Genomic DNA, 113,402 nt, shown 5'->3' on the forward strand with positions numbered 1-113,402 from the left:
CGGGACCGCGCAGGCGGCGAGCGGAGCAGTGCAAGACCTCGCGTCGCCGGGACACAGGCAGTGCGGGGGTGGTGACGTGGACGCGACGGGGCGTGCGGTGGTGGCGGGGCTGGGCGTGATCGTCGGGGTGGTCGGGCTCCTCGTCGCGATGCTCGCGGCCCTCGAGCAGGGTCCGGGCGCGCCCGCGCCGGCGGCGCCCGCGGTCGCGCGGGTCCTCGACCGGTGAGACACGCCCCGAACGGACGGCGCCCGATCGGGGCACGGGCGGCGCTCTGACCAGCGGTTCCATCCGTTGTGACCTGCGTCACACCATGGTCGCCTGGACACGATGTCCGACTTGTCGGTTAGCGTCTGGCCACACCACGGAGCGAGTTCGGCCCCGTGAACTCGGCGCCACCGTCGCCGTCGCACCGGCAGCGGTGGGACCTCCCACCGACGCCTCGGCACGGCGACGAGAAGAGGGCCCGAAGTGTCCACCACCACAGCCTCCGGCGTGACCGCGCCCACCACGTTCGACCGGCTCGTGCTCGAGCCCCGACGCACCGACCAGCCGCACGCGCGGCCGGCCCGCTCACCCGAGACGCACGCCGCGCAGAGCCCGTCGCTCGTCCTCATGGTCCTGATCGCGAGCGCAGGCATCGTGGTCTACGCGGTGTTCCTGCTCAACCCGGCCAACCGCGGCGACTGGCTCCCGTACGCGATGGTCATGGCGGCGGAGACCGTGCTCGTCGTGCACGCGCTGCTGGCCATGTGGACCGTGCTGTCCGCGAGCCACGACCCGCGGGGCTTCCACTTCCACCACGCGCAGGACCGTCTGTACGACGTCGCGGACATCGTGCGGGCCCGCGCCGAGGACCGCCCGCACGAGTGGACGATGTACCTGCGGGACCGCGCCATGACGGTCGACGTGTTCATCACGACGTACGGTGAGGACGTCGGGACCATCCGCCGCACCGTGACGGCCGCGCTCGGCATGCAGGGCGCCCACCGCACGTGGGTGCTCGACGACGGCCGCTCCGACGAGGTGCGCGACCTCGCGGCCGAGCTCGGGGCGCGGTACATCCGGCGCCTGTCGAGCAACGGGGCCAAGGCCGGGAACATCAACCACGCGCTGTCCATCGCGCGCGGCGACCTGTTCGTCGTGCTGGACGCGGACTTCGTGCCGCTGCCGACGTTCCTGCACGAGACGGTCCCGTTCTTCGCGGACGACGCGGTCGCGTTCGTCCAGACGCCGCAGACCTACGGCAACCTGCACACGACGATCTCCAAGGGCGCCGGCTACATGCAGGCGGTGTTCTACCGCTTCATCCAGCCGGGGCGGAACCGGTTCAACGCCGCGTTCTGCGTGGGCACCAACGTGATCTTCCGCCGCGCCGCGATCGACTCGGTGGGCGGCATCTACTCGGACTCCAAGTCCGAGGACGTGTGGACCTCGCTCATGCTGCACGAGAAGGGCTGGCGCACGGTCTACATCCCCGAGACGCTCGCGATCGGCGACACCCCCGAGACCATCGAGGCGTACTCCAAGCAGCAGCTGCGCTGGGCGACCGGCGGGTTCGAGATCATGCTCACGCACAACCCGCTGTCGCGCCGCCACCCGCTCACGCTCGACCAGCGCCTGCAGTACACGGTGACCGCCACGCACTACCTCACGGGCATCGCGCCGCTGCTGCTCCTGCTGGTGCCGCCGCTGCAGATCTACTTCGACCTGACGCCCATGAACCTCGAGATCACGCCCCTGACATGGGCGCTGTACTACGCGGGGTTCTACGTCCTGCAGATCGTGCTGGCCTTCTACACGCTGGGGTCGTTCCGCTGGCAGGTGCTGCTGCTCGCGTCGGTCTCGTTCCCGATCTACACGCGCGCGCTGGTCAACGCGGTGCTGCGGCGTGACCAGGCGTGGCACGTCACGGGCGCCAAGGGCGCCTACCGCTCGCCCTTCGCGTTCATCAACGCCCAGCTCATGTTCTTCCAGCTGCTCGCGCTCACCACGGCCGTCGGCATCTGGAAGGACGTGTCCAACAGCTACCCGAGCCTCGCGGTGGCCTGGAACGCGACGAACACCGTCATCCTCGGCGGGTTCGTCGTCACCGCGTGGCGTGAGGCCCGCGCCGGCCGGCGTGCCGCCCGCGCGGCGCGCGCCGACCAGCAGGGTCCGCCACGCGGACGACGCGCGGCGGCCACGCCCGCCCTGACGACCGGAGGTGCCGCATGACCTGGCGCGTACGGCTCAAGATCCTCACCGGCACGCTCGTCGTGCTCGTCGTCGCCGCACTGGCGACCTACCACGTGAACCAGACCCGCGGCACGGCCGTGAGCGACTCCGCGCAGATCCTCGGGCAGTCCTACACGGTGGGCACGCCCTACCCGGGTCTGGTCGTGGACCAGCAGGTCGAGGTGGGCGACGAGGTGCGCGAGGGCGACCCGCTGTTCGTCATCGACTCGACCGCGCTCGAGCGCGACCTGAGCCTGGGCACCGTGAGCACCGCGGGTGCGTCCACGAACATCGACGACGAGGGCGACCTGGTGGTCCTCGCGACCGCCGACGGGACCGTCGTGGGCCTGACCGCGACCGAGGGCACGTTCGTGTCCGCCGCGGACCACCTGGCGACCGTGCAGCGCGCGGGGTCGTTGTACGTGCAGGCCGAGTACACGCTCTCGGCCAAGGAGTACGCGCGCGTGCCCGACGACGCCGCCGTCAGCATCGTGCTGCCGAACACGGCGACGCTGTCCGGCCACGTCGACCACGTGCAGGTCACGACGGTCGCGGGGCAGGCCCAGGCGGTGGTCACGGTCGTGAGCGACGAGCTCGTGCAGGGTGAGCAGAACGGGCTGGTGAACGCCGGCACCCCGGTCGAGGCGCGGCTGGCGCTGCGCAACGACGGGGTGGTCACGACCGTCTCCGACGCCGTGACGGGCTACGTGCGGGGGCTGTTCGGGTGACCGCGCGCGTCCGGCTGGTCGGGCTGCTCGTGGTGCTCGTGGCCGCGCTCGGAGGGGTGCTCGCGTTCGCGGCGCAGCGCGGCACGGACGACCCCGCACCGCCTGCCGGAGAGGGGCCGCCGCCCGGGCCGCCCGACGCGGCCGTGCCGGTCGTCGACACCGGCGCCCTCGTGGCGGGTGTGCCCGCGCGTGCGGTCGCGAAGCTCCCGGAGGCGAGGGTCGCAGCGGGCGTCCTACCGGAGTCGAACCGGTGGTACTCCGGTCTCGTCTTCGGCGACCAGCCGGCGTTCGCCACGCCGTTGTCCTTCGCGGTCGGCGACGGCGGCTTCACGATCGGGCTGCCACAGCCGGTCGCCTCGGCCGCGACGGTCGCGGGGCCGCACGTGCCCGCGCTCGGCATCGACGTGGGGGCGAGCTCGTACCGCGTCTCGGCCGCCGACCCCGTCGCGGTCTCGCTCGAGCTGCTCGACGACGCGGGTGACGTGCTCGGCACCGTCGCGCTCGCCGCGGGGTCGCCCGTCGTGACGTTCGTCGCAGAGGGGGACGTCACGGTCCGCACGACGACCACCGCGGGGACCCTGCGGGCGACGCCCGACGGACCCGCGAGCGCGACGGGCGACGTGGCGGGCACGCGGTGGGCCGTGGTGGCGGGGGACTACCGCGACGGCGGGAGCGACCTGCGGGCCGGGGACGTGATCGGCTGGTACGCGCTGCCCGCGGACGCGACCGGCGCGGCGCAGGACGCGCTCGCGCTGGCCGCGCAGCACCCCGTGCGGGGCGCCGACGTCACGTACGGCGTCGACGACGACGTGGCCCGCACCACCGTGCGCTACCGCACGGCCGGCGGCCCCGGCGCGTACGTGCTCAGCCCGCACCACCGCGCGGGCACGCAGCCCGAGCGCGAGGGCTGCGGGCTCGGGGAGTACCCGTCGGTCGGGGGCACGCTCGAGCTGTGCGCGGGCAGCACCCTCACGGCGTTCGCGCCCACCGTGCGCGCGGCGGCGGTGCCGGACCTCGACGGCGTGCCCGAGGACCGGCTCGCGACGCTGCGCACGACGCTCGTCGCCGACGTCGCCGCGACACCGGCGTTCCCCTCCGACTCGTACTTCGGGGCCAAGGCGCTGTTCCGGGCCGCGACGCTCGTCGTGCTGGGCGAGCGGCTGGGCGCCGCCGACGAGGTCGCGGACCTGCGCGAGCGCACGGCCGCCGCGCTGCGGGAGTGGGCCCAGCCCGACGGGTGCGAGCGACGCGACGCCCGCTGCGTCGTGTACGACCCCGAGGCCCGCTCGGCGATCGGGCTCACACCGTCGTTCGGCTCGGACGAGCTCAACGACCACCACTTCCACTACGGCTACCTGCTGTCGGCCGCGGGCCTGCTCGGAGCCGACGACGCGGCGCTCGTCACGGACCTCGCCCCGGTGATGGACCTGCTCGCCGCGGACATCGCGTCGGCCACGGCCGGCCCCGAGCTGCCGCAGCTGCGCGCGTTCGACCCGTACGCGGGCCACTCGTGGGCGTCGGGCACGTCCCCGTTCGCGGACGGGAACAACCAGGAGTCGACGTCCGAGGCGGTGACCGCGTGGAACGGGCTGGGGCTCTGGGCGCGGGCGAGCGGTCAGGACGCGCTCGCGCAGGAGGCGAGCTGGCTGCAGTCCACCGAGTCCGCCGCGGCGCGCGCGTACTGGACCGCGCCCGACCTGTCGGCCTTCCCCGCGTTCGAGCACCAGGTCGTCTCGTTGGTGTGGGGCGGCAAGCGGGACTACGCGACCTGGTTCAGCCCCGAGCCGAACGCGATCCTCGGCATCCAGCTCATCCCGATGGGGCCCGCGCAGGCCGCGACCGCCACCGGGGTGGATCCGGAGCGGATCCGCGCGGCGGTCGACGAGGCCGCGCCCGACGGGTACGACGTCGCGTTCGGGGGCTACCTGCTCGCGTACCGTGCGCTCGCGGGGCCGCAGGACGCGGCGCACGCGTGGGACGCGCTCGTGGCCGTGTCCGACGAGGCGATCGACGACGGGACCTCGCGCACGGCGCTGCTCGCGTTCGTGGCCGACGCGACGGGCTGACGGGCGGGCCGGGCGGCCGCGGTCAGTCGGTGGACGGGACCGGACCGGTCGAGTCCCGCACCACGAGCTCGGTCGGCATGACCACGTGCTCGGGCTCGACCGGCGCGGCGCCCGGGCGCGTCGCGGCCAGCGCGTGCCGGAGCGCGAGCGCCGCGGCGTGGCCCTTGGCACCCAGGTCCTGCCGCACGGTCGTGAGGGCCGGCGTGATCGTGCGCGCGAGCGCGCTGTCGTCGTAGCCCACCACGGACAGGTCCTGCGGCACTTGCAGACCGCGTTCGTGCGCGGTGCGGACCACGGCCCACGCGACGAGGTCCGAGAAGCACAGCACCGCGGTCGGGCGGTCCGGGAGGTCCAGGAGGGTGCGCGCCGCCTGCAGCGCGTCGTCCTCGAGGTTGTCCCGCATGTTGATGCCGACGACGTCGGCACCCGCGGGCGTCAGCGCGCTGAGCCACCCCGTCACGCGCTCGCGTGAGACGTACCCGCGGCCGGTCGTGGTCGGGTCGTCGACGAGGCCGGGCCGGTCGCCGTCGGCGATCGTCAGCATCGCGATCCGGCGGTGCCCCAGGGCCAGGAGGTGCTGCGCGGCGGCACGGGACCCGGGCTGGTCGTCGAGCAGGATGCTGGAGGCGCCGGGCGTGGTGGGCGCCTGGTCGACGAACACGAGCGGCAGCCGGCGGCGCTCGAGCCAGTCGAGCGCGACGGTGTCGCCCGCGCACGCGTAGACCAGGGCCGCGTCCATGGGCACGTCGCGGGCCGCGACCCGGTCGCCGGTGCCGCTGCTGGGCAGCAGCGAGATCGCCAGACCGGTGGGCGCGAGCGCCTCGGCGAGGGACGCGAAGAACTCCGCGGCGATCGGGTCCCGGAACGCGGACCCGAGCGAGTCGGTGAACAGGACGCCGACCGAGCCGGCCGATCCGCGGGCCAGCACGCGCGCCGCTGGGTCGGGCCCGACGTAGCCGAGCTCGTCGGCCGCCGCCAGGATCGTCGTCCGCAGCTCGGCGGACAGCTGGTCGGGGCGCGAGAACGCGTTCGAGACGGTCATGCGGCTCACGCCGACCTTGTCGGCGACCGTCTGCAACGTCACCCGGCCCACGGCCGCCTCCTCTCGCCGACCCCCGCGGGGGTCCCCGGCGCCAGGGTAGGCGACCGCGGGCGCGGTCACGGCGTTCACCGCAGGATCGCGGTGCGCTCGCTGGGCGCGAGCGCGTCCGCGAGACGGTGGAGCGTGCGGGCGCCGGACAGGCGCACCGCGACGACGGGTCGTGCGGGGCGACGCAGGCGGCGTCGGGGCGCGTCCGGCACCACCGGTGCGTCGGGGAGCGCGCTGCGTGACTGCTGCAGCGTGGCCTGGCGCGAGTGCAGGAGGCTGAGCGGGGGCGGGCTGAGGTACATGGTTCCCTCCACGTCTGTACCGGTCCAGTTCTGTACCGCTACAGTAGACTCGCTCGCTTTACCGGTCAAGAGGTGCCGGTGGATCAGTTCAGGGCGGTGATGATCAGGCCCTGCGTGATCGCGAACCCCGCCACCAGGTTGAGCCACAGGAACCGGCGCCACCCCCGGTTGGCGCGCTCGCAGTCGGCGTCCGTGACGTCGCGGAACGGCGCGACCGAGAGCAGGTAGGCGGCGGGCACGGCCGCCGCGAGCGCGGCGGGCCAGCCTGCGGTCGCCATGAGCACGGCCGCGAGCGCGTATCCCGCCATCGAGAGGCGCACCGTGCGGCGCGCGCCCAGGACGGTCGCGACCGAGCCGATGCCCGCGCTGCGGTCCGCCCGCACGTCCTGGACCGCGCCGAACGCGTGCGACGCGCACGCCCACGCGAAGAACGCCACGAGCGTCGCGACCACGGGCCACGTCCACGCGCCGCCGGCGAGCACCACACCCAGCACGGCGGGGCTGACGAAGTGCGTCGCGGACGTCGCCGAGTCCACCCCGGGACGCTCCTTGAACCGCAGCCGCGGAGCCGAGTAGGCGACCACCGCGAACACGCTCACCGCGAGGACCACGAGTGCGAGCGGCTGCCCCAGTGCCACCGCGAGCACCGCGAGCGTCACGACGAACGGCACGTTGCTCACCACCGCGGCGACGATCGTCGTGCGGTGCCAGCGCGTGTCCAGCACCACGCCCTCGATCCCGCCCTTGCGGGGGTTGGCCAGGTCCGACTCGTGGTCCCAGACGTCGTTCAACCCGTACATCAGCAGGTTGTACGGGATCAGGAACCAGACCGTCCCGATCACGAGCGCGGCGTCCACGGACCCGCCCGCGAGCAGGTAGGCCACCGCGAACGGGTAGGCGGTGTCGATCCAGGACAACGGTCGCGACGAGCCCACGACCTGCCGCAGCCCGGCGCGCCACCCGCGGCGCGGCGCGGGCGGTGCCTCGACGGCGGTCATGCGGCCTCCCGGTCCCGTGGGGTGAGCAGCGCGAGCAGCGAGGGCAGCAGGAGCGCGGCGACCAGCGGCCACGCGAGGTCCTCGACGGGGGCCAGCCACACGCGGGGGCCGGCCAGCGCGGACTCGTCGTACGTGAACAGGTCCGCCGCGACCATGGCCGTGTCGAACACGACCGTCAGGACGGTCAGCACCACGGCGGTCAGCGCGACGACCGCAGCGAGCGTCGTCCTGCCACGACCGCGGCGGGGCTCGGTGAGCACCGCGACCGTGCACACCGCGGCGCTCAGGGCGAGCACCACGGCAGCGAGACCCGCGTACGAGTCCAGCGGGTTCATCGCGGCACCCGGGCGCCGGCGGGTGCGGGCCGAGCGGCGCGGGCCAGCACGCGCCGCGCCGCACCCGCGGTCACGAGCGTCAGGTGGGACAGGAACGTCACGAACACGATCTCCTCGACCGGGAGGTGGGGTGCGAGCCACACGCCGAGCAGCGCGTCGCTCGCACCACGACCGTAGAAGCCCTGCGCGATCGCCACCAGGTCCCACACCACGAGCACGACCGCGCCGGCGAGCACGACCAGCGCGACCCGTACGCGCGCCACGCGCGGGCCGCGCCCCAGTGCCAGCCCGAACCGCAGGTCGAGCGTGAGGACGCCTGCCCACGAGACCAGGAGGCACAGCAGGTACAGCCCCCTCACGGCGCCACCGGCTCGGGGCGGTCCGCGGGCTCCTCGAGCGCACCGGCCGACGTGTCGCCGCGCAGGCGCTTGACGACGAGCTCGGCGCTGATGAGGCACATCGGCAGACCGATCCCGGGGATGGTCGAGCCGCCCGCGTACACCAGCCCGGCGACGTGCCGGGAGGTGTTGCGCCCGCGGAAGAACGCGCTCTGGCGCAGCGTGTGCGCGGGACCGAGCGCGCCGCCGCGCCACGCCGACAGGTCACGCGCGAAGTCCGCGGGCCCGACCGTGCGCCGCACGACGGTCCGCTCGGCCAGGTCCGGCACACCCGCCCACTGCGCGATCGTCGCGACCGCCGCGTCGGCCACGCGCTCCACGGCGGGGTCGCCGCTGCCGGCCAGGCCACCTGCCCCGATGGACGGGTCGGCCGGCACCGGGACCAGCACGAACATCGTCTCGTGCTCGGGCGGCGCGACCGACGGGTCGGTGCGGGACGGCGTGCAGACGTACATGGAGGCGGGGTCCGGCACGTGCCGGTCGTCGCCGAAGATCGCGTCGAAGTTGGTCCGCCAGTCCCGCGTGAACAGCATCGTGTGGTGGGCGAGCTGGGGCACGCGGCCCCGCACGCCGAGGTGCACCAGCACCGCGCCCGGGCCGGGGTCCCGGCGCTCCCACCACGGCGCGGGGTAGGTGGCCAGGCGCTCGGGCAGCAGCCGGGTCTCGAGGTCGTGCAGGTCGCCCGCGCCCACGACGACGTCCGCCGAGAGCCGCCCGCCGTCGTCGAGCTCCACCCCGACGACCTGCTCGGCCGGTCCGCGGCGAGGCCCGCCCGTGCGCGGCGCGGTCAGGACGCGGGTCACGCGGGTGCCCGTCCGCACCTGGACGCCCGCGCGTGTCGCGCACCGCAGCACCGCGTCGATCACGGAGCCGAACCCGCCGCGCGGGTACAGCACCCCGACCTCGAGGTCCGCGTGGCTCATGAGGTGGTAGAGGCTGGGCGCGCGTTCGGGCGACGTGCCCAGGAAGACTGCGGGATAGCCGAGGATCTGGCGGATGCGGGGGTCGGTGAACCGACGCGCCACGAGCCGCTCGAGCGACGTGCCGAGCAGCGGGGCGAGCCGGGGCACGTGCCGCAGGACCTCACGGTCGAGCAGGTGCGTCGGGCGCTCGAACGTCGAGTACAGGAAGTGCCGCACCGCGAGGTCGTACGCCTCGCGAGCGGACGTGAGGTGCGCGTCGAGCCGCGTCGACGATCCCGGCTCGAGCGCCTCGAACGCCTCGTGCGCGGCCCCGGTGCGCACGTCCACGCGCGGCGCCGGGCCCGCGACCGCGGGCTCGAACAGCACGCGGTAGGCCGGGTCCAGCCGTTCGAGGTCGAGCTCGGCCTCCGCCGTCGTGCCGCACATGCGGAAGAAGTGGTCGAACACCTCCGGCATCAGGTACCAGGACGGGCCCAGGTCGAACGTGAAGCCGTCCTGCTGCCACGTCGCCGCCCGCCCGCCGACGTGGTGCTGCTGCTCCACGACCTCGACCGCGTACCCCTCACGTGCCAGGAGCGCGGCGCTCGCGAGCCCCGCGATGCCCGCGCCGATGACGACCGCGCGCCGCCGGTGGTCCGTCGACTCCCGCGCGGTCACGTGCGCACCAACGGCAGCAGGTTGCGCACGACGATCCCGGCCTTCGCGGTGCCCGGCACCCGGACCCGCTCGCGCGCGATGCCGGCCGCGGGTGTGGCGCGCAGCCGCGCGGAGAGCGCCGCGAACAGGTCGTGCGCGGTGCGCACCGCGCGCCGGCTCGAGGCCGGCAGCGCGGCGATCGCCGCACGCGCGGCCGCGAGGTCGGCGTCCACGTCGTCGAGGAGCAGGTCGCGCTGCGCGTCGGTCAGCGCACCCGCGTCGATCCCGGGGAAGTACTGCCGGCCCAGGTCGTCGCGGTCGGCCGCGAGGTCGCGCAGGAAGTTGACCTTCTGGAACGCCGCGCCGAGGCGCCGCGCGCCCGGCGTGAGCTCGGCGTACACGTCGTCACGGCGTGCGGTGTCGGCGTCGGGTGCGCCGACGAACACGCGCAGGCACATCAGCCCGACCACCTCGGCCGACCCGTAGACGTAGGTCTCGAACGACGCGTCGTCGTGCCGGTCGGCGGACAGGTCCGTGCGCATCGAGGCGAAGAACGGGACGACGAGGTCCGGCCCGATGCCGTGCTCGCGCGCCGTCCGGGCGAACGCGTGCACCACCAGGTTGGTCGAGAAGCCCGACTCGAGCGCCTGCAGCGTGTCCGCCTCGAGCGCGTCCAGGAACGCGGCCCGCTGCGCCGTGTCGAGCCCGAGGTCGGGTGCGTCCACCACCTCGTCCGCGACCCGGACCAGGCCGTAGATCGTGCGGACGTGGCCGCGCACGGGCTCGTGCAGCAGGCGGCACGCGCGGCCGAACGACGTGGAGTACTCGTCGACGATCGTCGCGGTCGCCGTGGCGGCCGCGTGCGCGTACCGCTCGGCACCGCCGTCGGCGACGCGGCGTCCCCGGCCGCTCATGCCGCCCACCCGCGGTGGTCGATGAGCGAGGCGACGCCCGCGAGCGCGTCGTCGGGCAGGCCCGCACGGTGCGCCTCGGCGTGCGCCGCGTCCAGGTGCCGGTGGACCAGGTCCTCGACGAAGCGGCGCGAGCCGCTGCTCTCGAGCAGCCGGCGCGCCTGGCGCGCGGCAGCGACGGTGAGGTCGGGGTCGCCCACGTGACGGGCCAGGCGCGGCCAGACGGCGGTGGTGCGCGCATGCGCTACCAGGACCGTCAGCTTGCCCTCACGCAGGTCGCTCAGCGTGCTCTTGCCCGTCGCGCGCTCGTCGCCGAACACCCCGAGCAGGTCGTCGTGCAGCTGGAACGCGATCCCCAGCAGACGGCCGAGCCGGTCGAGCGAGGCCACGGTCGCGTCGTCCACGCCCGCCAGGATGCCGCCCGCGCACAGCGGGAGGCAGAACGAGTACGCCGCGGTCTTGAGCTCGCCCACGGCGAGCACGTCGGCCAGCGAGGGGTCGTCCACGCCGAGCGCGAACCGCACGTCACGCAGCTCGCCCGCGGCCGACTCCGTCACGGCGTCGTCCAGCAGCGTGAGCAGGCGGGCCACGGTCGCCGGGGGAGCGGGTGTCGTGGCGACCAGACGGGTGGCCGCCACCAGGGCCAGGTCGCCCGCGAGGATGCCCGCGGCGCGCCCGTACCCCTGTGCGGCGCTCGCGCCCGCGCCGGCCGCGAGCCCACGGCTGGTGAACGTCCCGGCGACGTTGGGGCGACCGCGGCGCACCTGGTCGTTGTCGATCACGTCGTCGTGCATCACGAACGCGGCGTGCAGCAGCTCGATGGCGTCACCCACGTGCTCGACGGCCGCGGTGTGGGTGCCTCCGAACGCCGCGTAGGCCGCGCGCGCGAGCGCGGGTCGCATGCGGCGTCCGCCGCGCGTCGCGTCGCCCATGGCCGCCCACAGCGCGGTGGTCTCGGCGTCGTCCAGCCGTGCGTCCCGCAGGAACGCCTCGAGGGGGCCTGGCGGGTCGGCCGTGCGGGTCTGCTCGGCGGGCGGCGCGCCGGACGCGAGCGCGGTCACGTCACATCACCTGCCCGAGGACGGGGGCGTCGTGCGCGACGCCCGGACCGACGAGCCGCGCGAGCTCCTCGACCTGCAGGACCATCCACGGGCTGAAGGCCCAGGGGGTCGCGGCCACGGCACGCCCGAGGTCGGTGACGTCGACCCATGCGCGGTCCATCACCTCCGCCGGGTCCGGCATCGGTGCCGAGCGCGTCGTGGCGAACCAGACCGGGCACAGCTCGTTCTCGACGACGCCCGACGCGTCGACCGCGCGGTACCGGAAGCGGGGGAGCATGAGCTGCAGGTCCTCGATCTCGATGCCGAGCTCCTCGCGCCCACGGCGGGCCACCGCCTCCTCGGCGTCCTCGCGCGGCCGGGGGTGGCCGCAGAACGAGTTGGTCCAGACACCCGGCCAGGTGCGCTTGGACAGCGCGCGTCGCGTCATGAGCACGTGGCCGTCGTCGTCCAGCACGTAGCAGGAGAACGCGAGGTGCAGGGGGGTGTCGGGGCCGTGCACCGACGTGCGGGGTGCGTGGCCGCGCGGGGTGCCGTCGTCGTCGAGAAGGACCACCAGGTCCTCGATGTGCGTCACCGTCACGTCGACCTCCGTCGATCGAGCTGCTCCCGCAAGCGATTGCTAGATCGGGAAGTTACTTCCTGGGTTAGTATGCACGTCATGCAGGTAGCCGCCAAGCCGGAGCACTACTGGTACGACGACGCGCGCGGCGTCGCCGAGATCCTCGAGGCGGTGCGAGCGTTCCGCCGGGCCGACCAGGGGATGAGGCGCCGCACCGCGGCCGGGATGGCGATGAACGAGACGGACATGCGCGCGCTGCAGATCGTCATCGGACGCGAGCTGCACGGGCGGCCGACGAGCCCGCACCACCTCGCACGCGAGCTCGACATCACGAGCGCGGCGACCACGAAGCTGCTCGACCGGCTCACCGCGTCCGGGCACCTCGAGCGTGAGGCGCACCCCACGGACCGACGCGGCGTCCTGCTGCACTCGACCGACCACGCGCACGACGAGGTCCGCGAGCGGCTCGAGCGCATGCACCGCCGCATGGCGGAGGTCGCCGCCGCCGTCCCGGTCGAGTCCCAGCCTCACGTCGCCGCCTTCCTCCGGTCGCTCGCCGACGTGCTCGACGACGAGGACGCGACCGCCCCCCTCACGCCCGCCGGGGGTGCACCCACCGCGTGACCGTGGTCACGTCGGACAGGTTCGCGGCCCGAAATCCCCCTGGTGGGGACGCCCGTCCGACTATCGTGCGGTGAACGGCCGCGCGCGTCGACCTCTGCGCGCGTCGGCACCGGGAGGGGGCGGGGTGAGCCAGGACCAGGCACGTGCCGGGGGGCGGGGCGCACCGTCGTCGTCCGTCGACCTCGCGGGTGACGCCCGACGCAGCCGCCGGCGCCGCGTCCTGCGCGAGGTGCTCCTCGTCGTCGCGCTGTACGCGGGCTACTCCGCGACGCGCCTGGCGGCGACCGGGGCGTGGGAGCCCGCCGCGCGGCACGCCGCGTGGATCGTCGACGTCGAGCGCTGGATGGGGCTCGACGTCGAACGCTCGTGGAACCTGTGGCTCGCGCACCACGGCTGGCTCGAGGTCGCGGTCTCCTACTGGTACCAGTCGATGCACTACCTCGTGACGCCGACGGTGCTGGTGGTGCTGTTCATCCGACGCCCGCTCGTGTACGCCCCGGCCCGCACCGCGCTGATGTCGGCGACATTCCTCGCGCTGTTCGGCTACTTCTTCGTGCCCACCGCACCGCCGCGCCTGCTGCCCGGCTACGTCGACACCGTCTCGGAGGCGTCCGTGCACGGCTGGTGGCCGTCGGTCGCCGAGCAGGCCGCGAACGGCGCGTCGTCCGTGACCAACCAGGTCGCCGCCATGCCGTCGATGCACGTCGGGTGGGCCCTGTGGGTGAGCCTCGTGCTCGCGACCGTGGCCCGCGGGCGGCTGCTCAAGGTCCTGTCGTTCGGGTACGTCGGGCTCACGACCGTCGTCGTCGTCGTCACGGCCAACCACTGGGTGCTCGACGCGGTCGCGGGCGCGGCCCTGGTGCTGGTCACCTGGTTCGTCTCGTTCCGTCGGTACGGCTGGTGGGCGAGCAGGAAGGCCGAGCGTGCCGAGCTGGGCGCGCTGACGCCCGTGCCGGACGTCCCGGTGGAGGCCGCGCCGCCGGTCGCACTGACGCATGCGGTCGACGCGGCCGCCGTGCGCCGCGCCGGTGGCGACGACACCGCACCTGCCTGACCCCGACGACGCACGTGCGCCTCTCGTGGGCGGCGCGCCCCGTGCGCGCGTGCGATGGCATAGCGTGCACGTGGCAGGTGCGGCGCCGAGCTGCACGCACCTGGACTTCGACGTGAGCATCGACGTGTGTGGAGGTTGACGATGACGGAACCCGCCCCCCTGAGCCCGCCGCTCGTGCTGGAGGCCCCGGCGCCGCTCGCGCCGGTCGCCGCCACGCAGGCGCCCGCGATGGCGCCGCGCATCGACGACGCGGCGCTGCCTGGCCTCGACGCGAAGGTCGACCAGTACGTCGCCGGCCTGGCCTCCGCGCAGACCGGCTCGCCGGAGTTCGCCGCCAAGGCGGACGACGTCCGGCTCATGGGCGACTCCGAGATCCGGGCGGCCGCGGACACCTCCAACCGGCTGCTGCAGATGCCCGTCAAGGAGCTGCGCGGCGGTGGCGTGTCCGGCACGTCGAAGGTGAGCGCCTCGCTCCTGGACCTGCGTCGCACGGTCGAGGACCTGGACCCGTCCGAGGCGAGCACGGGCAAGAAGATCCTCGGCTTCCTGCCGTTCGGCCGCACCATCACCGACTACTTCCGCAAGTACGAGAGCGCGCAGAAGCAGATCGACGCGATCGTCCGCGCGCTGTACAACGGCCAGGACGAGCTGCGCAAGGACAACGCCGCGCTCAACCTCGAGAAGCAGCACCTCTGGGCCACGATGACGCGGCTGCACCAGTACATCTACGTCGCGGAGAAGCTCGACGCGCGCCTGTCCGCGATGATCGCCGAGCTCGACGCGACGGACCCCACGCGCGCCAAGGCGATGCGCGAGGACGTGCTGTTCTACGTCCGCCAGAAGCACCAGGACCTGCTCACGCAGCTCGCGGTCTCGATCCAGGGCTACCTGGCGACGGACATCATCATCAAGAACAACCTCGAGCTGATCAAGGGCGTCGACCGCGCGACGACCACCACGGTCTCTGCGCTGCGCACCGCGGTGCTCGTGGCGCAGGCGCTCAACAACCAGAAGCTCGTGCTGGACCAGATCAGCGCGCTCAACACGACGACGTCCGCGATGGTCGCCTCGACGTCCAAGATGCTGCGCGAGCAGTCGGTCGAGATCCAGTCCCAGGCGGCGAGCTCGACGCTGGACATCCAGGCGCTGCAGCAGTCGTTCAACGACATCTACGCGACCATGGACGCGATCGACGAGTTCAAGGTCAAGGCGCTCGACTCGATGTCCCAGACCATCGGCGTGCTCGAGACCGAGACCACGCGGGCGCGCGAGTACATCGACCGCGTCTCGCGGTCCGACGCGCACGGCGCGGCTGCCAGCCCGCTCGACATCGGCTGAGCCGGCCGCGCCGAGCACGGCCACGAGAAGGGGAGCACGCGCCGAGATGGGCTGGTGGGACGACCTGACCGACCGACTGCGTGGTCGGGAGCCGGACGAGCCCGCGGCGCCTGCGCCGCCAGCGCCGACGTCCGCGGAGATCGTCGAGGCGGTGCACGCGGTCGAGCGCGACGTGGCGGGCCGCGTGCCCGCGGCCGTCACGGCCCGCGTGCACCGCATCGCGCGCGTGGTGGAGGAGATGGCGCCGCGGCTGGACCGCCTGGGCGTGGGGAGCAGGCAGGCCCACACCGTGGTCGCGACCGCGACGAGCTACCTGCCCGAGGCGGTGGGGACGTACCTGCGCCTCCCGCGCGACTTCGCCGACCGGCGCGTGGTCGCCCAGGGCAAGACGTCGCTCATGCTGCTGTGCGACCAGCTCGACCTGCTGGGCGCGACGCTCGGCCGGATCTCGGACGCGGTCTCGCACGAGGACGCGGATGCGCTCGTGGCGCACGGACAGTTCCTGGCGGAGAAGTTCGGCACGTCGGCGCTGCAGCTGCCGCCCGACGGCCCGGCGGTGGCGTCATGAGCGCCGCGCGTGCGCTGCGCGCGGCGCTCGACACGCTCGTCGACGTCGGCGTCGCGGCCGGCCTGCCCGCCGCCACGGTGCGCGACGAGGGCGCGCGGCTCGCGGCCGCGGTCGCGGAGAACGTGCCGGGTGCGCCCGCGCCGTGGCTCGAGGCGGTCGACGCGGCGGGCCCGGGCCTGCAGCCGTTCTTCGCGGCCGCGCAGCGCGGGCGCCGTTGGCGGACCGCACCCACGGACCTGCTGGTCTCGCTCACGGGCGCCGGTTCGCCGCTCGCCGAGCCGTACGCGCGGGCGCTCGGCACGGTCGTCTCGGCGGCGTGCGACCTGGGGGACGCGAGCCTGGACGTCATCGCCAACGCGTCGACGACCGCGGCGGTGCACCTGCAGGCAGCCCGGGGGCTCAGCGCGGACCGGCCCGGTCCGACCGTCGCGGACCTGACGCACGCGCACCCCGGCCGACAGGTGGCCGACCTGTCCGGCGTCCGCCTGCCGGACCCGTTGCTGCCCGCGACGTCCCTGCCCGCGACGTCCCTGCCCACGGCTTCCGTGCCGCCGGGCGCGCCGCAGTGGCAGCCGGGGCCGCAGACCGCGGCGTCGCCCGAGGCCGCACCCGCGTCCGCGAGCGGCGAGCCGCAGGAGCCCGAGCGCACGCTCGAGGACCTCCTCGCCGAGCTCGACGCGCTCATCGGGCTGCGCCGCGTCAAGCGCGAGATCCGCGAGCAGGCGCAGCTCCTGCGCGTCGAGAAGCTGCGCACCGAGGCGGGGCTGACCAGCCCGACGATCACGCGCCACCTCGTGTTCCTGGGCAACCCCGGGACGGGCAAGACGACGGTCGCGCGCCTGGTCGCGGGCATCTACCGCGCGCTGGGTCTGCTCGCGCAGGGGCACCTGGTGGAGGTGGACCGCTCCGAGCTCGTGGGCGGCTACCTGGGGCAGACCGCGGCCAAGACCTCCGAGGTGGTCGGCACCGCGGTGGGTGGTGTGCTGTTCGTCGACGAGGCGTACGCGTTGACCGGTGACCAGTACGGCACGGAGGCCGTCAACACGCTGGTCAAGGACATGGAGGACCACCGCGACGACCTCGTGGTGATCGTCGCCGGGTACCCCGTGCCGATGTCCGAGTTCCTGGCGACCAACCCGGGCCTCGAGAGCCGGTTCGCGACGACGATCACGTTCGACGACTACGACGACGACGAGCTCACGGCGATCTTCGAGCTGTCCGCGGCGAAGGCCGACTTCGTGCCCACGCCCGAGACCGTGGCGCGGTTCCGCGAGATCGCGAGCACGCAGGTGCGCGACGAGGGGTTCGGCAACGGCCGGTGGGCACGCAACCTGCTCGACAAGGCGATCATGCGGCACGCGTGGCGCCTCCGGGACGTGCCCGCCCCGACGCTCGACGAGCTGCGCGCGCTGCTGCCGGAGGACCTGGTGGAGGCGGCCGAGGCCGACGACGAGACCGTGGTCGCCGAGTCCTCGACGGTCGCGGCCGACCTGACCGACGGCTCGACCGGCCCGGAGGGGCCGGCCGAGGCCGAGGCCGGCGCCGCGGCCGATCCGGCCGACGACGTGAAGGGACCGGCATGACGTCACCCACGCGCGCGGCGCCCGCCCCACGCCCCGCCGGCCCCGCTGCCACGTCGAGCCGGACGCCGAGCCGCACGCCGAGGCGCCTGCGACTGGCGGCCGCGGTCGCGGCGCTCTCGTGCCTCGCGGTGGGCGTCGCGGCGCTGGTGGGGAGCCTGGCCCAGGCCGCAGCCCTGCAGGACGCGGTGGCCGACACCGACCAGCAGATACGTGCGCTCGAGGTGCGCAACGACCTCGTCGCCGCCGACGCGCTCGCGACGAACGCGTTCCTGGTCGGGGGCCTCGAGCCGACCGAGCAGCGCGCACGCTACGACGCGGGACTGGCCAGCGCCGCGGCGGGCGTGACGGCCGTGTCGGGTGCCGACGCGTCCGACGCTGCTGCGCTCGGCGACGTCAACGGTGCGCTCGGCACGTACGCCGGGCTCGTCGAGCAGGCGCGGGCGAACAACCGCCAGGGCTTCCCGGTCGGCGCCGCCTACCTCGAGGCCGCATCCTCGGGGCTCCGGACCGACGCACTGCCCGGCCTGGACGCGGTGGTGCAGGTCAACGCGGACCGCGTGGGCGACGCGTTCGGCACCGCATCGGTCGCGCAGGTCGTGCTGGTGGTCGTCGTCGGTGGCGCCGTGGTGCTCCTGGGCGTGCAGGTCTGGCTCGCGCGCCGCACGCGGCGCCGGCTGAACCGCGGGCTCGTCCTGGCCACGCTGCTCGTCGTGGTGGCGTGGGTGACCGTCGCGTCCAGCCTGCAGGACGGCGCGACCGCGGCCCGTCAGGTGCGCGACGGCAGCTATGCGCGGACCGTCGCAGTCGCGCAGGCGTTCAGCCTCGCGAACGACGCCAAGGCGATGGAGTCCTTCACGCTGATCAAGCGCGGGTCGGGGCAGGCGTACGAGGAGTCGTACCAGGAGTCGGTGGCGCAGGCGCGCGCGCACCTGCGCCGCGGGGCGGACGCCGCGGTGGTCGCGGCGTTCGAGACGTGGGCCGGCCGGCACGCGGAGATCCGTGCGCTCGACGACGAGGGCGACTGGGACGGTGCGGTCGCGCTCACGACGAGCACCGCCGCCGACGCACCCAACGCCGCGTTCGACGCGTTCTCGTCGGCGACGCTCGCCGCCGTCCAGACGGGTGCGGCGACGGTGGGTGACGAGCTCGACGACGCACGGGTCCGGGCGGAGCGCACCGCGTGGGCCGCCCTGCTGGCCTGCGTGCTGGCGGGCGTGGCCGCGCTGTGGGGCTTCAGCGCGCGACTCAAGGAGTATCGATGACGGACACGACGACGCGCGTCGGGCGCCGGCTGCTGCGCTCCGCGCTGCCCGCGGTGCTGGCGGTGGCGCTCGCGCTCGGCGCGTGCACGCCCAGCCGCACGGCCGAGGTGCCCACGCCGGCGGCGAGCGCGTCGAGCGCACCCGCGGCACCGCCCGCCGCCGCGCCGACGTGCTCGGACCTCACGGCCTCGTACGCACCCGACCCCGACACGCTCGACGGGGACAGCGCCTCGATCCGGGAGATCCGCGAGCGTGGCCGGCTGGTGGTCGGCGTCTCCGCCGACACGTTGCTCATGGGTGCACGCAACCCGCTGTCGGGCCGCATCGAGGGCTTCGACATCGACATGCTGCGCGCGGTCGCGGAGTCGATCTTCGGCGACCCGGACCGCATCAGCTACCGGGTCATCACGTCGGGCCAGCGGCTCGACGTGCTGCAGGACGGCTCGGTCGACCTCGTCGCGCGGACGTTCTCGATCACGTGCGAGCGCTGGGACGAGATCGCGTTCTCGGCCGAGTACCTCACCGCCGGTCAGAAGGTCCTGGTCACCCGCGACTCGACCGCGACGGGCATCGCCGACCTCGACGGCCGCCGCGTGTGCGCACCGGACGGCACGACGACGCTCGCGCGGCTGGCCGAGTACCCGGGTGTCGAGGCGGTCCCGGCCGCGACGCACACGCGCTGCCTGGTGCTGTTCCAGCAGGGCAAGGTGGACGCGATCACGGGTGACGACACGATCCTGGCGGGGTTCGCGGCCCAGGACCCGTACGCCAAGGTCGTGGGTGACGCGATCAGCGCGGAGCCGTACGGGATCGGTGTCGCGGCCGACGACGTGGAGCTCGTGAAGTACGTCAACGCGGTCCTGGACGAGGTCAAGGCCGACGGGCGCTGGGAGGCGAGCTACCGCACGTGGCTGCGCGCGCTCGGAGAGGCACCCGAGCCCCCCGCGTCGGTCTACGGGCGGACGGCCCCGTGACCGCTGCGTCGGCGGGTCGGCCCGTGGACCCGCCGCAGGCCCCCGGGCACCTGGGCGAGGCGATCGCCGCACCCGAGCTCCTGACGTACCTCGCGGCGCTCGAGCGCTGGGCGGCCGACCGCCGCGGCGAGCTGGACCGGCTGGACGCCGCGGCCCGCGCGTCACGCACACCCGACGCGTTCACGGCGGACGTGGTGCTCGCGATGACCATGTGGCAGTCGATCCGGGACCGGCTCGACCGGCTCGCGGCGGTGTGGGACTCCGGCCGCGCGGACGCGGTGGCGCGCGAGCAGATGTCCCAGCTCATCTGGGGCCGGCTCGACGCGGGACGCGGCTCGGCCCAGGTCTCGCTGGTCGAGGCCGTGACGCTGTGCGACGCGATGCTCGACCAGCTGCGCGACCGGCTCGCGTTCGACCCGGGCTCGGCCGACGAGGCCGCCCGGCTGCGCGCCGTGCGCGCCGCCGTGGTGCGGTGCGAGGACCTCGCGACGCAGGAGCCCGCGCGCACCGCGATCGCCCGGCTGCGCGAGCGCGAGCTGCACCTGTCCACGCAGGCGCAGCGCGGAGCCGACGTCGCCGGGCCGCTGGGTGAGCTCGAGGTCGAGGTGGCGCGAGCCGAGCGCGACCTGATCGTCGAGGTGTCGCAGCGTCGCACGCTCGCGCGGCAGCGCACGGACGCCCGCGCGCTGCTCGACGCGCTCGAGACGCGTGAGCCCACGCTGCGCGACCTGGCCGACCGGTGCCGGCGTGAGGTGGTGCAGCCGCCCAACCTCGCGGTGCCCGACGTCTCGCGGCTGGGCGACGTGCCCGACGCGCGCGAGCGGCTCGAGGCCTTCGTCGAGCGGCTCCGCACCGTGCAGCGGGCGTTCGACGCGGTGGCCGAGGCGTACAGCGCGCCGCTGCGTGAGCGCGCGGAGCTGCGCTACCGGCTCGACGGCCTGCGGGCGCGCGCGGACGCCAACGGCCGCAGCTCCTCGCCCACGGTCCGGTCCGGGTACGACGAGGCGCGTGCGGCCGTCGACGCCGCGCCGTGCGACGTCGTCCTCGCGCGGTTCCTGGTCGAGCAGTACGAGTTCCTCACCCGCGACCTGCCCGCGCACGGGCCGAAGGGAGCCGAGCGATGACGGCCTGCACCGAGCCCGGTTGCACGGGGACCTACGAGGACGGGTACTGCAACGTCTGCGGCGCGCCTCAGGCGCCCACCGCACCCGCGCCGGTCTCGCCCGCCGCCGGACCGTCCGCGACGTCGCTGCTGGGCACGGGGATAGCGGGCGGCGGGGGCACCGCGCGCCCGACGAGCGCAGCGCCCGGCCCCGACCGGGACGAGCGCTCGACGCGCACGGGTCGCACCAGCTCCAGCCGCCTGGCCACGGCCGCGCTCGGCTCGGCCCGCACGAGCGCGGGGGGCTCGCGCACGACGCGCCGCGTGGGGACGAGCTCGACGCGACTGCGCGGTCAGCGGCTGGGCGCCGGGCTGACCGCGGTCCCGCCCGTGCCCGTGCGCGACCCGCTCCAGGTGGTCATGGCGGACCCGCAGGTCCCCGAGCGCAAGCGGTTCTGCCCGCAGTGCGGGACGCCCGTGGGGCGCGAGCGTGACGGCGTGCCGGGCCGCACGCAGGGCTTCTGCCCGCAGTGCGGCACGGGCTTCGACTTCGACCCGCGCCTCGTCGCGGGCGACGTGGTCGGCGGTCAGTACGAGGTGGTCGGCTGCCTCGCGCACGGCGGGCTCGGTTGGATCTACCTGGCGCGGGACCAGAACGTCTCGGGCCGGTGGGTGGTGCTCAAGGGCCTGCTCAACGCGGGGGACGCGGACGCCTACGCGGCGGCCATCGCCGAGCGGCAGTTCCTGGCCGAGGTCGAGCACCCGTTGATCGTCGAGATCTACAACTTCGTGATGCACGACGGTGCGGGCTACATCGTCATGGAGTACGTCGGGGGCACGTCGCTCAAGCAGATGCTGACCGCGCGGCGGGACGCGAACGGGGGAGTGAACGACCCGCTGCCCGTCGACCAGGCCATCGCGCTCGTGCTCGAGGTGCTGCCCGCGTTCGCCTACCTGCACGACGTGGGCCTGCTGTACTGCGACCTCAAGCCGGACAACGTGATCCAGCAGGGCGACGCGGTCAAGCTCATCGACCTCGGCGGGGTCCGTCGGATCGACGACCTGCAGTCCGCGATCTTCGGGACGGTCGGGTACCAGGCACCCGAGGTGGCCGAGGTCGGGCCGTCGGTGGCGTCGGACGTCTACACGGTGGGGCGCACGCTCGCCTCGCTCGTGCTCGACTTCCGCGGGAACACCACGACGTACGTGGCGGCGCTGCCACCCGTCGCGGAGACCCCGGTGTTCCAGACGTACGACTCGTTCTACCGGCTGCTCGCCAAGGCGTGCGCGCCGGACCCGTCGGACCGGTTCGCGACCGTCGACGAGCTGCGCAACCAGCTCCTGGGCGTGCTGCGGGAGGTGGTCGCGGCCGACCGCGGACCCGGGAACCCGGCGCTGCACTCCGCGGCCTCGGTGCTGTTCGAGCCGCCGACCACCGATGGCGCGACCGCGCCGCTGCGGTGGGACGAGCTGCCCGCGCTGCGGGTCGACCCGGGCGACCCGGCGAGCGGGTGGCTCGCGGGCGTCAGCGTGAGCGACCCGGTGCGGCGCATCGAGGCGCTGGGCGCCGCGCCGGACGACTCGGTGGAGGTCCGGCTCGCGCGCGCGCGTGCGGGCATCGAGGCGGGCCGCTCCGAGGTGGTCCGGACCGCGCTCGCCCAGGTGCTCGACGAGGACCCGTGGGAGTGGCGGGCTGCCTGGACCGACGGGCTCGCGCAGCTCGCGGCGGGCGACGCGCTCGCGGCGCGCGCGAGCTTCAACGCGGTGTACGGCCAGGTGCCGGGCGAGCTCGCGCCCAAGCTCGCGCTGGCCGTGTCCTGCGAGCTCTCGGGCGAGCCCGAGATCGCGGAGTCGCTGTACGTCATCTGCGCGCGCTCGGACGCCAACTACACCGCCGCGGCCGCGTTCGGCCTCGCGCGGATCCGGGAGGCGCGCGGTGACCTCGACGGCGCGCTCGGTGCGCTCGACCTCGTCACGCCCACGCGCAGCTCGTTCGTCGCGTCACGCCTGCGGCGCGCGCGCCTGCTCGCGGCGTCGGACCGCGGCGTCGCGGGCCTGGCGGACGCGCTGCAGGGTCTCGACCGTCTGACGATCGAGCCGCAGGAGCGGGTGGACCTGAGGATCTCGGTGTTCGAGGGAGCGCTCGAGGCCGTGCGGCGCGGCGGTGTGCGCCCCGGCCAGCGCATCGCGGACGTCCCGGCCGACGAGCCTGCGCTCCGCGACGCGCTCGAGGCGGCGTACCGCGAGTCCGCGGTGCTCGCGCCCACGCGTCAGGAGCGCGTGGCGCTCGTCGACCGCGCGAACGCCGTGCGTCGGTGGACGCTGTGGTGAGCGGCGCCCCGGTGTGCGCGTCGTGCGGCGCCGCGGCGTCCGCGGACGCACTGTTCTGCGAGGTCTGCGGTGCCCGGTTGGCGTCCGAGCCCGCCGGGCCGGCGGACGCCCCGCCCGCGACACCCGTCACGCCGACCGGCGCCGTCCCGGCACCGGCGCCCGCCGACGTCCCGGGCGGCCCCGGGGCGTGCCGCGCGTGCGGCGGCACGATCGCGGCCGACGGGTACTGCGAGCTGTGCGGGCAGCCCGCCGCCTCGGCACGTGACCACTGGTCCGAGCGACCCGCCCCGCACGTGGGGGGCGTGTGCGACCGCGGGGTCCGCCACCACCGCAACGAGGACGCCATGGCGCTCGCGGCGCACGGTGAGTTCGCGGCGCTCGTCGTGTGCGACGGCGTCTCGACCGCGCGCGACTCGGACGTCGCGAGCCTCGCCGCGACCCGTGCCGCGCTCGACGTGCTGCTCACGGGCGCGCCGCAGGGTGCGGCACCCGTCTCGGGCCCGACCCCCGCACGCGCCGGCGCGTGGTCGGCGCTCGTGCGCGCGGCCGCGGTCGCGGGTGACGACGCGATCCGCACGACGATGTCCGGGGCACCCGCCGACGGAGCCGGGCCCGGGGCTCCCGACGACGTGCCCTCGTGCACGTTCGTCGCGGCGGTGCTCGACGGTGACACGCTCGTCGTCGGCTGGCTCGGGGACTCGCGCGCGTACTGGTTGCCCGACGCGGGCCCTGCCGAGCAGCTCACCGCCGACGACTCGTGGGCGGGCGAGCTCATGCTCCAGGGCGTCCCGCGCGCCACGGCCGAGACGTCGCCCCAGGCGCATGCGATCACCCGCTGGCTGGGCCCCGACGCGCACGACGTCGTCGCACGCACCACCGCGACGGTCGTCGACGAGCCCGGCTGGGTCCTGGTGTGCTCGGACGGGCTGTGGAACTACTGCTCACCCGCCGAGGACCTGTCCCGCCTGCTGCGGGCGGCCGCGGACCGGGTCGGCACGGCACCCGACGCGCTCGCCGGTGCGCTCGTGACCTGGGCGAACGAGCAGGGCGGACGCGACAACGTCACGGTCGCGCTGGCCCGCGTCGACGCCGCGGTCGCGGCCCGGCCCGGCGACGGGTCGTCGGATAGCCTCGTCGCGGGCACCGCCGTCACGAACCCACCGACGAAGGATTGAGCGTGGCAGTCTTCACCGCCGAGGTCTTCCAGAACGAGTTCCTGCCCGCGGGCGGGACCGACGTGCACGCGATCGTCACCGTGACCGGCAGCGACGTCGGCTCGGCGCGCACCGCGTCGGGCGGTGTCGCCGAGATCATCATGATCGACACGTCCGGCTCGATGAACGGCCGCAACCTCGACGCCGCCAAGCACGCCGCCCAGGTCGCGGTCGACCAGATCGTCGACGGCACGTGGTTCGCGATCATCGGGGGCAGCCACGTCGCGCAGCGCCTGTTCCCGTACCCCAACGCGCCGCGCGACATGGTGCAGATGGAGCCGGCCGCACGTGCCGAGGCGAAGCGGGCGATCACCACGCTCCTGCCGTCGGGCGGCACCGCGATGAGCACGTGGCTCGCGCTGGCGGACCGGCTGTTCGCGACCGTGCCGCACGCGTCGCAGCGGCACGCGATCCTGCTGACGGACGGCAAGAACGAGTCCGAGCCGCGGGCCGCGCTGTCGGCCGTGGTGCGGCAGGTGACCGGCCACTTCCAGTGCGACGCGCGCGGCGTGGGCGCGAGCTGGCAGGTCGACGAGCTGCGCGAGATCTCGACCGCGCTGCTCGGCACGGTGGACCTCATCGCGAGCCCGGAGGACATCGCGGCGGACTTCCAGGCGCTGGTGCAGCAGTCGATGTCCAAGGGCGTCGCGGACGCCGAGCTGCGCGTCTGGGCGCCCCAGGGCGCTCAGGTGCTCTTCGTCCGGCAGGTCTCGCCCACGGTCGAGGAGCTCACCGCGCGGCGGACCGAGGTCAACCCGCTCACCGGCGCGTACCCCACGGGATCCTGGGGCGACGAGTCGCGCGACTACCACGTGGCGGTGCGCGTCGCCTCGAAGCCCGTGGGCACCGAACAGCTCGCGGCGCGCGTGCAGCTCGCGGTCGGCGGTCAGGTGCTGACCTCCGGCCTGGTCAAGGCCCGCTGGTCCGACGACGACGCGCTGACCGCGCGCCTGAGCCCCGAGGTCGCGCACTACACGGGCCAGGCCGAGCTCGCGTCCGTGATCCAGGAGGGCCTCGCGGCCAAGGCGGCCGGCGACGAGGCGACGGCCACGGTCAAGCTCGGCCGTGCCGTGCAGCTCGCGCAGCAGACGGGCAACGAGGAGGCGACGAGCCGGCTGCGGCGGGTCGTCGAGATCGACGACCCCGACCAGGGGACCGTGCGCCTGCGCAGGAACACGGACAGGCTCGACGAGATGGCGCTCGACACCGCGTCGACCAAGACCACGCGGGTGCGCCGGTGAGCGTGCTCTGCCCCGACGGCCACCGGTCGCAGGCGACGGACTACTGCGACGTCTGCGGGGCGCCGATCCCCCACGCACCGGTCGCACCCACGGCGCCGCCGACGAGCGCGTCGACGGCCACGTCCACCGGCGCGTCCACCGGCGCCGCCACGGCGTGCCCGCACTGCGGGTCGCCCGCCGCGGCGGGAGCGCTGTTCTGCGAGAACTGCGGATACGACTTCACGACGGGGGCGACCCCGAGCCCGATCCCGCCGGGGGCCCCGGTGGCCGTGCCGGTGGAGCCGACCACGGGCGCGGTCCCGGCCGTCGTCGCGGCGGGAGCACGCGCCACACCCGACCCCGACGGCGTCGCACCCGGTGCCGCGGCACCCCCGCAGGCGGCAGCCGAGGACCCGGCGCCGGGCGTCCCGCAGGAGGCCTCCGCGCTGCCCACGCCGACGATCCCGGGTGGCGAGGTGTGGGTCGCCGAGGTGTGGGTGGACCCCGACTGGTACGCGCTGCAGACCCCCGAGGACCCGCTGCCGTCGGTCGGGCTGCCGCAGCTCGTCACGCTGCGCACGCGGTCGGCGCTCGTCGGGCGCCCGTCGGTGTCCCGCAACATCCACCCGCAGGTCGACTGCGGCAGCGACTCGGGCGTGTCCCGGCGGCACTGCCAGCTGAGCACCGACGGCCAGCGCTGGTGGGTCGAGGACCTGCAGTCGTCGAACGGCACGCACGTCGCGCGCGTGGGGGACCCGTTGCCCACCACGCCGATCCCGCCCGGCCAGCGCGTCGAGCTGCAGGACGGCGACCGCGTGTACGTGGGTGCCTGGACGCGCATCGTCGTGCGCGAGGCACTGCCGGGCGAGGTCTGACGCGCCCGGTCCGCGGGCCGGCCGACGGGCCACGCGATCGGGCGAATCGCCCCTGCTCGGGGTGGTTCCTGCACGTCGGGGGCGCGCTCCGGCGCTAGGCTCCCGGGCGACCGGACGCCGCGGCCCTGGGCCGCGACCAGGCGTCATCGGGGCCCCATCGGGCCCGACACCAGCAAAGGGGAGCCGTGGCCGTCCTCACCGCGGACAAGAAGGTCCTGCACGCCGATCTGGAAGGTGACTCGCTCCGGGCCGCGTCCGGCTCGATGGTCGCCTACACCGGCAAGGTCGAGTTCAAGTCGGCCGGCATGGGTGGTGGCGGCGGGCTCCGTGCCGCGATCCGCCAGCGCGTCGCCGGCGAGTCCATCTCGCTCATGACCTGCAGCGGCGCCGGCCGCGTCTACCTCGCGCAGAACGCGATGGACGTCACGGTCGTGCAGCTGCAGAACGACCGGCTCACGGTCGAGTCCGAGCACATCCTGGCCGTCACCGACGGGCTCCAGCTCGACGTGCAGTTCGCGGGCCTGCGCGGCATGACGTCGGGCCAGGGGCTCGCGACCACCACCGTCACCGGCACCGGCCAGTGCGCGATCCTCTCGGAGGGCCCGCTCATCGCGCTCGCCGTGAACCCGGGCGAGCCGCTCGTCGTCGACCCCGACGTGTACGTCGCCGGTACGGGGCAGACGCAGATGAGCCTGGTCTCCGGGGTGTCCTGGCGCTCGCTGGTCGGTGAGGACGGCGGCGAGCCGTTCTCGCTGCGGTTCGAGGGCCAGGGCATCGTCTACATCCAGCCGGCCGAGCGCTGAGGGGCACCGGAATGCCGTTCGAGAAGGTCAACAGCAAGGTCGTCCGGGTCCCCGTGACGGCACAGAGCCCGGTGCTCGCGCGTCGCGGTGCGATGCTCGGCTACACGGGCCAGGTCGCGTTCCGTCCGATCCACGGCCAGGGCCAGGGCGTCGGCGGGATGATCGGCACCGCGATGGCGGGCGAGTCCAACCCGATGATGGCGACCGAGGGCACGGGCTCCGTGCTCTACGGGTTCCGCGGTCTGCACGTCACGGTCATCGAGCTGACGGGCGACTCGCTCACCGTCGAGGCCGACCGCCTGCTCGCGCACGACGCGAACCTGCAGACGTCCGTCGAGTTCATCGGCCAGGGCGGCATCCGGTCCGCCGTGCGCGGCGCGATGACCGGGCAGGGCCTGTTCACCACCCGCATCTCGGGTCAGGGCTCGGTCGCGCTGCTGTCGCACGGGGGCACGTTCCCCCTCCAGCTCACCGGCGAGACGGTCGGCGTGGACCCCCAGGCGTACGTCGGGCACACCGGCGCGCTCAACGTCGACCTGAAGGCCAGCGTCGGGCTGCGCGACATCGTCGGGCGCGGCTCGGGTGAGGCGTTCCAGCTCCACGTGTCCGGTCACGGCACGGTGTACGTCCAGGCCTCGGAGGAGAAGTTCTGATGATCAGTGGCATCGACAGCACGATCCTGGACGCCCGCAGCCTGCCGGCGAACGACAACGTCAACCCGTACGCCTTCTCGATCGACCTGAACGGCGAGTGGTTCACGTCCAAGGGCGCGATGATCGCCTACTACGGCACCATCGACTTCTCGGGCATCAGCGCGTACGCCTCGCGTGCCGCGTGGGTCGCCGCGCGGTTCTCCTCGCCCCTGTACGCGCAGGACTGGGTGGTCGCGTCGGGGCACGGCAAGCTCGTCATCGGCGACCGTGGGAACGACATCAACTCCTACGACCTGGACGCCGGCAACCTCACGATCAAGCAGACCAACCTGCTGGCCTTCGAGACCGGTCTCGAGCTCAAGCAGTCGATCGTGCCCGGCTTCGTCACGCTCATCGGCACCGGCAAGTTCCTCGCGTCGTCCAACGGCCCGGTGATCTTCGTCGAGCCGCCGTTCCGGGCGGACCCCGAGGCGCTGCTCGGCTGGGCCGACTGCCCGTCGCCCAGCCAGCACTACGACTACAACTGGATGGCCCAGTCGCTCATGGCGGGCGTCCAGGGGATGTTCGGCCGCAACTCGGGCGAGGAACGCCAGTACGACTTCACCGGAGCCGGCACGGTCCTGCTCCAGTCGTCGGAGGTGCAGCGGCACGACCCCGCGCTGCTGCGCATCGTCGAGGCACAGACGCAGATGCTCGACAACCGGTCCGCGGGTCAGCTCGGCCAGCGCCTGGTGGCACGGGCCCAGCAGCAGTGACGTCCGGCCGGCGACGTGCGGCGGCCCGCCGCGCGTCGCCGGCCCGGTCTCAGTCCCGCAGCAGACGGCGCGCGACGGCCGCCTCGACCTCGGGACGCAGCGTCTCGGCGAACGTGCGCGTCAGGTGGCCGTGGTCGAAGTACACGATCGCGCCACCGACCACGTCGTGGCACGTCCCGTCCCAGCAGATGAGGTGCGCGAGGTCCAGCACCGTGACGAGCCCTGAGGTGTCGCGCTCCGCGGCGTCGGCGAGCGGGTCCGGCTCCAGCGCGACCTCGGCGGGCTGCGTGCACGAGCGCCAGCCGCCACGTTCGCGTGCGACGCAGTCGGGCGCGGGTTCGCCGGCGGCGGGCGTGTCCCGCAGCACCAGCACGGGGACGCCCGCGGACGTGAACCGCTCGAGCAGGCGGCCGTAGGCGCTGCGCTGGCGGTCGAGCTGCTGGTCGGCGGGCACGTCGAGGAGCGGCCGGAAGGTGCGGGCCGCGAGCACGACGAGGTCGGGATCCTGGGCGAGCGCGTCGTCGACCGCCCAACGGGTCCACGCCGCGCACCCGTCACCCGCGGCCGGGACCGTCAGGTCGATCGGCACGTCGACGGGGTAGCACTCGGAGGTCAGGTACGTGCTCAGGGACCAGCCCTCGCGCTCCACCTGCCCGACGAGCGCGGGCCACTGCCCGGCGTGCGAGTTGCCGAGCAGCACCACGCGCCGTCCCGGCGTCGGCGAGCCGTAGGTGCAGGACCGGCGGCCCGAGAACGGCGTGTTGTTCCAGCACCCGTCGGCATACAGCTCGCTCCGGTCGGCCGCCGCCGCGCCGGCGCCCACGAGGAGGCGCGAGCCCGCGGGATCGCCGCACGCCGGGTCGCGGACCGCCGCCGCACCGAAGCACGGGATGTCGCCCGCGCGGGCCTGCTCGAGGACGGCCTGCTCGTCCGCCGCGCGCGCCTCTCCCGCGTTCCCGACCGCGACCGCGAGCAGCGCGCACACCACCGCTGTCGCACCACCCAGGGCGAAGCTGCGGGGCGAGGACCGAGCAAGCCCCGGCGAGCGGCGTACGGGGTCCTCGATCCAGCGCTTGGTCGCGGCCGCGAGCACGACCGTGACCACGACGAGGGCGGCGAGCGCGACGTCCCCGAGCACGGCGCCCACGGCGAAGGGGCCGAGCACGAGCAGCGGCCAGTGCCACAGGTAGACGCCGTAGGAGACGTCCCCGAGCGCCACCACCGTCCGCCGCCCCAGCAGCCGCCCGGGTCCGCCGACGACGTCGTCGGTCGCGGTCGCGACCACGAGCGCGGCGCCGACGGTGGGGAGCAGCGCGGCCGATCCCGGGAACGGCGTCGCGGAGTCGAACGTGGCGGCCGCCCACGCGATCGCGCCCAGTCCCGCCCACCCCGCCACGGCACGCACCCGGTCCAGGCCCACGCTCCGTACCCCGAGCACAGCGACGAGCGCGCCGAGCCCGAGCTCCCACACGCGCGTCGGCGTGACGAAGTAGGCGCGGGCCGGATCGGCCTGCGTGAGGTGCATGCTCCACGCGAGGGACGCGACCGGCACGAGCCCGATCGCCGCGGCCACCACGCGGCGCGAGTGCCCCGTGCGTCGCGCGACGAGGAGTGCCACGGCCAGCAGCAGCGGCCACGCGAGGTAGAACTGCTCCTCGACGCCGAGCGACCAGAAGTGCTGGACCGGGCTCGGCGTCGCATCGGCGGCGAGGTAGTCCGTGGCCCGCTCGGCGAGCTCCTAGTTCTCCACCAGGAGCGTCGAGGCGAGGACCTCGCGTGCGGCCTGCTGCAGCAGGTTGCTGGGCAGCAGCAGCACCGAGCCGATCGCGGTCACCGCCAGCACCGTCGCGGCTGCCGGCAGGAGGCGTCTGACCCCGGCGCGCCCAGAACGCGGCGAGCCTGCGCACGCTCGTCGGCGGCGTCCGCAGGAGGTGGGACGTGATGAGGAAGCCCGAGACGACGAAGAAGACGTCGACGCCGACGTACCCGCCCGGCAGCGCCGCGGGCCAGACGTGGAAGACGACGACCGCGGCGACCGCGAGCGCCCGCAGCACCTGGATGTCCCGCCGGGTGCCGTCCGCGGCGGGGCGGGGTCCGGCGGCGGCTCCGGCGTGCGGGCGATCCCGGGTGCTCAGGGGATCGTGCGCGGTGGTCGTCATGGGCTCGTCGCGGCTGGGGGGAGCCGCGGGGCGCGGCCGGACCAGGGTAGACGGCGGCCGATCCGCGTGATCGCGGCCCTGCGGGGAGCCAGTTGGACTCATCGGCAATCACTCGGTTAGTGTTTGGCACGCACACGGAACGCCGGTGAGAACCGGGGGACGTGCAGCGCGGACGTGGCTCAGTGGTAGAGCATCACCTTGCCAAGGTGAGGGTCGCGGGTTCGAATCCCGTCGTCCGCTCGGAGACATCCTTCTCGGCCCCGGCCGCTGAGGACAGCGGTCTCAGGGTGGAGTGGCCGAGAGGCGAGGCAGCGGCCTGCAAAGCCGTATACGTGGGTTCGAATCCCATCTCCACCTCGCAGCATCACCCCACCGCGGGCGATTGGCGCAGCGGTAGCGCGCTTCCCTGACACGGAAGAGGTCACTGGTTCGATCCCAGTATCGCCCACCAGCATCACTGCAGGTCAGAAGGCCGTCACCGGATCCACGGGGCGGCCTTCGGTGCTCTGTACCCCAACTGTGTACCCCAACCAGGCTCCACGTTGGGGTACCTGGATCTCGGGCGGACGGCCCCGGACGGCCCCGGCTGCGGGCGATCGTTCGTCTCTTCCCTGTGGTGTCGCGAGCATCGTCCGTCACCGTTCGAGGATGTCCCCGAGTGCGTCCATTGCGGCTCGAGCGGTGCGCGTCGTGAGATGCGCGTACACCTCCGCGGTCACCTGCGTCCCGGCGTGCCCGAGCGTCTCGGAGACGGCCTTGAGGTGGATGCCCTTGTCGAGCATGGCGGTGGCCGGGTGACGTCCCGCTGAGTGGTGGAGTTCCTCGACACCGTGCGGGTCAGCTTGTTGATCATGCCGTGAGCAGCTGAGGGGCGTCCACCTCCGTCGTCGTGGTCAGCGCGGTGATGGAGGCGAGTTGGGTCATGGAGCGTTCGGACAGGTTGCGCCGGTCGGTGGCGGCCCATTCGTCGTGGGCCTCGACGAGGACGGCGCCGGCCAGGCGCAGCAGGGCGGCGGGGTTGGGGAAGACCCCGACGACGTCGGTGCGGCGCTTGACCTCCTTGTTCAGCCGTTCCAGCGGGTTGGTCGGCCAGATCTTCTTCCAGTGCGCGGCCGGGAATGCGGTGAACGCGAGCAGGTCCTCGCGGGCGCCTGCGAGCATCGCGGCGACCTTCGGGTGGGACCGGGCGAGCATGGTCTCGATCGCGTCGAACTGCTCGGCCACGTGCTGCGCGTCGGGCTGGGCGAAGATCGTGCGGATCGCCGCGGCGACCATCTCGGCGTTGGTGCGGTTGACCGCGTCCAGGGCGTTGCGGGTGAAGTGGACCCGGCAGCGTTGCCAGGCCGCGCCGAGCAGGACCGAGCTGATCGCGCTCTTGAGGCCCTCGTGCGCGTCGGAGACGACCAGCAGGACTCCGCCCAGCCCGCGGGCCTTCAGGGAGCGCAGGAAGCTGGTCCAGAACGCGCCGTTCTCGCTGTCACCGACGTCGAACCCCAGGACCTCACGGTGCCCGTCTGCACGCACCCCGGTGGCGATGACCACGGCCTGGGACACCACCCGGCGCCCGACCCTGGCCTTGCAGTAGGTGGCGTCCAGGAACAAGTAGGGGAACGCGGCGTCGGCCAGCGACCGGTCGCGGAACGCGGCGACCTCCTCGTCGAGGCCGGCGCAGATCCGGGAGACCTCGGACTTGGAGATCCCGCTGTCGGCGCCCAGCGCCTTGACCAGGTCGTCGACCTGGCGGGTCGAGACCCCGTGCAGGTAGGCCTCCATCACCACGGCGAACAGCGCCTGGTCGACCCGACGGCGACGCTCGAGCAGCGACGGGAAGAACGACCCGGTGCGCAGCTTGGGGATCCGCAGGTCCAGGTCACCGGCCGTCGTGGTCAACGTCCGGTCCCGCGTCCCGTTGCGCTGGGCAGTGCGCTCAGCGCTGCGCTGCCAGGGGCCCGCGCCGATCACCGAGGTCGCCTCGGCGTCGATCAGTTCCTGGTAGAGGCGCTCGGTCGCCGTGCGGATCCGGTCGCTGACCTCGGTGTCCTTCAACGCCGCGAGCAGCTCGAGCAAGGCAGACTGGTCCATAGCCATCGTGCGATGTGTCCTTCCGTGAGTTCCCTAGTCCGGTCTCACTGACCATCGCACGATGGCCTTCACCGTCATGGACACCACGACGCTGCAGGCCAGGAACTACACCACACCAGGGGACGTCACCCTGAGCGGCGAGTCCCTGGCACATAGGCTCCTAAAGCTCGAGCTTGTGGATGCGGTTCGCCTCGCCGGCTGGAATGCACAGCTCGAAGTCTCGGGAGACGGGTGGCGTGCGGATGTGCTCGCGAGTAAACCGACTTCGTCCCGACGGATTGCCCGGGAGGCGCAACTCTCTGAACCGCCCCGGCTTCCATGGAGGCTCTCAATCCACGGAGGATGAGAGTCATGGCTGCACCGAGGAAGTACCCGGACGAGTTGCGTGAGCGCGCGATCCGGCTCGTGCTGGGCGCGAGGAGGGACCCGGTGTCCCGTCCGGCGGCGTGCCGTCGGATCGGGGACCAGCTCGGGATCAACCCCGAGACCCTGCGCGGGTGGGTGAACCGGGCCGAGACCGACGCTGGCGACCGGCCGGGCACGACGGCCAGCGACGCGCGGCGGATGGCCGAGCTCGAGCGTGAAGTGCGCGAGCTGCGCCGGGCGAACGCGATCTTGAAGGCGGCGTCGGCTTTCTTCGCGTCAGTACCAGACTGGATGGTGGCTCGGCGGGGCTGGCTCGTTTCTTCGCTGCCTTCGTGGCTTGTCCGCGATGTGCCGTCTCGCCGGGTCGGCGCCGCTGGACGGGGCGTGGCCTGATAGGAGCTTGCTTGCTCACCGTGCCCGACTGAGGCGTGCCCGTCCCCCGGGCCGGCGGCACCATCCCCATCGGTTGGCGAGGCTGCGGAGGTCTGGATGACGGTCGTTGGTATCGACGCACACAAGAACTGGCACACGCTCGTCGCGGTCGACGACGTCGGCAAGCGCCTCGCGGTGTTGACCGTCGAGGCCCGCGCCGTGGGGCACCGTCAGATCCTGACCTGGCTCGAGCAGTTCGACGGCGTCGCGGTCGCTGTCGAGGACTGCCGTCACCTGACGCGCCGGCTCGAGGCAGACCTGCTCAACGCCGGTCACCAGGTCGTGCGGGTTCACACCCGGTTGATGGCCGGGATGCGGCGCAGCGGCCGCGAGCCGGGCAAGTCCGACCCGATCGACGCCGAGGCGGTCGCCCGCGTCGCGCTACGTGAAGACGGCCTGCCGACCGCCGAGCTGCCCGGTGCGAGCAGGGAGATCAAGCTGTTGACCGACCATCGGCGCACTCTGGTCGCTCGGCGCACCGCGATGCAGTCCAAGGTCCGATGGTTCTTGCACGAGATCGACCCTGACCTGCACATTCCTGCCCGGGCCCTGCGCCGCTACCAGCTCTTGGACGACCTGCAAGAGCGGATCGCCTGTCGCGATGGCGTGGTCGCCGAGATCGCCCGCGACTTGCTCGACGACATCCGCTCGCTGACCCGGCGGATCAACGACATCGAGCGGCGACTGGCCACACTCGTGCGCGCGGGGCACCCCTCGTTGCTCGAAGTACCGGGCCTGGGCGTCCTGGGCGCGGCGATGATCGTCGGCGAGACGGCCGGAGCACGCCGGTTCCGGTCCAGGCACGCCTTCGCCCGGTTCAACGGCACCGCACCGATCCCGGTCTGGTCCGGCAACACCGTGCGGGTGCGCCTCTCACGCGGCGGGAACCGCACGATCAACACCGCCCTGCACATGGCCGCGGTCACCCAGCTGCGTCTTGGCGGCCAGGGAGCCGCCTACTACGCCAAGCTCATCACGACCGGCAAGACCCGCACCGAGGCGCTACGGCTGCTACGCCGACGCATCTCCGACCGCGTGTTCGCCGCGATGAGCACCGACGAGCTCGTCACCAAGACCACGCCGCCGGCAACCGCGGCAGCGACCGCAACACCGCGAGCGGGCGCGGTGGACCTCGGGCGAGCGGCGTGACGGCATCGAAGTTGACATAGGAGCATCGCGGAGCTCGACCGCCCGTCGACCAGGTAGTGGCGTTCATCGACGCCCACCGCGCCGAGTTCGGGGTCGAGCCGATCTGCACCCTGCTGCAGGTCGCCCCGAGCACGTACTACGCCGCCAGGTCGCGCCCGCCCTCAGCCCGTGCCGTGGCCGACGCAGCCCTGGGCCAGGTCATCGTCGCCGAGCATGCGGCGAACTACGGCGTCTACGGGGCCCGCAAGATGTGGAGGCACCTGCACCGGGCCGGGCACCCCGGTCGCGCGCTGCACGGTCGAACGCCTGATGCGCGAGCGTGGCCTGCGCGGGGTGGTCCGCGGGCGGGCCAAGCGCACCACGATCCCGACCAAGGACGGGATCCGAGCCGGAGACCTGGTCAACCGGGCCTTCAGCGCGACCGCACCGAACCAGCTGTGGGTCCACTGCGCGACCGACGCCCGGTAGTCGAGCGTGCGACCGCGCGTCGCGACGTTACGGCGCAGTTCACGAGAGACCGTCCCGGGGTCGCGACCGACTGCCCGGGCGATCTCGCGAACACCCTTGGACTGGGCCCTGAGCAGCGCGATCTCCTCGCGCTCAGCGAAGGACAGGTAGCGGCCCGAAGGGCGCGCCTTGAGGTCGAACGGGGGCATGCCGCCACCGTCGCGGAACCACCGCTGCCCGACCGGCTGCGACACGCCGATCACCGCCGCCGCCTCGACCGGCAGCAATCCCTTGGCGATCTCGGCCCAGAACGCGGCCTCCACCGGGCGCTGGAACTTCGGGTGCCCGGCGACCTCAACTTCGCCCGCACCGCCCGATCTGCTGCCTGCTGCCGACGAACCATCGAACACCTCCACGATCTCGAGGTGTTGCGACGACCGATTGAATCCGCCCTGGCTGCCTCGGTCCGAATGGACCACGCATCCGGCCACGTCACCGCGGCGTTGCACGGCGCTGACCAGGGCGTTTACCGCGATCCGGGACGTCATTCGGTCGCTGATCGAGTACCCGACGATGCGGTTGGAGTGCACGTCCTTGATCGCGCACAGGTACAGCTTGCCCTCGCCCGTGGGGTGTTCGGTGATGTCCCAGAGCCACAACCGGTTCGGGCCATCCGCGCGGAAGATCCGCAGCACGCGGTCGTCGTGCGCTGGCGGGCCGGCCTTCTTGCCGTTCTTGGCGCGCTTCTTGCCGAACACCGACCACCACCGGTTGTCCCGGCAGATCCGCCACACGGTGCGGTCGCAGGCGACCTGCCCGGCGCGGGCCGCCTCGTCGGCCAGCAGCGGTGCACGGGTGCAGCGAGCCAGCGGTAGTAGGGCTGTCTGGCGAGCTTCAGGACCCGGCACGTCACCGCGACGGGGACCCCGTCGGCGGCGAGCTCACTCACGAGCGGGTAGGTCATTTTCCCGGCAGATGCGTCTGAGCGAAGTACGCAGCGGCTCGGCGAAGGACCTCGTTCTCCTGCTCCAGGAGCCGCACACGCTTCTTGGCCTCGCGCAGCTCGGCCGATTCCGAGGCCGTCACGCCGGGCCGGTTGCCGTCCTCGACGTCGGCGGCATGCATCCAGTTGCGCAGGCACGAGTCGCTGATGCCGAAGTCCTTGGCGATCTGAGACACAGGGGCATCACCGCGACGGGCGATGGCCACGACGTCGTCGCGGAACTCCTTGGGGTGGGGTCTGGGCACGGTGCACATCCTTCCAGCGGTGCCCCAGGCACCACAGGTCAGGTGTCACCTATCCGTGCAGCAGACCCGGGTCCGTTCTGCCCTCCGTGTCGCTACCGTGAGGGCCGTGGAACGAGGCGATGGGAACCCGAACGAACAACTGCGTTTCTGGGTCTGGCTGATTGGCGCCTGGGCGGGTGAGCCGCTGGTCGCGGTCGCCGACCCGGACTTCGTCGATGTCTCTTTTGCCTCCTTGTTCCCTTCGGCTACATCGACGGGCATCGAGCCCGATCCCGAGACACCCGGTCGCCAGCCCGCGCCGGTGTTGCTCCTGCCGAGATGGGGTCGGCTCGACGAGCGTCGAAGCGTTGCTGATGCCCCCGAGACCCGCGAAGCGCACGAAGCTCAGTTGCTGGAGGCACTGACCCAGGCAGTGCCAGCAGAGCGCGTCGGCTGGCTCGGGCCTGCGGCATTCCTGCGCAGCGACTCATCCGCTCGGGTCCGCAGCTGGATCGCGCGTGACTGGACTGTTGACCTCGTCGTCGAGACGAATAGTCACTTTTCGGGCGTGCATCCAGCCTTCCAACTTGCATTCATTGCCTTCCGCAAGCGCGACGAACGAGAACCTAAGCTCGCGCGCTACGTCGGTTTTCGGGCTGAAGAGGCGGGGCCCGAGCTGCGGGCCGAGGTTCACGGCCTCCTTCGGCGGGCCGGGGGGCAAACGGAGCATGGCTATGTACTGCGTGTCCAGCCCGATGCGAGCGCCGGCTGGGGATTCGATCAGAACCACCCGAGGCACGCTCGCAGCGCGCGCGATCTCGAGAGTTTTGGCCAAGCCACAGCTCTCGGTGAAGTCGCGGAGCTCGTGCTCCCGCGCTACCGGCGCGGCAAGGGCAATTGCCCCAACGAAGAATGTCGCGTGATCGAAGCGCGAGGCATCGGCCGCGACGGCAGCATCGATCTAGATAGATGCTCAACAGTCAAGGCAGATCCGCTCGCTGACTATAGTCTTCGCGTTGGCGACGTTCTCGTTGTTGAGTTGCGCCGGCCCGCCGATCGCCTCCGGGTCGCAGTTGTTCGCCCCGAGCATCTGCCGGCCTCGGCTGGCCCGAACCTGATTGTCGTTCGTCCGAACGCTGACATCGACGAGCACACGCGACAGTTCTTGGTCGAGTACCTGAGGTCTCGCCGCGCGGCCGACCTCCTCGACGGACTCGGCGGCGCCGGTCTGCACGTGAACGTCGCGCGACTCGGGCAACTCCCCGTCCCCATCTGGGATGCAGATCTGCGCGAAGCGTTCGCCGTGGCAGACGGTGCGAGGATTCAGTTCTCCCGATGGGTCGACGGATCGACCGCTCTCTTGCGCGAGATGTTCGAGTTGCCATCTGCGTCCGAGGCCCGCGAGCACCTGATGGCTAACGGTCGAATCCTGCGGCAGAGACTCGCGGCCGCCGAGCAGATCGAGACGCTCGCATTTATCGTACGAACGCAGTATCCCCATCCCGTAGCATACCGTTGGCGCGCGGTCGAGGCCGAGGTGAGCGTTGGTGACCCTGACCGTAGCATCGGCGCGATTCGTGAGTGCTTCGAGGTCGTGGAGTGCGTTATTGCGTCTTTCGTCCTCGCGAGCGCGCACAGTCGGGGTATCGAATTGGGTGCCGTCGCTCAACTCAAGCGGAGTTTCAATTCCGGTGTGAGCGGGCCATCGCTGGGCGACTGGATGCAGCTTGTTGATGAGTCGTCGAGCCGGGCATTTCGGTCATTGGACGACCCGCTTCTCCACGCCATCCTTAGGTACGCCCGCGATGCCGCGACCGAGCGGCGCGCCCTCAAGCAATTGCGTGACGATTGGGCACATCTTCGACGCGAGCCATATCGGCAGCGAGTGGAGATGTCGGAAAGCGCCCTAGAGAGTCTCAGTCGGGTTCTCAAGAGTGCCGATTTTCTGACCGACTACAAGCTCGTGCACATAGTCGACACGAGATGGGACTCGTTCAGTGGCGTGGGACGAGTTGTCCATAGGGTCTTGGCGGGCGACCATTCTGTTGTGCCTCAATCATCCATCACGTCCAGTCAACTTGGCATAGAAGTGGACTCGCTGTATGCATTGGGGCCGTTCGGGGACCTCCTGCTTCTACGCCCATTCCTGAGTGGTGGGCGCTGCGGGTCCTGCCAGGCTTGGCATACGTTCCATCCTGATCGCCTCACGACGGACCACGGCGTCCTTCGTAGTCTGGAAGAGGGGCATACGGCAGTAGACCCGGGTCTCAAGCGCTCGCTGGCGTACGTTGGTCTCGCGTAACGGCGCGGCCCCCCCGTAGGTGAACGACGGCGAAGCGGACGCTCGCACCGCGCGAGTGCGGCGCAACTGACAAGCATCACCGATCCAGTCGATTCGCGAGATGGGCCATCCGTCGTGCCAGATCGTGCACCTGTCCGAGCAACGTCTCGGGCTCGAGGTCGAGGTCGAGTGCGTGCTGGTGGATCTCGACACCGGCACTGACGACGCGGTGCACCGCTTCTGGCTCGTTTCCCTGGGCGTAGACGAGGTGGCCGCGTGGCAGGCCGCGCACCGAGCAGTACGCGAGCATCTGGTACAGGTCGGCGTTCGGGTAGCCGCTCGGCTTCTCGACCTTGTACTTCGCGTCGATCACGGCCGTCGGGGCCGCGGAACCAGGCCCGTACCAGACGATGTCCGGCTTCATCAGCACGGACGACTCGCCTCGCGCTGATGACGGTGCAGCGTGAGCGTCGTCGAACCGGGATCGTTCGCATGCTTCTTGACCCGGAAGATGCGCTCGTTCTCGGGATGCAGGATGCCCTCGGCGACGAGGTCGCTGACGGTCCCGCCAGTCTCGAAGCTCGGGTTGAGACTGAGCCACGGGTCGGGCCACTGGGCGCCGCCGTCGAGCAGACCGGTCACGTGGGCGGCGATGCGACGGTCGCGGACCTCGACCGTCCCCGACGTGAATGCGCGGTAGTCGCCGATGAGGCGGTCGCGGATGGCGAACACGTCCACGGCCATGTGACCCACTTGCTTCGCTGCCTCGGTAGCCCGAAGTCTGCCACCGGTGGCCGCGCTCGGGCAGCAAACGCGCACGTCCGAGGCCGTTGGCCCGAGGACGACACGCTTCGCCTCTCGCGCCGAGTCTGTTCTGTCCTGATGCGAGCAGTGACTGCGCTCCCGCGTCGGGGTACACGCAGTTCGCACGTAGGTACGGTGGGCCCGTGCTCACGTACTTTGGCTCGCGTCAGGAAGCCGAAGCTCGCGTCGTCGCCCAGGAGGGCCTGAGCCCGGCTGCCGCTGTGGTCGCGTCCACGGTCAGTGTGGTCTTCGGGCGCGACGTCGCAGCCACGCTCAGCCCCGCCCGGCAGCCGCTCGCGACGGTTGAGCCCCGCCAGGCGATGTACGCCGTCATCGGCGGGTTGCGTTGCACGTTGTATGCCGACCCGAAGATCGTCAACGTGCGGACGCCGGGCGTGGACGCGGACGCGCACTTGCGAGCGCACGCAAAGCAGGGTGATGCCGTCATTCCGAACCCCCAAGGGAACGCCACCTATGCAGGCGTGCGCTACGCCGATCCGGCGTCGTCCATCGTGGCGCCGGATCTCGACGCGGAGTCGATCCTCCGCCAACTCGTCGGAACCCAGTTGTACACGGTGTCCGGATCGGTGAACCGCGTGATACGGGTCCGTCCCCCATCGGTGATTGTCGCAACGACTCGCTCGCCCGAGGGTCAGCCGGTACCGATCGCCGACGTCGCGGCGGGCCTCGAGCTCCTGCACGCACGCGGCATCGTGGAGGTCACGCCCGACGTGCTCGGCTATCGGAGTGCGTTCGTCGGCGCCGTTCTCTCGACCATCCCCGGAACTCGCGTCGTCGGGGGCAGCCCGGTGAAGGTCGCGCTCGCCCACGATGATGAGGTGCCCGCGCCCGAGAGTCGCGTGCCTGAGCTCGTGCCTGGCCCCTTCCAGGGAGACCTCGATCGACCGGTGACCGCGAAGCAGAGGCGCGAACAGCGCAGGCTGCGACAGGTCCTGCTCGCAGGGCGCGCGGATGCGAGCTGCTCGCTCTGCGGCGAGACGTATCCCGCGAGGTTCCTGTGGGCATCGCACATCAAGAGGCGGTCGGCAGCGACGCCCGACGAACTTCGCGACCTGGGCCGGATCGCCATGCTCGCATGCGTCTTCGGATGCGACGCGCTGTTCGAGGACGGCTACGTCACCGTACGAGATGGAGTCATCGCCGGTACGAGCGTCGCCGGCGGCCCGTCCGCCATCGGGCATCGCATCGCGGCGATCGCGGGCCGCGCGGTCGTCGACTACGAAACCAGCGCGTCGTACTTCGAATGGCACGACGAGCACATCTTCCGCGGACAGGACGCATAGGGCCGATCGCCGCCCGACGCTTGCCTTCGTCTAGCTGGTGAAGGATGCTTTACCTGTTATGCGAACACAGCGCCGGCCCTGCTGCCGATCCTGCGCTCGCGGGTCCAGGGTGACCTGCTGGCTCTGACGTACTTGAACCCGGGCGAGGAGTACTCGTTGACCGAGCTCGCGGGGCGTGTGGGTGCGTCGGTGAAGGCGGTGCACCAGGAGGTGGACCGTCTCGTGGAGTCGGGCCTGCTGGCCGACCGGCGGTGGGGGCAGATGCGTCTGGTGCGCGCGGTGACCGACTCGGTGCTCTCGCGTCCGTTGACCGACCTGTTGGCGGTGACGTACGGGCCGGCACCGGTGACTGACCGAGCCGGCCCGCGCAATTCAGGGGGCTGCCCCAGTACCCCAATTGCGTACCCCATCCAGCATCGATCCAGGCGTGTTCGTGGCTGTCCGCGCAGAACTACCCGAAGCGCTGACCTGCACAGATGGACGTGGGCGGACGCCGGCGAACCCGACTCCGATCACTGACACGGAAGAGGTCACTGGTTCGATCCCAGTATCGCCCACCAGCACGAGCAGGTCAGAGCCCTTCCCGGGTCACCGGGGAGGGCTTCGTGCTTCTCTGGGTCGGGTCGGTCCCGGTCAGCTCGGCGTGATGAGGACCAGGACGTCGTCGGGGCCCACGCGCGCGGGCGACACGGCCTGGTACGCCGCCGCGGCGGCCGCGCGGCGCGGGTCGTCGGCGGTCAGCACCTGGCCGATGCCGTGCCGCTCGCGACGGCCCGTGGTGACGACGACGGGCCACGGCTCGCGGAACGCCCGCCACCAGCGCTTGGTCGTGGCGCGTCCGACCAGGACGACGAGCGCGTCGCCGTGCTCGACCATCTCGACCGGGAGGCGCACGTCGGCGCCGCTACGGGGGCCGGTGTAGCGCAGCTCACGCACGCGGCCGAGGATGCGGTGGGCCGGCGAGCGGACGACGGCCAGGACGAGGGCGTTCCTGCGGGAGGTCACCCTGGCAGGCTGTCGCGCGTGGCCGCGATCCGCATGGGCCGGAGGCCCCGACGGACGTGCGAGAGCCCGCCACCCGGGGCGGGCGGCGGGCTCTCGTGCGGTCGGGTCGGGCTCAGGCGGGCGTGGTGGCCTCGATCGCGGGCCGGGTGCCGTGCTGGACCTCGATCTTGCGCGGCTTGGCCTCGTCCGCCACGGGGATGGACAGCGTCAGCACGCCGTCGGTGTAGGTGGCCTCGATGTGGTCGAGCGCGAGGCCCGCGCCCACGGCGAGCTGGCGCGCGTACGTGCCCGACGGGCGCTCCTTGGCGAGCCACTGCACGTCCTGCTCGGTGCGCGGGCTGCGCTGCGCGCGGACGGTGAGCACACGGTCCTCGACCGAGACGTCGATCGATCCGGGGTCGGCACCGGGCAGGTCCACGTGCAGCACGTAGTGGTCACCGGACCGGTACAGGTCCATGGGCATCGACGTCGCGGCGCGGTCGTTCGCCAGCACCTGGCCGAACAGCCGGTCGAGCTCCTGGAACGGGTCGAATCGCGTAGCCACGAACCCTCACCTCCTCCTGGGCGAGCCCGGACCGTCCGGGCTCGGGCGCTGCCCGGCGGATGTGGATCCGCCGGGGCGGCTACGCCTCCAGAATTAGCACTCGTCGGCCGCGAGTGCCAACCGGTGTACGCCGAGAGCGAACGCGTCAGTCGGCGACGGGCCTGGCGTGCCGGGGCGCGCGCTGGACGAACGCCAGGTGCCCGCCCAGGTACCCGCTCGCGGCGACCGTGCCGCCGCCCGCGAGCCCCACGAGCACGCCGAGCCCGCGGCTCCCGCGCCGGCGCAGCAGCCATGACGCCGAGTACAGGCCGAGCGCGACGGAGTTGAGCGCGGCGTGCGCCGTGCCGACGCGCTCGACGCGCGCGGGCGAGCCGGACCAGTCCGCGAGCCCGGTGAGCGCGGCGGGCAGCGCGGACAGCACACCCAGCCCCACCAACCGGTCGGCGGCCGCCCGACCCTGCTCACCGGCGGTCAGGTCGAGCACCATCGCACTGGTCCACATCCCGAGGGGCGCGTCCGTCACGAGCGGGTGCGCGGCGTGGCCGAGCGGCTCGCCGCGTAGGAGTGCGCGCAGTGCCGGCACGCGGTCGAGCTGGGCGGCCGCGCGGCGCAGCGCGTGCGTGGGCCGGTCGAGCCTGCGAGAGGTCTCCAGACGGGTGGCCAGGCGGCGCGGCAGCGCGGCCGCGGGGTGCGTCGGGGTCATGGGGGTCCTCCGATCGGGTGCGCGGCGGATGCGGGCGCGGTGGCCGGACGAGCACCGCGGGCCGGGGGAGCCGCTCCCTGGCACGCTAGGCGGGCGCGTCACCGGGCGCGACCGGGGACGCGGGAGCGGCGGACGACGACCGTGCGCGCCGGACCACCTTGTGGCTCCCGTCGCACCACGGGGCGATGGTGGACGCGTCGCATCGGCACAGCGCCACGACCGCGCGCCGCACGGCGCGGCGCTCACCGGTGGGGGAGACCACCTCGTCCGCGCCGCGCACCAGAAGCGGGCCGCCCGGGCAGGGCGTGGCCCGCAGCGTGTCGGGCTCGTCCGCGCGCGGCTGCCAGGCGGGCGTCATGCCGCGGCCACCAGCGAGGAGCGGCCCGAGTTCCAGGCGCCGAGCAGCGCGTCGGCCACGAGGTCGTCCGCCGCGAGGCACGCCGCGGCGCCGAACAGCACGTCAGGCAGCAGGTCGGGCTCGTCCGCGACGAGGCCGCCCGCCAGGTCCCGGGCCGCGATCTGCTCGTGCACGGCGTCCGCCTCGACGTGCTCGTCGAAGTACTCCGTCGTGCGTTCGTCGTACCCGAGGCGGCGGAACCCGTCGCCGTACTGGCGGTTGGGCAGGGAGGACGTCATCTCGAACGCGGCGAGGTGCCCGACGGCCGCGCCCCGCAGCCGGCGGTTGAGCCCGAACGTCCGCATGACGTTGACGTGCGTGAGCGTCGCCGCGGGGACCCGCGGCAGGTAGTGCCCGTACCGGTCGTCGAGCCCCAGCGCGCGCATGGTCTGCGCGAACAGCGCCGAGTGCATGCGTTCGGGGCGCCCGCCGCCGTACTCGTCGGCCTGGATCTCCACGAGGGCCGCCTTGGCGCGACCGGTCAGCCGCGGGATCGCCCACGTGTGCGGGTCCGCCTCGGCGAGCGTGTAGATCGAGCGGTGCATGACGAGCTCACGCGCCTGGGCGGCGTCGGCCGAGCGTGCGACGAACCGCGCGAGCCCCGGCCCCGGTGTCGGTGCCGTCAGGGCGAACAGCGTCTCCGCCACGTCCCCGCCCGCGGGGTGCTCCGGCACGACGACGGTCGCCCGCAGATCGCGCTCGAGCGCGCGCTCCAGGACCCCGCGCGCGGAGACCAGCGCGGGATCCCACTCGAGGTCGGCCGGCACGCGGTCGAAGCCCCGGTGGTGCAGCTCGTGCAGGAGAAACAGGCTCAGCTGGACGTCGTCGTCCAGGAGGACGTCACGCGCGACCGCCTCGCGGGCCGCGTCGGAGAGCTCGGCCCCGTCCGGCGCAGGAGGCCCGGCGAGCCGGCCGATCACGACCGTGCTGAGCGGTCCTCGTGGTGGTGGCAGCTGCACAGATGTCCCTCGGTCGCGCGAACGCTCCGACCGTGCGGCCGCAGCGGGTGGCCGCTCGGTCGCGGCCCGTACGTCGTCGGCTCGCCCGCACAGGGCGTCCCTTCGATCTGACGGTGGCTCTCGCTCCCCGGCGCGGGCCGCGACCTCTCAGATGCCCGGAGCATATGAAGGGTCCGCCGGGCCCGCATCCGGAGCTCATCCGGTCTCAGACCTCGCCGCCCTCCGCGGGCTCGTCGGGGTGCTCGCGCGGGTCGGACGTGGGCTGAGGCGTGCCGGCCGGGGCGCCCTCGGCGGGCTCGACGGGGTGCTCACGCTGGGTGTCGTCCGTGGTGGACATCGGTTGCTCCGTTCGTCGGGTGGGTCCTTCGATGGTGGGCGCCGCGACGGCCCGCCGCATCCCGGAGTGGTCAGATCCGGGTACGGCGCGCGACCAGGTACAGCACCGTGCCGACGAGGAGCAGAGCCCCGGCGAGCAGCCAGTGCCGTGCCTCCTGCTGCGTGAGCAGCCCCAGGCAGGACCCGATCGCGAGCACGGGTACGGCGGTCCAGGCCCGGAAGTGCGCGTGCTCGACCGGGTCCCGCCGCAGCACCAGGACCGCCACGTTGGTGCTGAGGAAAACCAGCAGCAGGAGCAGCACCACGGTCGAGGCGAGGTCCTCGAGAGAACCGGTCGTGGTCAGGGCCATCGCGACGGCCGTCGTCGTGACGATCGCCACCACGGGCGTGCGGCGGCCGGGCAGGACGCGCCCGAGCGCGGCGGGCAGGAGGCCCTCCTCGGCCATGCCGAACGAGAGGCGGCTGGCCATGATCATCGTCAGCAGGGCGCCGTTCGCCACCGCGACGAGCGCGACGAGCGAGAACACCTCGAGCGGCACGCCGCCCGCGACCTTGACCACCTCGAGCAGGGGTCCGCTCGACGCGGTCAGGTCGGCCGGGTCCACCACCGCGGGTGCCACGAGGCCGACGAGCACGTACACGACCCCCGCCGTCAGGAGCGCGCCGAACAGCGCCCGGGGATAGACGCGCCGGACGTCCCGGACCTCCTCGGCCAGGTTCGCCGAGGTCTCGAAGCCGACGAACGAGTAGAAGGCGATGAGCGCGCCCCCGAGCGTCGCGGCGCCCAGCGAGACGCCGTCGGGCAGCTGCCCGATGCGGCCGGGATCGCCGTCCCCGCGCCCGAGCGCGAGCGCCCCCAGCACGACCACGAGCAGCAGCCCGGAGAGCTCGACGGCGGTCATCACGACGTTCGCGCGCAGCGACTCCCGGATGCCGCGCGCGTTCAGCGCGGCCACCAGCGCGAGGAACACGAGCGCCGCGGGCACCGCGGGGACGTCGAGGAACGTGCCGAGGTAGTCACCCGCGAACGCCAGCGAGAGCCCGGCGGCCGACGTGACGCCCGCGGCGAGCATGCTGAAGCCCACCAGGAAGGACAGCCACGGGCGCCCGAACGCGCGCTGGGCGAACACCGCCGAGCCGCCCGCCCGCGGGTACTTGGTCACGAGCTCTGCGTACGACGCCGCCGTGAGGAGCGCCATCGCGAGCGCGACCACCAGGGGCAGCCAGAGCACGCCGCCGGCCTCGTCCGCCAGCACGCCGACCAGCGCATAGACCCCGGCGCCGAGCACGTCGCCGAGGATGAACAGGAAGAGCAGGGGACCGGTCACCGCGCGCCGCAGACGCGTCGGCTCGTCGCCGGCAGAGCCGTCCGAGGGATGCGGGCCGGTCGCGGTGGGGGAGTCGGTCATCGCCCGAGTATCGGCTTCACCCGCGGGGGCCGCGCGGCGTGGGTCGCACGCTCCCGCCGCGCGCACCGCCGCCTGCGGCCGCATGCTGGCACCGGACCCACGAGCATCGCCGAGAGGACCGCCATGCGTGCACTGACCTGGCAAGGACGCGAGGACGTCAGCGTCGAGACCGTGCCCGACCCGACCATCCAGGAGCCGACCGACGCGGTCGTGCGGATCACGTCGACCGCCATCTGCGGCTCCGACCTGCACCTGTACGGCGTGCTCGGGATGTTCCTGGACGCGGGCGACATCCTGGGCCACGAGGCGATGGGTGTCGTCGAGGCGGTCGGTGAGCGCGCGGGGGAGCGCCTGCGGGTGGGGGACCGCGTCGTGGTGCCGTTCGGGATCGCGTGCGGCACCTGCCTGATGTGCCGGCGAGGCCTGCAGTCGCAGTGCGAGACCACGCAGGTCCGGGAGCAGGGCAAGGGTGCGGCGCTGTTCGGCTACACGCGGCTGTACGGGAGCGTGCCGGGTGGCCAGGCCCAGTACCTGCGCGTGCCGCAGGCGCACTACGGACCCGTGGTCGTGCCCGACGACGGCGCGCCCGACGAGCGCTACCTGTACCTGTCGGACGTGCTGCCGACCGCATGGCAGGCGGTCCAGTACGCCGACGTGCCGCCCGGTGGCACGGTCGCGGTGCTCGGTCTCGGGCCCATCGGCCAGATGGCGGCGCGCATCGCACGGCACCGCGGCGCCGCGCGCGTGATCGGCGTCGACTCGGTCCCGGAACGGCGCGCCATGGCGCAGCGCCACGGCATCGACGTGGTCGACGCCGGCTCCGAGGACGTCGCGGGGGCACTCCGGGACCTGACCGACGGCCGCGGGCCGGACAGCGTGATCGACGCGGTCGGCATGGAGGCGCACGGCTCGCCGTTCGCCGAGACGACGCAGCGCGTCGTCGGGATGCTGCCGGACGCGCTCGCGGCGCCCATGACCGAGAAAGCGGGTGCCGACCGGCTGGCCGCGCTGCTCACCGCGATCGACGCGGTCCGCCGCGGCGGCACGCTGTCCATCTCGGGCGTGTACGGCGGTGCCAAGGACCCGCTGCCGCTCATGCAGATGTTCGACAAGCAGGTGACGCTGCGGATGGGCCAGGCGAACGTCCGACGGTGGATCGACGACCTGCTGCCCCTGGTGCAGGACGACGCGGACCCGCTCGGCGTGCTCGACCTGCGCACGCACCGCGTGGCGCTCGAGGACGCACCCGCGGCGTACCGGACGTTCCAGCGCAAGGAGGACGGCTGCATCAAGGTCGTGCTCGACCCGGCCGCGCCGCGTGCGGCGGCCGAGGTCCCGGCGTGAGCGCGCAGCCGTCGCGGTACCTGTCCACGTACCTCGACGACCACCTCTCGGGTGCGACGGTCGCGCTCAACCGCGTGCGTCGGTCCTCGCGGACGTTCGCCGGGACGCCCGCGGGTGACGTGCTCGCGCCGATCGCCGAGCAGCTCGAGGACGAGCGGGAGTTCCTGGTCGCCACGGCCGAGCGCCTCGGGGTGCACGTGAGCCGGTACAAGCTCGCGGGGGCGTGGGTGGCCGAGCGCGTCGGCCGGCTCAAGCCCAACGGGCACGTGCGCGGACCGTCCCCGCTGAGCGCGCTGCTCGAGGTCGAGCTGCTGCGGGGCGGCGTCACCGCGAAGGCCAGCCTGTGGGACGCGCTCGACGAGCTCGCCGACGCGGGTGTCGAGGGGATCGACCGGACCCGCGTGGCCGTGTTCCGCCGCCAGGCCGACGAGCAGGTCGCCTCGCTCACCGCGTTGGCCGCGCGTCTGCGCCGGCCGGTCCTGGGCGGGCGCGACTGACGCCCGTCGAGAGTCAGTGCACCTGGAGCTCGAGCAGGGACGCGGGGAGCGCGTCGACCAGCTCACGCGCCAGGAAGCCGACCGGGCCGACCCCCGCCGCGAGACGGTCGCCCGCGGCGCCGTGCAGCGCGACGCCCCAGCAGGTGGCGCGGGGCAGGTCGGTGCCGCCCGCGAGCAGGCCCGCGACGGCCCCCGCGAGCACGTCGCCGCTGCCGGACGTGCCGAGCCCGGAGTGGCCGCTCGCGGACGACCAGAGCTCGCCCGCGGGGGTCGCCACGACGCCCGACAGCGCGACGACGGCGCCGTAGCGCTCGGCGATCGCGCGCGCCGCGTCGTGCGGTGGACGGTCGGCGTCGTCCAGGAGCCGCTGCGCCTCCTGCGTGTTGGGCGTCAGCACCAGACGACCCGCGAGCCGGTCGTGCACGTCATCGAGGTCGGGCAGCACACCGAGCGCGAACGCGTCGAGCAGCACCGGGGTGCCGTCCTCGAGCAGCGCGCACACGTCCTCGAGCACGGCCCGGGTGCCCGCCGCGTCGTCGAGGCCGGGTCCGACGACGACCGCCGCGGCACGGGCCACCTCGTCGCCCACCACGTCACGCGGCGCGCGCAGCACCGCGCCGGCGGGACCCTCGGGCAGGCCCAGGACGCCCGCCTCGGGCGTCGCGACCGCGAGCGTGGGTGCGACCGACTCCGCGACCGCGAGCGTCAGCCGACCCGCTCCGACGCGCAGCGCCGCGAGACCGGCGAGCAGGGCCGCACCCGGCGTCCGGCGCGCTCCGCCGATCACCAGGACGCCACCCCGGTCGTCCTTGTCACCCGTGCGGTCGGGCAGCGCCCAGGTCCGCAGGAGCGCGGGTGTGATCGCCACCCCCGGGCGGGCCGCGTCAGCGTCCACGGGCGTCCGTCCCCTCGTGCTCGGTGACCGGCGCGTCGAGCGCGGCGAGGTGCCGCACGTCGTCGAACGCGGCGGTGCGCCACGCGCCGTCGGCGTGCTCCAGGACGCTCACCGACGCGTTCCGCACGCCGCGTGCACCCACCAGGTCGAACAGCTCGTCCTCGGTCAGCTCCTCGAGCACGTAGCGCAGCAGCGCGACGGGCGCGTCGTGCGTCACGACGAGCACGCGTTCGCCGTCGTGCCGGGCACCGAGGTCGACGAGGAGCGAGCGCAGCCGCAGCGCCACGTCGGCCCAGGACTCGCCGCCCGGCGGGCGGTGGTACAGCTTGCCGAGGTGCGCGCGCCGCGCGGCCTCGTCGGGCAGCAGCCGGGCGACCCCGCGCGCGGTCAGACGGTCGGTGATGCCGAGCTCGCGGTCCCGCAGCCGCTCGTCGAGCCGGAGCCGCAGGTCCAGCCCCGCCGCGGCGAGCGCGGTGGTGGCCGTCTGGCGCGCCCGCAGGTACGGCGAGCACCAGACCGCGTGCGGCCGGTCGTGCTCCGGGAGCGCGCGCCACCACGTGCCGAGCGCGCGTGCCTGCTCCTGCCCTCGGTCGGACAGCGGGGTGTCGGCGTCGCGCGTCTCCAGCTCGAGGCGTTCGGCCCCGGACTCGGCGGCGGCCGCGGCCGCGAGGTTGCCCACGCTCTCGCCGTGCCGGACGAGCACGAGCGCGGCGGGCGCCGGGACCGTCACGGTGCGACCACCGGCGTGACCGGACCGCCGAGCACGCGGCGGCGCGGGTGCAGGGGCCGGCTCCCCGTCCCGGCACCCTCGGCCAGCCCGTCCACGACGTCGGCGAGCGACTGCCGCGCGGTGCGGGTGGCGCGCCAGCCGAGCTCGCGCACCCGTGTCGTGTCGAGCAGGGGCGCGCCCAGCGCCATGTCGAGCCACCCGGGTCCGACGACCGCGAGGCGTGCTTCCCAGGCGGCCAGGAGCGCGGTGCGCAGCGGCGTGACGGGCAGCTCGAGCACCCGGCGTGCCCTCAGCACCTCGGCGACGTCGCGCGCGTGCAGCACGTCGTCGGCCGCGACGTTGAACGCGCCCTCCGCGCGCTGCAGCGCGATGCGGACGTACGCGTCCGCGAGGTCGTCGGCGTGGACGGCCTGCAGCCGCAGCCCCGCGGGCCAGGGCAGCACGGGCAGCGGCCCGCCGAGCGCGCGCTTGGGCACCAGCGGACCGAGGAACAGCCGGCCGACCTCGGCACCCGCGTCGCGCTGGAACACCAGTGCCGAGCGCACGCGCGCGACCGCGAGCCCGCGTGCGACCGCGGCGTCGAGCAGCTCCTCGACCGCGGCCTTGTCGGTGCTGTAGCTCGACGACGCGAGCCCGGTGGCGGGCCAGTGCTCGGCACGGGGCACGTCGTCGTGCGCCGCCGCATACGCGCCGACCGAGGACGCGACGACGACGTGCGGCACGCCCGCGCGATCGACCGCCCGGAGCACCGCCTCGGTCCCGGCGACGTTGGTGGAGCGCAGCGCATCGCGGTCGTGACTCGGCTGGATGGCCCACGCCAGGTGGACCACGGCGTCCATGCCGTCGAACGCGCGCGCCAGCCGGTCCTCGGCGTCGGGTGCGCCCACGTCGCACGCGACCCATCGGCGCACCGTGTCGTAGGGCGCGGGGACGCGGGCGCGCGGCACGCGCCGAGCGACGCCGACGACCTCCCCGACGGTGCCCTGCGTGGCCAGGCGACGCAGCACGGCCGTGCCCACGTTGCCCGTGCAGCCGGTCACGGCGATCTTCATGAGCAGTCCTCCCGGTGGTCCTCGCCCATGGTCGGCGCGGGTGGGGCGCGGCGCATCCCGGGGACCGGCCCACGCGCCGGCGTGGCTCAGCCGAGCAGTGCGCGCAACGTGCGTGCGTTGCGCACCGCGTGACCCTCGCCGTCGTTGTTGAAGTACGCCACCACGTCGTGCCCGCCCTCGTCCCACTCGCGGATGCGGTCGGCCCACCAGCGCAGGTCGTCGTCGCTGTACGAGCCCGCATACAGGTGGTGGTGGTCGGGCCCGTGCAGCCGCACGTACACCAGGCGGGCCGTGGCCCGCAGGACGCACGGGATCCCCGCGCCGCTGACCACGACGTACGCCGCACCGTGCCGCGCGAGCAGGTCGAAGACCTCGTCGGTCTGCCACGACGGGTGGCGCAGCTCGACCGCGACCTGCACCCACGCGGGCATGCCGGCCAGGAACCAGTCGAGGCGTGCGTCGTCGCGCTCGTGGTCCGGGCGCAGCTGCACCAGGAGCGGGCCCCGGCGGTCGCCCAGCTCGTGCAGGCCGCGCGTCACGCGCTCGGTCCACGTCTCGGGCTCGAGCAGGCGGCGCGCGTGCGTCAGGCCGCGCGGCGCCTTGACGGTCATGATGAACCCGGGCGGGAGCCGGGCGCGCCAGGACGCGAACGCCGCGTCGCGCGGCCACCGGTAGAAGCTCGCGTTGAGCTCGACGGTGTCGAGCTCGGCCACGTACCGCTCGAGCCTGCGGGCGGCCGGCAGGCCCGGGGGGTAGAGCACGTCCGTCCAGTGGTCGTACGACCACCCGGACGTCCCGATCCTGATGCTCACGCGGCGGCTCCCGGACGACGACGGGTCGCGGCGACGCTACCCGCGCTCGTCGTCCTCGGCAGTCCGGGCGATCACCATCGGCGTGAGCCCGTCCGGCACCGGTGCGCGGCCCGGGCCGCCCGCCTGCAGCCACTCCTCGAGCAGCCCGGTGGCGGGGTCGCCGGCCAGACGCTCGAACCACACCGGTCGCGCGCCCGCGTGGCGCGCCGCGCGGGTCGGGCGCGCGACCACCACGTCGCCGCGCTCGCACTCGTCGAGGCACTCGACGAAGGTCAGGCGCGCGGCACCGCGTGCGGCCACCTCCCGGAGCCGGCCGGCCTGACCTCCCGGGCAGTCGTCGGTGTCGCCGAGCGTCTCGCCCGCGCACAGCGAGCACGCGGTGAGCCCCGGCACCGAGGTCCCCGCCGGTCGGGGCGTCTGGTGGTCTGGCACCCGCGCACCTTACGTGCCGCGCGACGATCCTCCCGCGTCGCCCCGTCAAGATTCGATGAAGGAGGCGGGCGGTCGGCGCCCCACCCAGCAAGATGGCCCCGTGACACCCACCACCGGCGCCCCCCGCAGACGTGCCGTCGTCGTCGACGACGAGGCCGCCCTGGCCGACCTGGTCGCCGGGTACCTCGAGCGGGACGGCTTCGAGGTCACGGTCTGCCATGAGGGCGGCGAGGCGGTGGAGGTCGTGCGCCGCGTCGACCCTGACCTGGTGGTGCTGGACCTGAACCTGCCCGGCCTCGACGGCGTCGAGGTGTGCCGACGCGTGCGCACGTTCTCCGACTGCTACGTGGTCATGCTGACGGCGCGCGCCGAGGAGGTGGACACGCTGATCGGCCTGTCGGTGGGGGCGGACGACTACCTGACGAAGCCGTTCAGCCCGCGCGAGCTCGTCGCGCGCGTCGCCGCGCTCCTGCGACGACCCCGGCGCGGGCCGGCCGCTGCTGACGCACCCGAGCCGGCGCTGCACGTGGGTGACCTGCGCATCGACGTCGCCGCACGCGAGGTCCGTCGCGCGGGCGGCCTGATCGCGCTCACGCGCACCGAGTTCGACGTGCTCGCGGCACTCGCAGCGCGCCCGGGCCGCGTGGTCACGCGCCGAGCGCTCATCGACACGGTCTGGGGTCCGGGCTGGGTGGGGGACGAGCACCTCGTCGACGTGCACGTGCTGCACGTGCGCCAGAAGCTCGGCGACACGGCCGAGGCGCAGCGCTACGTGCGTACCGTGCGCGGCGTCGGCTACCGGATCGGCCCGGGCGCATGACGGCACCCGCGTCCGGCCCGCCGCCCCGGTCGGCGCCGGCCGGGGTCGCCCGTGGGCTGGGTGCCCGCCTGCTCACCGCCCTCGTGGTGGTGCTCGTGGCGGGCGGCGCGACCGCGTGGCTGGTCGCCGCGGCCGTCGGGCCGGGCCTGTTCCACACGCACATGGTCAGCGCCGGGCTGGGTGACCACGACGCCGCGGTCCTGCACGCCGAACGCGCGTTCCGCGAGGCGAGCACGGTGGCCCTCGCGGTGGCCCTCGGCGCCGCCGCGGTCGCATCCGTGGCCGTGAGCCTGGTCCTGACACGGCGCATCGGCCGGTCTCTCGCCGCGGTGTCCGCCGCGACCGCACGGCTGGCTGCGGGGCGGTACGACGAACGCGTGCCCGCGTCCGCGCTCGGCGCCGAGTTCGACGAGCTCGCGGCCTCGGTCAACGCGCTCGCCGCACGACTGCAGGACGCCGAGCGCCTGCGCGCGCGCCTGCTGGCCGATGTCGCGCACGAGCTCCGGACGCCCGTCGCGACGCTCACGGGCTATCTCGAGGCGGTCGAGGACGGTGTGCGCCCGCTCGACGCGTCGACGATCGCGGTGCTGCGCGACCAGGCTGTGCGCCTGACGCGCCTCGCACAGGACCTCGCGGACGTCACGCACGCCGAGGGCGGGGACCTGGTGCTCGACCGGGCCCCGGTCGCACCCGTCGACCTGCTCCGCGCCGCGGGCGCGGCGCACGAGCCCGTCCCGGGGGGCCCGGCGCTCGTCGTCGACGCGGCACCCGGCCTGCCACGCGTCCGCGTGGACCGCACGCGCATGGCCCAGGTGCTCGACAACCTCGTCGCCAACGCGGTGCGGCACACGCCGCCCGAGGGGACGGTGACGCTCACCGCGACCCGCACGGGCACGGGTGTGCAGCTGAGCGTCACCGACACCGGCGAGGGCATCGCCGCCGAGGACCTGCCCCACGTCTTCGAACGCTTCTACCGCGCGGGCACGGCACGGGACCGCACGCACGGCGGCGCGGGCATCGGGCTGGCGATCAGCCGGGCGCTCACCGAGGCGCACGGGGGCACGCTCACCGCGACGAGCGCCGGGCCCGGAGCGGGCGCCACGTTCACCGTGACGCTCCCGGTCGACTGAGCCACGGGGCGGGTGCGCCCGGCTCAGTGGGTCATGCCCTCCATCGTCGTGCCGTCGTCCATGACGTGGCTCGGGTCCCACCCCGTGACCCCGGGGTCGACCATGCCCGCGATCATCGCGACGTGCGCGACCACCAGGAACACGCCGACCAGCGTGGCGTGCACGCGCAGCCGGTGCTCGGGGGTCCAGCCCGCGCCCACCACGCGCGTCTCGAGCAGGCTCAGCCCCGCGAGCGGCACGACGCCCAGCAGGTAGAAGCCGACCGCCACGACGTCGACCCACCCGCGCCACGCGCCCGAGGTGGTCAGCGGCACGACCGCGTGCCGGGTCAGGTACACCACGATGCCCACGAACCAGAACCCTCCGACCAGGCCCGCGTACCGGTTGAGCGCCGCGACGGCCGGGTGGACCGTCCGGCGGAACAGGATCGCGAGCTCGGTGACGGCGACGGTCTCCGCGAGGATCACGGGCACCGCCATGAACAGCAGCAGGTTCCACGGCTGGTTCGCCGCGAGCAGGCCCATGTAGTGCGTCGAGCCCATGTCCGGACCTGCGGGCCAGGCGGGCAGCAGCAGCGCGACGACGACCACGGCGAACGCGGCCACGCCGACGAGGGCGACGCGCAGCGCAGGGGGGACCGAGGACCGCTCGTGATCGGACGTGCGCAGGGGCGTGGGGGCGAGGTCGACCACGGAGGGCTCCTTCGGGCGGGTGCGGGGCGTGTCTGGCGACCCCACCCTCCTCCGGCGCCCCGGACGAGGTCCGACTGACGGACGATGAAGAACCGATGAAGCCCGCGCCCGACGAGCCACCCGGCGAGCCGCACCGGGACCTGGGTCCCGGTGGGCGCCCCTCCACCTGAGACCGCGCCGGGCGTGCCGCACGCCGCCGGATACCGTGGGCCGGTGCCCGCACCGACCGGACACGCCCGCTTCGCCGGCGTGCTGCTCCACGACGTCGTCGAGTGCGTCGACGTGCGTGCGACGCCCGAGCGCCTGCGCACGCCGGGGTGGTGGGCGCTCGTGGGGGAGTTCGAGGGCGACGTGCGGGCGTGGCGCTTCGCGTCGGCGGACGAGTGCGCGGACGCCGAGCCCGAGGGTGCGGCGGACACCCCCGCCTGGCACGGCCCGCGCGCCGACGACTGGACGTCGTCGCTGGACCGGGCGGCGTACACCGCGGCCGTGCAGCGCGTGCGTGAGCACGTGCGGGAGGGCGACGTCTACCAGGCCAACCTCTGCCGCGTGCTGTCTGCGCCGCTCGCCGGCTCGCGCGGGGGCGAGCCGGACGCAGCCGCGCTCGCGCGGCGCCTGGCGTCCGGCAACCCGGCACCGTACGCGGGCCACGTGCACGTCCCGGCCGGGGCGCCCGTGCCCGCCGCGGGCGGGCCGGACCCGTCGGTGTGGGTGGTCAGCGCGTCGCCCGAGCTGTTCCTGGACCTCGCCGACGGCGTCCTGACGTCGGCGCCCATCAAGGGCACGGCGGCCACGCCCGCCGGACTGACGCCGAAGGACACGGCGGAGAACGTCATGATCACGGACCTGGTCCGCAACGACCTGCAGCGCGTGAGCGACCCGGGTTCGGTCGAGGTGACCCAGCTGCTGGGGCTCGAGCACCACCCGGGGCTGGTGCATCTCGTGTCCACCGTCACCGGTGCGCTCGCACCCGCGGTCCGTGCAGCGCCGGACCTGTGGGGGCGGCTGCTGGCCGCGACGTACCCGCCGGGGTCGGTCTCGGGCGCGCCCAAGTCCGCGGCGCTGCGGGTCGTCGCCGAGCTCGAACCCGTGCCACGGGGGCCGTACTGCGGGCTGGTCGGCTGGCTGCACAACGGGCAGGACGGCGCCGTGCGCGCGCGCCTCGCGGTCGGCATCCGCACGTTCTGGTGGACGCCGCAGGAGGGCGGTGTGCTGCGCTTCGGGACGGGCGCCGGCATCACGTGGGGCAGCGACCCCGAGGCGGAGTGGGCCGAGACCGAGCTCAAGGCCGCGCGGCTGATCGGCCTCGCGTCGCGCTGACCTCCGCCCGCGCCGGACGCGCGTGCCAGACTGCCGCCATGAGCGTCGTGATCTGGGCGGACGGCCGGCTGCACGCCCCGCAGGACCGCATCGTGACCGGCGTGGACCACGGTCTGACGGTGGGCGACGGCGTGTTCGAGACGTGCGCGGTCTACGACGGCCAGGCGTTCGCGCTCACGCGCCACCTGCGCCGGCTCGCGAGGTCCGCCGCGGGCCTGGGCCTCCCGGCACCCGACGAGGGAGCGGTACGGGACGGGGTCGCGCAGGTGCTCGCCGCGGCGCCGGACGCGGGCCGCGTGCGCGTGACCTACACCGGTGGCCCGGGCCCGCTGGGCTCGCACCGCGACGCCCCGGACACGCAGCGGCCGGTGCTCGTGGTGCTGGCCGGTCCGGCGAGCCGGGCCGCCACCAGCCGCGTGGTGCGCGTCCCGTGGGTGCGCAACGAGCGTTCGGCGGTCGCCGGCCTCAAGACGACGTCGTACGCGGAGAACGTGGTCGCGCTGGCCGAGGCGCACCGGCGTGGGGCCGACGAGGCCGTCCTCGCCAACACCGTGGGTGAGCTGTGCGAGGGCACCGCATCCAACGTGCTGGTCGAGCGCGCGGGCGAGCTCCTGACGCCGCCGCTGTCCAGCGGGTGCCTCGCGGGCATCACGCGCGAGCTGCTGCTCGAGTGGGGTGCGGCGGCCGGGCTGCCGGTGCGCGAGGCCGCACCGGGCGAGCTGGCGTACGCGGTGCTCGAGGACGTGCTGCGGGGGACGGCGTACCTCGCGCTGACGGGCTCGATCCGCAACGTCTCACCCGTGGTCGCCGTGGACGGCGCCCCGGTCGTGGCGGGCGAGCTGGTGCAGGCGGCGGCCGACCTGTTCCAGCGTCGGGTGGGCGACGACCTCGACCCGTAGTCGCCGCAGACGGCGACGGCCCGGCTCCGTCACGAGGACGGGCCGGGCCGTGGCCGACGGGGTCAGGCGGTGAGCAGCGCCGCGATGAACGCCGAGATCTCCGACTCCATGCGGTCGCTCTCGGAGCCGAGGGGGACCAGCGACTCCGTGGTCGCCAGGAAGCGCAGGATGGGTTCGCTGGGCGCCGCGAGAAGCGCGCTGCCCTCGACGCCGCTGAGCGACACCAGTGCGTAGTCCGGGTCTTCGTCACGCCACACCTGGACGTCGCCACTTCCGGCCGGCGCGTCGGCTGCGGCGTGCATCCCCATGGAGAGCAGCTCGCGGCCGATGAGCCAGGTCGACATCGTGTGCGGGCCGGTGAAGACCGCGCGCACGGTGTACGGATCCGTGGTCCGGAAGGAGAGCTCTGCGCTGACGGGGATGACGCTCGCATCGCTCCCGATGAGCTGCATGGCGACGACCTCGACGACGTCATACGACGAATGCGTCATCGGGTCCTCCTCTTCGCAATGGGCTGTTGTCCCATCATGGCAGCGTGTTTGCCCGATTGACCCGTTCCCGGGCACAGGTTCACCCGGAGGGACGCGCCTGAACCGTTCTCCGGCGGGGTGCTACCGCCCAGGCGAGGTGCACAGGCATCCACCGCAGGGTCGCACGCTCCCCGTGTGGGTGACAAGACGACCCGGTTGCTCGGGGCGACAGAATCGGGCTCGCGCGAGGCGTGCGGACACGTCGGGAGTCCCGTTTCGGATTCTGGCCCGGGTCCGGGTAGCATCGTCGTCGCGCCGCCCCAGGGTGGTGCTCCGTCAGGCTGTTCCCGGTTCTTCGGGATGGCCGCGGGCGATTGGCTCAGTGGTAGAGCGCCTCGTTCACACCGAGGAGGTCACTGGTTCGAACCCAGTATCGCCCACGCACGTCACGAGGGCCGGTCCGTCAGGGCCGGCCCTCGTCGTCTCCCCGGGCCTGCCTGGCGCGGCCGGACGCCCTTTCCCGCACGTCGACGAGCCGGTGCGCGGGGTCCGCGCGGGTAGCATCGACGAGGCTCGCCGGACGGCGGGCCGGACCCGCCAGGAAGGTGCCCACGCCGTGCCCGAGCAGATCGCCCTCACCGTCGACGGAACCGCGACCACCGTCGAGGCCGGGACGACGGGCACGGACCTGTTCGGTGACCGCAAGGACGTCGTCGTCGTGCGTGTCGACGGCGAGCTGATGGACCTGCACCTGCCGCTGCCCGCGGACGCGAAGGTGGTCGAGCCGGTCAGCGTGCACGAGCCCGACGGGCTCGCGGTGCTGCGCCACAGCGCGGCGCACGTGCTGGCCCAGGCCGTGCAGGAGGTCAACCCGACCGCGAAGCTCGGCATCGGCCCGCCCATCACCGACGGGTTCTACTACGACTTCGACGTCGAGACCCCGTTCACGCCCGAGGACCTGCGCGCGCTCGAGAAGGTGATGACCCGCATCGTCCGCGAGGGTCAGACGTTCCGCCGCCGCGACGTCACCGAGGCGCAGGCGCGCGAGGAGCTCGCGGACGAGCCCTACAAGCTCGAGCTGATCGGCCTCAAGGGCGATCCGGCCGCCGCGGACGGCGCGAGCGTCGAGGTGGGCCTGGGCGGCCTGTCCATCTACCAGAACGTGCGCGGAGCGGGCCGCGAGTCCGAGGCCGTCGTCTGGCAGGACCTGTGCCGTGGTCCGCACGTGCCGACCACGAAGGTCCTGGGCAACGGCTTCCAGCTGATGCGCTCGGCTGCCGCCTACTGGCGTGGGAGCGAGAAGAACCCGCAGCTGCAGCGCGTGTACGGCACCGCGTGGCCCACCAAGGACGAGCTCAAGGCGCACCTGGACCGGCTCGCCGAGGCCGAGCGCCGCGACCACCGCCGGCTCGGCAGCGAGCTGGACCTGTTCTCCTTCCCCGACGAGATCGGGTCGGGCCTGGCGGTGTTCCACCCCAAGGGCGGCATCATCCGGATGGAGATGGAGGAGTACTCGCGCCGGCGCCACGTCGAGGCCGGGTACGACTTCGTGAACTCGCCGCACATCACCAAGGAGCGGCTGTACCAGATCTCGGGCCACCTGGACTGGTACGCGGACGGCATGTACCCGCCCATGCACCTGGACGAGGAGCGTGACGAGCAGGGCAACGTCAAGCGGCAGGGGCAGAACTACTACCTCAAGCCGATGAACTGCCCGATGCACAACCTCATCTACCGCGCGCGTGGCCGGTCCTACCGCGAGCTGCCGCTGCGCCTGTTCGAGTTCGGCACGGTCTACCGCTACGAGAAGTCGGGCGTGATCCACGGCATGACCCGCGCGCGCGGGTTCACGCAGGACGACGCGCACATCTACTGCACGCGCGAGCAGATGAAGACCGAGCTCGCGAGCCTGCTGGGGTTCGTGCTCGACCTGCTCAAGGACTACGGCCTCGACGACTTCTACCTCGAGCTGTCGACGAAGAACCCGGACAAGTCCGTGGGCGACGACGCCGTGTGGCAGGAGGCGACCGAGACGCTGCGCGAGGTCGCGACGGAGTCGGGTCTGGACCTGGTCCCGGACCCGGGCGGCGCCGCGTTCTACGGACCCAAGATCTCCGTGCAGGCCAAGGACGCGATCGGACGGACCTGGCAGATGTCGACCATCCAGCTCGACTTCAACCTGCCGGAGCTGTTCGAGCTCGAGTACACCGCGCCCGACGGGTCGCGTCAGCGCCCCGTGATGATCCACCGCGCGCTGTTCGGCTCGATCGAGCGGTTCTTCGCCGTGCTCACCGAGCACTACGCAGGTGCGTTCCCGGCCTGGCTCGCCCCGGTCCAGGTCCTCGCCGTCCCGGTGGCCGAGCCGTTCGAGCCGTACCTCGACGACGTCGTGGCGCAGCTGCGGGCGCAGGGGATCCGCGCCGAGGTGGACCGTTCCGACGACCGCTTCGCCAAGAAGATCCGCAACGCCAGCACCCAGAAGGTGCCGTTCGTGCTCATCGCGGGTGGCGAGGACGCCGAGGCGGGCGCCGTCTCGTTCCGCTACCGCGACGGCCGGCAGGACAACGGCGTGCCCGTCGCGGAGGCGGTCGAGCGGATCGTCTCGGCGGTGCGCGAGCACGCGCAGGTCTGAGCCGGTGACGCACCAGGACGCGTCGGACGCGCGCGCCGGGGTCGAGGACGCGGCGGGGTTCGCGGGGGTCGCCGACGGCTTCCAGCGGCTGTGGACCCCGCACCGCATGGCGTACATCGGCGGCGAGAACAAGCCGCCGGACGACGCCGCGGGTCCCGGCTGCCCGTTCTGCCGCATCCCGGCGCTCCCGGACGACGAGGGTCTGGTGGTCGCGCGCGGCGCCGCCGCGTTCGTCGTGCTGAACCTGTACCCGTACAACTCGGGCCACCTGCTGGTGTGCCCGTACCGCCATGTCGCGGACTACACCGAGCTCGACCAGGACGAGGTCGCCGAGGTCGCGGAGCTGACGCGCACGGCCATGCGCGTGCTCCGCGCGGTCTCCGGACCGCACGGGTTCAACCTCGGCATGAACCAGGGCGCGGTCGCGGGGGCCGGGATCGCGGCGCACCTGCACCAGCACGTGGTGCCACGCTGGGACGGCGACGCCAACTTCCTGCCCGTGGTGGCGCGCAGCCGCGCGCTGCCGGAGCTCCTCGCGGACACGCGGGCACGGCTGGCGGCGGCATGGCCCGGTCCCGACGGCTCACCCGCCCCTCGCGACGTCACGACGAAGGGATGACCGCCTCGTGCTGAACCGGCTCCGTGGGGTGATGACCCGGTTGTTCACCCCCGTCGCGGACACGTTGCTGCGCTGGGGCGTGACGCCCGACGCCGTGACGATCACGGGCACGCTCGTCGTCGTGGTCGCCGCGCTGTGGGCGTTCCCGACGGGCCACCTGCTCGTCGGCACGCTGGTCATCGCGGCGTTCGTGCTCACCGACTCGCTCGACGGCGTGATGGCACGCCGCGCCGGCCGCTCGGGGCCGTGGGGTGCGTTCCTGGACTCGACGCTCGACCGGTTCGCCGACGCGGCGATCTTCGGCGGCCTGGTGCTCTGGTACTTCGGCGCGGGCGACGACCGCGCGGCGGCCACGCTCGCGCTCGCGTGCCTGGTGCTGGGATCGGTGGTCCCGTACGCGCGGGCTCGTGCCGAGGGGCTGGGCATGACGGCCTCAGGAGGTATCGCCGAGCGTGCGGACCGGCTCGTCCTCGTGCTCGTGGCGACCGCCCTGGTCGGCCTGGGCCTGCCGGTGCTCGTGCTGACGGTCGTGCTGGGCCTGCTCGCGGTCGCGTCCGCCGTGACGGTGGTGCAGCGCATGGCCATGGTGCGCCGCCAGTCGCGGACGCCCGTCGCGGGGTCGGAGGCCGCGTGAGGATCGACTCGGGACGCCTGTTCGCGTTCGCCTGGCGCCATGCGGGCCGCCTGCCCGGCGGCGTGCTGCGCTGCGTGGCCGCTGCCGCCGCCGACGCGGTGTGGGCGCTGCGCGGCGGGGGGGTGCGCCAGCTCGAGCGCAACCTCGCACGCGCGCGCCCGGACCTGTCCGACGCGCAGGTCCGGCGCCTGGGCCGCGCCGCGATGCGGTCCTACCTGCGCTACTTCAGCGAGGCCTTCGCGCTGTCGTCCTGGTCGGCCGACGAGGTCGACGCGCGCGTGCGCGCGGTCGGGGCCGACGCGTTGCGCGCGCACACCGACGCCGGGGGGAGCGCAGTGCTCGCGCTCGGCCACCTGGGCAACTGGGACCTCGCGGGTGCGTGGGCGACGCGCGCCATCGCGCCGGTCACGACCGTCGCGGAGCGGCTCGAGCCGCCCGAGGTGTTCGAGGAGTTCCTGCGGTTCCGCGAGGGCATCGGCCTGCGGATCCTGCCGCTGGGTGACGCCGACGTGTTCCGCGAGCTGGTGCGCTCGGCGCGGACGGGACCCGGCATCGTGCCGCTGCTGGCGGACCGCGACCTGACCGCACGCGGGGTCGAGGTGGACCTGTTCGGGCGGCGCGCACGCGTCGCGGCCGGCCCGGCAGCGCTCGCGCTCACGGCCGGTGTCCCGCTGTTCACGGCGATCCTCACGTACGAGCGGCTGCACGGTGAGCGGCGCCGGCGCGCGCGCAGCCCGTGGGGCCTGCGCATCGACTTCGTCGAGATCCCGCCGGTACCGCCGGACGTGCCGCGCGCCGAGCGCGTCGCGGTGCTCACGCAGGCGTGGGTCGACGCGCTGGCCGCCGGCATCGAGCGGCGTCCGCAGGACTGGCACATGCTCCAGAAGGTGTTCGTCGAGGACCTCGACCCCGACCGCTACGCGGCGACGAAGGCCGCCGCGGGCGAGCAGGACGCGCAGGTGCGCGCATGAGCGCCCCGACCACGCGCCCGCTGCGCGTCGGCATCGTCTGCCCGTACTCGTTCGACGTGCCCGGCGGCGTGCAGTTCCACGTGCGCGACCTGGCCGAGGCGCTCATGTCCCGTGGGCACACGGTGTCGGTGCTGGCCCCGGCCGACGACGAGACCCCGGTCCCGGACTACCTCACGGCAGCGGGACGCGCGGTGCCCGTCCGGTACAACGGCTCGGTCGCGCGCCTGACGTTCGGTCCCGTGACGGCCGCACGTGCGCGCAAGTGGCTCGCGGCGGGCCGGTTCGACGTGCTGCACCTGCACGAGCCCGTGACGCCGAGCCTGTCGATGCTCGCGCTGTGGATCGCCGACGGTCCCATCGTCGCGACGTTCCACACCTCGACCGTGCGCTCGCGTTCGCTGCAGGTCGCGTTCCCGCTGGTACGCCAGTCGCTCGAGAAGATCTCCGCGCGGATCGCGGTGTCCGAGGACGCGCGTCGCACGCTCGTCGACCACCTCGGTGGCGACGCGGTGGTGATCCCGAACGGCGTGTACGTCGACGCGTTCTCCGGTGCGCAGCCCGACGACCGCTGGACGGGCACGCCCGAGCGGCCGACGTTCGCGTTCCTGGGCCGCCTCGACGAGCCGCGCAAGGGCCTGGGCGTGCTGCTCGGCGCGGTCGGCGCGGTGCTGGACCAGGTGCCCGGGGCGCGGTTCCTGGTGGCCGGGCGCGGCGAGACCGGCGAGGAGCAGGCGCGTGAGGTCCTCGGCGAGAGGGCGGGCGCGGTCGAGTTCCTCGGCGGCGTGTCCGACGAGGACAAGGCGCGGCTGCTCGCGTCGGTCGACGTGTACGTCGCGCCGCAGACCGGCGGCGAGAGCTTCGGCATCGTGCTGGTCGAGGCGATGAGCGCGGGCGCCGCGGTGGTCGCGAGCGACCTGGGCGCGTTCACTCGCGTGCTCGACCAGGGTGAGGCGGGTGTGCTGTTCCGCACGGGCGACTCGGCGGACCTGGCGGCCACGCTGCTGCGTGTCCTGGCCGATCCCGCGCTGCGCGAGCGCGTGGTCGAGCGTGCATCTGCCGTGGTGCGGCGGTTCGACTGGTCGGCGGTCACCGACCAGGTGCTCGCGGTGTACGAGATGGCGGTCGAGGGCGAGCACGCACCGGTCGGCGAGGACCCCTCGTCGCTGCGCGGCGCGCGCCTGCTCGAGCTACGTCGGGGCTGGGGTGACGGACGATGAGCTGGTCGGAGATCGCGGTCGTCGTCGTGCTGGTGCTGGCCGTGCTGGGCTGGTCGGTGTGGATCGCGGCGTCGCGGCTGGACCGGCTGCACCGGAAGGTCGGCGCGTCGCGCTCGGTCGTCGAGACGCAGCTGGTGCGCCGCGCCACGGCCGCGGCCGGGCTCGCGACGTCGGGTCTGCTCGACCCGGTCAGCTCGGTGCTCGTGGGGGAGGCGGCCTGGGCCGCGCTCGCGACCCCGGGCGTGGCCGGCACGGCCGACGCGCCACCCGACCTGCTGGCCCTGCTGCTCGCCGACCCGCGCGACGCGGCGGCCCGAGCGCTGTCGGCGCCGGCGGGTGCCGACGCCGACGACGAGCGCGGCCAGGTCGAGAGCGAGCTGAGCGCGACGCTCCGCGAGGCGCTCGACGACCCGGACGAGGTCGCCGCGCTCACGGACGACCCGGCGGGCGCCGAGCTGCTCGACGCGCTCGGCTCGGCCTGGTACCGCGTCGAGCTCGCGCGGCGGTTCCACAACGAGGCCGTGCTGCAGACGCAGGCGGTGCGGCGCGGGCCGTTCGTGCGGCTCCTGCGGCTCGCGGGTCACGCGCCCGAGCCGCAGACGCTCGAGCTCGACGACGCGTGGCCGCACGCGCTGCCGCGCCCGGGCGTCGGCTGACTGGATGCGCGCCTGTGAGACGGCGCGGCAGGTGCGCGCGCCGCACGCACTACGATGACCGGGTCCGCGCGACCTGCCACCACGGCCTCCGGCCGGGGCGGTGCGCAGACCTCCTGACCCACATCCTTACTGCGAGGCCCGACGTGACCAGCGAGAACAGCCAGTCCACCCCGACGAGCGACGCCGCGGGCGTCATCGGCACGGCACGCGTCAAGCGCGGGATGGCGGAGATGCTCAAGGGCGGCGTCATCATGGACGTCGTCACCCCGGAGCAGGCCAAGATCGCCGAGGACGCGGGCGCGGTCGCCGTGATGGCGCTCGAGCGCGTGCCGGCCGACATCCGCGCGCAGGGCGGCGTGGCGCGCATGAGCGACCCGGACCTGATCGACGGCATCATCTCGACGGTCTCGATCCCGGTGATGGCCAAGGCGCGCATCGGCCACTTCGTCGAGGCGCAGGTGCTGCAGAGCCTCGGTGTGGACTACGTCGACGAGTCGGAGGTCCTCACGCCGGCGGACTTCGCGCACCACATCGACAAGTGGGCGTTCACCGTGCCGTTCGTGTGCGGCGCCACCAACCTGGGCGAGGCGCTGCGGCGCATCACCGAGGGTGCGGCGATGATCCGCTCCAAGGGCGAGGCCGGCACGGGCGACGTCTCGAACGCGACCACGCACATGCGGACCCTGCGTGACGAGATCCGCCGCCTCACGTCGCTGCCCGAGGACGAGCTGTACCTGGCCGCCAAGGAGCTGCAGGCGCCGTACGAGCTGGTCAAAGAGGTCGCGCAGGCCGGCAAGCTCCCCGTGGTGCTGTTCACCGCGGGCGGCATCGCGACCCCTGCGGACGCGGCGATGATGATGCAGCTGGGTGCCGAGGGCGTGTTCGTCGGCTCGGGCATCTTCAAGTCGGGCAACCCCGCCGAGCGTGCGGCCGCGATCGTCAAGGCGACCACGTTCTACGACGACCCCGACGTGATCGCCAAGGTCTCGCGCGGCCTGGGCGAGGCGATGGTGGGCATCAACGTCGACGACGTGCCCGTGCCGCACCGCCTCGCCGAGCGGGGCTGGTGACCTCAGGGACGACGGCGCAGGCCGCGGGTGACGACGAGCCCGCGGCCTTCGTCGTACCCGGACCGGAGCCGGCACCCGGCCACCGGCTGGGACCGGAGTGGACGCCGGGTCCGGACGGGCTGCTGTTCCGGCGCGGGGCGCGCGTGATCGTCCTGGACGAGCACGACCGGGTGCTGCTGGTGCGCGGGCACGACGCCGACCAGCCGGACCGGTCGTGGTGGTTCACGCTCGGCGGCGGCATCGATCCGGGGGAGTCGGCGCGCGACGCCGCGATCCGTGAGGTGCGTGAGGAGTCCGGCGTCGTGCTGGACCCCGCACAGGTCGTCGGACCGGTGTTCACGCGGTCGGCGGTGTTCGACTTCTTCTCGGCGCACTGCCGTCAGGACGAGGAGATCTTCCTGGCGCGCGTGCCCTCCACGGCGTTCGTCGCGGAGGACCGCTCGGGCTGGACCGCGCTCGAGCGCGACGTGATCGACGAGCTGCGCTGGTGGTCGCTGCCCGAGCTCGCGCGGGTCGAGATCGAGGTGTTCCCCGAGGGGCTCGCGGCGCTCGTCGAGCCGCTGCTGGCGGGATGGGACGGGACGACCAGCCACCTGGGGCTCGCGCGCGAGTGAGGCGTACCGGTCGGTAACCTTCCCGTGACCTGACGCGGCTACCGTCGGACGATGCCCGTCGTCGCACCCACGTCACCCGTCCCGCACATCCCCCGCAGCGGCATCCGCACGCTCATGGAGCTCGCGCTGCGCGACCCGCAGGCGATCCACCTGGAGATCGGCGAGCCCGACGCGCTGCTGCCGCAGCACGTGGTCGAGGCCGTCTCTGCGGCGGTGGACCGGGGCGCGGCTGGGTACTCCTCGAGCCTCGGGCTCACCGAGCTGCGGGCGGCCGCGGCGGCGCGCGTGACCCGGTCGACGGGTGCACCGGTCGCACCCGAGCAGGTCGTCGTGACGCACGGTGCGATGCACGGCCTGGCCATGACCATGGCCACGCTGCTCGGCCCGGGCGACGAGGTGCTCCTGCCGGACCCGATGTTCCCCAACTGGGCGATGGCGGCCGTGGCGTGCGGCGCCGTGCCGCGCACGTACGCCACGGATGTCGAGGCGGGCTTCGTGCCGCGGGCCGAGGACGTCGAGGCCGCGATCACGCCGCGCACGCGCGCGATCGTGGTGTGCAGCCCGAACAACCCCACGGGCGCGGTGTACCCCGCGGCGACCGTCGAGGCACTGGTCGACGTCGCGCGCCGGCACGACCTGTGGGTGCTGTCCGACGAGTGCTACGAGTCGATCACGTTCGGGGTGCCGCACGTCTCGCCGGCCGCGTTCGACACCGACGGCCGCGTGCTCGTGTTCCACAGCCTCTCGAAGACGTACGCGATGACCGGCTGGCGCGCCGGGTTCGTGGTGGTGCCCGACCCGACGCTCGTCGAGCTGATGGGCCACCTGGCGGAGGCGACGGTCGCGTGCCCGTCGACCGCGAGCCAGCACGCCGCGATCGCGGCACTGACGGGCCCTCAGGAGTGGGTGCACGAGTCCGTCGAGTCGTACTGGGACCGGCGTGACGCGGCGGTCGAGCTGCTCCGTGCGCGCGGCGTGCGGTTCGTCGAGCCCGACGGCGCGTTCTACCTGATGGTCGACGTGGGCACGCCGGACACCGACGAGTTCGCGCGCTCGCTCCTGGCGGCGCGGCACGTGGCCGTCGCGCCCGGGTCCACGTTCGGCCCGGCGGCCGCGGGCATGGTCCGGGTGAGCCTGGCGGCACCCCGCGCGGCGCTGCTCGAGGGCCTCGGCCGCCTCGCGGACCACGTGCGCGCCGGCTCGGGCGGGGTGCAGCGGGCGGTGGCGTCCGCCTGACGCCCGCGCGCCTAGGATCGGACGTCGTGACGCAGGCAGTCGGAGTCCTCGCCCTCCAGGGAGACGTGCGCGAGCACGTCCACGCGCTCGAGGCGGTGGGTGCGCGCGCCGTGCCGGTGCGCCGACGCTCCGAGCTGGACGCGGTCGACGCGCTGGTGATCCCCGGCGGGGAGTCGACCACGATCGACAAGCTCCTGCGCGCGTTCGAGCTCGTCGACCCCGTGCGTGAACGGCTGCGCGCGGGGATGCCCGCCTACGGGTCGTGCGCGGGGATGATCCTGCTGGCGGACCGGGTGCTCGGCGGCATCGAGGGCCAGCAGACGCTGGGCGGTGTGGACGTCACGGTGCGGCGCAACGCGTTCGGCCGTCAGGTGGACTCGTTCGAGACGGACCTCGCGATCGACGGCATCGAGGACGGTCCGCTGCACGCCGTGTTCATCCGCGCGCCGTGGGTCGAGGAGGTCGGTCCGGCGGCCACCGTCGTCGGGCGGGTCGAGGCCGGTCCCGCCGCCGGTAGGATCGTCGCGGTCCGCCAAGGTCCGCTGCTCGTCACCTCGTTCCACCCGGAGGTGACCGGCGACACCCGGGTGCACCGCCTCTTCGTCCAGATCGTCCGCGACACCCAGGAGTAGCGAAGCCGATGTCGGGTCACTCCAAGTGGGCCACCACCAAGCACAAGAAGGCCGCGATCGACGCGAAGCGCGGCAAGCTCTTCGCGAAGCTCGTCAAGAACATCGAGGTGGCCGCCCGCACGGGCGGTGGTGACCCCGCGGGCAACCCCACGCTCTTCGACGCGATCCAGAAGGCCAAGAAGTCGTCGGTCCCCAACGACAACATCGACCGCGCGCTCAAGCGCGGGTCCGGCCAGGAGGCCGGTGGGGCCGACTACCAGACGATCATGTACGAGGGCTACGGCCCCGGCGGCGTCGCGGTCCTGGTCGAGTGCCTGACGGACAACCGCAACCGCGCGGCATCCGACGTGCGCGTCGCGTTCACGCGCAACGGCGGCCAGATGGCCGACCCGGGCTCGGTGTCCTACCTGTTCAGCCGCAAGGGCGTCGTCATCGTCCCCAAGGAGGGCACGGACGAGGACGCGGTCATGGAGGCCGTGCTCGAGGCGGGCGGCGAGGAGGTCACCGACCTGGGCGAGCAGTTCGAGGTGCTGAGCGAGGCGACCGACCTGGTGCCCGTCCGGACCGCGCTGCAGGAGGCCGGGATCGAGTACGACTCGGCGGACGTGGTGTTCTGGCCCGCCACGCAGATCGAGGTCGACGCGGACGGCGCGCGCAAGATCCTGCGCCTGATCGACGCGCTCGAGGACTCCGACGACGTGCAGAACGTCTACGCGAACTTCGACGCGTCCGACGAGGTCATGGCCGAGCTCGAGGACGACTGACCTCACGCGCGCCGGACGCACCGTCCCCCCCTCGGGGGCGGTGCGTCCGTGCGTGGCGCGTCGGCCGCGGCGCGCGCGTGCGGGGGTGCGACGATGCGCGGGTGCGCGTTCTCGGAGTCGACCCCGGACTGACCCGCTGCGGGCTCGGCGTGGTGGACGGGCTGCCGGGCCGGCGGCTGCGGCTGGTCCAGGTGGGCGTCGCGACGTCCGCCGCCGACCTCGGGACCGATCAGCGGCTCCTGCTGATCGAGCGGCGCATCGAGGAGTGGCTCGAGGAGCACGCGCCGGACACGGTCGCGGTCGAGCGCGTGTTCGCCCAGCACAACGTGAGCACCGTGATGGGGACCGCGCAGGTCGCGGGGATCGCGATGGTCGCCGCCGCCCGGCGGCGCATCCCCGTCGCGCTGCACACGCCGTCGGAGGTCAAGGCCGCGGTCACGGGCAGCGGCCGGGCCGGCAAGCAGCAGGTCCAGACGATGGTCGCGCGCCTGCTCCAGCTCGAGGAGCTCCCGCGCCCCGCGGACGCGGCCGATGCGCTCGCGCTCGCGATCTGTCACCTGTGGCGCCCGGCGGGTGCGCTGGGTGCGCCGCAGCGACCGCCCTCGTCGATGACGGCGGCACAACGCGCCTGGGCCGCCGCCGAGCAGGCGGCGCGGCGCTGACCGCGGGCGCCGCGTGTCATTCGTACAGATGTTCGCCCGTGTGGCACAGTGGCGGGTCGACGGTGGAGGAGGGCGCACGTGATCGCTTCGGTACGCGGGACGGTGGCCGCGGTCCGGCTGGACGCGGCGGTGGTCGAGGTGGGCGGCGTCGGGATGCTCGTCCTGGCGACGCCCGCGACGCTCGCGCACCTGCGCGTCGGCCAGGAGGCCACGTTGTTCACGTCGCTCGTGGTCCGCGAGGACTCGCTGACGCTGTTCGGCTTCGCGGGTGACGACGAACGCGAGGTGTTCGAGCTCGTCCAGACCGTGAGCGGCGTGGGCCCGCGCCTCGCCCTGGCGATGCTGGCCGTGCACGCCCCGGACGACCTGCGCCGGGCGGTCGCGACCGACGACCTCAAGGCCCTTGAGCGCGTGCCGGGCATCGGGCGCAAGGGCGCCCAGCGCATCGTGCTCGAGCTCAAGGACCGGATCGGCGCACCCACGGGCGTGCCCGCGACCGCGAACGGCACGCCCGCCGCGCCGGGCGTGCCCGAGGACCGGCGCCAGCAGGTGGTCGACGCGCTGGTCGGGCTGGGCTGGAACCAGAAGGCGGCCGAGGACGCGGTCGCCACCGTGCTCACCGACGTCACGGGTCCGGTGTCCGCCGACGAGGTGCCAGGGCTGCTGCGCGCCGCGCTGCGCACGCTGGGCGGCGGCCGTGGTTGACGACGACGCCGAGGGCCTCGTGACCGAGCGGTTCCCGGCTGAGTCGCTGGTGCGTCCGGGCGCCGACGACGTCGAGCGCGCCGCCGAGGCCGCCCTGCGTCCACGGCGCCTGGCGGAGTTCGTCGGGCAGAAGGTGGTGCGCGAGCAGCTCTCGCTCGTGCTCGAGGCCGCCCGCGGCCGCGGCCGCGCGCCCGACCACATGCTCATGTCCGGTCCGCCGGGACTCGGCAAGACGACGCTCGCGATGATCATCGCGGCCGAGCTCGGGACGTCGCTGCGGGTCACGAGCGGCCCGGCCATCCAGCACGCGGGAGACCTCGCGGCCGTGCTCTCCTCGCTCGAGGAGGGTGAGGTGCTGTTCCTCGACGAGATCCACCGCATCGCGCGGCCCGCGGAGGAGCTGCTCTACGTCGCGATGGAGGACTTCCGCGTCGACGTGGTGGTCGGCAAGGGTGCGGGTGCGTCCGCGATCCCGCTCGCGCTGCCGCCGTTCACGGTGGTCGGCGCGACCACCCGGGCGGGGCTGCTCCCGGCCCCGCTGCGCGACCGGTTCGGCTTCACGGCCCACCTGGACTTCTACGACGCGGACGAGCTCGAGCAGGTGCTGCTGCGCTCGGCGGGCCTGCTGGGCGTGCCGCTCGCGGGCGCTGCGGCCCGCGAGATCGCGTCGCGCTCGCGCGGGACGCCCCGCATCGCGAACCGCCTGCTGCGCCGCGTCCGCGACTGGGCCGAGGTCCGGGGCGACGGGCGGCTCACGCTGGCCGCCGCGCGTGCGGCACTCGAGGTGTACGAGGTGGACGAGCGCGGCCTGGACCGGCTCGACCGGGGTGTGCTCGACGCGCTGTGCCGGCGGTTCGGCGGGGGACCGGTGGGGCTCACGACGCTCGCGGTCGCGGTGGGCGAGGAGCCGGAGACCGTCGAGACCGTGGCCGAGCCCTTCCTGGTCCGGGAGGGGCTCGTGGGCCGCACGCCGCGCGGTCGCGTCGCGCTCCCGGCGGCCTGGGAGCACCTGGGCCTGGTCCCGCCGCACGAGGCGGGGACGCTGTTCGCGTGACCTGCGGATCGAGGTGAACCGTTCAGGGAACCGCCACGCGGTGATGTGCGTTGGAGCGGCTGGCCGGTGCGCCTAGACTGCCCCGGACACATCCGACCGTGAGGACCTTGTTGTGACTGAGCTCAGTGCCGCGCTCGCGGCGGCCGAGGGTGGTGCTGCCTCCTCGGGGGGCAGCAGCCCGCTGTTCATGTACGGCTTCCTGGCGCTGGCCGTGGGCGCGTTCTGGCTGATGTCGCGCCGGTCGCGCAAGCAGCAGCAGACCCAGCAGGAGTTCCGCAACCAGCTCCAGCCCGGCGACGAGGTCATGACGGCCTCCGGCATGATCGGCACCGTCGTCGAGGTCGCCTCCGACCGGGTCACGCTCGAGTCGCAGGACGGCAGCAGCCGCACGCAGTGGGTGCTCGCCGCGATCGCGCGCCGGACGGACCCGCCGGTGGCGGACGACGAGCCGGTGGAGGACGCCGCGGTGGGTGACGCGCAGCGGATCGCCGGCGCGAACGACCGCGTGATCGACGTGCCCGACGACCTGTCCACGCTCGACGACCGCCGCGACGACGGCGGCAAGCCCCGGAAGTAGCACACGCGGCCCGGGGGCGCTCCTCCGGGCCTGGTCCCCACCGGTCGCGGCGCGGCCGGTGCGCGCACGAGAGAAGAACTCCGTTGGCCCCACCCACACGCCGCCGTCGGCCGGTGCGCACGCTCGTCGTGCTCGCCGTCGTCGTCGTGCTGCCGTTCCTCGCAGTCCTCATCGGCACCAGGACGTCCGACGCCACCTGGTCCCCGAAGCTGGCCCTCGACCTCGAGGGTGGCACGCAGATCATCCTCACGCCGGTCAGCGAGGACGGCACGGAGCCGTCGTCCGAGGACATCTCGCAGGCGATCAACGTCATCCGCCAGCGGATCGACGGATCGGGCGTGTCCGAGGCCGAGATCAGCAGCCAGGGCGGCAACAACATCGTCGTGGCGATCCCCGGCAAGGCGTCCGACGAGACGATCGCCTCGATCAGCCGCTCGTCGCACATGGAGTTCCGACCGGTGCTGCAGCAGGGCTACGCGCTGCCGACCGTCGAGCCGACGGCCGTGCCGTCGGCGGACCCGAGCGCGGACCCCAGCGCCGACCCGAGCGCGGACCCGAGTGCGGGACCGACTGCGGCTCCCACGGGCGGCTCGACGCTGGAGCCGTCGAGCGGCGCGTCCGAGGACACCTCGGCCGACGCGAACGAGACGCCGAGCGCGGAGCCCACGGCCACCGGGACGCCCGCACCGACGCCCACGCCGTCGGCGCCTGCGGCGCCGAGCGAGCCGTCGTCGGCGAGCGACGCGGCCTACTGGGTGACGCCCGAGGTCCAGAAGGAGTTCGACGACCTCGACTGCACCGACCCCGCGAACCTCGCGGGCGGCATCTCGGGTGACCCCGACGCCGCGTTCGTGACGTGCTCGATCGACATCACGACCAACCAGAGCGACGGCCTGAAGTACATCCTCGGCCCCGTCGAGATCGACGGCAAGGAGATCTCGTCGGCGTCCTCGGGCCTCGAGACGCTCGCGAACGGCGCGGTCGGGTCGCGGTGGGTCGTCAGCATGGAGTTCACGGGCAAGGGCTCGAACCTGTTCGCGGACGTGACCACCCGGATCAAGGATCTCGCGTCGCCGCAGAACCAGTTCGCGATGGTCCTCGACGGCCTGATCATCTCCGCGCCCAGCGTCGACAAGACGATCCCGAACGGCCAGGCCCAGATCTCCGGCACGTTCACGCAGTCGTCGGCGGCCGAGCTCGCCAACCGCCTGAACTTCGGCTCGCTCCCGCTCAACTTCAAGGTGCAGAGCGAGCAGCAGATCTCCGCGACGCTCGGCAGCGAGCAGCTCGAGAAGGGGCTCCTCGCGGGCATCATCGGCCTGCTGCTCGTCGTCGTGTACTCGCTGTTCCAGTACCGCGCGCTCGGGCTGCTCACGGTCGCGTCGCTCCTGATCGCGGCGACGCTCACGTACGGCGTGATCACGCTCATGTCCTGGACGCAGGGCTACCGCCTGTCGCTGCCGGGCGTCGCCGGACTCATCGTGGCGATCGGCATCACGGCCGACTCGTTCATCGTCTACTTCGAACGCATCCGTGACGAGCTGCGCGAGGGGCGCGTGCTCGGATCGGCCGTCGAGCGCGGGTGGGACCGGGCCAAGCGCACGATCCTGGCGTCCGACGCGGTCAACCTGATCGCCGCCATCGTGCTGTACTTCCTGGCCGTCGGCGGGGTGCGCGGCTTCGCGTTCACGCTCGGTCTGACGACCGTCATCGACGTCATCGTCGTGTTCCTGTTCACGCACCCGATGATGGAGCTGCTCGCCAAGACGCGGTTCTTCAACGGGGGCCACCCGGCCTCGGGGCTGGACCCGCGGCGCCTGGGCGTGCCGGGGACGCGGTACGTGGGCCGGGGCAAGGTCGTCACGGGCCCGCGTGAGGACGCGCGGCCCGAGGCGGGCGCAGGCTCCACGCCGGGCGATTCCGGCATGACCATCGCCGAGCGCCGCGCGGCGCAGCGCGCCGCGGAGTCGGTCACGACACCCGCCGACGCGCCGGTGACCGAGGACAAGGCCGGCGACGACCGTGCCGAGGGGAGCGACCGCTGATGGCCGCCGGATTCGCCCAGTGGGGCAACGACCTCTACACGGGGCGTCGCTCGTACGACATCGTCGGCCACCGCCGGAAGTTCTACATCGTCTCCGCGGTGCTCGTCCTGATCTCCTCGATCCTGCTGATCAAGCCCGGCCTCAACCCCGGGATCGAGTTCCGGGGCGGCTCGGAGTTCGTGGTCTCGGGCATCGCAGGCGACCGCGACCAGCAGCTCGCGATCGACACCGTGCGGTCCACCGCGGGTGACGTCTCGCCCGAGGTGACCAACCTCGGAGACGACTCGCTGCGCATCCAGGTCTCCGAGCTGACCGACGAGCAGGTCACGAAGATCGGTGACGCGCTGCAGACCGCGTTCGGCGTCACCGAGGACGAGATCACCACCCAGTTCGTCGGCCCCACATGGGGTGCGGACGTCTCGAGCAAGGCGATCACGGGCATCTTCGTGTTCCTCCTGTTCGTGGCCGTGGTCATGACGATCTACTTCCGCAACTGGCGCATGGCGCTCGCCGCGCTCATCGCGCTGGGCCACGACCTGGTCATCACGGTCGGCATCTACGCCGGGATCGGGTGGGAGGTCACGCCGGCGACGGTGATCGGCTTCCTGACGATCCTCGGCTACTCGATCTACGACACCGTCGTGGTCTTCGACAAGGTCCGGGAGAACGCTGCCGACACGCTGGACCAGTCGCGCTACACGTATGCCGAGAAGGCCAACCTGGCGGTCAACCAGACGCTGGTCCGGTCGATCAACACCTCCGTCGTGGCGCTGCTGCCGGTCTCGGCGATCCTGTTCGTCGGTGCGTTCATCCTGCGCGCCGGCACGCTGCGGGACATCGCGCTCGCGCTGTTCGTCGGCATGCTCGTGGGCGCGTACTCCTCGATCTTCCTGGCCACGCCGTTCGAGGTCACGCTGCGCGAGCGGGAGCCCCGGATCAAGGAGCACACCGCCAAGGTGCGCGCCGCGCGCGTGGCCGGCTCCGAGGACGGTGCGACCGCCGTCGCCGCCCCGCACATCCAGGTCGGGGCGCTGCGCCCCGGGGGCCACCTCGGGCAGGCGGCGCAGCCGAAGCGCCGCAAGCCGACCCGATGAGCGCTGCGCTCCCGATCGACCCGGCGCGCGAGGCAGTCGCGCGCCGGGTCGACGCGCTCGTCCGGCTGGTGCCCGACTACCCGGAGCCCGGCGTGCTGTTCCGTGACATCACGCCGCTGCTGGCCGACGGCCCCGCGTTCGGCGACGTGATCGCGTCGCTCGCGGGCGCGGCCCCGGGAGGCGTCGACCTGGTCGCCGGGATGGAGGCGCGCGGGTTCCTGCTCGCCGCGCCGGTCGCCGCGCACCTGGGTGCCGGTGTCCTGCCGGTACGCAAGGCGGGCAAGCTGCCGGGTCCCACCGCCTCCGCGTCCTACTCGCTCGAGTACGGGCAGGCATCGATCGAGATCCACCCGACCACCGTGCCGGACGGCGCACGCGTGCTGGTGATCGACGACGTCCTCGCGACCGGCGGCACCGCCGCGGCGACCGTCGAGCTGCTGCAGTCGTGCGGCGCGCACGTCGTCGGGCTCGCGTTCCTCGTGGAGATCGCGGGGCTCGCCGGACGCTCGCGGCTGGGCGGCCTGCCGATCGACACGGTCCTCACGGTCGACTGACGGCACCGCGCGTTCCGCCCAACGGGTGGTGCGGTGCGAGGTGGACCTCCCACGGTCGTAGACTCGTCCGACCGAGTGATGGCAGGGGAGGTGTTCGGATGGCCGAGGACGTCGTCACACCCCCCACCGGCTCGCCGCAGGCGGCAGGAGAGGCGGGCGGCTCGTCCGCGTCCCGCTACCGGGCGCTCCTGCCGCGGTTCGGCGGGCCGCGCAGCGGACCGGCCTACCCGGCGCTCGAGCCCGTCCTGCAGGCGGCGCGCGCCAACCACCCCAAGGCGGACCTGACGGTCGTCGAGCGTGCGTACGTCGTGGCGGAACGCGCGCACCGTGGGCAGCTGCGCAAGAGCGGCGACCCCTACATCACGCACCCGGTGGCGGTCGCGACCATCCTGGCCGAGCTCGGGATGACGCCGTCGACGCTCGTCGCGGCCCTGCTGCACGACACGGTCGAGGACACCGAGTACTCGCTCGACCAGCTGCGCCGCGAGTTCGGGCCCGAGGTCGCGATGCTCGTCGACGGCGTGACCAAGCTGGACAAGGTGGCCTACGGTGACGCCGCGCAGGCCGAGACCGTGCGCAAGATGGTCGTCGCGATGGCGCGCGACATCCGGGTGCTGGTGATCAAGCTCGCGGACCGCCTGCACAACGCGCGCACCTGGCGGTTCGTCCCGGCCGCGTCCGCGGAGAAGAAGGCGCGCGAGACCCTCGAGATCTACGCCCCGCTGGCCCACCGGCTGGGTATGAACACGATCAAGTGGGAGCTCGAGGACCTGTCGTTCGCGACGCTCTACCCCAAGGTGTACGACGAGATCGTCCGCCTGGTCGCCGAGCGCGCACCCGCGCGCGAGGAGTACCTCGCGGTGGTGCGCGACCAGGTCGGTGCCGACCTGCGCGCCGCGAAGATCAAGGCCACGGTCACGGGCCGGCCCAAGCACTACTACTCGATCTACCAGAAGATGATCGTGCGCGGCCGCGACTTCGCGGACATCTACGACCTGGTGGGAGTGCGTGTCCTGGTGGACACGGTGCGCGACTGCTACGCGGCGCTCGGTGCGTTGCACGCGAGGTGGAACCCGGTCCCCGGCCGGTTCAAGGACTACATCGCGATGCCCAAGTTCAACCTCTACCAGTCGTTGCACACGACCGTGATCGGCCCGGGCGGCAAGCCGGTCGAGATCCAGATCCGGACGCACGACATGCACCGTCGCGCGGAGTACGGCGTGGCCGCGCACTGGAAGTACAAGGAGAACGCCAAGGGCGCGCCGGCCACGGAGGCCCCCGCGGGCGGCGACATGGCGTGGCTGCGCCAGCTCGTGGACTGGCAGAAGGAGACCGCCGACCCCACGGAGTTCCTGGACTCGCTGCGGTTCGAGATCGCCGGCTCCGAGGTCTACGTGTTCACGCCGAAGGGCGACGTGATCGGCCTGCCGCAGGGCTCGACACCGGTGGACTTCGCCTACGCGGTCCACACCGAGGTGGGTCACCGCACGATGGGGGCCCGCGTCAACGGCAGGCTCGTGCCGCTGGACTCCACGCTCGAGAACGGCGACGTGGTCGACGTCTTCACCTCGAAGTCGGAGACCGCGGGCCCGAGCCGCGACTGGTTGGGCTTCGTCAAGAGCCCCCGCGCGCGCAACAAGATCAGGCAGTGGTTCTCCAAGGAGCGCCGCGAGGAGGCCATCGAGCACGGCAAGGACTCGATCGCCAAGGCGATGCGCAAGCAGAACCTGCCGATCCAGCGGCTGCTGTCGCACGAGTCGCTCGTCGCGGTCGCCTCGGAGATGCGGTACGCCGACGTCTCCGCGCTGTACGCGGCCATCGGCGAGGGCCAGGTCTCGGCCGCGAGCGTCGTGCAGCGCCTGGTGCAGAGCCTCGGCGGCGAGACGGGTGCCGAGGAGGACCTCGCGGAGACCGCGCGGCCCGGTCCCACGGCACGCCGGGTGCGGACCGGCGACCCGGGCATCGTCGTGCGCGGCGTCGACGACGTGTGGGTCAAGCTCGCGAAGTGCTGCACGCCCGTGCCGGGCGACGAGATCGTCGGCTTCGTGACGCGCGGTGCGGGTGTCTCGGTGCACCGCGGCGACTGCGTCAACGTCGAGCAGCTGCGCCGTGAGCCCGAGCGGATCGTCGACGTGGCGTGGAGCCACACGTCGTCCGCCCTGTTCCTGGTGCAGATCCAGGTCGAGGCGCTGGACCGCGCACGGCTGCTCTCGGACGTGACGCGCGTCCTGTCCGACCATCACGTCAACATCCTCTCGGCGTCGGTCTCGACGTCGCGCGACCGGGTCGCGATGTCCCGGTTCGTGTTCGAGATGGCCGAGCCGTCGCACCTGACGTCGGTGCTCGCCGCCGTGCGCAAGGTCGAGGGCGTGTTCGACGTGTACCGCATCACGGGGGCGCGGTCGGACGAGGCGCCGGTGCGCTGACCTGTCGGCAGGCCTCGTCGACGACGGCGTGCGCGTCCCTCACGTGCGCGCGGCCGCGCAGGGCGTGCAGAGCGCGGCGTGCGGCGGCGAGGTCCAGCCCGACGCCGACGAGCGCCACGAGCGCGGGCAGCGCGACCTCCCGGGGGAGCCACCGTGCGACGTCGAGCGCGGTCCGGTCCACGGTCGTCACCGGGACCCCGCCGACGAGGGCCACGTCGTCCTCGCCGAGCAGCGCCTCCGCGCAGTAGCGACCCGGTGCGGGGTCCGGCCGGCGGACACCGCACGGGACCAGCACGCATGCGCGCGCCGGGGGAGCCGTGCCGGTGTGCACCCACGCCGCGGCCTCACGCCCGACGACGCCGCGCCGGGTCAGCAGCGGGGCGAGGGCCGCCGCGCGGTCGGACGCCGAGGGCGCGGGCGTCCCCGTGACGGCGACGCCGCCCCACAGCGGTGTCAGCGCGCCGTCGAGCAGCATCCCGGTCCACGCGGCCGGCGAGAGGTCGTCCCGGCGGACCAGCCGCGGCAACGGACGCGGCCGAGGGAGGAGCGAGGGGGTGTCGGGCACCCGGTCAGGATGCCCGACACCCCCTCGTCACGACGGGTGCCCTGTGGACGGCCTCAGCGCGCATCCTCCGCGGCGCGCTGCACCTGCTCGAGCCACGCGCGGCGGGCGTCGAGCGCGGCGCGTGCGTCCGCGATCTTGCGCTGGTCCTTCGCCGCCTCGGCCTTGGCCAGGTCCGCCTCGAGCGACGCGATCGCCTGCTCGAGCTGAGCGAGCGCACCCTCGGCACGCGCCCGGGTCTCCGGGTTCGAACGCGTCCACTGCTTCTGCTCGGCGTCGCGGATGGCCGTCTCGACCGCCCGGAGGCGTCCCTCGACGCGCTGGATGTCGCCGCGCGGGACCTTGCCCGCGGACTCCCAGCGGTCCTGGATGCCGCGGATGGCCTGCTTGGCGGCGTTGAGGTCGGAGATCGGCAGCAGCGCCTCGGCCTCGACCAGCAGCGCCTCCTTGACCTCCAGGTTGGCGGCGAACTCCGCGTCCGTCGCGGCGTTCTGGGCGTCACGTGCCGCGAAGAACGCGTCCTGCGCGGCACGGAACCGCGCCCACAGCGCGTCGTCGTCACCGCGGCTCGCGCGGCCGGCGGCCTTCCACTGCGCCATCAGGTCGCGGAAGGCGCCCGCCGTCGCGCCCCAGTCGGTGCTCGACTGCAGCCGCTCGGCGTCGGCGACCAGCTGCTCCTTGACCTGCTTGGCGGAGGCGTTGCGCTGCTCGAGCTCGGCGAAGAAGTGCCGGCGCTCCCGGTCGAACGTGGTGCGCGCGTGGCTGAACCGCTTCCACAGCGCCTCCTCGCTGGGCCGGTCCAGGCGCGGTCCGGTGCGCTGCGCGTCCTTCCACTGGTCCAGGAGCGCGCGCAGCTGCTCACCTGCGGGACGCCACTGGATGCGGCTCGGGTCGGTGGCGGCGATCTTCTCCGCCTGCTCGACGATGGCCGTGCGGGCCTCGAGGGCCACGGCCCGCGCGGCCTGGCGCTCCGCCTCGGCCTGCGCCCTGCGCTCGGCGGCCACGGCCCGCAGCGCGTCGAGGCGGGCCCGCAGCCCGTCGAGGTCGCCGACGGCGGCCGGCTCGGCCGTCTCCTCGGTGAGGCGCGCGAGGGTCTGGTCGATCTCCTTGACGGACAGGTCCGTCGCGGTCAGGCGCGCCTCGAACACGGCGACCTTGGCCTGCAGGTCGAGGAAGCGCCGCACGTAGAACGCGAGCGCCTCGTCGGGGGTCGCACCCGGGTACTGGCCCACCACGCGCTCGCCGGCCGACTCACGCACCGAGACCGTGCCGTCCTCGGCGACCGAGCCGAACGTGGTGGCGTGCGCCGCCTCGGCGGCGTCGACGGGCGGCTGGACCGGTGCGGCGGGTGCCGGGGCGGCAGCGGCCGGAGCCGCCGGCGCCGAGACCGGGGGCCGCGGCAGGGGGCGCGGGCCGGGACGCACGGTGGCCGGCGACGGGCGCACCGCGGGCGCCTCGGTGCCGGGCTCGGACGCCGCGTCGGCGGGCGCGGCATCGTCGGTCGCGGAGTCGTCACGTGCGGGCTGCTCCGCAGCCGGCTCCGGCTGCGACGTCTCCTCGGCGGGCTCCGCATCGGCGCCCGGCTCCGTGGTCGCGGGCTCGGGCGCGTCCTCCTCGGCGGCGACGGGCTGGTCGGCCACGACCGCCTCGGCGGCGACGGGCTGGTCGGCCACGGCCTCGTCCGCCGGGATGGCCTCGACTGCGGCTTCGACGGTGGGGTCGGCGGGAGTGGTCTCGGTGGCGGTCTCGGGCGAGGAGTCCGGGGTCTGCGTCACTTGATCTTCACTCCCTCGATGATGACGTCGGACGCGGGAGGACCGTCGGTGACGCCCTCCTTCGCGCCCGCGTCGGCGATGGCTTCGACCACGTCCAGACCGGACGTGACCTTGCCGAACACGGTGTAGCCGCCTGCGTCGTCCGACGGGATGGTGCTGTCGTCGTAGACGATGAAGAACTGGGAGCCCATGGAGCTCCCGTTGCCGCCCTGCCGGGCCATGGCGATGGTGCCGGCCGGGTAGACGTCGTCGCCCGGGGCGTTCTCGATGGGCCCCCAGGTGTAGCCCGGGCCGCCCATGCCCGTGGCCTCGGGGTCGCCGCACTGCAGGACGTGGATGCCGTCGGTGACCAGGCGGTGGCACTTCGTGCCGTCGAAGAACCCGTCCTGCGCGAGGGTCACGAAGTTCGCCACGGCCTGCGGGGCTGCGGCGCCGTCGAGCTCGATGCCGAGCGTGCCCGAGCCGAGCGTCAGGTCACCCGTCCACGTGCGCCCCTCGGCCAGCGCGGGATCGGGCACGTCCGCGGAGTTGGTCGGCGCCGCCGCGGGCGTGGCCGCGGGCTGCTGCGTCGCACCCGTCGCGGGCTCGGTCGTGTACGCGGCCGCGGGGGAGTCGTCGTCGTTCGAGGCGACGACGACCGCGACGACGCCGATCACGAGGACCAGCGCGCCCACGACGACGCCCGCGACGACGCGCTGACGCCGACGGTGCTGCGCCGCCTCGGCCTGACGCGCCTGCCACTTCTCGAACCGGCGGCGCTCGTACTCGCGCTCCCGCTTGCTGGACACCCTCGCTCCTTGCGTGACGGTGTGCTCCGGAGCAGGCGTCGGCCTGCGGCGTCGCACGGTGGGACCCGGCACAGTCTAGGCAGCCGCCGGGCTGCGGCGACCTCCGCGACACCCCCTGGGATCACAGTCCGGTCACGGCTGCGCGGCCGACGGCCCCGGCCACGGGTTCGGGCGGGTGACGCGGCGGCGCTAGCGTGCGTCTCATGGACGTCCTGACCGTGGTCTCGCCCGTGTTCGGTGCGCGCTGCAGCGTGCTCGTCGAGGGCCGGTCGTGCGTGGTCGTCGATCCGGGCGCCCTGGTCGCCGACCAGGTCGTGGCGCTCGTCGCCGAACGGGGGCTCGCGGCGCACGGCGTGCTGCTCACGCACGGGCACGTCGACCACACGTGGGACGCCGCCGAGGTCGCGGAGCGGCTGGACGTGCCCGTGCGGCTGCATGCGGCGGACGCGTACCGCCTCGCCGACCCGTTCGGCACGCTCGGACCGCTGGGCGGGGCGGCGCACGACCCGGCCGGACCGCTCGCGCAGGCGCTGCTCGCGGTCGGTGCGGACCCGCGCACGTACCGCGCGCCACGCGACGTGCGCGCGTTCGGCTCCGCCGTGCCGCCGGAGGACGTCGACGGCCGCGACGCGGACGTGCGGCTCGAGCTGGGCGAGCTCGTCGTCGTCGCGCGGCACGCCCCCGGCCACACCGAGGGTTCGACGCTCTACCTGCTCGAGGCGGACGGGCCGCTCGCGTTCACGGGCGACGTGCTGTTCGCGGGCACGATCGGCCGCACCGACCTGCCGGGCGGCGACGGCGCCCGTATGCACGCGACGCTGCGCGACGTGGTCGCGGCGCTCGACCCGGCGACGGTCGTGGTGCCGGGTCACGGGCCGACCAGCACGATGGCGGCCGAGCTCGCCGGCAACCCGTTCCTCGCGCGCGCCTGAGGCGCCCCGCTCCGCGCCTGTCGGACCGGCGCACGGGGCGGCGTCGCTGATCTGGGAGGATCGGGGGCATGGCGCGTCCCACCCCCCTGTCCGGATTCCCCGAGTGGCTGCCCGACGGCCGGATCGTCGAGCAGCACGTGCTCGACGTGCTCCGGCGGACGTTCGAGCTGCACGGCTTCGCGGGGATCGAGACGCGTGCGGTCGAGCCGCTCGACCAGCTGCTGCGCAAGGGAGAGACCTCGAAGGAGGTCTACGTGCTGCGACGGCTCCAGGAGGACCCCGAGGCGGGTGCCGAGCGCGGGGGACAGCTGGGCCTGCACTTCGACCTCACGGTGCCGTTCGCGCGCTACGTGCTCGAGAACGCCGGACACCTCGCGTTCCCGTTCCGCCGCTACCAGATCCAGAAGGTGTGGCGCGGCGAGCGGCCGCAGGACGGCCGGTTCCGCGAGTTCGTCCAGGCCGACATCGACGTGGTCGGTGCCGGTGAGCTCGCGTACCACTTCGAGGTCGAGCTGCCGCTGGTCATGGCCGAGGCGCTCGGTGCGCTGCGCGCGATCGGTCTGCCCGAGGTCCGCATCCTGGTGAACAACCGCAAGGTCGCCGAGGGGTTCTACCGGGGCCTGGGCCTGACGGACGTCGAGGGCGTCCTGCGCAGCATCGACAAGCTCGACAAGATCGGCGCCGACGCGGTCGCGGCGCTCTTGGTGGCGGAGGCGGGCGCGACGCAGGACCAGGCGCGCGCGTGCCTCGAGCTCGCGTCCATCAGCGGCACCGACCAGTCGGTCGTGGACCGCGTGCTCGAGCTCGCGGGCCGCGTAGGTGCGCGCCACGAGCTGCTCGACGAGGGCCTGGCCGAGCTCGGCCAGCTGGTCCGGGCGGCGCAGGACCGCGCCCCCGGCGTCGTGGTGGCGGACCTGCGCATCGCGCGCGGCCTCGACTACTACACGGGCTCGGTGTACGAGACCGTGCTCGTGGGCCACGAGCAGCTGGGCTCGATCTGCTCGGGCGGCCGCTACGACACGCTCGCGTCGGACGGCGCGACCACGTACCCGGGAGTGGGCCTGTCCATCGGGGTCTCGCGGGTCGTCTCCCGCCTGCTCGGCGCGGGCCTGGTGCGCGCCACGCGCTCGGTGCCGTCCGCGGTGCTCGTCGCGGTGTCGTCGGAGGAGGACCGCGACCGGTCGGACGCGGTGGCCACCGCGCTGCGGTCGCGCGGCATCCCGGTCGAGGTCGCGCCCTCGGCCGCGAAGTTCGGCAAGCAGATCCGGCACGCGGACCGTCGCGGCATCCCGTTCGTGTGGTTCCCGGGACCCGCCGAGGCGGGCGGCTCGGCCGATCAGGTGAAGGACATCCGCTCGGGCGAGCAGGTCGCGGCGGACGCGGGGACGTGGTGCCCGCCCGCCGAGGACCTGCACCCGCGGGTCGTGGCCGCCACGGTCAGTTGAGCAGCCCGATCCCCAGGTTCAGGCTCGTCGCGAACGCGAGCCACGCCGCGTAGGGCACCAGCAGCCACGCCGCGACGCGCGAGTGTCTGCGGAAGGCGACGATCGTCGCGACGACGAGGCCGAGCAGCGCCACGATGATGGCGAGCGCGACCCAGATGTGGCGCCCCGCGAAGAACACCGGCGTCCACGCCGCGTTGAGCGCGAGCTGGACGACGTACAAGCTGAGCGCACCGCGTGCGCCCGACCAGCCGGCGCGGCGCCAGACCAGCCACGCAGCGACGCCCATCAGCACGTAGAGCAGGCTCCACGCCGGCCCGAAGACCCAGGGCGGCGGGTTCCACGGCACCTTCTCGGCGTCGGCGTACCACCCGTCGACGGCGGTCCGCGTCGCGAGGCTCCCGAGCGCTCCCACGACGAAGTTGGCGCCGACGAGGACGGCGAGCACGAGCAGGCTGCGCGCGCGAGGAGCGGCGTCGCGGTGCGGGACGGCGTGCTGCGGAGTGATCGCGGTCATGCGTCGACCCTGCGGCGCGCGACGGGCCGCGGCAACCGGAACCACTTGCCCTCGATGCGTACAGGTGTTCGAATGGCGTCATGCGGTGGGACGGGCAGAAGCCGGCGGTCGACGACGGGGCGCTCCCCGGGCTCGGGCTGCCCGGGCTGGTCCGCACGGTGCGCACGCCCGAGTTCGCGGGCGTGACGTTCCACGAGGTGCACGCGCGGACCGCGCTCTCGCAAGTGCCCGCGGCCTCGCAGGTCCCGTTCCGGTGGTCGGTCAACCCGATGCGCGGCTGCCTGCACCGGTGCGTGTACTGCTTCGCGCGGGGGACGCACCGGTACCTGGACCTGGACGCGGGCGAGGACTTCGACACGCAGATCGTCGTGAAGACCAACGTCGCGGACGTCCTGAGGGTGGAGCTCGCGCGGCCGTCATGGGGGCGCGAGCACGTGGCGCTGGGCACCAACACCGACCCCTACCAGCGTGCGGAGGGGCGGTACGCGCTCATGCCGGGCGTGATCGGTGCCCTGGCCGGGTCGGGGACGCCCTTGTCGATCCTCACCAAGGGCACGCTGCTGCGCCGCGACCTGCCGCTCCTGGTGGAGGCGGCGCGAGAGGTCCCCGTCTCGCTCGCGGTGTCGGTCGCGGTGCTCGAGGAGGACCTGCAGCAGACCCTCGAGCCCGGCACACCCACCGCGCGTGTGCGACTCGGCCTGGTCCGCGCCATCCGGGAGGCGGGACTGCCCGTCCACGTGATGGTGGCGCCCGTGCTGCCGTGGCTCACGGACTCGACCGAGCACCTGGACCGGCTCCTGGCCGCGATCGCCGACGCGGGCGCGCAGCGCGCGACGATCCTGCCGCTGCACCTTCGGCCCGGTGCGCGCGAGTGGTTCCTGGCATGGCTCGAGCGCGAGCGGCCGGACCTCCTGGCCGGATACGCGCGCGTATTCCGCGGGGGGTCCTACCCCCACCGCTCCTACCGCGAGTGGCTGACCGCGCGCGTCCGCCCGATCCTGGCGCGGCACGGGCTCGACCGGCGCACATCCGAGGCCTCGGCAGCCGGGGTGCGGTGGCAGCGCGCGGAGCACTCGCACCCCGCGACGGTCGAGGTGCAGCCCACGCTGTTCTGACCGTCGCACCGGCGGGCCGCGTCGTGACGTCCGGCTGGCGGACCCGCGCACCTATGATCGTCTCGGCGCCCGACCGGGCGTGACTCCCGACTCGAAGGACCTTCCGTGCTGCGCACCCACACCGCCGGCTCGCTCCGGGCCGAGCACATCGGCACCACCGTCACCCTCACGGGCTGGGTGGACCGGCGGCGCGATCACGGCGGCGTCGCGTTCGTGGACCTGCGGGACGCGTCGGGCATCGCGCAGGTCGTGATCCGCGACGAGGCCGTCGCGCACGGGCTGCGCGCGGAGTACGTCCTGCAGGTGACCGGCGAGGTCGGCCGGCGTCCCGAGGGCAACGAGAACGCCAACCTCGCGACGGGTGACGTCGAGGTGGTCGCGACCGACGTCGTCGTGCTCAACGAGTCGGCGCCGCTGCCGTTCCAGGTCTCGTCGTCGCTCGACGAGCAGGTGGGCGAGGAGGTGCGGCTCAAGCACCGCTACCTCGACCTGCGCCGTCCCGCGCCCGCGCGCGCCATCCGGCTGCGTTCGCAGGTCAACCGCGCCGCCCGCGCGGTGCTCGAGGCGCACGACTTCGTCGAGGTCGAGACGCCCACGCTCACGCACTCGACGCCCGAGGGTGCGCGGGACTTCCTGGTCCCGGCGCGACTCTCGCCCGGCAGCTGGTACGCCCTGCCCCAGTCGCCGCAGCTGTTCAAGCAGCTGCTCATGGTCGCCGGGCTCGAGCGGTACTACCAGATCGCGCGGTGCTACCGCGACGAGGACTTCCGCGCCGACCGTCAGCCCGAGTTCACGCAGCTCGACGTCGAGATGAGCTTCGTCGAGCAGGACGACGTGATCGAGCTGGCCGAGGAGGTGCTCGTCGCGCTGTGGCGCCTGATCGACGTCGAGATCCCGACGCCGATCCGCCGCATGACGTTCGCGGAGGCGATGGAGCGCTACGGCACGGACAAGCCGGACCTGCGGTTCGGGCTCGAGCTCGTGGACCTCACCACGTACTTCGCGGCGACGCCGTTCCGTGTGTTCCAGGCCCCGTACGTCGGTGCGGTCGTCCAGCCCGGCGGCGCGAGCACCCCGCGTCGTGGCTTCGATGCGTGGCAGGAGTGGGCCAAGCAGCGCGGCGCCAAGGGTCTGGCGTACGTCACGGTGGGCGAGGACGGCGAGCTCGGCGGTCCCGTGGCCAAGAACATCACCGAGGACGAGCGGGCGGGCCTGGCCGCGGCGACCGGTGCGCAGCCCGGTGACGCGATCTTCTTCGCGGCCGGCAAGCAGAGCGAGGCGCGTGCGCTGCTCGGCGCGGCCCGCCTCGAGGTCGGCCGTCGCGGTGGGCTCATCGACGAGAGCGAGTGGTCGTTCGTGTGGGTCGTCGACGCACCGCTGTTCAAGCCCACGGGTGAGGACGACGACGTGGCGGTCGGCGGCGGCTCGTGGACCGCGGTGCACCACGCGTTCACATCGCCGACGCCGGAGTGGATCGACCGGTTCGAGGAGGCCCCCGGCGAGGCCCTCGCGTACGCGTACGACATCGTCTGCAACGGCAACGAGATCGGCGGCGGGTCGATCCGTATCCACCGTCGCGACGTGCAGGAGCGGGTGTTCGACGTCATGGGCATCGGGCCGGCCGAGGCGCAGGAGAAGTTCGGCTTCCTGCTCGACGCCTTCCAGTTCGGCGCGCCGCCGCACGGCGGGATCGCGTTCGGGTGGGACCGCATCGTCGCGCTCATGAGCGGTGCGGACTCGATCCGCGACGTCATCGCGTTCCCCAAGTCCGGCGGTGGCTACGACCCGCTCACGCAGGCACCTGCGCCGATCTCGCCCGAGCAGCGGCGTGAGGCGGGCGTCGACGCCAAGCCGAAGGCCGTCAAGGACGCCGCGACGGCCCCGGAGGCGGCGCCGGCTCCGTGAGCGGAGCGCTCGACCTGCTGCCGGTCCGGTGGCGGTCCGACCGCTTCGTGCGGACGGACGCCCCGGCCTGGCGCGACGTCGTGGTGCGCGGTGACGACGACGCCGTGGTCGTGGTGGTCGACTCCCCGCGTATCGAGCGCGCGGTCGTCGGCCTCGGCGAGCCCGGCCGCGTCCGCGCGCTGCTGCACCAGGTCGCCGCGGAACGCGCGGGCCGCGCGCACGGCTGGATGAGCCTGCCCCGCGGGTCGGCACCCGACGAGGCGGTCCTCTCGCGCCTCGGGCTCACGCCGTTCTCGTCGTGGGACTGGTTCGCGACCGACGTCGCGCCGCCGGAGCCCACGGCGCCGGTCGTGCGGCTCGACCTGGTCGACGACGCTCCCGGGATCCGTGCGTGCCTGGCCGAGGCGAACCCGTCGACGTCGGCCGACCCGGGCGGCCCGCACGAGGTCGCGTGGTTCGGGGTGCGTGCGGGCGCCGAGCTGGTCGGCGTGATCGGTGCCGGCCGGCGAGGTGGTGCCGACGCGACGTCGTGGCACCTGCACGGGCTCGGCGTGCACCCGGACGCGCGGCGTCGCGGGCTGGGCGCAGCGCTCACCGCTGCGGCGACGCGCGCGGGTCTCGAGGCGGGGGCGCCCTGGGTGTCGCTCGGGATGTACGCGTCGAACGAGCCGGCTCGGCGCGTGTACGAGCGCCTCGGCTACGCCTGCGAGGCGCGCTTCGACTCCTTCGGCCCGCCCGGGAGCGGACACCCGCCGGCCTGAGCCCGGGTCACCACCGGCGCGGGGGCGAGCCGTCCGGGTCCGCGAGGCTCGCGTGCCGCCGCGGGGCGTCGTCGACGGTCGGCGGACGTGGCGGCACCACGCGCGCACGTGCGGCCCAGCGCCAGGCGCGTACCACGAGGGCGCACGCGGCGACGACGACGAAGGCCTGGTACGCGAGCCGCGGGAGCGGCGAGGACGGGCCGCCGCCCGTGAGCGCGAGCATGCCCAGCGCGCCCACGCACGCCGCGACGGTCACCAGGACGGCGCCCGCCAGACGGAGGGTGTGCCGTGCGCCGATCGGAGCGCGCACCGCTCACCACCTCCGGGGAGGGTGGGCGTCCGGACGGAGCCCGACGTGGTCGCGCGGCGGTTCTTCCGGTTCGGCGGGTGCCGCGGGGCGCGGGAGGTGGCGCCAGCCCCACACGAGCGCAGCGAGGTGCGCAGCGAGTGCGAGCACGGCGAAGAACGCCGCGAAGGCGGACCCGGGGTCGGGCGCCATGAGCGCGAGCACCACGCTCGTCGCGAGCACCGCGGTCCAGGCGGCCAGCAGGGCCAGGGCGGTCCGCGCCACCCGGATGCGCACCCGGCTGGGCGGTGGTGGTGCAACGACGGCGCGAGGTGGGTGGACGGGAAGCCGGGGCATGTCAGTGCGTGATCTCGAGGCGTCGGTGGAGGCGGGCGGCCCAGGCCGGCGCCCACCAGTTGAGTCGGTCGAGGATCGTCATGGTCGCCGGGACCAGCAGGAGGCGCACGATCGTGGCGTCGATCAGGACGGCGACGGCCAGGGCGAACCCCACCTCCTTGATGACCAGGAGCTGACCGGACACGAAGCCCGCGAACACCAGGATGATGATCGCCGCGGCAGACGTGATGATGCGTCCGGACCGCTGCAGGCCCAGGCGGACCGCCTCGTCGGTGGGGACGCCCTGGTCGTGCAGCTCCTTGATCCGGGAGAGCAGGAACACCTCGTAGTCCATCGCCAGCCCGAACCCGAACGCGATGACGAGCGCGAGGACGTACGTCTCGACGCCACCCGTGGACACGAACCCGAGCGGGCCCTCGAGGTGCCCGTCCTGGAACGCCCAGACAAGCACGCCGAGCGAGGCCGCGAGCGACAGCGCGTTGGTGACCAGCGCCTTGACGGGGATCACGAACGAGCCCGTCATGAGGAACAGCAGCGCGAACGTCGCCAGGGCGACCACCAGCGCGGCCCAGGGCGCACCCCCGGCGAGTGCCGCGACGAAGTCGATCTGTGCGGCTGCCTGTCCGGTCACCCAGGTCTCGAAGTCCGGGTCGAGCGCGCGGATCTGCTGCACGGCGTCGCGGGCGACCGCACCGCCCGGGTCGAGCGAGCCGGGCCGCACCCCGATCACGACGTAGGGACCGGCCGCCGCGGGCGGGTCGACCGTGGCGACCGCGTCGAGCTCGGCGACCTGGTCCGCCCAGGCGGTCGCCTGCGTGAGCGACGTCTCGGCGACGACGGTGACCGCGGGGCTCGTCGAGGCGGGGTAGTCCGTCGCGAGCGTCTCGACGAACTCCCGCTGCGCGCTGCCCATGGGCAGCAGCCCGGTCGTGGAGTTGCGCAGCTCGAGGTGGGCGAGCGGGGCCGCGAGGACGCCGAGCAGCACGACGACGCCGCCCATCACGAGCCACGGGTGCCGCTGGACGCGTGCGGCCAGGCGCGAGAACGCGCCCTCCTCGGCGTGGTCGTCCGACGTCCGCGCGAGCACGGTCCGCACGCCGGGCACGCGGGCCAGGACTCCGGGCCGCAGCATCCGCCGCCCGGACAGGGCGAGGAGCGCGGGCACGAGCGTGAGCGCGGTGAGCACCGCGATCACGACCACCGCGCAGCCCGCGGCCCCGATCGCCCGCAGGATCTGCGGGGGGAACACGAGGAGCGCGGCGATCGAGATGCCGACCGTGAGCGCGGAGAACGCGACCGTGCGCCCGGCGGTGGCCATGGTCGCCTCGACCGCGGCGGCGACGGCGCCGTCACCGCGGCGGCGGCGTGCCGCGCGGCCCTCGTCGTGGTCGACGAGGCGGTGCAGCTCCTCGCGGAAGCGCGAGACGATCAGGAGCCCGTAGTCGATCGACAGACCGAGGCCCAGCACGGTCACGACGTTGACGACCGACGCGTCGACCTCCATGACGTAGCTGAGGCCCAGCACGGTCGCGAGCCCGCCCGCGATCGACGCGAGCGCCCCGGCCATGGGCATCGCGGCCGCGAGGAAGCCACCGAACACGAGCACCATGACCACGAGGGCGAGCGGCAGGGTGATCGCCTCGCCGCGACGCAGGTCCTGCTCCACCTGCGACGTGATCTCGTCGACGATCAGGGGGGTGCCGCCCACGATCCCGGTCACGCGCGGTGCGACGGACCTCAGCTCGGCCGGCACCTCGCGCAGGCGTGCGGCGACGGCGTCGACCGCGGTGGCGTGCTGCGCGCCGGTGAGCGACGGCTCGAGGTCGACGACGACGAGGAAGCCGTCACCCCGCTGCGAGACCAGCGGGGCCGCGGCGGGGTTCTCGACGCCGTCCGGCAGCACCAGCGGGTCGATCACGGAGGCGACGCCGGGGATCTCGGCCAGCTGGGTGCGCGCGGGCGCGAGCGCGTCGGCGAGCTCGGTCGAGGCGGGGTCGACCTGCGAGAGCACGAGCGTGAGCGACGTGCCGCTCTCGTCGGCGTCCTCGAGGATCGCGCGGCCCTGCGTGCTCTCCGAGCCGGGTGCCGTCGGCTCGCCCGTGCCGAGCCGCTCGAACAGGGACTCGCCGTGCACGCCGAGCACCGCGAGCCCGTACCCCAGCACGGCGAGCACGAGCCAGCCCACGACGATGACGCGGGGGTGATGCGCGACGACGCGCCCGAGACGTGCGAACACCCGGTCATCGTCGCAGGTCGCGGCCCCTCGTGTGCGCAGGTGCCCGCGGTGGTGGACCGTCGGTGCGCCCCGCGGGCCGGGGACGTGTGGGCTCCCGGCCGTACGCTGCCCGCATGGACCTGTTCGACGCCGCGACGTCGACCGCACAGGGGATCCCCGCGGCGGCCGCCGGCGCCCCCCTCGCAGTGCGCATGCGCCCGCGCTCGCTCGACGAGGTCGCGGGGCAGGGCCATCTCCTCGAGCCGGGATCGCCGTTGCGTCGGCTGGTCGAGCCCGCGGGAGAGGCCGACCGCCGCGCCGCACCCACCTCGCTCGTCCTGTGGGGGCCGCCGGGCACGGGCAAGACGACGCTCGCGTACCTCGTCGCGACGTCGTCGGGCAGGCGGTTCGTCGAGCTCTCGGCCGTGACCGCGGGCGTCAAGGACGTCCGCGCGGTCGTCGACGACGCGCGCCGTCGGCTGGCCACGCGCGGCGGCGAGACCGTCCTGTTCATCGACGAGGTGCACCGCTTCACCAAGGCGCAGCAGGACGCGCTGCTGCCGAGCGTCGAGAACCGGTGGGTCACGCTCGTCGCCGCGACCACGGAGAACCCGTCGTTCTCGGTGAACTCGCCGCTGCTCTCGCGGTCGCTGCTGCTCACGCTGCAGCCGCTCGGCACGGACGACGTGCGCGCGCTCGTGCGCCGCGCGGTCGCCGACGAGCGCGGGCTCGCGGGCACGGTCCGGCTCGACGAGGACGCCGAGGAGCACCTGCTGCGGCTCTCGGGCGGTGACGCGCGCAAGGCGCTGACCATCCTCGAGGCGGCCGCGGGTGCGGCGTTGTCGGCGCAGCCCGACGTGGCGCCTGCGGTCGTCGACCTCACGACGATCGAGCGGGCGATCGACGTCGCCGCGGTGCGGTACGACCGCGACGGCGACCAGCACTACGACGTCATCAGCGCGTTCATCAAGTCGGTGCGCGGGTCGGACGTGGACGCCGCGCTGCACTACCTCGCGCGCATGGTCGCGGCGGGGGAGGACCCCCGGTTCATCGCGCGGCGGCTCGTGATCTCCGCCGCGGAGGACGTCGGCCTCGCCGATCCGAGCGCGTTGCAGACCGCGGTCGCGGCCGCGCAGGCGGTCCAGCTCATCGGCATGCCCGAGGCGCGCATCGTCCTGGCCGAGGCGGTCGTGCACCTGGCGACCGCGCCCAAGTCCAACGCCGCCTACCTGGGGATCGACCGTGCGCTGGCGGACGTGCGCGCGGGACGGCTGGGCTCGGTGCCGCCGCACCTGCGGGACGCGCACTACGCGGGGGCGCAGAAGGTCGGGCACGGCGCGGGCTACGTGTACGCGCACGACGAGCCGCACGGTGTGGCGGCGCAGCAGTACCTGCCCGACGAGCTCGTCGGCGCGCGCTACTACCGGCCCACCGACCGCGGCTTCGAGCGTCAGGTGACCGAACGGCTCGACCGGATCCGCCAGATCCTCGAGGGCTGACGGCGTGACCCGCGGCACGGATTGGGTCGCGAGGCCTCGGGGCGGGTAAGGTTGACCGGTCGTGCGGCGCCGAGCGCTGCGCGACCACCCCCTGGGGCCCTAGCCCGGACCGCCCGCACGTCGGGTCGGTGCCACGAAGGTCGGCCCCACGCCACCGGACGGACGTCCGGGTGGCGTGACGTCAACGAACACGACAGGAAGTATCGCTGTGAGCAGTGTGACCCGTTCGCGCCGCCAGGTCCGCCTGAGCCGCGCCCTCGGCCTGGCCCTGACGCCCAAGGCCGTCAAGCACTTCGAGAAGCGCCCCTACCCGCCCGGTGAGCACGGCCGTGCGCGTCGTCGCACCGAGTCGGACTACGCGGTCCGTCTGCGCGAGAAGCAGCGTCTGCGCGCGCAGTACGCGCTGCGTGAGAAGCAGCTCGCCCGTGCCTACCAGGACGCGCGCAAGGCGCCGGGCCTGACCGGTGAGGCCCTCGTCGAGATCCTCGAGACGCGTCTCGACGCCCTCGTGCTGCGTGCCGGCTTCGGCCGCACGATCCTGCAGGCGCGCCAGATCGTGGTGCACCGCCACATCCTCGTCGACGGCAAGATCGTCGACCGCCCCTCGTTCCGCGTGAAGCCGGGCCAGACCATCCAGGTCAAGCCGAAGAGCCAGGCGACCACGCCGTTCCAGGTCGCGGCCGCAGGTGCGCACCGCGACGTGCTGCCGGCGCTCCCGGGCTACCTGGACGTCCAGCTCGAGAAGCTCTCGGCCGTGCTGGTGCGCGAGCCCAAGCGCGCCGAGATCCCCGTGACCTGCGAGGTCCAGCTGGTCGTCGAGTACTACGCCCGCTGACCTGCACCACGCACGTCCCGGAGCCCCGTCGAGCCTCGCGCTCGGCGGGGCTCCGGCGTGCGGGGCGTGCGTGGCCCGGGCGGGTGCGAGGTGGACGGACGTCGGCACCGCGCGCGGGTAGGGTGCAACAGTCATCGAGGAAGGACGTGGGATGTCGGTCTCGGACGTCGCGGGCCTGATCGCGGCCATCGCCTTCGTGCTGCTCGTCGGCCTGTGCGCCGTCCCGCTGCTCAAGCTGGGCAGCGTGCTGGACGAGACGCGCGCGTCCGTCAAGGAGCTCACGGATCACACCGTGCCGGTCCTGGACGAGACCGCCCAGCTGGTCGCGTCCTCGAACGGCCAGCTCGACAACGTCGACAAGGTCACGACCGCGGCGGCGCAGGTCTCGCAGAACGTCTCGGCGCTCACCGCGTTGTTCGCCGCCACCCTGGGCGGGCCCGTCGTGAAGGTCGCGGCGTTCTCCTACGGCGTGCGGCGTGCGTTCGGCGGTCTGGCGGCCGGCGCCCGCAAGGGCCGCTGATGCGTCGCCTGCTCTGGATCGGTGTGGGTGTCGCGGTGACCGTCGTCGTCATCCGCAAGGGCCGTGCCCTGGCCGAGGCCTACCTCCCGGCCGGCACGACGGACGTCGTCGACGGCGCCTCCCGGCTGGCACGCGCGTGGGGTACGGCACGGCACGAGTTCGTCGCGGGTATGGCCGAGCGCGAGGCCGAGCTGACGCACGAGCTCGTGGGTGACGTCGACGTCGCCGAGGTGCGCGCGCACCGTGACAGGCACGTCGACGAGCTGCGCGAGGCGTGGGGCGGCCGCCGCACCGGCCGGCCGCGCCGGGACTGGGCCGGTCCGCTCGACGACCCCGACGACGACGCCGAGGCCACCTTCTTCTGACCACGGCGCTCACCGCGCCGACTCGACCACCGCCCGGCCACGGGCTCGAACCACCGAGGACATCATGCGTACCGCCGAGATCCGCCAGCGCTGGCTCGACTACTTCTCCTCCCGCGGTCACGCCGTGGTGCCCTCCGCGCCGCTCATCTCGCCCGACCCGTCCACGTTGTTCGTCATCGCGGGCATGGTGCCGTTCATCCCGTACATGCTCGGCGAGCAGACCCCGCCGTGGCCGCGTGCCACGAGCGTGCAGAAGTGCGTGCGCACGCTCGACATCGAGGAGGTCGGCAAGACCACCCGGCACGGCACGTTCTTCCAGATGAACGGCAACTTCTCGTTCGGGGACTACTTCAAGGAAGGCGCGATCACGTACGCCTGGGAGCTCGTCACGGGCAGCCAGGCGGACGGCGGCTACGGCTTCGACCCCGACAAGATCTGGGTGACGGTCTTCCACGACGACGACGAGGCGGTCGCGCTCTGGAAGCGCATCGCCGGGCTGCCGGACGAGCGCATCCAGCGCCGCGGCATGCGGGACAACTTCTGGTCCACGGGTGCGCGCGGCCCGGCCGGGCCGTGCTCGGAGATCTACGTCGACCGCGGCCCGGAGTACGGCGCCGAGGGTGGGCCCGTGGTCGACGAGGACCGGTACCTGGAGATCTGGAACCTGGTCTTCATGCAGTACGAGCGCGACAACGGCGGCACCAAGGACTCGTTCCCGATCCTCGGCGACCTCAAGCAGAAGAACATCGACACGGGCATGGGCCTCGAGCGCGTCGCCTACCTGATGCAGGGCGTCGACAACCTGTACGAGATCGACGAGGTGCGCCCGGTCATCGACGGCGCGGTCGAGCTCTCGGGCAAGCGCTACGGCGCGGACCGCGACGACGACGTGCGCATGCGGGTCGTGGCCGACCACGTGCGTTCGGGCCTGATGCTCATGGGGGACGGCGTGACGCCGTCCAACGAGGGCCGCGGCTACGTGCTGCGTCGCCTGCTGCGGCGCTCGATCCGCGCGATGCGCCTGCTCGGCGTGGAGGACCCCGCGCTGCCCGTGCTGCTGCCGCTGAGCCGTGACGCGATGAGCGCGTCCTACCCCGAGCTGGTGCAGAACTTCGAGCGCATCAGCAAGGTCGCCTACGCCGAGGAGGACGCGTTCCGCCGCACGCTCGCGGCGGGCACGACGATCCTCGATCTCGCGGTCGCGGGCGCCAAGCAGTCCGTCGAGCCCTCGGCGGGCGCCCGTCCGCTGCTCTCGGGAGCCGATGCGTTCCAGCTGCACGACACGTACGGGTTCCCGATCGACCTGACGCTCGAGATGGCGCAGGAGCACGGCGTGGACGTGGACCGTGAGGCGTTCAAGCGCCTCATGGGTGAGCAGCGCGCCCGTGCGCGCGCCGACGCGCTGGCCAAGCGCGCGGGACGTGCCGACGTCGCGGCGTACCAGGACCTGCACGCCGAGCTGTCGGCGACGGCGGCCAAGCCGGTCACGTTCGTCGGGTACACCGACGCGCAGGCGCGGTCGACGGTCGTCGGTCTGCTCGTGGACGGCGTGCCCGCGCCCGCGGCGACCGCTCCGGCGGACATCGAGCTGGTGCTCGACGTGACGCCGTTCTACGCCGAGGCGGGTGGCCAGCAGGCCGACACCGGGACGATCGTGCTGGACAACGGGGCGCGCATCGAGATCGACGACGTGCAGGCCCCGATCAAGGGCCTGTCGGTGCACCACGGGCGCCTGGTCGACGGCACGGTCGCGCTCGGCGAGCCGGGCACGGCGTCGATCGACACCGCGCGCCGGCAGGCGATCGCGCGCGCCCACACGGCGACGCACCTGGTGCACAAGGCGCTGCACGAGTCGTTGGGGGAGACCGCGACGCAGGCGGGATCGCTCAACGCGCCGAGCCGCCTGCGGTTCGACTTCCGCTCGCCGTCGGCGACGCCCGCCGAGGTCGTCGCGGAGATCGAGGCGCGCGTCAACGAGCGGCTCCAGGACGACCTCGAGGTCACCGACTCGGTCAAGCCGATCGACGAGGCCCGCGCGATGGGCGCGATGGCGCTGTTCGGGGAGAAGTACGGCAACGAGGTCCGCGTCGTGTCCATCGGCGGCGACTGGTCGCTCGAGCTGTGCGCGGGGACCCACGTGCGGCGATCCGGCGAGCTGGGCCTCGTCACGCTGCTGTCCGAGTCCGCGATCGGCTCGGGCGTCCGGCGCGTCGACGCGCTCGTGGGTGCGGGTGCGTACGGCTACCAGGCCAAGGAGCGGGCGCTCGTCTCGCAGCTCACGGGCCTGCTGGGGGCACGCCCCGACGAGCTGGCGGAGCGCGTCTCAGGGCTCATGACCAAGCTCAAGGAGTCGGAGAAGGAGCTCGCGGCGCTGCGCCAGGCGCAGGTCCTGGCGCGCGCGGGCGAGCTCGCCGCGGGTGCGCAGCAGGTCGGCGTGGTGCGCGTCGTGGCGTTCGACGCGGGTGAGCAGTCGCCCGACGACCTGCGCACGCTCGTGCTCGACGTGCGGTCCCGGCTCGGGGAGTCCGCGCCGTCGGTCGTCGCGGTCGGTGGCGTGGCCAAGGGCCGCCCGGTGGTCGTGGTCGCGACGAACGCCGCGGCCCGCGAGGCCGGCCTCAAGGCGGGTGCGCTCGTGCGCACGGCGTCCCAGGTGCTCGGCGGCGGCGGCGGTGGCAAGGACGACCTCGCGCAGGGCGGCGGCACCGACGCGGCGGCGCTCGGTGCCGCGCTCGCCGCGATCGCCACGGCGGTCGCGGGCTGATCGTGGCGCCGCACGACGCGGCGGGGGCCGCGGGCGACGAGGTCGCGCGCGGCCCCCGGCTCGCGGTCGACGTCGGCACGGTCCGCGTCGGCCTGGCCGCGAGCGACCCCGACGGGACGATCGCCACGCCGGTCGAGACGCTGGCCCGCGACATGCGCCGCCGCCCCGGCCGGCTGCCGAAGGACGTGGCGCGGATCGTGCGAGAGGCGCGCGAGCGATGTGCGGAGTGTGTGTACGTCGGCCTCCCGCGCCACCTGTCGGGCGCGGAAAGCGCCTCCTCGCAGGCAGCCCGCGCGTACGCTGACTCCCTGGCGCAGGCCGTCGCACCCGTCCCGGTGCGGCTGGTCGATGAGCGGATGAGCACCGTGTCCGCCCATCAGGCGCTGCAGGCGGCCGGCCGATCCGGTCGCCGCCATCGTGAGGTGGTCGACCAGGCCGCCGCGGTGGTGATCTTGCAGTACGCGCTGGATGCGGAGCGGGCGACGGGTCGTCGTCCCGGTGAACGGGTCGACGTCGACCCGTCCTCCGAGCCGGCGCGTGAGGGGGCTGCGGGCGACCAGACGGACGACGGTGGAGCGACACGCAGGTGACCGACAGCAGGATCGACAGCCGCCCGCGGTGGGCGGGGTCAGCGCCCGCTGCGCAGCAGGCTGCCCCCGGCGACGCGGCGCAGCCGAGGGCGGAGCACCGCCCGGCCTCGCGCCGGGCGCGCGTGTCCGACCGTGAGCGGGCGGCACGGGAGCGCCGTGAGCGGCGGCGCCGCTCGGTCGTCGTCGCGCTCGTCGTCGTGGCGCTGTTCGCCGGTGCGGGCTACGTCGTGGCGTCCGCGCTCGGCGTCGGCGAGCGGGACACCGCGACGGAGAAGGTGGCCGCACCCGTGCTCGACTACCCGGGCCCGGGGCACGGCTCCGCGATGGTCACGCTCGGCGACGACGAGACGCCCGCCACCATCGGCAAGGCCCTGGTCGCCGCGGGCGTCGTGGCCGACGCGAAGGTCTTCGTCGCGGCCCTCGCAGCCCGCGACGGTGCCGAGGTCGAGCCCGGCACCTACCGGCTCCCGCTGGAGATGCCGTCGGCCGACGCGGTCGACGCGCTGCTGGACCCCGCGAACAAGGCGTCGCTGCGCGTGACGCTCGCGCCGGGTCTGACGGCCGCCCAGATCCTGGCCAAGGTCAGCGAGAAGACGACGATCCCGCTCGCGGAGCTCGAGAAGGCCGCCAAGGACGAGAAGGCCATCGGGCTGCCGGCGGAGGCCGACGGCCGGGTCGAGGGGTGGCTCTACGCCACGACGTACGAGGTGGAGCCGGACGCGACCGCGACCGAGGTGCTGTCCCAGCTCGTCGGGAAGACCATCGCGGTGCTCGAGGACAAGGGCGCCGACGAGGGGGAGTGGATGGACGTGCTCACCGCCGCGTCGCTCGTCGAGCGCGAGGCCGTGCGCGAGGAGGACCGGCCGATGCTCGCGCGCGCGATCCGGAACCGGATCGAGCGGGGGCAGCCGCTCGAGATCGCCGCGTCGGTCTCCTACGGCGAGGGCATCACCGAGCCGCCGACGGACAAGATGACGCAGGACTCGTCGAACCCGTACAACACCTACCGGCACACGGGCCTGCCCCCGAGCCCGATCGCGTCGCCGAGCGAGTCGTCGATCGACGCGGTCCTGCACCCGGACGCGGGTTCGGTGGTCTTCTGGACACCGGTCGACCTCGAGACCGGCGAGCTCCGGTTCGCGTCCACGTGGGACGGGCACCAGGCCAACCTGGACCGCCTGCGCGCGTGGCAGGACGACCACAAGCAGTGACCGCGTACCCTACGGACCACCTGTCGAGCGGTACCCCCCGGACCCGACCGAGCGCGGGCGCGCGCCTGCACGACCGCCGCGAGCCCGCGGCTGAGCACCTGGAGAGGTGGACGTGAGCCAGAGCCATCACGAGTGGTGGGCCCCCGAGCGGCCGGCCGCGAGCACCCCGGCCGCCCCGGCGGCCCCGCCGCGGCGGTCCCGCAACCGCGGCCGCCAGGAGCGGGCCCGTCGCACGCGGCGTCGCCGCACCGCGTGGGTCGTCGTGATCGTCCTGGCGGTCGTCGCCGGCGCCGGCTACCTCGTCGTCTCGAGCCTCGGTGACATGTTCTCGGGCGGGAAGCCCACCGCGAGCCCGTCGGACTTCCCGGGTCCCGGCACGGGCGAGGTCGAGATCACGGTGAACCCGGGCGACAGCGGTGCGGCCATCGGCCAGACCCTGCAGGAGGCGGGTGTGGTCGCCTCGGTCTCGGCGTTCGTCTCTGCGTACGACGCCGACGAGGCCGCGCTCGGCATCCAGCCCGGCACCTACCGCCTGCTGCTCGAGATGCCCGCGGCCGACGCGGTCGCGGCTCTGCTCAACCCCGCGAGCAGGGTCCAGTCGGGCGTCGTCGTCGCCGAGGGGCTCACGGTCGAGCAGATCCTCAAGCGCATCAGCGAGGAGTCGGACATCCCGCTGAAGGACCTGCGTGCGGCGGCCGGGCAGCCCGACAAGATCGGACTGCCCGAGCAGGCCGGCGGCGAGCTCGAGGGCTGGCTGTTCCCCGCGACGTACGACGTCGGGCCGGACGACTCCGCCGTCAAGGTCCTCAAGACGATGACCGCCAAGACCGTGCAGGTGCTCGAGGACGCCGGCGTCCCGAAGGACCAGTGGGAGCCCGTGCTGATCAAGGCCTCGCTCGTCGAGCGTGAGGCCAAGCACGACGAGGACCGCCCGAAGATGGCGCGCGCGATCGAGAACCGCCTCGAGGACGGCTGGACGCTGGGCATCGACGCCGCGGTGGCCTACGGGGCCGGCGTCAACGGCACCGAGCTGACGACCGCGATGCTCGAGGACGCGAGCAACCCGTACAACCTGCGCGTCCACGCGGGCCTGCCGCCGACGCCGATCGCGTCGCCCGGCAAGGTGTCGATCGACGCCGTGCTCGCACCCGCCGAGGGCGACTGGATGTACTGGTGCGCGGTGAACCTGGACACGGGCGAGACCAAGTTCGGCGTCACCGAGGCCGACCACGCGGCCTGTGTCGCCGAGATGAACGCCTGGATCGAGGAGAACAGCTGACGGTGGCCGGACCCGCCGTGCGCCGGGCGGCCGTGCTCGGCCACCCGATCGCGCACTCGTTGTCGCCGACGCTGCACCGTGCCGCGTACGCGGCCCTCGGGCTCGACGACTGGCGTTACGACGCGGTCGACGTGACCGAGGACGCGTTGCCGGCGTTCGTCGCCGGTCTGGGGGAGCAGTGGGCCGGCCTGAGCCTGACGATGCCGCTCAAGCAGACCGTGCTCCCGCTGCTCGAGCACGTCGAGCCGCTCGCGCAGGTGGTCGGCGCGGTCAACACCGTCCTGGTGCAGGGTGCGGGAGCGGCGCGCACGCTCGTCGGCGCGAACACCGACGTGCACGGGCTCGTCGTCGCGCTGCGTGAGGGACTCGCCGGCCGACCCGTCGGCACGGCCGTGGTGCTCGGTGCGGGCGCGACGGCCTCGTCGACCCTCGCCGCCCTGGCCGAGCTCGGCTGCACCGCGCCGCTGGTCCTGGTGCGCTCCCTCGCGCGGTCGGGCGCTCTGATGCGCTCCGCCCACCGCATGGGCGTCGAGCCGGTGTTCCGGTCGCTGGAGGACGCGCCGCGCGCCGTCGTGGCCGCGGACGTCGTCGTCTCGACGCTGCCGCCGCGCGCCGCCGACGACCTGGCCGCGGCGCTCGACGGCCGACCGACGGGCGTCCTGCTCGACGTCGCGTACGACCCGCGGCCCACGGCGCTGCACGCGCGGTGGACCGAGCTGGGCGGCACCGCGGTCGGCGGTGAGCGCATGCTGCTGCACCAGGCCGCCGAGCAGGTGCGGCTCATGACCGGCCGCCCGGCCCCGCTGGCCGCCATGGACGCCGCGCTCGAGGCATGCCTCGCGGACTGACGCGCGGCCGTGAGCACCAAGGGGGTGTCCGGCGAGGCATGGGCGCGTGACGAGCTCGGGTGCAACACGAACCGGACCCGCTCGCCACGACGGCAGGGGCAGAATGTGTGGGCATCGTGAGGGATGTTCGCGCCTGACGATCGGCGTGTGGATGGACTGTCGATCGGGCTGAAGCGGCTCGATGTGGCTCGCACGAAGGGCGAGCTCGTGAGCGCTCTGTGGGACCTGCGCGACTCGGCCTACGACATGCCTGAGCGGTGGACGGCGTTCGCCGCAGATGACCGCCTCGGCGTTGGTGCGAGGCTCGGCAGCCGTCTCGGCGGCCTTCGCGCACACCGACCTACCGCGTCAACGGCTTCAAGCCGGTCGCCGCGCCCCACGACATCGACCGCTTCATGCGCGAGGTGGGCGGCGACGAGCACCTCGACCTCGACGAGATCCAGCGCTGGCTCTCCGAGCACTGCGCGAGCGTGGAGAACACGTTCACCGCGCCCGCCTGAGAGCGGCCACCGCGAACAGCACGCTGCCGAGCGCCCGCGCCGACCCGTGCCCTCATCGGTCCCACGTCACTCAAGTAGGCACCCCCCGAGGGGGTGCCTTCTCCGTGTCCGCAGCGTCCTGACCTGGGCCGATGCGCGGACTCGTCTAAGGGAAGTAAAGGGCGGGTGCATCGAGTCTCTGCGGTCTCGGACACCTGCGCGCCGGAGCGTTTGCGCAGGTCAGCGGCCTGGCGAGGTGCCCCGAGTGGGATTCGAACCCACACTGGATCGGGTTTGAGCCGAACGCCTCTGCCGGTTGGGCTATCGGGGCCGCCGGTCAGCATAACGGTCACGGTGGCGGTGGCCGTGGGGTGAACGGCCTCACACCGCGCCGCGACGCCGCATCGACGGCTTCGACCACTACGCTGTGCTCGTGACCAAGGACGCCACCCCCGAGCCCACCCAGGCGGCCCCCGACGCCCTGGACCTGTCAGGCGCGCCTGAGAGCGCCGACGAGCGACCCCCCGCGGGTGCGCGTCCGCGTCGCCGCGCCGTCGTGGCCGAGGACGAGGCGCTCATCCGCATGGACGTCGTCGAGACGCTGCGCGACGGCGGGTTCGAGGTCGTCGGCGAGGCGGGTGACGGCGAGCAGGCGGTCGCGCTGGCCACCGAGCTCAAGCCGGACGTCGTCGTCATGGACGTCAAGATGCCGATCCTCGACGGCATCTCCGCGGCCGAGCGCATCGGCAAGGAGCACCTGGCCCCCGTGGTCCTGCTCACCGCGTTCTCCCAGACGGAGCTCGTCGAGCGCGCGCGGGACGCGGGTGCCATGGCGTACGTCGTCAAGCCGTTCAGCCCGGCCGACCTGCTGCCCGCGGTGGAGATCGCGATCTCGCGCTACGCGCAGATCAGCGCGCTCGAGTCCGAGGTCGCGGACCTGGCCGAGCGGTTCGAGACCCGCAAGCGCGTCGACCGCGCCAAGGGCCTGCTCATGACGAAGATGGGCCTGAGCGAGCCGGAGTCGTTCCGGTGGATCCAGAAGACGTCGATGGACCGACGCCTGACCATGCGCGAGGTGGCCGACGCGGTCATCGAGCAGGTCGGCGGGGGTTCCTGAGCCGTCTCGCGACGGCGTCGACGCGGTGCATCACGCCTGCGTGACGTCGACGACGAGCGCGCGGTGGTCGGACAGGCCGGTGTCGACCGCGCGGCCGGGCGTCACGGCGCGCAGCGGACCGTCCACGAGCGCGTGGTCGATCTGCACCGTCGGGCCGTGTGACGGATAGGTCGGGGCCGTCACCAGCGCGGTCCAGCCGGTGATCCCCGTGGCGGTCGACGGACCCACGTTGAGGTCGCCGAGCAGCACCAGAGGACGGGGCAGGTCCGCGGTCGCCGCGACCAGGTGACGCAGCTGGGCGACGTTCTGCCCGCGCAGGTAGGTCAGGTGCGTCGCCACGACGGTCACGGCGCCGACGGGTGAGTCGACGACGGCCACGAGCGCGTGGCGCGGACGGTCGCGGTGCGGGCGGGGCAGCAGCCGGCCCGCGCCACGGACCCAGGTGCGGCCGGCGCGCTGCGGGAGCGCGACGGTACGCCACTCGGTCACCGGGTGGCGGCTGAGCAGGGCGATCCCGTGCGCGGGACCGTCGGCGCCGGGGTCGCGCGCGTCACGCCACCGGCCGGGCCGGCCGAGCAGGGTCGGGACGAAGCGCGCGTCGGTCGCACCGAGGGCGTCGGCCGCCACGGCCGTCATGTCGACGCCGCCCGAGCGGGGCTGCGCGCGGTCCACCTCCTGGAGCGCGAGGACGTCCGCGTCGAGCGCCGCGACCACGTCCGGCCAGCGCGACGGGTCGGCGGCGTCGTCACCCGGACGCAGCCCGTGCAGGGCGTTGAAGCTCGCGAGGCGCATCCGACGAGTCTGCGACGTGCTCGCGAGGCCCGCGACCGCCCGCAGCTGTGTCTTTGCTGGTGGGACGGCCCGTCCCACTCGTCGAACCGGTGCGGCCGCGACCTGCGCTTCATCACAGATCAGCAACGAAGTGTGACGTGTCCTTGGCGGATACATCCCGGATACAAACCATGGTTACCGTCGCGTCACGTTGCACGGGGTCCCGATGCCTTCGGGCCTCTGACGCATTCCTCACGGAGAGGTAGTACGACATGCTTCGTTCGCATCACGCGCTGAGGGCCGTCGCCCTCGCCGGCGCCGTCGCGCTGGTCCTGACCGCATGTGGGAACAGCGACGAGGACCCGGCCGCCGACCCGTCGTCGACGGGCGCCGCCCCGGCCGGTGACGGCGCGCTCGTCATCGGATCGCTGCTTCCCCAGACCGGCTCGCTCGCCTTCCTCGGCCCGCCCGAGATCGCCGGCGTCGACCTCGCGGTCGAGGAGATCAACGCGGCCGGCGGCATCAACGGCGAGGACGTGGTGGTGCACCACGCGGACTCCTCGGACGCGGACCACGCGGACGTCGCTCCGCAGTCGTGGACCGACCTCCAGAGCAAGGGCGTGCAGGCGGTCATCGGTGCCGCGTCGTCGTCCGTGACGCAGCTCGTCGTCGACGACATCGCGACCGCCAAGGTCGTGATGGTCTCGCCCGCGAACACCGCGACGAGCCTGTCCGGGTACAGCGACTTCTACTTCCGCACCGCTCCGCCGGACACGGTCCAGGGGTCGGCGCTCGGCAACCTCATCATCAACGACGGCGTCGAGAACCTCGGCATGCTCGTGTTCAACGAGGAGTACGGCACGTCGCTGCGCGACGTCGTCAAGGCCACGGTCGAGGACGCGGGCGGCACGGTCACCTACGGCAACCAGGGCGAGGAGTTCGACCCGACGGCCCCGTCGTTCGCGGACCCCGTCGCTGGCGTCATGTCCTCCAACGGCGGCAAGGCGCCCGACGCGATCGCGATCATCGCGTTCGAGCAGACCAAGTCGATCGTCCCCGAGCTGGTCGCGGCCGGCTTCGAGGGCCGCATCTACATGGTCGACGGCAACACGGCGGACTACTCGAAGGACTTCGAGGCCGGCACGCTCGCCGCGTGGACGTCGCAGGGCACGATCCCGGGCGCCTACCCGTCGGACGACTTCCAGGCCCGGATGCTCGAGGTCGACCCGGACCTGACGGACTACTCCTACGGTCCGGAGTCCTACGACGCCACGATGCTCATCGCGCTCGCTGCGCTCAAGGGCGGCGGCGTGGACGGCGAGACGATCCAGAAGAACATGGCGGCCGTCTCGGGCGCTGACGGTGGCACCAAGTGCACCGGGTTCCAGGAGTGCGCCGACCTCGTCAAGGCGGGCGAGGACATCGACTACGAGGCCGTCTCCGGTGCGGGACCGTTCAACGCCGACAACGACCCGTCGTCCGCGTTCATCGGGATCTACCAGTTCAACGACGACAACACCTACAAGTGGGTGAAGGCCGTCGAGGGCTCCGTCGAGGGCTGATGCCCTGACGGACCGACGACGTCGGCCCCGGTGGTCACCGCGACCACCGGGGCCGACGCATGTCCGCACCGCCGACGCGGGCCGCGTGCTCCGGGTACACGCCCGCCCCACCGGCCATGACCAGGCGCCAGGCACGACCGAGGCGCCGTGCATGACCGCACGGCGCCTCGGTGGTCGGGTCGGGTCGTCAGCCCTGCGTGTCGTCGTGCGCCGCGGCCTCGACGTCGGCCGCGAGGGTGCCGAGGTACAGCTCGATGACCTTGGGGTCGTTCATGAGCTCACGGCCCGGTCCGGAGTACGCGTTGCGGCCCTGGTCGAGGACGTACGCGCGGTCGCAGATCTGCAGGCACCGGCGCGCGTTCTGCTCGACGATGACGATGGACACGCCCGCCTTGTTGATCTTGCGGGTGCGCAGGAACGCCTCGTCCTGCCGCACGGGGGACAGCCCCGCGGACGGCTCGTCGAGCAGCAGGACGGACGGGTCCATCATGAGCGCGCGCGCCATCGCAACCATCTGCCGCTCACCGCCGGAGAGCGAGCCCGCACGCTGGCGGCGGCGCTCCCCGAGGGCCGGGAAGATGTCGGTGACGAACTCGAACCGCTCGGCGAACCGCTTCGGGTCCTGGAAGATCCCCATCCGCAGGTTCTCCTCGATGGTGAGCGAGGGGAACACGTTGTTGGTCTGCGGGACGAACCCCACGCCCCGGCGCACCAGCTTGTCGGCACGCTGGTTGGTGATCTCGTCGCCGCCGAGCACCACCGAGCCCTGGCGGATCGGCACCAGCCCGAACAGCGCCTTGAGGAGCGTGGACTTGCCCGCGCCGTTGGGGCCGATGATCCCGACCAGCTCACCGGGGTGCAGCACCAGGTTGCACCCGTTGAGGATGTCGACGCCCGGCAGGTAGCCGGCGTACAGGTCGGTCGCGTCCAGCAGCGGGGTGCCCTCGGGTGCCCCGCGGTGGACGTCGGACACGGTGGTCGTGGTCACTTGGTCGCCTCCTCGGCCTCGGCCTCGGCCTCGTACTGCTCGACCACGTCCTCCTCGAGGAGCGCGTCGTCGCCGAGGTCGGTGTCGTGGTGCGCGCCCAGGTAGGCGTCGACCACGGCCTGGTCCTGCATGATCGTCTCGGGCGGTCCTTCCGCGACCACCCGGCCCTCGGCCATCACGACGACCCAGTCGGAGATGTGCCGGACCATGTGCATGTCGTGCTCGACGAACAGCACCGTCATCCCGTCGTCGCGCAGGCCCTGGATGTGGCCCAGGAGGGACTGCGTGAGCGCGGGGTTCACGCCGGCCATGGGCTCGTCCAGCATGACCATGGTCGGGTGCGTCATGAGCGCACGGGCCATCTCGAGGAGCTTGCGCTGCCCGCCGGACAGCGAGCCCGCGAAGTCGTCGGCCTTGCCGTCGAGCTTGAACCGGGTGAGCAGCTCGTCTGCACGTGCGGAGATCGCGTCCTCCTGCGCGCGCCAGAGCCACGGCAGGAGGGCGGCGAACAGGTTCTCACCGCGCTGACCGGTGGCGCCCAGCCGCATGTTGTCGATCACGCGCATGCGCGAGAGCGCCTTGGTGAGCTGGAACGTGCGCACCATGCCGAGGCCGGCCATGCGCGCCGCGGGCTTGCCCTGCACGGAGCGACCTTCGAACGTCCACGTGCCCGCGTCGGCCCGGTCGAACCCGGTGAGCAGGTTGAACAGCGTCGTCTTGCCCGCGCCGTTCGGGCCGATCAGGGCGGTGATCGCACCGCGCTGCACCTCGAGGTGCTCGACGTCGACGGCGTTGATGCCGCCGAACGTCCGCCGGACGCCGTCCGCGACGATGATCGGGTCCGGCTTGGGAGCGCCGGGGGTGCGGGGCACGTCCGCGAGAGCACGCGCGACGACCTCGCGCGGGGTCGGCGAGCGGTCGGGGACGGCGGGTGTGGGGGGCGTGTCAGCGGACATCGATCGACAGCTCCTTCTTGTCGCCGAGGATGCCTTGTGGTCGGAAGATCACCAGGAGCATCAGGGTCAGGCCGACGAGCATCCAGCTGAACGCCTCGGACTGCGTGCTGCTGAGGAACTCGAGCTGCAGGTCCCGCAGGACGGTCTTGACGAGCATGAAGACCGTCCACAGCAGCACCGAGCCCAGCACGGGCCCGAACACCGTGGCGGCGCCGCCCAGGAGCAGCACGGTCCAGATGTTGAACGTCATCGTGCGGCCCATCGCGTCGGCCTGGACCGACGTCGGGAGCGTGTAGAAGATGCCCGCGACCGCGCCACCCATGCCGCCCAGCACCAGCGCCTGCATCTTGTAGCCGTACACGTTCTTGCCGAGCGCACGCACCGCGTCCTCGTCCTCGCGGATCCCCTTGAGGACGCGGCCCCACGGGCTGCGCATCCAGCGCCAGACCAGCAGGCAGGCGATCGCGACGACGGCCCACGCGCACAGCCTCAGCCACCAGCTGCTGCCCGCGCAGTTGCTGTAGCTGAACGGGCCGAGCGCGGTCGTGCCGTCGGGGAACGGGCACAACGACTCGAACGTGCGCTTGTACCCGTCCCCTCCGGACAGCCCCGAGTTGCCGCCCGTGAGGTCGGTGAGCGAGGTCGAGCGGCTGACGATGCGCACGATCTCCGCCGCGGCGATCGTGACGATCGACAGGTAGTCGCCGCGCAGCTTGAGGGTCGGGATGCCCAGCAGGATCCCGAACACGGCCGCCGAGGCGAGGGCCGCGAGCACCGAGGCGAACACGGGCCAGCCGGCCATCGCGGTGATCGCGTACGAGTACGCCCCGAGCAGCACGAAGCCCGCCTGGCCGAAGTTGAGCAGGCCGGTCATGCCGAAGTGGATGTTGAGGCCGATGGCCGCCATCGCGTAGGCCGCGGTGGCGGGCGCGAAGGCCTCGCCGGCGACGTTGGTGAGGATCCGGGTCCAGTCCATGGTGTCCCTCCTGGCCTCAGCCGATCCGGTCCCGGCGGCCCAGGATTCCCTGGGGCCGCACGAGCAGGACGAGGATGAGGATGAGCAGCGCGCCGGCGTACTTCATGTCCGACGGGATGACGAGGCTCGACATCTCGGCGACGACGCCGATGACGATGGATCCGGCGAGCGCACCCCACGCGGTGCCGAGTCCGCCGAGCGTGACCGCCGCGAACATCAGGAGCAGCACGGTGCCGCCCATGTTCCACGAGGTCGACTGGAAGTAGAGGCCGATGAGCACGCCGCCCAGCGCGGCGAGCCCCGCAGCGCCCGTCCAGACGATCCGGATGACGCGCTCGACGCCGATCCCGGACGCCGCGGCCAGCGCGGGGTTGTCCGAGACGGCCCGCGTGGCCCGCCCGGTGCGGGTGTACAGCAGGAACACCGCCACGCCGATGAGCACGGCGATCGCGATGCCCGCGGACAGCAGCGTCTGCGACGGCAGCGACACGGGCCCGAGCCGCACGGGCGACGGGTTGCTCGTGTCGATGCGCAGCTTGCCGCCGCCGAGCAGGAACTGGAACAGGTACTGCAGCACCATCGACAGGCCGATCGTGACGATCATCTGCTGCGTCAGCCCGATGCGCCGGCGCCGCAGCGGGTGCCAGATGCCCGCGTCCTGCAACCAGCCCGACGCCGCTCCGAGGAGCGTCGCGACGGCCGCGGCGACCGGCAGGGGCATGCCCAGGCTCTGCACGAACCAGTACGCGAGGATGGCGCCGAGCGTCACCTGCTCGCCGTGCGCGAAGCTGCTCAGGCCCGTGGTGCCGTAGATCAGCGAGAGACCGACCGACGCGAGCGCGAGCAGCAGCCCGAACACGAGGCCGTTGGCGAGCTGCTGGGCGACACGCTTGCCCGTGACGCCGCTGCCCGACGAGCCACCGGGCTCGGGCTGCGCGGTCGGGCCGTCGGTCGCGTCCGGGTCCGGGGTCGCGGTACCGCCGCCGCGCGGCTCACCGAGCGGGAACAGCGCGCCGAACTGGGCGTTCAGCGTCACAGAGACGGTCCGCGGGTTCTTGCCTGGGTCCCGCAGCTGCTCGCCCGCCGGGAGCGACGCGGGGTCGAGCGTGACGGTGTAGTCGCCCGCCTTGGTCACCGCGGCCGACCACCGACCGTCGCTGTCCGTGGTGGCCTCGACGCTCTGCCCCTGGCCCTCGACGGTGAGCACGACCCCGGTCGCGGGATCGCCGGCGCTGGTCCGGACCGTCCCGCCGACGCACGCGGTGCTCGCGTCGGGCGTGCACGCCGCGGTCGCCGCCCGGGCACCCGTGGGTACCGCGAGCAGGCCGACGAGTGCGAGCACCAAGAGGGTCAACCCGGTCACGAGCCTGCGGTGCCGGGCGCCCAGCCTGGGTGCGGGCCGGCCCGCTCGTCCGGGTGGGGCGAGAGCGCTCACCGAGGACCTCCGTCCGTGGGTGCGTCGATGCCCCGGGTCCGGCGCATCGTGTCGTCGTGCTGCTGGTGCTGCGGTGCGTCTGGCTGGCGTACCTCGTCGTACGCCTCTCGGCTACCGGCGAGTACGGAGCAAGCCGGGCTGAGACTAGGAACAGATTGTGTCGGTCGCGTTTCGTGGAGAACAGCACCTCGTACGGGTGTCGCTGCGTCTCGTCGTGCGAGCCTGCGGTGATCGGCGCAGTCTGGCAAGTGCGCGTGTGCAGCGCACGCGACCGCTCGTGGTGTCGGCGCGCCGCCCGCGACGCGCCGTGACCCCGCTGCCCGGTCCGTCCAGGACTAGGCATCCAGGGTCCCTCTGGTCCATGATCAGGGGCGGCGCCACCGTGGGCAGCGGACGCGGCACCCCGTCCGGATACCCCCTCGTCCGTCGGAGGTTCACCACCGTGCGACCCGGAGTACAGGCACGTGCTGCCCGTCCCGACGACCTCGACGACCTCGTGCACCTGTGCATGGAGGCCCGCAAGGAGTCGGGCATGGGGGCTCAGCTCTGCACGGACGACGCCGAGCGCATGCGGCGTCAGGTCGGTGCGCTCCTCGCCGTCGAGGGCGGGCTCGTCCTGGTCGGGACGCTCGACGAGCAGCCTGCCGGCCTGCTGCTCGCACGCGTGGTCGGCCCGGGGCCGTTCACCGACGCGACCACGCTCGCGCTCGAGGCCGTGTTCGTGATGCACACGGCGCGCCGGCGCGGACTCGGTCACGCCCTGCTCGCTGCGGCGGCGCAGGCGGCCGAGGAGCACGGTGCGGTCGAGGTCTACGCCTCGCCGTTGCCCGGTGCGCGCGGCATGCAGCGGTTCCTGGCGCGGCTGGGCTTCGCCCCGGCCGCGGCGTTCCGCGTCGCCGGCACCGCGGCGCTCCAGCGCCGTCTCGCGCACGACCCTGCCGCGGTGGGTCCCGCGGTGCGCCGCGGCGCACCGCGCGGGCTCGAGGACCTCATCGCACGCCGCCGTCAGGCGCGTGCCGCGCGGCAGCCCGGGGACGACGCGATCACGGCGCGGCACCTGCACGTCGAACGAGCGGTGCCCGCGGCTCACCCGTAGCCGGCGCCGGCGTCGACGAGGCGCGACCGCCGCGGCGCACGACCGCGCGCCGGTCAGCGCGCGTCGACCAGCATGCAGGTCAGCCGGGCCGTGCACAGCCTGCGGCCGTCCTCGTCCTCGACGACGACCTCGTACGTCGCGAGCGTGCGGCCCAGGTGCACCGCACGAGCCGTGCCCGTGACCGTCCCGGCCCGCGCCGAGCGGTGGTGCGTCGCGTTGAGCTCGATCCCGACGGCTGCTCGACCCGGACCCGCGTGCGCGACCGCCGCATAGGAGCCCAGGGTCTCGGCCAGGGCGGCCGTCGCCCCGCCGTGCAGCAGCCCGAACGGCTGCGTGTTGCCCGCGACGGGCATCGTGCCCACCGCGAGCTCCGCGCTGACGTGCGTGACGGCGATGCCGAGCCGCTCGATCAGCGTCCCCCGTTCGTCGACGAGCGACGCCGGCCGGGGGCCGGACGCGGCGTCCTCGCGCGACGGCACGGCGACGCCCGGGGACGGCGCAGCCTGCGGGCGGGCGGCGGGGGGCTCGGCGCGGGGAGTGTCGGACATGGCGGCTAGGTTGGCACCGTGAGCGCCGCACAGCCAGCCCGCCTTCTCCTCATCGACGGTCACTCGATGGCCTACCGCGCGTTCTTCGCGCTGCCGGTCGAGAACTTCGCGACGTCGTCGGGCCAGCCGACGAACGCGGTGTTCGGCTTCACGTCGATGCTCGCCAACCTCCTGCGCGACGAGCAGCCGACGCACGTCGCGGTCGCGTTCGACCTCGGCCGGACCACGTTCCGCACCGAGGAGTACGAGGCGTACAAGGGCACGCGGGACGCCACGCCGGAGCCGTTCCGCGGCCAGGTGGACGTGATCCGCCGCGTGCTCGAGCCTCTGCACATCCCGGTGCTCACCAAGGAGCGCTACGAGGCGGACGACGTGATCGCGACGCTCGCGACCCAGGCGACCGCGCAGGGCATGCAGGTGCTGATCTGCTCGGGCGACCGGGACGCGTTCCAGCTGGTGGACGACGACGTGACGGTGCTCTACCCGGTCCGTGGCGTCTCCGAGCTGGCCCGGATGACCCCCGCCGCGGTCGAGGCGAAGTACGGCGTGCCGCCCCAGCGCTACTCCGACCTCGCGGCGCTCGTCGGCGAGACCTCGGACAACCTGCCGGGTGTGCCCGGCGTCGGCCCGAAGACCGCGGCGAAGTGGCTCACGCAGCACGGCGACCTGGACGGCGTGGTCGCCGCGGCCGATCGGATCACGGGCAAGGCGGGGGAGTCGCTGCGCGCGAACCTCGCGCAGGTCCAGCTCAACCGCCGGCTGAACCAGCTCGTCCTGGACCTCGAGCTGCCGCTCGGCCCGGAGGACCTCGAGGCCCGGCCCTGGGACCGGCAGGCGTTGCACACGATCCTGGACGAGCTCGAGTTCCGGACGCTGCGGGACCGCCTGTTCGCCATGCTGCCCGACGAGTCGACGACGTCCGCGGTCGCGGTGGCCGCGGCGGCGCTCGAGCTCGCGGAGCTCGGCCCGGACGGGCTCGCCGGCTGGCTCGCGCCACGTGCGACGACGGTGCTCGGGCTGGACGTCCGGGGGTCGGGCGCACCGGCGGGTGGTGACGCGTGGGGTCTGGCGCTCGCCGATGCCGACGGCCAGGCGGTCGTTCTGGACCTCGCGTCGATCAGCCCGGCCGACGAGGCGGCGCTGGCCGCGTGGCTCGCGGACCCGTCGGCACCGAAGGCCGTGCACGCGGCGAAGGTCGCGGCGCACGCGCTCGGCGGCCGCGGGCTCGCACTGCGGGGCGTCGTGTTCGACACCGAGCTCGCCGCGTACCTGTGCCAGCCGGACCGGCGCGCGTACGACCTGCCCGACCTCGCGATCGGCTACCTGCACCGCGAGCTCGGCGAGGACGACGCGGGCGCAGGCGGGCAGGGTGCCCTCGACCTCGAGCTCGACGGCACGGGCGAGGACCGCAGGGCCGCGATCCGGGCGGCGGCCGTGCGCGACCTGGTGGACGTGCTCGACGGCGAGGTCGCGGACCGCGGTGCGCGGCACCTGCTGGTCGACGTCGAGCAGCCGCTCCAGGACGTCCTGGTGCGCATGGAGGCCGCGGGCATCGCGGTCGACCAGGGCTACCTCACCGAGCTCGAGCGCGGGTTCGACCACCAGGTGACCACGGCCGCGGGCGAGGCGTACGACGTCATCGGCCGCGAGGTGAACCTCGGCTCGCCCAAGCAGCTCCAGGAGGTGCTGTTCGACCAGCTGGACATGCCCAAGACCAAGAAGATCAAGACCGGGTACACGACGGACGCCGCGGCGCTCACCGACCTGTTCGCGCGCACGCAGCACCCGTTCCTCGAGCACCTGCTGGCGCACCGTGACGCGATCCGGCTCCGGCAGACCGTCGAGGGGCTCCAGCGCTCGGTCGCGGCCGACGGGCGGATCCACACCACGTTCCAGCAGACCATCGCGGCCACCGGTCGTCTGTCGTCGGCGGACCCGAACCTCCAGAACATCCCGATCCGCACCGAGGCCGGTCGGCAGATCCGGCGCGCGTTCGTGGTGGGCGACGGCTTCGAGACGCTCCTGACCGCGGACTACTCGCAGATCGAGATGCGGATCATGGCGCACCTGTCGGGTGACGCCGGGCTCATCGAGGCGTTCCGGTCGGGCGAGGACCTGCACAGCTACGTCGGTTCGCGCGTGTTCGGCGTGCCGACCGATCAGGTGACGTCCGCGCAGCGGTCCAAGATCAAGGCGATGTCGTACGGCCTGGCGTACGGCCTGTCGTCGTACGGGCTGTCGCAGCAGCTGGGGATCGAGGTGGGCGAGGCCGCCGAGCTCATGCGCGACTACTTCGAGCGGTTCGGCGGGGTGCGGGACTACCTCACGACGGTCGTCGACGAGGCGCGCACGACGGGGTTCACCGCCACCGTCCTCGACCGACGCCGCTACCTGCCCGACCTGACGAGCGACAACCGTCAGCGCCGTGAGGCGGCCGAGCGCATGGCGCTCAACGCGCCCATCCAGGGCAGCGCGGCCGACCTCATCAAGCTCGCGATGCTCGGGGTGGACCGCGAGCTCACGCGGCGCGGGCTGACGACCCGGATGCTCCTGCAGGTGCACGACGAGCTCGTGCTCGAGGTGGCCGCCGGGGAGCGCGACGAGGTGGAGCAGCTGGTTCGTGAGCAGATGGCGGCCGCGGGTGCCGGGCTGCCCGGCGGTGCGCTCGACGTGGCTCTCGACGTGAGCGTCGGGGTGGGCGCCAGCTGGCACGAGGCGGGCCACTAGCGGCTCCCGTCCGTGGACCGGCGGCGCCTGCGCTGTCGGTCCACGGAGCGAAACCTTCCTCGCGCATCCGGGTGACCTGCGCCACACTCGTGTCGCCGACGGCAACGATGCCGTCGTCCGTTCGAGGGAGGCACGGATGAGCGACACTCTGGACGAACCGGTCGAGACCCCGTACCAACGGGTGCAGCGCAGCGACGAGTTCCAGGCCCTGCGGAGCAGGTTCCGGCGCTTCGTCTTCCCGATGACCGCGCTCTTCCTGGTCTGGTACTTCGTCTACGTGCTGCTGGCCAACTACGCGCACGACTTCATGTCGACGCGCGTGTGGGGGACCATCACCGTCGGCCTGCTGTTCGGTCTCGGCCAGTTCGTCTCGACGTTCGCGATCACGATGATCTACGCGCGGTGGGCCAACAACCGGCAGGACGTGGTGGCCGACCGCCTCCGCCGGCACATCGAGGACGGCGAGCTGGCTCCGGGGGCGGACCGATGAGCGCCGGGGGAGCGGTCCTGGCGGCCGCCACCGAGTCGGAGCAGGTCGGGTCACCCGCGGTCAACATCGCGATCTTCGGTGCGTTCGTCCTGGTCACGCTCGTGATCGTGTTCCGCGCGTCGCGCAACAACAGCACGGCGGCCGACTACTACGCCGCCGGCCGGTCCTTCACGGGACCGCAGAACGGGACCGCGATCGCGGGCGACTACCTCTCGGCCGCGTCGTTCCTGGGCATCTGCGGCGCGATCGCCCTGAAC

109 protein-coding genes, 5 tRNA genes, 5 pseudogenes and 1 other annotated feature (1 of these 120 only partly in view) are annotated in these 113,402 nt (G+C 73.5%); of the genes and pseudogenes, 74 read left to right on the forward strand and 45 right to left on the reverse strand.

The window, feature by feature from the left end; genetic code table 11:
* Positions 1-76 precede the first annotated feature (76 nt).
* The 4 genes from CELGI_RS17345 (at position 77) to CELGI_RS07620 (ending at position 5,009) form a co-directional block, all read left to right on the forward strand.
* On the forward strand, positions 77-226 hold the full coding sequence (locus CELGI_RS17345; protein WP_013883543.1) for a hypothetical protein: 150 nt from the start codon (positions 77-79) through the stop codon (positions 224-226).
* A 267-nt stretch (positions 227-493) separates the two neighbouring features.
* On the forward strand, positions 494-2,215 hold the full coding sequence (locus tag CELGI_RS07610; protein ID WP_041574543.1) for a glycosyltransferase family 2 protein: 1,722 nt from the start codon (positions 494-496) through the stop codon (positions 2,213-2,215).
* Complete coding sequence (locus CELGI_RS07615) at positions 2,212-2,943, forward strand: HlyD family efflux transporter periplasmic adaptor subunit (RefSeq protein ID WP_013883545.1); 732 nt, start codon at positions 2,212-2,214, stop codon at positions 2,941-2,943. Before CELGI_RS07610 ends, CELGI_RS07615 begins: the two co-directional genes overlap by 4 nt.
* A complete protein-coding gene (locus CELGI_RS07620; RefSeq protein WP_013883546.1) occupies positions 2,940-5,009 on the forward strand; it encodes a glycosyl hydrolase in 2,070 nt (689 codons plus the stop codon). Before CELGI_RS07615 ends, CELGI_RS07620 begins: the two co-directional genes overlap by 4 nt.
* Before the next feature lie 22 nt (positions 5,010-5,031).
* Here the strand turns inward: CELGI_RS07620 and CELGI_RS07625 are convergent, their stop codons facing one another.
* The 9 genes from CELGI_RS07625 to idi all read right to left on the reverse strand — a co-directional run bounded on the left by CELGI_RS07625 (position 5,032) and on the right by idi (position 12,243).
* The gene (locus tag CELGI_RS07625) at positions 5,032-6,102 is read right to left on the reverse strand and encodes a LacI family DNA-binding transcriptional regulator (RefSeq protein ID WP_013883547.1); all 1,071 of its coding nucleotides are present in this window, start codon (positions 6,100-6,102) and stop codon (positions 5,032-5,034) included.
* A 74-nt stretch (positions 6,103-6,176) separates the two neighbouring features.
* Positions 6,177-6,401: a hypothetical protein gene (locus tag CELGI_RS07630; RefSeq protein ID WP_013883548.1), complete on the reverse strand. Its 225-nt coding sequence runs from the start codon at positions 6,399-6,401 to the stop codon at positions 6,177-6,179.
* Between the two features lie 83 nt (positions 6,402-6,484).
* A complete protein-coding gene (locus tag CELGI_RS07635) occupies positions 6,485-7,399 on the reverse strand; it encodes a prenyltransferase (protein ID WP_013883549.1) in 915 nt (304 codons plus the stop codon).
* Entirely contained in the window at positions 7,396-7,734 is a 339-nt protein-coding gene (locus CELGI_RS07640; RefSeq protein WP_013883550.1) for a lycopene cyclase, read from the reverse strand. Before CELGI_RS07640 ends, CELGI_RS07635 begins: the two co-directional genes overlap by 4 nt.
* A complete protein-coding gene (locus tag CELGI_RS07645) occupies positions 7,731-8,093 on the reverse strand; it encodes a lycopene cyclase domain-containing protein (protein ID WP_013883551.1) in 363 nt (120 codons plus the stop codon). Before CELGI_RS07645 ends, CELGI_RS07640 begins: the two co-directional genes overlap by 4 nt.
* Positions 8,090-9,712 carry a phytoene desaturase family protein gene (crtI, locus tag CELGI_RS07650; protein ID WP_013883552.1) on the reverse strand — a complete coding sequence of 541 codons (1,623 nt, stop codon included), beginning with the start codon at positions 9,710-9,712 and terminating at the stop codon, positions 8,090-8,092. Before crtI ends, CELGI_RS07645 begins: the two co-directional genes overlap by 4 nt.
* On the reverse strand, positions 9,709-10,605 hold the full coding sequence (locus tag CELGI_RS07655; RefSeq protein ID WP_013883553.1) for a phytoene/squalene synthase family protein: 897 nt from the start codon (positions 10,603-10,605) through the stop codon (positions 9,709-9,711). Before CELGI_RS07655 ends, crtI begins: the two co-directional genes overlap by 4 nt.
* Positions 10,602-11,663, reverse strand: a complete 1,062-nt coding sequence (locus CELGI_RS07660; RefSeq protein ID WP_013883554.1) for a polyprenyl synthetase family protein — start codon at positions 11,661-11,663, stop codon at positions 10,602-10,604. The genes CELGI_RS07655 and CELGI_RS07660 overlap by 4 nt, the downstream gene beginning before the upstream one ends.
* Position 11,664: 1 nt before the next feature.
* Positions 11,665-12,243 carry an isopentenyl-diphosphate Delta-isomerase gene (idi, locus tag CELGI_RS07665; protein ID WP_013883555.1) on the reverse strand — a complete coding sequence of 193 codons (579 nt, stop codon included), beginning with the start codon at positions 12,241-12,243 and terminating at the stop codon, positions 11,665-11,667.
* A gap of 78 nt (positions 12,244-12,321) precedes the next feature.
* Between idi and CELGI_RS07670 the strand changes: the two genes are divergently transcribed.
* The 16 genes and pseudogenes from CELGI_RS07670 to CELGI_RS07740 all read left to right on the forward strand — a co-directional run bounded on the left by CELGI_RS07670 (position 12,322) and on the right by CELGI_RS07740 (position 28,578).
* On the forward strand, positions 12,322-12,846 hold the full coding sequence (locus tag CELGI_RS07670; protein WP_245528187.1) for a MarR family winged helix-turn-helix transcriptional regulator: 525 nt from the start codon (positions 12,322-12,324) through the stop codon (positions 12,844-12,846).
* Positions 12,847-12,970: 124 nt separating this feature from the next.
* Positions 12,971-13,900, forward strand: a complete 930-nt coding sequence (locus CELGI_RS07675) for a phosphatase PAP2 family protein (protein WP_013883557.1) — start codon at positions 12,971-12,973, stop codon at positions 13,898-13,900.
* 141 nt (positions 13,901-14,041) lie between these two features.
* Positions 14,042-15,238: a toxic anion resistance protein gene (locus CELGI_RS07680; protein ID WP_013883558.1), complete on the forward strand. Its 1,197-nt coding sequence runs from the start codon at positions 14,042-14,044 to the stop codon at positions 15,236-15,238.
* A 46-nt stretch (positions 15,239-15,284) separates the two neighbouring features.
* On the forward strand, positions 15,285-15,806 hold the full coding sequence (locus tag CELGI_RS07685) for a hypothetical protein (protein ID WP_013883559.1): 522 nt from the start codon (positions 15,285-15,287) through the stop codon (positions 15,804-15,806).
* Positions 15,803-17,389 carry an AAA family ATPase gene (locus CELGI_RS07690; protein WP_013883560.1) on the forward strand — a complete coding sequence of 529 codons (1,587 nt, stop codon included), beginning with the start codon at positions 15,803-15,805 and terminating at the stop codon, positions 17,387-17,389. The genes CELGI_RS07685 and CELGI_RS07690 overlap by 4 nt, the downstream gene beginning before the upstream one ends.
* Complete coding sequence (locus CELGI_RS07695) at positions 17,386-18,651, forward strand: hypothetical protein (RefSeq protein ID WP_013883561.1); 1,266 nt, start codon at positions 17,386-17,388, stop codon at positions 18,649-18,651. The genes CELGI_RS07690 and CELGI_RS07695 overlap by 4 nt, the downstream gene beginning before the upstream one ends.
* A complete protein-coding gene (locus CELGI_RS07700) occupies positions 18,648-19,625 on the forward strand; it encodes a glutamate ABC transporter substrate-binding protein (RefSeq protein WP_013883562.1) in 978 nt (325 codons plus the stop codon). Before CELGI_RS07695 ends, CELGI_RS07700 begins: the two co-directional genes overlap by 4 nt.
* Entirely contained in the window at positions 19,622-20,749 is a 1,128-nt protein-coding gene (locus CELGI_RS07705; protein WP_150104689.1) for a hypothetical protein, read from the forward strand. Before CELGI_RS07700 ends, CELGI_RS07705 begins: the two co-directional genes overlap by 4 nt.
* Positions 20,746-23,058, forward strand: coding sequence for a serine/threonine-protein kinase (locus tag CELGI_RS07710; protein WP_013883564.1), 2,313 nt, complete (start codon positions 20,746-20,748; stop codon positions 23,056-23,058). Before CELGI_RS07705 ends, CELGI_RS07710 begins: the two co-directional genes overlap by 4 nt.
* Positions 23,055-24,233 (forward strand): PP2C family protein-serine/threonine phosphatase, encoded by a 1,179-nt coding sequence (locus tag CELGI_RS07715; protein WP_245528188.1) that lies wholly within the window; start codon positions 23,055-23,057, stop codon positions 24,231-24,233. Before CELGI_RS07710 ends, CELGI_RS07715 begins: the two co-directional genes overlap by 4 nt.
* A 2-nt stretch (positions 24,234-24,235) precedes the next feature.
* Positions 24,236-25,513 (forward strand): VWA domain-containing protein, encoded by a 1,278-nt coding sequence (locus tag CELGI_RS07720; protein WP_013883566.1) that lies wholly within the window; start codon positions 24,236-24,238, stop codon positions 25,511-25,513.
* Positions 25,514-25,515: 2 nt separating this feature from the next.
* Positions 25,516-25,701, forward strand: a pseudogene (locus tag CELGI_RS17815) (phosphopeptide-binding protein); the annotation flags it as partial.
* A gap of 75 nt (positions 25,702-25,776) precedes the next feature.
* Positions 25,777-26,367: an FHA domain-containing protein gene (locus CELGI_RS07725; protein ID WP_245528190.1), complete on the forward strand. Its 591-nt coding sequence runs from the start codon at positions 25,777-25,779 to the stop codon at positions 26,365-26,367.
* A gap of 185 nt (positions 26,368-26,552) precedes the next feature.
* Positions 26,553-27,170, forward strand: a complete 618-nt coding sequence (locus CELGI_RS07730; RefSeq protein WP_013883568.1) for an AIM24 family protein — start codon at positions 26,553-26,555, stop codon at positions 27,168-27,170.
* A gap of 11 nt (positions 27,171-27,181) precedes the next feature.
* Entirely contained in the window at positions 27,182-27,823 is a 642-nt protein-coding gene (locus CELGI_RS07735) for an AIM24 family protein (protein WP_013883569.1), read from the forward strand.
* Entirely contained in the window at positions 27,823-28,578 is a 756-nt protein-coding gene (locus CELGI_RS07740; protein ID WP_013883570.1) for an AIM24 family protein, read from the forward strand. The genes CELGI_RS07735 and CELGI_RS07740 overlap by 1 nt, the downstream gene beginning before the upstream one ends.
* A gap of 49 nt (positions 28,579-28,627) precedes the next feature.
* On the opposite strand, the gene CELGI_RS07745 is transcribed toward CELGI_RS07740, so the two are convergent.
* Positions 28,628-29,743, reverse strand: coding sequence for an SGNH hydrolase domain-containing protein (locus CELGI_RS07745; protein WP_407636817.1), 1,116 nt, complete (start codon positions 29,741-29,743; stop codon positions 28,628-28,630).
* Positions 29,723-30,220 (reverse strand): annotated as a pseudogene (locus CELGI_RS17700) (acyltransferase family protein); the annotation flags it as partial. The pseudogene CELGI_RS17700 and the gene CELGI_RS07745, both read right to left, overlap by 21 nt.
* Before the next feature lie 685 nt (positions 30,221-30,905).
* Here CELGI_RS17700 and CELGI_RS07750 point away from each other — a divergent pair.
* The 3 genes from CELGI_RS07750 to CELGI_RS07760 all read left to right on the forward strand — a co-directional run bounded on the left by CELGI_RS07750 (position 30,906) and on the right by CELGI_RS07760 (position 31,188).
* Positions 30,906-30,977 (forward strand) — tRNA-Gly (locus CELGI_RS07750).
* A gap of 46 nt (positions 30,978-31,023) precedes the next feature.
* Positions 31,024-31,094, forward strand: a tRNA-Cys gene (locus CELGI_RS07755).
* 19 nt (positions 31,095-31,113) lie between these two features.
* Positions 31,114-31,188, forward strand: a tRNA-Val gene (locus CELGI_RS07760).
* A gap of 184 nt (positions 31,189-31,372) precedes the next feature.
* Here CELGI_RS07760 and CELGI_RS17085 read toward each other — a convergent pair.
* Both CELGI_RS17085 and CELGI_RS07770 read right to left on the reverse strand, forming a co-directional pair.
* A complete protein-coding gene (locus CELGI_RS17085) occupies positions 31,373-31,519 on the reverse strand; it encodes a hypothetical protein (RefSeq protein WP_150104691.1) in 147 nt (48 codons plus the stop codon).
* A gap of 67 nt (positions 31,520-31,586) precedes the next feature.
* The gene (locus CELGI_RS07770) at positions 31,587-32,825 is read right to left on the reverse strand and encodes an IS256 family transposase (RefSeq protein WP_013883572.1); all 1,239 of its coding nucleotides are present in this window, start codon (positions 32,823-32,825) and stop codon (positions 31,587-31,589) included.
* A gap of 55 nt (positions 32,826-32,880) precedes the next feature.
* Here CELGI_RS07770 and CELGI_RS17350 point away from each other — a divergent pair, with 55 nt between their 5' ends.
* The 3 genes and pseudogenes from CELGI_RS17350 to CELGI_RS07780 all read left to right on the forward strand — a co-directional run bounded on the left by CELGI_RS17350 (position 32,881) and on the right by CELGI_RS07780 (position 34,766).
* Positions 32,881-33,165, forward strand: a complete 285-nt coding sequence (locus CELGI_RS17350; protein ID WP_169315141.1) for a hypothetical protein — start codon at positions 32,881-32,883, stop codon at positions 33,163-33,165.
* Between the two features lie 5 nt (positions 33,166-33,170).
* A pseudogene (locus CELGI_RS07775) lies at positions 33,171-33,458 on the forward strand (transposase); the annotation flags it as partial.
* A 216-nt stretch (positions 33,459-33,674) separates the two neighbouring features.
* Positions 33,675-34,766 carry an IS110 family RNA-guided transposase gene (locus CELGI_RS07780; protein ID WP_013883574.1) on the forward strand — a complete coding sequence of 364 codons (1,092 nt, stop codon included), beginning with the start codon at positions 33,675-33,677 and terminating at the stop codon, positions 34,764-34,766.
* 21 nt (positions 34,767-34,787) lie between these two features.
* Positions 34,788-34,894: a sequence feature (AL1L pseudoknot), on the forward strand.
* A gap of 315 nt (positions 34,895-35,209) precedes the next feature.
* Here CELGI_RS07780 and CELGI_RS17820 read toward each other — a convergent pair.
* Positions 35,210-35,616 (reverse strand): annotated as a pseudogene (locus CELGI_RS17820) (helix-turn-helix domain-containing protein); the annotation flags it as partial.
* A gap of 49 nt (positions 35,617-35,665) precedes the next feature.
* Positions 35,666-36,461: pseudogene (locus tag CELGI_RS17570) on the reverse strand (DDE-type integrase/transposase/recombinase); the annotation flags it as partial.
* A 106-nt stretch (positions 36,462-36,567) separates the two neighbouring features.
* On the opposite strand from CELGI_RS17570, the gene CELGI_RS17090 reads away from it, so the two are divergent.
* Entirely contained in the window at positions 36,568-38,742 is a 2,175-nt protein-coding gene (locus CELGI_RS17090) for a hypothetical protein (RefSeq protein ID WP_150104692.1), read from the forward strand.
* A 76-nt stretch (positions 38,743-38,818) separates the two neighbouring features.
* On the opposite strand, the gene CELGI_RS07805 is transcribed toward CELGI_RS17090, so the two are convergent.
* Entirely contained in the window at positions 38,819-39,145 is a 327-nt protein-coding gene (locus CELGI_RS07805) for a 5-methylcytosine restriction system specificity protein McrC (RefSeq protein ID WP_081465424.1), read from the reverse strand.
* A complete protein-coding gene (locus tag CELGI_RS07810; RefSeq protein WP_013883577.1) occupies positions 39,145-39,465 on the reverse strand; it encodes a hypothetical protein in 321 nt (106 codons plus the stop codon). Before CELGI_RS07810 ends, CELGI_RS07805 begins: the two co-directional genes overlap by 1 nt.
* A gap of 203 nt (positions 39,466-39,668) precedes the next feature.
* Here CELGI_RS07810 and CELGI_RS16450 point away from each other — a divergent pair, with 203 nt between their 5' ends.
* The gene (locus CELGI_RS16450; RefSeq protein ID WP_013883578.1) at positions 39,669-40,829 is read left to right on the forward strand and encodes a hypothetical protein; all 1,161 of its coding nucleotides are present in this window, start codon (positions 39,669-39,671) and stop codon (positions 40,827-40,829) included.
* A 633-nt stretch (positions 40,830-41,462) separates the two neighbouring features.
* Here the strand turns inward: CELGI_RS16450 and CELGI_RS16455 are convergent.
* The 7 genes from CELGI_RS16455 to CELGI_RS07845 form a co-directional block, all read right to left on the reverse strand.
* Positions 41,463-41,834, reverse strand: a complete 372-nt coding sequence (locus CELGI_RS16455; RefSeq protein WP_013883579.1) for a hypothetical protein — start codon at positions 41,832-41,834, stop codon at positions 41,463-41,465.
* 112 nt (positions 41,835-41,946) lie between these two features.
* Entirely contained in the window at positions 41,947-42,378 is a 432-nt protein-coding gene (locus tag CELGI_RS07825) for an Hsp20/alpha crystallin family protein (protein ID WP_013883580.1), read from the reverse strand.
* A gap of 145 nt (positions 42,379-42,523) precedes the next feature.
* Positions 42,524-43,081 carry a DUF2231 domain-containing protein gene (locus CELGI_RS07830; protein WP_013883581.1) on the reverse strand — a complete coding sequence of 186 codons (558 nt, stop codon included), beginning with the start codon at positions 43,079-43,081 and terminating at the stop codon, positions 42,524-42,526.
* An 85-nt stretch (positions 43,082-43,166) separates the two neighbouring features.
* Entirely contained in the window at positions 43,167-43,439 is a 273-nt protein-coding gene (locus CELGI_RS07835) for a CDGSH iron-sulfur domain-containing protein (protein WP_013883582.1), read from the reverse strand.
* Positions 43,436-44,437, reverse strand: coding sequence for an iron-containing redox enzyme family protein (locus CELGI_RS07840; RefSeq protein WP_041574153.1), 1,002 nt, complete (start codon positions 44,435-44,437; stop codon positions 43,436-43,438). The genes CELGI_RS07835 and CELGI_RS07840 overlap by 4 nt, the downstream gene beginning before the upstream one ends.
* A gap of 205 nt (positions 44,438-44,642) precedes the next feature.
* Positions 44,643-44,774, reverse strand: coding sequence for a hypothetical protein (locus CELGI_RS17705; protein ID WP_013883584.1), 132 nt, complete (start codon positions 44,772-44,774; stop codon positions 44,643-44,645).
* Positions 44,775-44,844: 70 nt separating this feature from the next.
* A complete protein-coding gene (locus tag CELGI_RS07845; protein ID WP_013883585.1) occupies positions 44,845-46,182 on the reverse strand; it encodes an APC family permease in 1,338 nt (445 codons plus the stop codon).
* A gap of 123 nt (positions 46,183-46,305) precedes the next feature.
* Here CELGI_RS07845 and CELGI_RS07850 point away from each other — a divergent pair, with 123 nt between their 5' ends.
* Complete coding sequence (locus CELGI_RS07850) at positions 46,306-47,526, forward strand: zinc-dependent alcohol dehydrogenase (protein ID WP_013883586.1); 1,221 nt, start codon at positions 46,306-46,308, stop codon at positions 47,524-47,526.
* Positions 47,523-48,023: a hypothetical protein gene (locus tag CELGI_RS07855; RefSeq protein WP_013883587.1), complete on the forward strand. Its 501-nt coding sequence runs from the start codon at positions 47,523-47,525 to the stop codon at positions 48,021-48,023. Before CELGI_RS07850 ends, CELGI_RS07855 begins: the two co-directional genes overlap by 4 nt.
* Before the next feature lie 13 nt (positions 48,024-48,036).
* Here the strand turns inward: CELGI_RS07855 and CELGI_RS07860 are convergent, their stop codons facing one another.
* The 5 genes from CELGI_RS07860 to CELGI_RS07880 all read right to left on the reverse strand — a co-directional run bounded on the left by CELGI_RS07860 (position 48,037) and on the right by CELGI_RS07880 (position 51,944).
* On the reverse strand, positions 48,037-48,918 hold the full coding sequence (locus tag CELGI_RS07860; RefSeq protein WP_013883588.1) for an NAD(P)H-hydrate dehydratase: 882 nt from the start codon (positions 48,916-48,918) through the stop codon (positions 48,037-48,039).
* On the reverse strand, positions 48,908-49,648 hold the full coding sequence (locus tag CELGI_RS07865) for a histidine phosphatase family protein (RefSeq protein ID WP_013883589.1): 741 nt from the start codon (positions 49,646-49,648) through the stop codon (positions 48,908-48,910). The genes CELGI_RS07860 and CELGI_RS07865 overlap by 11 nt, the downstream gene beginning before the upstream one ends.
* Positions 49,645-50,700, reverse strand: a complete 1,056-nt coding sequence (locus tag CELGI_RS07870; protein ID WP_013883590.1) for an NAD-dependent epimerase/dehydratase family protein — start codon at positions 50,698-50,700, stop codon at positions 49,645-49,647. The genes CELGI_RS07865 and CELGI_RS07870 overlap by 4 nt, the downstream gene beginning before the upstream one ends.
* Positions 50,701-50,786: 86 nt before the next feature.
* The gene (locus tag CELGI_RS07875; protein WP_013883591.1) at positions 50,787-51,512 is read right to left on the reverse strand and encodes a DUF72 domain-containing protein; all 726 of its coding nucleotides are present in this window, start codon (positions 51,510-51,512) and stop codon (positions 50,787-50,789) included.
* Between the two features lie 36 nt (positions 51,513-51,548).
* Positions 51,549-51,944 carry a hypothetical protein gene (locus CELGI_RS07880; RefSeq protein ID WP_150104693.1) on the reverse strand — a complete coding sequence of 132 codons (396 nt, stop codon included), beginning with the start codon at positions 51,942-51,944 and terminating at the stop codon, positions 51,549-51,551.
* A gap of 55 nt (positions 51,945-51,999) precedes the next feature.
* Between CELGI_RS07880 and CELGI_RS07885 the strand changes: the two genes are divergently transcribed.
* Together CELGI_RS07885 and CELGI_RS07890 are read left to right on the forward strand one after the other, a co-directional pair.
* Positions 52,000-52,764: a response regulator transcription factor gene (locus CELGI_RS07885; RefSeq protein WP_013883593.1), complete on the forward strand. Its 765-nt coding sequence runs from the start codon at positions 52,000-52,002 to the stop codon at positions 52,762-52,764.
* Positions 52,761-53,894, forward strand: a complete 1,134-nt coding sequence (locus CELGI_RS07890; protein WP_013883594.1) for a HAMP domain-containing sensor histidine kinase — start codon at positions 52,761-52,763, stop codon at positions 53,892-53,894. Before CELGI_RS07885 ends, CELGI_RS07890 begins: the two co-directional genes overlap by 4 nt.
* Before the next feature lie 23 nt (positions 53,895-53,917).
* Here the strand turns inward: CELGI_RS07890 and CELGI_RS07895 are convergent, their stop codons facing one another.
* The gene (locus CELGI_RS07895; protein ID WP_013883595.1) at positions 53,918-54,586 is read right to left on the reverse strand and encodes a DUF6803 family protein; all 669 of its coding nucleotides are present in this window, start codon (positions 54,584-54,586) and stop codon (positions 53,918-53,920) included.
* A gap of 213 nt (positions 54,587-54,799) precedes the next feature.
* Between CELGI_RS07895 and CELGI_RS07900 the strand changes: the two genes are divergently transcribed.
* Both CELGI_RS07900 and CELGI_RS07905 read left to right on the forward strand, forming a co-directional pair.
* A complete protein-coding gene (locus CELGI_RS07900) occupies positions 54,800-55,906 on the forward strand; it encodes a chorismate-binding protein (RefSeq protein ID WP_041574155.1) in 1,107 nt (368 codons plus the stop codon).
* A gap of 38 nt (positions 55,907-55,944) precedes the next feature.
* Positions 55,945-56,805, forward strand: coding sequence for an aminotransferase class IV (locus CELGI_RS07905; RefSeq protein WP_013883597.1), 861 nt, complete (start codon positions 55,945-55,947; stop codon positions 56,803-56,805).
* Positions 56,806-56,867: 62 nt separating this feature from the next.
* Here the strand turns inward: CELGI_RS07905 and CELGI_RS07910 are convergent, their stop codons facing one another.
* Complete coding sequence (locus CELGI_RS07910; RefSeq protein ID WP_013883598.1) at positions 56,868-57,296, reverse strand: SsgA family sporulation/cell division regulator; 429 nt, start codon at positions 57,294-57,296, stop codon at positions 56,868-56,870.
* Between the two features lie 347 nt (positions 57,297-57,643).
* Between CELGI_RS07910 and CELGI_RS07915 the strand changes: the two genes are divergently transcribed.
* The 20 genes from CELGI_RS07915 to CELGI_RS08010 all read left to right on the forward strand — a co-directional run bounded on the left by CELGI_RS07915 (position 57,644) and on the right by CELGI_RS08010 (position 77,437).
* A tRNA-Val gene (locus tag CELGI_RS07915) sits at positions 57,644-57,715 on the forward strand.
* A 176-nt stretch (positions 57,716-57,891) separates the two neighbouring features.
* A complete protein-coding gene (thrS, locus tag CELGI_RS07920) occupies positions 57,892-59,907 on the forward strand; it encodes a threonine--tRNA ligase (RefSeq protein WP_013883599.1) in 2,016 nt (671 codons plus the stop codon).
* A 4-nt stretch (positions 59,908-59,911) separates the two neighbouring features.
* Positions 59,912-60,526: an HIT family protein gene (locus CELGI_RS07925; RefSeq protein WP_013883600.1), complete on the forward strand. Its 615-nt coding sequence runs from the start codon at positions 59,912-59,914 to the stop codon at positions 60,524-60,526.
* A 7-nt stretch (positions 60,527-60,533) separates the two neighbouring features.
* Positions 60,534-61,160: a phosphatidylinositol phosphate synthase gene (gene pgsA, locus CELGI_RS07930; RefSeq protein WP_013883601.1), complete on the forward strand. Its 627-nt coding sequence runs from the start codon at positions 60,534-60,536 to the stop codon at positions 61,158-61,160.
* Positions 61,157-62,131 (forward strand): phosphatidylinositol mannoside acyltransferase, encoded by a 975-nt coding sequence (locus CELGI_RS07935; protein ID WP_013883602.1) that lies wholly within the window; start codon positions 61,157-61,159, stop codon positions 62,129-62,131. Before pgsA ends, CELGI_RS07935 begins: the two co-directional genes overlap by 4 nt.
* Positions 62,132-62,151: 20 nt before the next feature.
* The gene (locus CELGI_RS07940) at positions 62,152-63,348 is read left to right on the forward strand and encodes a glycosyltransferase family 4 protein (RefSeq protein ID WP_169315180.1); all 1,197 of its coding nucleotides are present in this window, start codon (positions 62,152-62,154) and stop codon (positions 63,346-63,348) included.
* Entirely contained in the window at positions 63,345-64,004 is a 660-nt protein-coding gene (locus CELGI_RS07945; RefSeq protein ID WP_013883604.1) for a hypothetical protein, read from the forward strand. Before CELGI_RS07940 ends, CELGI_RS07945 begins: the two co-directional genes overlap by 4 nt.
* Before the next feature lie 143 nt (positions 64,005-64,147).
* Entirely contained in the window at positions 64,148-65,074 is a 927-nt protein-coding gene (pdxS, locus tag CELGI_RS07950) for a pyridoxal 5'-phosphate synthase lyase subunit PdxS (protein WP_013883605.1), read from the forward strand.
* Positions 65,071-65,688 carry an NUDIX hydrolase gene (locus tag CELGI_RS07955; RefSeq protein ID WP_013883606.1) on the forward strand — a complete coding sequence of 206 codons (618 nt, stop codon included), beginning with the start codon at positions 65,071-65,073 and terminating at the stop codon, positions 65,686-65,688. The genes pdxS and CELGI_RS07955 overlap by 4 nt, the downstream gene beginning before the upstream one ends.
* A gap of 51 nt (positions 65,689-65,739) precedes the next feature.
* Positions 65,740-66,924: a pyridoxal phosphate-dependent aminotransferase gene (locus tag CELGI_RS07960; RefSeq protein ID WP_013883607.1), complete on the forward strand. Its 1,185-nt coding sequence runs from the start codon at positions 65,740-65,742 to the stop codon at positions 66,922-66,924.
* Positions 66,925-66,950: 26 nt separating this feature from the next.
* Positions 66,951-67,556: a pyridoxal 5'-phosphate synthase glutaminase subunit PdxT gene (gene pdxT / locus CELGI_RS07965; RefSeq protein WP_013883608.1), complete on the forward strand. Its 606-nt coding sequence runs from the start codon at positions 66,951-66,953 to the stop codon at positions 67,554-67,556.
* An 8-nt stretch (positions 67,557-67,564) separates the two neighbouring features.
* Positions 67,565-68,320 carry a YebC/PmpR family DNA-binding transcriptional regulator gene (locus CELGI_RS07970; protein ID WP_013883609.1) on the forward strand — a complete coding sequence of 252 codons (756 nt, stop codon included), beginning with the start codon at positions 67,565-67,567 and terminating at the stop codon, positions 68,318-68,320.
* A gap of 101 nt (positions 68,321-68,421) precedes the next feature.
* Positions 68,422-68,982 carry a crossover junction endodeoxyribonuclease RuvC gene (ruvC, locus tag CELGI_RS07975; RefSeq protein ID WP_013883610.1) on the forward strand — a complete coding sequence of 187 codons (561 nt, stop codon included), beginning with the start codon at positions 68,422-68,424 and terminating at the stop codon, positions 68,980-68,982.
* Between the two features lie 78 nt (positions 68,983-69,060).
* Positions 69,061-69,687, forward strand: a complete 627-nt coding sequence (gene ruvA, locus CELGI_RS07980; protein WP_013883611.1) for a Holliday junction branch migration protein RuvA — start codon at positions 69,061-69,063, stop codon at positions 69,685-69,687.
* Positions 69,680-70,741, forward strand: coding sequence for a Holliday junction branch migration DNA helicase RuvB (gene ruvB / locus CELGI_RS07985; RefSeq protein ID WP_013883612.1), 1,062 nt, complete (start codon positions 69,680-69,682; stop codon positions 70,739-70,741). The genes ruvA and ruvB overlap by 8 nt, the downstream gene beginning before the upstream one ends.
* A gap of 112 nt (positions 70,742-70,853) precedes the next feature.
* The gene (gene yajC / locus CELGI_RS07990) at positions 70,854-71,318 is read left to right on the forward strand and encodes a preprotein translocase subunit YajC (protein ID WP_013883613.1); all 465 of its coding nucleotides are present in this window, start codon (positions 70,854-70,856) and stop codon (positions 71,316-71,318) included.
* Between the two features lie 113 nt (positions 71,319-71,431).
* Positions 71,432-73,363 carry a protein translocase subunit SecD gene (secD, locus tag CELGI_RS07995; RefSeq protein ID WP_013883614.1) on the forward strand — a complete coding sequence of 644 codons (1,932 nt, stop codon included), beginning with the start codon at positions 71,432-71,434 and terminating at the stop codon, positions 73,361-73,363.
* Positions 73,363-74,457, forward strand: a complete 1,095-nt coding sequence (gene secF / locus CELGI_RS08000; protein WP_013883615.1) for a protein translocase subunit SecF — start codon at positions 73,363-73,365, stop codon at positions 74,455-74,457. Before secD ends, secF begins: the two co-directional genes overlap by 1 nt.
* Complete coding sequence (locus tag CELGI_RS08005; protein WP_013883616.1) at positions 74,454-75,011, forward strand: adenine phosphoribosyltransferase; 558 nt, start codon at positions 74,454-74,456, stop codon at positions 75,009-75,011. Before secF ends, CELGI_RS08005 begins: the two co-directional genes overlap by 4 nt.
* A gap of 98 nt (positions 75,012-75,109) precedes the next feature.
* The gene (locus CELGI_RS08010) at positions 75,110-77,437 is read left to right on the forward strand and encodes a RelA/SpoT family protein (RefSeq protein WP_013883617.1); all 2,328 of its coding nucleotides are present in this window, start codon (positions 75,110-75,112) and stop codon (positions 77,435-77,437) included.
* Here CELGI_RS08010 and CELGI_RS16460 read toward each other — a convergent pair.
* The 3 genes from CELGI_RS16460 to CELGI_RS08025 are packed head-to-tail and all read right to left on the reverse strand — an operon-like array spanning position 77,400 to position 80,562.
* Positions 77,400-78,002, reverse strand: coding sequence for a hypothetical protein (locus tag CELGI_RS16460; protein ID WP_049785540.1), 603 nt, complete (start codon positions 78,000-78,002; stop codon positions 77,400-77,402). The two genes, CELGI_RS08010 and CELGI_RS16460, sit on opposite strands and share 38 nt — an antisense overlap.
* A 53-nt stretch (positions 78,003-78,055) precedes the next feature.
* Entirely contained in the window at positions 78,056-79,774 is a 1,719-nt protein-coding gene (locus CELGI_RS08020; protein WP_013883619.1) for a DUF349 domain-containing protein, read from the reverse strand.
* The gene (locus tag CELGI_RS08025) at positions 79,771-80,562 is read right to left on the reverse strand and encodes a peptidylprolyl isomerase (RefSeq protein ID WP_013883620.1); all 792 of its coding nucleotides are present in this window, start codon (positions 80,560-80,562) and stop codon (positions 79,771-79,773) included. Before CELGI_RS08025 ends, CELGI_RS08020 begins: the two co-directional genes overlap by 4 nt.
* A 203-nt stretch (positions 80,563-80,765) precedes the next feature.
* On the opposite strand from CELGI_RS08025, the gene CELGI_RS08030 reads away from it, so the two are divergent.
* A complete protein-coding gene (locus CELGI_RS08030) occupies positions 80,766-81,494 on the forward strand; it encodes an MBL fold metallo-hydrolase (protein WP_013883621.1) in 729 nt (242 codons plus the stop codon).
* Positions 81,495-81,562: 68 nt separating this feature from the next.
* Positions 81,563-82,939 carry a histidine--tRNA ligase gene (hisS, locus tag CELGI_RS08035; protein WP_013883622.1) on the forward strand — a complete coding sequence of 459 codons (1,377 nt, stop codon included), beginning with the start codon at positions 81,563-81,565 and terminating at the stop codon, positions 82,937-82,939.
* On the opposite strand, the gene CELGI_RS08040 is transcribed toward hisS, so the two are convergent.
* On the reverse strand, positions 82,932-83,453 hold the full coding sequence (locus CELGI_RS08040) for a TspO/MBR family protein (RefSeq protein WP_013883623.1): 522 nt from the start codon (positions 83,451-83,453) through the stop codon (positions 82,932-82,934). The two genes, hisS and CELGI_RS08040, sit on opposite strands and share 8 nt — an antisense overlap.
* Before the next feature lie 80 nt (positions 83,454-83,533).
* Here CELGI_RS08040 and CELGI_RS08045 point away from each other — a divergent pair, with 80 nt between their 5' ends.
* The 3 genes from CELGI_RS08045 to CELGI_RS16465 all read left to right on the forward strand — a co-directional run bounded on the left by CELGI_RS08045 (position 83,534) and on the right by CELGI_RS16465 (position 87,234).
* A complete protein-coding gene (locus CELGI_RS08045; protein WP_013883624.1) occupies positions 83,534-84,568 on the forward strand; it encodes an Rv2578c family radical SAM protein in 1,035 nt (344 codons plus the stop codon).
* 105 nt (positions 84,569-84,673) lie between these two features.
* Positions 84,674-86,473: an aspartate--tRNA ligase gene (gene aspS / locus CELGI_RS08050; RefSeq protein ID WP_013883625.1), complete on the forward strand. Its 1,800-nt coding sequence runs from the start codon at positions 84,674-84,676 to the stop codon at positions 86,471-86,473.
* Positions 86,470-87,234 (forward strand): GNAT family N-acetyltransferase, encoded by a 765-nt coding sequence (locus CELGI_RS16465; RefSeq protein WP_013883626.1) that lies wholly within the window; start codon positions 86,470-86,472, stop codon positions 87,232-87,234. The genes aspS and CELGI_RS16465 overlap by 4 nt, the downstream gene beginning before the upstream one ends.
* A gap of 7 nt (positions 87,235-87,241) precedes the next feature.
* Here CELGI_RS16465 and CELGI_RS08060 read toward each other — a convergent pair whose 3' ends face one another.
* The 3 genes from CELGI_RS08060 to CELGI_RS08070 form a co-directional block, all read right to left on the reverse strand.
* Positions 87,242-87,544, reverse strand: coding sequence for a hypothetical protein (locus CELGI_RS08060; protein WP_013883627.1), 303 nt, complete (start codon positions 87,542-87,544; stop codon positions 87,242-87,244).
* 3 nt (positions 87,545-87,547) lie between these two features.
* Positions 87,548-87,805 (reverse strand): hypothetical protein, encoded by a 258-nt coding sequence (locus CELGI_RS08065; RefSeq protein WP_150104696.1) that lies wholly within the window; start codon positions 87,803-87,805, stop codon positions 87,548-87,550.
* A 73-nt stretch (positions 87,806-87,878) separates the two neighbouring features.
* Complete coding sequence (locus CELGI_RS08070; protein ID WP_013883629.1) at positions 87,879-90,113, reverse strand: MMPL family transporter; 2,235 nt, start codon at positions 90,111-90,113, stop codon at positions 87,879-87,881.
* A gap of 113 nt (positions 90,114-90,226) precedes the next feature.
* Between CELGI_RS08070 and CELGI_RS08075 the strand changes: the two genes are divergently transcribed.
* The 9 genes from CELGI_RS08075 to CELGI_RS08115 all read left to right on the forward strand — a co-directional run bounded on the left by CELGI_RS08075 (position 90,227) and on the right by CELGI_RS08115 (position 100,000).
* Entirely contained in the window at positions 90,227-91,591 is a 1,365-nt protein-coding gene (locus CELGI_RS08075) for a replication-associated recombination protein A (protein ID WP_013883630.1), read from the forward strand.
* A gap of 208 nt (positions 91,592-91,799) precedes the next feature.
* A complete protein-coding gene (gene rpsD / locus CELGI_RS08080; RefSeq protein WP_013883631.1) occupies positions 91,800-92,426 on the forward strand; it encodes a 30S ribosomal protein S4 in 627 nt (208 codons plus the stop codon).
* A gap of 151 nt (positions 92,427-92,577) precedes the next feature.
* Complete coding sequence (locus tag CELGI_RS08085; RefSeq protein WP_013883632.1) at positions 92,578-92,946, forward strand: DUF948 domain-containing protein; 369 nt, start codon at positions 92,578-92,580, stop codon at positions 92,944-92,946.
* Positions 92,946-93,311, forward strand: coding sequence for a hypothetical protein (locus tag CELGI_RS08090; RefSeq protein ID WP_013883633.1), 366 nt, complete (start codon positions 92,946-92,948; stop codon positions 93,309-93,311). The genes CELGI_RS08085 and CELGI_RS08090 overlap by 1 nt, the downstream gene beginning before the upstream one ends.
* Before the next feature lie 64 nt (positions 93,312-93,375).
* The gene (gene alaS / locus CELGI_RS08095; protein ID WP_013883634.1) at positions 93,376-96,072 is read left to right on the forward strand and encodes an alanine--tRNA ligase; all 2,697 of its coding nucleotides are present in this window, start codon (positions 93,376-93,378) and stop codon (positions 96,070-96,072) included.
* 2 nt (positions 96,073-96,074) lie between these two features.
* Positions 96,075-96,662: a Holliday junction resolvase RuvX gene (ruvX, locus tag CELGI_RS08100; RefSeq protein ID WP_013883635.1), complete on the forward strand. Its 588-nt coding sequence runs from the start codon at positions 96,075-96,077 to the stop codon at positions 96,660-96,662.
* Positions 96,659-97,873, forward strand: a complete 1,215-nt coding sequence (mltG, locus tag CELGI_RS08105) for an endolytic transglycosylase MltG (RefSeq protein WP_013883636.1) — start codon at positions 96,659-96,661, stop codon at positions 97,871-97,873. The genes ruvX and mltG (CELGI_RS08105) overlap by 4 nt, the downstream gene beginning before the upstream one ends.
* Before the next feature lie 112 nt (positions 97,874-97,985).
* Positions 97,986-99,152 carry an endolytic transglycosylase MltG gene (gene mltG, locus CELGI_RS08110; protein ID WP_013883637.1) on the forward strand — a complete coding sequence of 389 codons (1,167 nt, stop codon included), beginning with the start codon at positions 97,986-97,988 and terminating at the stop codon, positions 99,150-99,152.
* A gap of 2 nt (positions 99,153-99,154) precedes the next feature.
* Complete coding sequence (locus tag CELGI_RS08115; RefSeq protein WP_013883638.1) at positions 99,155-100,000, forward strand: shikimate dehydrogenase; 846 nt, start codon at positions 99,155-99,157, stop codon at positions 99,998-100,000.
* 736 nt (positions 100,001-100,736) lie between these two features.
* Here CELGI_RS08115 and CELGI_RS08120 read toward each other — a convergent pair.
* Positions 100,737-100,810 (reverse strand) — tRNA-Leu (locus CELGI_RS08120).
* 102 nt (positions 100,811-100,912) lie between these two features.
* Here CELGI_RS08120 and CELGI_RS08125 point away from each other — a divergent pair.
* A complete protein-coding gene (locus tag CELGI_RS08125) occupies positions 100,913-101,596 on the forward strand; it encodes an ANTAR domain-containing response regulator (protein ID WP_041574561.1) in 684 nt (227 codons plus the stop codon).
* Positions 101,597-101,626: 30 nt separating this feature from the next.
* On the opposite strand, the gene CELGI_RS08130 is transcribed toward CELGI_RS08125, so the two are convergent.
* Positions 101,627-102,388 (reverse strand): endonuclease/exonuclease/phosphatase family protein, encoded by a 762-nt coding sequence (locus CELGI_RS08130; protein WP_013883641.1) that lies wholly within the window; start codon positions 102,386-102,388, stop codon positions 101,627-101,629.
* Positions 102,389-102,639: 251 nt separating this feature from the next.
* Here CELGI_RS08130 and CELGI_RS08135 point away from each other — a divergent pair, with 251 nt between their 5' ends.
* On the forward strand, positions 102,640-103,929 hold the full coding sequence (locus tag CELGI_RS08135; RefSeq protein WP_013883642.1) for an ABC transporter substrate-binding protein: 1,290 nt from the start codon (positions 102,640-102,642) through the stop codon (positions 103,927-103,929).
* A gap of 187 nt (positions 103,930-104,116) precedes the next feature.
* Here CELGI_RS08135 and CELGI_RS08140 read toward each other — a convergent pair whose 3' ends face one another.
* Genes CELGI_RS08140 through CELGI_RS08155 form a run of 4 tightly spaced genes read right to left on the reverse strand, consistent with a single transcriptional unit; the run spans position 104,117 to position 108,212 of the window.
* Complete coding sequence (locus CELGI_RS08140; protein ID WP_013883643.1) at positions 104,117-104,917, reverse strand: ABC transporter ATP-binding protein; 801 nt, start codon at positions 104,915-104,917, stop codon at positions 104,117-104,119.
* Positions 104,914-105,873 carry an ABC transporter ATP-binding protein gene (locus CELGI_RS08145; protein WP_013883644.1) on the reverse strand — a complete coding sequence of 320 codons (960 nt, stop codon included), beginning with the start codon at positions 105,871-105,873 and terminating at the stop codon, positions 104,914-104,916. The genes CELGI_RS08140 and CELGI_RS08145 overlap by 4 nt, the downstream gene beginning before the upstream one ends.
* The gene (locus CELGI_RS08150) at positions 105,863-106,849 is read right to left on the reverse strand and encodes a branched-chain amino acid ABC transporter permease (protein WP_013883645.1); all 987 of its coding nucleotides are present in this window, start codon (positions 106,847-106,849) and stop codon (positions 105,863-105,865) included. Before CELGI_RS08150 ends, CELGI_RS08145 begins: the two co-directional genes overlap by 11 nt.
* A gap of 16 nt (positions 106,850-106,865) precedes the next feature.
* Positions 106,866-108,212: a branched-chain amino acid ABC transporter permease gene (locus CELGI_RS08155; protein WP_245528191.1), complete on the reverse strand. Its 1,347-nt coding sequence runs from the start codon at positions 108,210-108,212 to the stop codon at positions 106,866-106,868.
* A gap of 604 nt (positions 108,213-108,816) precedes the next feature.
* On the opposite strand from CELGI_RS08155, the gene CELGI_RS08160 reads away from it, so the two are divergent.
* The gene (locus tag CELGI_RS08160; protein ID WP_245528192.1) at positions 108,817-109,380 is read left to right on the forward strand and encodes a GNAT family N-acetyltransferase; all 564 of its coding nucleotides are present in this window, start codon (positions 108,817-108,819) and stop codon (positions 109,378-109,380) included.
* Between the two features lie 53 nt (positions 109,381-109,433).
* Here the strand turns inward: CELGI_RS08160 and CELGI_RS08165 are convergent, their stop codons facing one another.
* Positions 109,434-109,928 (reverse strand): hotdog fold thioesterase, encoded by a 495-nt coding sequence (locus CELGI_RS08165; RefSeq protein WP_013883648.1) that lies wholly within the window; start codon positions 109,926-109,928, stop codon positions 109,434-109,436.
* An 18-nt stretch (positions 109,929-109,946) separates the two neighbouring features.
* Here CELGI_RS08165 and polA point away from each other — a divergent pair, with 18 nt between their 5' ends.
* The 3 genes from polA to CELGI_RS08180 all read left to right on the forward strand — a co-directional run.
* The gene (gene polA, locus CELGI_RS08170; RefSeq protein WP_013883649.1) at positions 109,947-112,655 is read left to right on the forward strand and encodes a DNA polymerase I; all 2,709 of its coding nucleotides are present in this window, start codon (positions 109,947-109,949) and stop codon (positions 112,653-112,655) included.
* Positions 112,656-112,791: 136 nt separating this feature from the next.
* On the forward strand, positions 112,792-113,145 hold the full coding sequence (locus tag CELGI_RS08175) for a DUF485 domain-containing protein (RefSeq protein ID WP_013883650.1): 354 nt from the start codon (positions 112,792-112,794) through the stop codon (positions 113,143-113,145).
* Positions 113,142-113,402, forward strand: the 5' portion of a protein-coding gene (locus tag CELGI_RS08180) for a solute symporter family protein (RefSeq protein WP_013883651.1). Its footprint extends 1,398 nt past the window's final position; 261 of the gene's 1,659 nt are visible here — the first part of the coding sequence; its start codon is at positions 113,142-113,144; its stop codon lies beyond the right edge, outside the window. The genes CELGI_RS08175 and CELGI_RS08180 overlap by 4 nt, the downstream gene beginning before the upstream one ends.

Origin of the sequence: Cellulomonas gilvus ATCC 13127 (assembly GCF_000218545.1) — a bacterium.
GTDB classification, from domain to species: domain Bacteria; phylum Actinomycetota; class Actinomycetes; order Actinomycetales; family Cellulomonadaceae; genus Cellulomonas; species Cellulomonas gilvus.

Coding starts and splice junctions, on each gene's coding strand:
- CELGI_RS08090 (WP_013883633.1), top strand. CDS start 92,946: ATGCGTCGCCTGCTCTGGATCGGTGTGGGTGTCGCGGTGACCGTCGTC.
- CELGI_RS08075 (WP_013883630.1), top strand. CDS start 90,227: ATGGACCTGTTCGACGCCGCGACGTCGACCGCACAGGGGATCCCCGCG.
- alaS (WP_013883634.1), top strand. CDS start 93,376: ATGCGTACCGCCGAGATCCGCCAGCGCTGGCTCGACTACTTCTCCTCC.
- CELGI_RS07740 (WP_013883570.1), top strand. CDS start 27,823: ATGATCAGTGGCATCGACAGCACGATCCTGGACGCCCGCAGCCTGCCG.
- CELGI_RS08005 (WP_013883616.1), top strand. CDS start 74,454: ATGAGCGCTGCGCTCCCGATCGACCCGGCGCGCGAGGCAGTCGCGCGC.
- CELGI_RS07690 (WP_013883560.1), top strand. CDS start 15,803: ATGAGCGCCGCGCGTGCGCTGCGCGCGGCGCTCGACACGCTCGTCGAC.
- CELGI_RS07685 (WP_013883559.1), top strand. CDS start 15,285: ATGGGCTGGTGGGACGACCTGACCGACCGACTGCGTGGTCGGGAGCCG.
- CELGI_RS07780 (WP_013883574.1), top strand. CDS start 33,675: ATGACGGTCGTTGGTATCGACGCACACAAGAACTGGCACACGCTCGTC.
- CELGI_RS07890 (WP_013883594.1), top strand. CDS start 52,761: ATGACGGCACCCGCGTCCGGCCCGCCGCCCCGGTCGGCGCCGGCCGGG.
- CELGI_RS07655 (WP_013883553.1), bottom strand. CDS start 10,605: ATGAGCGGCCGGGGACGCCGCGTCGCCGACGGCGGTGCCGAGCGGTAC.
- CELGI_RS07850 (WP_013883586.1), top strand. CDS start 46,306: ATGCGTGCACTGACCTGGCAAGGACGCGAGGACGTCAGCGTCGAGACC.
- secF (WP_013883615.1), top strand. CDS start 73,363: ATGGCCGCCGGATTCGCCCAGTGGGGCAACGACCTCTACACGGGGCGT.
- CELGI_RS07845 (WP_013883585.1), bottom strand. CDS start 46,182: ATGACCGACTCCCCCACCGCGACCGGCCCGCATCCCTCGGACGGCTCT.
- CELGI_RS08045 (WP_013883624.1), top strand. CDS start 83,534: ATGCGGTGGGACGGGCAGAAGCCGGCGGTCGACGACGGGGCGCTCCCC.
- CELGI_RS08160 (WP_245528192.1), top strand. CDS start 108,817: ATGGGGGCTCAGCTCTGCACGGACGACGCCGAGCGCATGCGGCGTCAG.
- CELGI_RS08030 (WP_013883621.1), top strand. CDS start 80,766: ATGGACGTCCTGACCGTGGTCTCGCCCGTGTTCGGTGCGCGCTGCAGC.
- CELGI_RS07805 (WP_081465424.1), bottom strand. CDS start 39,145: ATGAAGCCGGACATCGTCTGGTACGGGCCTGGTTCCGCGGCCCCGACG.
- hisS (WP_013883622.1), top strand. CDS start 81,563: ATGGCGCGTCCCACCCCCCTGTCCGGATTCCCCGAGTGGCTGCCCGAC.
- CELGI_RS07635 (WP_013883549.1), bottom strand. CDS start 7,399: ATGACCGCCGTCGAGGCACCGCCCGCGCCGCGCCGCGGGTGGCGCGCC.
- CELGI_RS08165 (WP_013883648.1), bottom strand. CDS start 109,928: ATGTCCGACACTCCCCGCGCCGAGCCCCCCGCCGCCCGCCCGCAGGCT.
- CELGI_RS07680 (WP_013883558.1), top strand. CDS start 14,042: ATGACGGAACCCGCCCCCCTGAGCCCGCCGCTCGTGCTGGAGGCCCCG.
- CELGI_RS07810 (WP_013883577.1), bottom strand. CDS start 39,465: ATGGCCGTGGACGTGTTCGCCATCCGCGACCGCCTCATCGGCGACTAC.
- CELGI_RS08040 (WP_013883623.1), bottom strand. CDS start 83,453: ATGACCGCGATCACTCCGCAGCACGCCGTCCCGCACCGCGACGCCGCT.
- CELGI_RS07735 (WP_013883569.1), top strand. CDS start 27,182: ATGCCGTTCGAGAAGGTCAACAGCAAGGTCGTCCGGGTCCCCGTGACG.
- CELGI_RS07960 (WP_013883607.1), top strand. CDS start 65,740: ATGCCCGTCGTCGCACCCACGTCACCCGTCCCGCACATCCCCCGCAGC.
- CELGI_RS07770 (WP_013883572.1), bottom strand. CDS start 32,825: ATGGCTATGGACCAGTCTGCCTTGCTCGAGCTGCTCGCGGCGTTGAAG.
- CELGI_RS07615 (WP_013883545.1), top strand. CDS start 2,212: ATGACCTGGCGCGTACGGCTCAAGATCCTCACCGGCACGCTCGTCGTG.
- CELGI_RS08130 (WP_013883641.1), bottom strand. CDS start 102,388: ATGCGCCTCGCGAGCTTCAACGCCCTGCACGGGCTGCGTCCGGGTGAC.
- CELGI_RS07630 (WP_013883548.1), bottom strand. CDS start 6,401: ATGTACCTCAGCCCGCCCCCGCTCAGCCTCCTGCACTCGCGCCAGGCC.
- CELGI_RS07670 (WP_245528187.1), top strand. CDS start 12,322: ATGCAGGTAGCCGCCAAGCCGGAGCACTACTGGTACGACGACGCGCGC.
- CELGI_RS08150 (WP_013883645.1), bottom strand. CDS start 106,849: ATGGACTGGACCCGGATCCTCACCAACGTCGCCGGCGAGGCCTTCGCG.
- CELGI_RS08145 (WP_013883644.1), bottom strand. CDS start 105,873: ATGTCCGCTGACACGCCCCCCACACCCGCCGTCCCCGACCGCTCGCCG.
- CELGI_RS07905 (WP_013883597.1), top strand. CDS start 55,945: ATGAGCGTCGTGATCTGGGCGGACGGCCGGCTGCACGCCCCGCAGGAC.
- CELGI_RS17085 (WP_150104691.1), bottom strand. CDS start 31,519: ATGCTCGACAAGGGCATCCACCTCAAGGCCGTCTCCGAGACGCTCGGG.
- CELGI_RS07945 (WP_013883604.1), top strand. CDS start 63,345: ATGAGCTGGTCGGAGATCGCGGTCGTCGTCGTGCTGGTGCTGGCCGTG.
- CELGI_RS07640 (WP_013883550.1), bottom strand. CDS start 7,734: ATGAACCCGCTGGACTCGTACGCGGGTCTCGCTGCCGTGGTGCTCGCC.
- CELGI_RS07885 (WP_013883593.1), top strand. CDS start 52,000: ATGAAGGAGGCGGGCGGTCGGCGCCCCACCCAGCAAGATGGCCCCGTG.
- CELGI_RS08175 (WP_013883650.1), top strand. CDS start 112,792: ATGAGCGACACTCTGGACGAACCGGTCGAGACCCCGTACCAACGGGTG.
- CELGI_RS08135 (WP_013883642.1), top strand. CDS start 102,640: ATGCTTCGTTCGCATCACGCGCTGAGGGCCGTCGCCCTCGCCGGCGCC.
- CELGI_RS07835 (WP_013883582.1), bottom strand. CDS start 43,439: ATGACGCCCGCCTGGCAGCCGCGCGCGGACGAGCCCGACACGCTGCGG.
- CELGI_RS07700 (WP_013883562.1), top strand. CDS start 18,648: ATGACGGACACGACGACGCGCGTCGGGCGCCGGCTGCTGCGCTCCGCG.
- CELGI_RS17705 (WP_013883584.1), bottom strand. CDS start 44,774: ATGTCCACCACGGACGACACCCAGCGTGAGCACCCCGTCGAGCCCGCC.
- CELGI_RS08085 (WP_013883632.1), top strand. CDS start 92,578: ATGTCGGTCTCGGACGTCGCGGGCCTGATCGCGGCCATCGCCTTCGTG.
- CELGI_RS07870 (WP_013883590.1), bottom strand. CDS start 50,700: ATGAAGATCGCCGTGACCGGCTGCACGGGCAACGTGGGCACGGCCGTG.
- CELGI_RS08010 (WP_013883617.1), top strand. CDS start 75,110: ATGGCCGAGGACGTCGTCACACCCCCCACCGGCTCGCCGCAGGCGGCA.
- CELGI_RS07830 (WP_013883581.1), bottom strand. CDS start 43,081: ATGACCCCGACGCACCCCGCGGCCGCGCTGCCGCGCCGCCTGGCCACC.
- CELGI_RS07970 (WP_013883609.1), top strand. CDS start 67,565: ATGTCGGGTCACTCCAAGTGGGCCACCACCAAGCACAAGAAGGCCGCG.
- CELGI_RS07695 (WP_013883561.1), top strand. CDS start 17,386: ATGACGTCACCCACGCGCGCGGCGCCCGCCCCACGCCCCGCCGGCCCC.
- CELGI_RS07710 (WP_013883564.1), top strand. CDS start 20,746: ATGACGGCCTGCACCGAGCCCGGTTGCACGGGGACCTACGAGGACGGG.
- CELGI_RS07910 (WP_013883598.1), bottom strand. CDS start 57,296: ATGACGCATTCGTCGTATGACGTCGTCGAGGTCGTCGCCATGCAGCTC.
- CELGI_RS17350 (WP_169315141.1), top strand. CDS start 32,881: ATGGCCTTCACCGTCATGGACACCACGACGCTGCAGGCCAGGAACTAC.